This is a genomic window from Promicromonospora sp. NPDC110617, from assembly GCF_055598465.1.
The window spans coordinates 1-109,378 of record NZ_JBVKBM010000004.1 but is presented as its reverse complement, the minus strand read 5'-3'; the positions used below and the strand labels follow the sequence as shown (position 1 = coordinate 109,378).

Genomic DNA, 109,378 nt, shown 5'->3' with positions numbered 1-109,378 from the left:
GGGCTCGCCTCCACGAGCACCCGGGAGCCGGTGCGCAGCAGGTACTCCCGCAGGTCCGGGTGGGCGTCGAACTTGTGCTCGTTGCCGCGCACCACGATCTCGAACCGCTCCCGTACCCACACGGCGTCGTCGAAGTCCCGGACCGTGCGCCCGGCGGCCTTCGCGAGCGCGGGGTTGGGCGCCTCGACCGCCGCGCGCTCCGCCTCCGGGTCGCCGAACAGGCGCGCCTTCTGCGCCATCATCCAGTGCTCGGCGGTGCGGTACAGGACGCCGTCCGCCTCGAACGACGTCTCGAACCACTGGCTGAGGCTGCCCCGGCCGACGGTCCCGTCCGCCTCGGGCTGATGCCCCCAGAAGTGCAGGTACCGAGGCGTCGCGCCGGCCTCGACGAGCATCCGGAGCTCGTCGACGGTGCGGGCGGAGGCGGGTCGGAGCGTCGTGGTGTCGGGCATGCCGGGAAGTGTGCCAGGAGCCACTGACACGCCCGTCGAGGTCAGCCCGCGACGACCTCGACCTCGTAGCCGTCCTCGTTCTCGAGGTAGGCCGCGTAGTGGTCGGGGCCGCCGGCGTGGGGGTGCCTGTCGGGGAAGAGGAGCGCCCAGCCGTGCGTTGCCGCCTCCTCGACGAGCCGGTCCACCTCGCCGCGGGTGCCGCCATGGAGCGCGAGGTGGTTGAGCCCCGGCGCGAGGCGGTCGTGCGGCCCGGCACCCTGCGCCGGGCTCTGCTCGACGACGACGTAGGTGCCGTCCAGGATCCAGCTCACCCCGGCGGACCAGCGCTGGTGCTCGGTGTAGCCGAGCGTGGTCAGGAGCCAGCCCCAGGACCGTTCGGCGCGGGCCAGGTCCGGGACCCAGAGCTCGACGTGGTGCAGGCGGCCGCGGGTCACGGGGCTGCCGCCGCGATGACGCGGGTGAGGCTGCGGTGGAGCAGCCCGAGCTCCTCGGCGGACATGCCGAGGCGCTCCATGATGGCGGGTGGCACGCGCAGGGCCTGCTCGCGCAGCGCGCGCCCCTCCTCGGTGAGCTCCACGGCGAGGGCACGCTCGTCGCGCGGGTCCCGGCGCCGGCTCACGTAGCCGATCGCCTCGAGCCGCTTGAGCAGCGGGGACAGGGTGCCCGGGTCGAGCTGCAGGAGCCCGCTGAGCTGCTTGACCGACAGCGGCGACTGCTCCCACAGGGCGAGCATGACCAGGTACTGCGGGTGCGTGATGCCCATCGGTTCGAGCAGCGGCCGGTACAGCGCGATGACGCTGCGGGAGGCGACGGCCAGGGCGAAGCACACCTGCCGGTCGAGGGCCAGCAGGTCCTCGGGGTCGGGCGTGACGTCGGCGCGGGACGTGACGGTCATGCGGCTCCTCTCGGATCTTGACCAGCGTAACAGTTGGTGTGCAAACTATTGGTACACCAATTAAACGGAGGCAGAACATGCGCAACCGCGACGGCCTGACGCTGGGCTACCGCGTGCTGTGGCGGCTCAACTGGCTGCTCCTGCACGTGGCAGGGCCGGCCGAGCAGTCCGAGGACCGCGATCCGCGGCGCAGGCTGGAGCGCGAACGCGCCGAAAAGGTGGCCCGGTACCGCGCGGAGCACGCCGAGGACTGACGGCCTGGAGCTCAGTGCCCGGCCGCGGTGAGCAGGTCGCGCGACAACGGCGCGATCGGGTAGCTCGCCACCGGGTCGGCGGGGTCGATCCACACGAGCTCCTCCAGCTCCGCCCGGACCGCGATCTCCGCGCCGGGCCGCAGCCGCACCCGGTAGGCGTGGGCGTCGACGACGTGGTCCGGCTCGTTCGCGGCCGGTGCGCCGAACCGGCCGAGGCTCTCGATGTCCGCCGGGTCGAGTCGCAGCCCGACCTCCTCCTCGAACTCCCGGACCAGGGCCGCCAGCGGCTCCTCGCCCGGCTCGATCTTGCCGCCCACCTGCATGAACGCCTCGGTACCCCGCTTCCGGACCAGGAGATGCCGACCGTCGGCCCGCTCCACGACGGCGGCGACGATGCGCAGCGTGGTGATCCCGTCGTCCGTGCTCATGCCTGCTCCACGATCTCGTCGATCACCGTTCCGCCCAGGACCTGCACCACGAGCGACACTCCCGCGAGCCCGCCCGAGACGATGTCCGGGTCGTCGTCCGAGGGCTCGTCGTAGTACTCGGAGGTGTCACCCGGCGACGTCGCCTTCGACGCAGCCGGGCTCGCGGTGCGCGGCTCGGCGGACGCGCCGCTCGCGGCGGCCCGGGCGCGGCGCTCGGCCGCCTGCCGGAGCGCCTCACGCGCGCTGACGGCGCCCGACATCGGCGGGCCGGCCGGCGGCGGAGCCTGGTCCTCGTAGACCGGCTCGGGCTCCGGCATGTCGTAGTCCGCAGGCGGTTCGGTGGCGCTGGCACCCGACAGCCACGCCTGGTCGGCGGCGCTGGCCGCGGACGGGGGTGCGGCCACGGGACGCGACGGCTCCGGGCGACCTGCCTCGGGGCCGGACGGCTCGGGCCGAGCCGGCTGGGGGCGCTCGGCGACAGCGACGGCGCCCTGCGCCGGGGCAGCCGCCTGGCGCGCGCCGGTCGCTACGGCGGGGCTGGAGGGAGCAGCGGCCGACGGCGCCGCCGGGGCCGACACCGTGGCGACGCTGCCGCCCGGCGGCGGTACGTCGGGCCAGTCCGGCTCGGGAGCCGCCGCGGGGGCCGGGGCCTCGCGGCGCGGCTCGCCTGCCGGCGCGGCCTGGCCCGGTCCGCCGACGGACGGGCTGCCGCCGGGCGCACCCCCGCCGCCGGACGGGCCACCACCGGGACCTTCGTCGAGCGTCGCCTCGACCCGGACCCGGATGCCGAGGGTCTGGTAGACGGCCTCCTCGACGGCGCTGGTGTGCCGTGCGTTCGAGAAGGCACGGGCCAGTCCGGGGGCGGCGAAACCGAGCTTGAGCGTTCCGCCCTCAAGGGCCGCGACCTGCGCGTTCGGGCCGACGAGCGACCACGTCACGCGCGCGGCGGCGAGCGCCCCGAGCACCTCCTGCCAGCGGCGGCGGACCGTCTCGGTGGTGACCTCGGGGTCGGTGCCGGAGGCCGGCTGGGGCTCCGGCGCGGCCTTCGCGACGGGCTCCGGCGCGGCCTGGATGACGGGCTCCGGCGCGGCCTCGGCGACGGGCTCCCGCTCCGCGGGCGCCGCCGGGGCGGGGCTCGGCTCCGGCGGTGCCTCGACGGCCGCGGCCGGGGCCGGGGCTTGGACCGGTGCCGGTTCGGGGGTCGGTTCCGGTTCGGGGGTCGGTGCTGCCACCTGCGCCACCGGTGCCCGCCCGGCCGCGGCGGGCTGCTCCCCCCGCTTCTTGCGCGCGTCGAGGACCGCCCGCGCGGCGGCGGCCCCGGCGAGCCCGACCGCCGCCGGGTCCTGGGCCGGGCCGGCGTCACCAGAAGGGACCGCGCTGGAGGGCACCGCACCAGCCGGGGCCGCCCCCGGCGCCACGATGCCACCGCGTTCGAGGCGGTCGATCCGCGCGGCGAGGCCGGCCGCGCCGTCGTCGGCCCCGGGCAGCAGCAGCCGCGCGCACAGGAGCTCCAGGTGCAGGCGCGGCGAGGTGGCGCCGGTCATCTCGGTGAGGGCCACGTTGACGAGGTCGGCTGCCCGGGAGAGCTCGGCCACCCCCAGCCGCCCCGCCTGGGTGCGCATCCGCTCGAGCTGGTCGGCGGGGATGGCGCGCAGCACGGCGTCCGCGGCGTCGCCCGAGACCGCGATGACGATGAGGTCGCGCAGGCGTTCCAGGACGTCCTCGACGAACCGGCGCGGCTCGTGCCCCGTGGCGATGATCTGGTCCACGACCCGGAAGATCGAGCCGCCGTCCCGCGCGGCGAGCGCGTCCACGACGTCGTCCAGGAGGGTCGCGTGGGTGAAGCCGAGCAGGCCCACGGCGAGGTCGTAGTCCACGACGCCGCCGGTGGCGCCAGCGATGAGCTGGTCCATCACGGAGAGCGAGTCGCGCACCGAGCCGCCGCCCGCGCGCGTGACGAGCGGGAGCACTCCCCCGCCCACCTCGATGCCCTCGGCGCCGCAGAGCTGCTCCAGGTAGGGGGACAGCACGTCCGGCGGCACGAGCCGGAACGGGTAGTGGTGGGTGCGCGAGCGGATGGTGCCGATCACCTTGTCCGGCTCCGTGGTCGCGAAGATGAACTTGATGTGCGGCGGCGGCTCCTCGACGATCTTGAGCAGCGCGTTGAAGCCCTGGGGCGTCACCATGTGCGCCTCGTCCAGGATGAAGATCTTGTACCGGTCGCGGGCCGGGGCGAACGTGGCGCGCTCGCGCAGGTCGCGCGCGTCGTCGACGCCGTTGTGCGACGCGGCGTCGATCTCGACCACGTCGAGCGAGCCGGGGCCACCGCGCGCCAGCTCGACGCACGAGGGGCACTCGCCGCACGGGGTGTCGATGGGCGACTCCGGCGTGTTCTTCGCGCAGTTCAGCGTGCGCGCGAGGATCCGGGCCGACGTCGTCTTGCCGCAGCCGCGCGGGCCGCTGAACAGATAGGCGTGGTTCACCCGTCCGCTGCGCAGGGCCTGCATGAGGGGGCCCGTGACGTGGTCCTGGCCGATCACCTCGGCGAACGTCTCGGGCCGGTAGCGGCGGTAGAGGGCGGTGCTCACCCCCGCAACGATAGACGCCACCACCGACACTGACGACGTGGCCGTCCACAGGTGGACGGCCACGTCGTCAGGTCACGCCGCGGTGCCGCCGAGGGCCTGCGGCGTGCGCCGCACGCGCGCCCGCATGACCAGGCCGGGGATCCCGGCGCCCAGGAGGACCGGGAACACGGCGATGATCGCGAACCACAGGAAGATCGCGAGGTAGCCGTACGCGCCGGCCCCGCCGCTGGGGCTGCTGTCCGCCAGGACGAGCAGCACGATGCTGGCCACGATCGCGACGACCACGAAGGCCAGCAGGATCACCGCGATCCAGAGGAGGGCGGTGGCCCACTTCCGGTAGGCGGGGCTGATCGGCTGCGGCGCAGGCGGGTGCTGGGCCGGGTACGGGGCGTGCGGCTGGTCCGACATGGGCCACACTCTCCCACGTCAGCGGCGCAGCGCCCGCCGCGCCAGGCCGTTCCCGAGCCACTGCACCGCCTGCACGATCACCACGATGATCACCACCACGACGGCGGTCACCGCCCAGTCGTACTGCCGGTAGCCCTGGACGATCGCGAAGTCGCCCAGGCCGCCGGCACCGAGGTAGCCGCCGATCGCGGACATGTCGAGCACGCCGACGAACAGGAAGGTGTACCCGAGGATCAGCGGGGCGAGCGCCTCGGGGACCAGCACGGTGCGCACGATCCGGAGGGGCGACGCCCCCATGGCCCGCGCCGCCTCGACCACACCGGGGTCGATCGAGACGAGGTTCTGCTCCACGAGCCGCGCGAAGACGAACGTCGCCATGATGGACATCGCGAACGTGAACGCCTCGATGCCGATCGTCGAGCCGATGACGGCCCGGGTCAGCGGGCCGAGCGCCACGAGGAAGATGATGAACGGGATGGGCCGCACGATGTTCACCGCGAGGTTCAGCACGGCGAACACGAACCGGTGCTGCAGCAGGTTGCCCGGGCGGGTCAGGTAGAGCCCGAGCCCGAGCGCCAGGCCCAGGAACCCGCCGATCAGCAGCGTGATCAGCACCATGTAGGCCGTCTGGCCCGCGGCCTCCCAGAGCAGCGGCGTCAGCCGCTCCCAGTCCGCGCTCATGCGTCCGCCCTCCCGTGATCGTCCACCCAGGTCACGGCGCGCAGCGCCGCGACCGCGGCCTCCACGGAGCCGCCGTCGCCGACGAGCTCCACCGTCAGCGACCCGTACGGCCGCTCCGCGACCTCCGTGATGCCGCCGTACACGACCGTGCCGTCCACGCCGTGCTCGCGCAGGGTGCGCGTGAGCACGGCCGACGAACCGGCCACCTCGTCCACGCCCACGGTCACGATGTGCCCGGTGTGCCGCGTCCGCAGGCGCGCCAGCACCTCGGGCGAGGGCCGGTCGCGCAGCGCCGTGGCGACGAACCGCCGCGTCGTGTCGTGCGTGGGCGCGCTGAACACCTGGTAGGCCTCGCCCACCTCGACGACGCGCCCCCGCTCCATCACCGCGACGCGGTGGCAGATCGAGCGCACCACGTCCATCTCGTGCGTGATGACGACCACGGTGATCCCGAGCTCACGGTTGACGCGCTGGAGCAGGTCCAGCACGTCGCGCGTGGTCTCGGGGTCCAGGGCCGACGTCGCCTCGTCCGCCAGCAGGATGCGGGGGTTCGTGGCGAGCGCGCGGGCGATCCCGACACGCTGCTTCTGCCCGCCCGACAGCGTGGACGGGTAGACGTCCGCCTTGTCCGCCAGGCCGACGAACGCCAGCAGCTCCGCGACCCGCGCGTCACGCTTCGCGCGCGACCAGCCGGCAACCTCCAGCGGGTAGGCGACGTTCCCCGAGACGGTCCGGGAGGCCAGCAGGTTGAACTGCTGGAACACCATCCCGATCCCGGCCCGGACCGGCCGCAGGCGCGCCTCGCTCAGCGAGCCGAGCGAGAGGCCGTCGACCACCACGTCGCCGCCGGTGGTGCGTTCGAGCGCGTTGATCAGCCGGACCAGGGTGGACTTGCCGGCCCCGGACTGCCCGATGACGCCGAAGATCTCGCCCGCCCGGATGTCGAGCGTGACGTCGTCGACGGCGCGCACCTCGGCGCCCTTCCCCCGGCCCGGGAACACCTTGCTGGCACCCTCGAACCGGATGATGCTGCTGGTCGCCGCAGGCATCAGGAGGCGTCCTCCTGGATGCCGGCCAGGATCTCCTGCAGCTCGGCGGCCGAGTTGTCCTTGATCACGCCGGTGCCGCCCGAGGCCTCGATCACGCCCTCCTCGACCTCCGGGGAGTGGTAGATCTCGACGAGCTGCTGGAACACCTCGTTGTCCGCGTCGGCCCCACGGGCCACCCACACGTTGATGTACGGCTCGGCGGCGGAGGAGTCCGGGTCGTCCGAGTAGATGGCGTCCTCGGCGGTCAGGTCGGCGTCGCCCACGAAGTCGTTGTTGATGATCGAGGCGTCGACGTCCTGCAGCGCGAGCGCCGTCTGCGCGGCGTCGACCGGGGTGACGGTCACCTTGGACTCGTCCTCCAGCACGTCCGCCGGCGTGGAGAACGCGCTCCCGCCGTCGCGCAGGGCGACCAGGCCGGCCTCCTGCAGCACGAGGAGCGCGCGGGCCTGGTTCGTGTCGTCGTTGGGGATGGCGATCTCGCCGCCGTCAGGGATGTCCTCGACGCTGTCGTGCTTCAGCGAGTAGAGACCCAGCGGGTAGACGGCGGTCGCCGCGATCGGCGTGAGGTCCGACCCGGTGGCGGTGTTGTAGTTGGCGAGGAACTGCAGGTGCTGGAACTGGTTCAGGTCCAGGTCGCCGTCGGTCAGCCCCTGGTTGGGGAGCTGGTAGTCGCTGAAGTTCACCAGCTCGACGCTGATGCCCTCCTCCTCGGCCAGGTCGGTGAACGTGGTCCAGTAGTCGTCGCCGGAGTTGACGACGCCGATGCGGACCGGGTCGTCGGCCGAGCCGGTGGCGGGCGCGGCCTCGTCGGCGCCGCCGCAGGCGCTCAGCGCCAGGACGGCGGTGACGGCGAGGCCGGTGGTCAGGACGGAGGTGAAACGAGACATGGGTGGTCCTCTCGGGCGCACGGGCGCGGGTATGCCTGTGCTCAGGATGCGGGGGGCCTGCGTCAGGCGCAGGCCGAGGATGGAAGACGACGGCGGGCCACGGCCATCAGCAACGTGGCGAGCTCGGGACGATGCGGGGCGGTCCGGGCGGGACCGCGGGAACGTGCGGCGCTGTCAGCGCTCGCGCATTCGCCCGCCACGCACGCGGCCGCGACACATGGCGTCGCGACAGGTGCGCGACGTCGTGGCGGGGGTCCGGGTGCGGGTCATGCGGACATCGTGCGTCATCGGACGACGTCGAAGCCAATCCCCACCGGGTAAATCCCATCATGCGGACGAAAAGCCGTCCACATCGTGGCGAGCCGCCCGGATCCCGGGCATGAAAGGACCCCTCGCACACCCACCAGAGCTCACTTACCCTTGCTGCCTTCCGGCCCTGGGGGAGTTCGGCGAGATGGTGCCGCACGAGGGGTCTGCCGCAAGCCTAACCGATCCGGACGCCCGGACCGAACCGCGCCGGAACCGCTGTCCGCGACCTCACAGCAGCGGCCCTGGTCTCCGATTCGTTGTCCGAGCGCAGCGTCCGGTATCCTCGTCAGGCCGCGCCAGACTCCGGTCCGTGGTCGCGTGCCCGTCTCGATGCGGCACGCGAGGAGGATTCGCCTAGTGGCCTATGGCGCACGCTTGGAAAGCGTGTTGGGTTAACGCCCTCGGGGGTTCGAATCCCCCATCCTCCGCAGTCCGATGACGCGAGACATCACCGATGTCTCGCGTCATCGTCGTTTCCGGGCGCGCAAGCCGCGTAATTCGCCCACTCGCCATACGACGTTCTGGACGTGCTCACCTGGGCCTGGTCGGGTTGACCTGCATCAACCCCCTGATCCGGAGGAGAGCGCATGTCCATCACCCCTGGTACCGCCGGCGTCTCGCGCCGCACCCTGCTCGGCGCGGCCGGCGCCGTCGGCGCCCTCGGCGTCTCGGCCGCCCTCGCGAGCCCGGCCGCGGCGCGGCCGGCGCCCAGCGGGAGGCCGGTGATCGGCCCCGCCCGGGGCGACCTCCTGCACGCCATGAGCTTCAACGTCCGCTACGACCGCGTGGGCCAGACGCAGCCGGGCCAGCCCGACTACTGGCCCGAGCGCGCCCCGCTCACCACGGCGTTCCTGCGGCTGGAGCAGCCGACGATCCTGGGCGTGCAGGAGGTGCTGTTCCACCAGCTCGTCGCGGTCGAGGCCGGGCTGGGGCGGGACTACGAGATGGTGGGCTTCGGGCGCGACGGCGGCGCGGGCGGCGAGTACTCCGGCATCTTCTACGACGCGAGCCGCCTGACCGTGAAGTGGTGGGACCAGTTCTGGCTGTCCGACACGCCGGACCTGATCGGCTCCGCCACCTGGGGCAACACGGTGACCCGCATCGTCACCTGGGCCGAGCTGCACGACAGGGTGACGGGCCGCGACTTCGTGCACGTCAACTCGCACTTCGACCACCAGGCCGAGAACGCGCGCGTCCGCAGCGCCCAGGTGGTGCGCGACCAGGTCGCGGAAGCCGGCCTCCCCGTCGTCTTCACCGCCGACTGCAACGCCGCGGCGGAGGCCTCCGCCCCGTACGACGTGCTGGTCACCGAGGGCGGGCTCCAGGACACGTGGCTCACCGCCGACCGGCAGCTCACGCCGTACGTGGGCACGTTCCCCAACTACGGGACGCCGAACCCGGACGGCACGCGGATCGACTGGATCCTGGCCACGCCCGGCATCGAGGTCCGCTCGGCGGCGATCAACACCTGGACCAGGGACGGCCGCTACCCGAGCGACCACACCCCGGTCCAGGCCCTGCTCCGCGTGGGCTGACGCCCCTGTGGGCGGCGGCGCCCGACGGGGCGCCGCCCTACACGGTGGGCGGCGCCCCCTCCGGCACGAGGGCGCCGCCGTGGCGCGCGAGCGCAGTCCGCAGGTCGGCCACGACCGCGGACTGCGCGGCCGTGCGCACGCGCAGCCAGGTCAGCACGTAGCCGTCCCCGTAGCGGTAGGCAGCGTGCGCCCGGCCCCAGAGGTCCGCCGGGCCCTGCTCGGTCTTGAAGGCGACCACCACGGCGTACAGGTCGTCCTCGTCGGCCAGGCGCGCGCTCGTCAGGCGCACCCAGGGCAGGAAGAACGACCGGTTGCGCAGGCGCAGCCACCGGGAGTCGACGAGCGTGAGCCCGTGCTCGCCCACCAGGATCCGGTCGTGCACCTTGTGCCGCCGCCGCGTCGCCAGGAACAGCACGACGAGCACCGCCGCCAGCGGGACGGCGTGCCAGACCAGGTCCGACAGGCTCGGCGTGAGCAGCGAGAGCACCTGCCCGAAGACCGCCGTCGCGGCCAGGCCGAGCGGGATCAGCAGCAGGCGCAGGAGGTAGGTCGCGCTCCGGGCCAGCCGCATGCCGGGCGTGGTCAGGTCCAGGGCCACCTCCGGGGCGCCCACGGGTGCGACGGGGAGGGTCGGCGCCGCCGCCCGGGCGGGTGCGGCAGGCGGCGGCGCCGTCCCGCCGAGCCGCTCGACGATCTCCGCGAGCCCGGGCCGGGCGCCGGGATCCTTCGCGAGGCACCGGGCGACCAGGCCGGCCAGCGGCTCGTCGAGCCCCCCGATGTCGGGCTCCGCGTGGACCACGCGGTAGGCCACCACGTCGGCTGCCCCGCTGCCGAACGGACGGCGGTCGAGCGCCGCGTAGGCCAGCACGCAGCCGAGCGCGAAGATGTCGCTGCGCTGGTCCACCTGCTGCCCGGCGGCCTGCTCGGGCGACATGAAGGCCGCGGTGCCCAGGACCGTGTGGCTCGGCGTGTACGACGTCTCGTCCAGCGCCCGCGCGATGCCGAAGTCGATGAGGCGCGGGCCGTCCGACGCGAGGAGGACGTTCGCGGGCTTGAGGTCGCGGTGCACGATGCCCTGGGCGTGGACCGCCGCGAGCCCCTCGGCCATCCCCGCCCCCAGGGCGACGACCTCCGCCGTCGGGAGCGGTCCGCGCTCGGCCACGGCGTCGGCCAGCGAGGGCCCCTCGATGTACGCCGTCGCCAGCCAGGGCTGCACGGCGTCGAGGTCAGCGTCCACCACCTGCGCCGTGTAGAAACCGCCCACCCGGCGCGCGGCGCTGACCTCGTGGGCGAACCGGCGGCGGAACTCCGGCTCGTCCGCGAGCTCGGCCCGCGCCACCTTGACCGCCACCCTGAAGCCGCCGGGGGACCTGCCCAGGTACACGACCCCCATGCCGCCCGCCCCGAGCCGGGCCAGCAGCTCGAAGTCGCCCAGGCGTGTCGGGTCGCCCCGTCGTAGCTCCTCCACCGTTCCCCTTCCCGGCCGTTCGGCGGCCGAGCTCAGTACGTGAACGGCGGGCTGGTCGGTTCCGGGAACGTGACGAAGTACGTGCCCGAGGTCGGACGCGCCGTCGTCACCACCTCGTACGACTCGCCCACCGTGAGATCCGCCGTGATCGTGACCCAGCCGGAAGAGCCCGATCCCGTCGTCGCCGCCGTCGTCGCGGACTGCGCCTGGATCGCGTTCATCTGGCTGTCGCCCTCGGCGACGAAGTAGACCCAGATCTCGTGGGTCACGTCGATGCCCGCGCCTGCCTTCCAGTCGACACCCATCCGGACCACGTCGCCGGTCACCTGCCACCTGGGCCGGAGCTCGTAGCCCGACTCGTGCGCCGTGTACGCGCAGCCCCCACAGGTCCGGGTGTCCGGGTCCGGCTCGGGGGCGGCGGGTTCCTCGGTCTTCGGCGGGGTCTTCGGTTCGGGTTCCGGCTCCGGCCCGACCTCCTGCCCCGGCCCCTGGCCGGTGCCCGCCTGCGCGTCCGAGCCGTCCGAGCCGTCCGAGCCGTCCGAGCCGTCCGTCCCCTGCTCAGCTCCCGCGCGGGACCGGTCCGGCGACGGCGAGGGGGACGGCGTGGGCCGCTCCGAGACCTCGGCCGACGGCTCGGCGGTGGCGGACTCGCTCGCCCCGGGCGACGCACCGGCGCCGTCGTCGTCCGTGCCCTGGCCCTCGGCCTGCGCGCCGAAGGCCTCCGTGATGGTCCCGACCAGGGTGGGCGCGAACGCCACGAGGGTGAGGCAGAGCACGCACGCAGTGATCGCGGCGACCACGGCGATCCGGCGCACGGACCGCTCCCCCGGCTCGGCGCGGACCACGGCCCGCAAGGACGGCGCGGGCTGCCCGGCCGGACCGTCGGGGCGTGCGGCGTCGTCGTCCGTGTCCTGCTCGCTCACACTTCTCCCGGGTAGGTCGCCGACACGCGCTGGGGCCGCATTCCGTAGACCATCTAACAGTGTTCGAGGGTGCAGCGTCCAGCCGCTCAGGGCACCGGGACCAGCCGCACCGCCGGGCTCGGTACCAGGCCCACCAGCTCCAGGAGGGACAGGTTGAGCTGGGCGATCGCGTCGCCGAACGCGCTCACGGGCCGGGCCGCCGGGTCGAACGAGAGCATGCACAGGAAGCCGAAGATCTGCCGCCAGCCCACCGTCATCAGGTAGACGACGCCCAGCGGCAGGTCGTCCCCCATCGCGGGGTTGGACCGCAGGAGCAGCCGCCGGTACACGCCGAGCTGGGCGGCCAGCTCGGGCGGGATGTCGGCGTCGGGCGGACAGGGCGCCCCGGTACGCCGGACCCGGTCGAACAGGGGGACCCAGGCGCCGCCGAGCCGGGAGGCGACGCTCTGCCGCACGGCCGCCCGGGCGCCGACGGCCTGCCGGAAGCCCGGCCCCATGAGCAGGTCGAACTCGGCGCGGTGCGTGCCGCACCAGACGACGATCGCGTGCGTGCCCGCCTCGACCTGCGCCGCGAGGTCGTCGGGGTCCTGCCGGGCCACCGCCGCGCCGAGGAACGCCAGCAGGCGGTCCATCGTCGACTCGTACAGGGCTTCCAGGAGCGCCACGCGGTCCACGCCGGCGCGGCCCAGCTCGACGTCCGCCACGGCGAGGTCGCGGGCGACGGCGGACATCGTGACCCCGCGGACGCCGTCGGCCTCCAGGAGACGGCGCGCGGCCTCGAGCGCGTCCTGTCGCAGATCACGCGCCATCCGACCCCCGTCCCGGGCGAAAACTCCGAAGTGACCGGCGCCGCACTCTATCCGGACAACCGGCTCCGGGGCGAGGAATTCAGGGCTCGACGAGGCGGACCCGGCTGCTGGGCCGCAGCCCCAGCGAGGCCAGGAGACCGCGCATCATGTCGTCGAACATCGCGTCGAAGTTGCCGAACGCGTAGTCGAGCTGGTCGTACGCCACCATGCAGAGCAGGCCGTAGACCTGGCGCCAGAACACCATGATCGTGTGGACCACACCCACGGGGACCTCCTCGGCCACGCTCGGGCTGTCCTGCGTGAGCACCGCCCGGTAGGTGTCGAGCTCCGGCGCCAGGCCGGGGGCGACGTCGGCGTCCGCCGGGAAAGGGACGCCCGCCCGCCACAGGGCGGCGAAGGTCGGCACGAACACGGAGCCGAGCCGGTGCACGAAGTGCGGCCGGGCCGCACCGGCGGCCCCGACGGCGTGCTGTGCGTCGGCGCCGAGCAGGAGGTCGAACTCGTTCCGGTGGGCCCGGCACCACACGAACAGCGCGTGCGTCGCGGCGTGGAGGCGCGCGGCGTGGTCGTCGTCCGGCTGCCGCCCGACCGCGACCTCCAGGTAGGCGATCAGCTCGTCGAGCGTGTCGTCGTGGACGGCGGCGAGCAGCCCGGGGCGTCCCTCGAAGTACCGGTACAGCCCCGGGCCGGCGATCCCGACCTCCTTGGCGACCGCGACCATCGTCACGCCGTCCACCCCGTGCTCGGCGAGGAGCCGGCGGCCGGCGGCACGCGCGTCACGCAACAGCTCGGCACGTAGTCGCTGCCTGCGCGTCGGGGTGGCGGTCACGGTCCTCCTGCGGTGCTGCTCACGCGCCCGTCGTCCGGCGCGTGAGCTCCAGTCTTGCACGCGGGACCGCCACCCCGACGGCCGTCAGGCGCGGCGGCGGGTGACCAGCGCGACGCCGATACCGACGGCGCCGACCAGGATCCCGGCCGCGCCGAGCCAGCGGCCCACGGGGTCGACGGCGGGCTCGTCGGCGGCCGCCGCGGCACCGTCCGTGCCGGACGCCGCGGCGTCCGTGTGGCCGCCGCCGTGCCCGTCGCCCTCGGCGGCGGTGGTCGTGAACAGGGGCGCGGGCGCCTCCGGCTCCTTGCCGTCGTCACCGGCCAGGTCGTCCCAGTCGACGACGCTGCCGTCGGTGTACGTCTGGTGGGCGGGGAGCACCACCTCGGTGCCCTCCGCGGGCAGGGCCCCGACCCGCACGGCGAACTCCTGGTACTCGTGCGGCGGCACCTCGTGGCCCTTCTGGGCCGTCCAGGTGACGCGCGCGGGGGCCTCGTCGACGGTGGCGCCCTCGACCTCGAACGGCTCGTCGAGCTTCTCGACCTCCACCTCGACGTCCCAGCCGGGCAGGCTGCGCGGCGTGACGCTGAGGAACGGGGTGTCCGTGGGCAGGTCGACGACGAGCTGCTCCGTCGACGCGGTGTCCGACTCGGTCGGCACGCGGAACGTGAGGCTCGCGTAGCTCTCGGCGGCGGTCGTGTCGGGGCTCACACCGACGTGGGCGTACGCCGCGGTCGGCAGCAGCACCAGGATGGCGGTGGCGGGGACGGCCGCGAGGGCGCGGCGGGTGGGCAGGCTGAAGCGAGTCATGTGCTCGGTCCTTCGGTACGAGGTGGGTGGGAGGGCGTGCGGCGGCCCGCCTCCCGCCTGACTCCGTCAGGCCGCGAGGCGCATCGCCAGTGCCGACGACGGCGGCCCGCGCTCCGGCGCCACGTGCACGTCCACCCGGGCCGGCACCGGGCGGAGCAGCACCGGCACGGGAGCGCGGCGCACGGCCAGGAGCCGCAGGGGCTCCACCGCGAGCGGCCGGACCAGCCACGTCGCGAGCAGCCAGACGCCCCGCTCGACGCCCACGAGCAGGCCGACGGAGACGAGGGTCGCCGCTGCGTGCCACGCGAGCATCCCGGGGGCGATCGCCGCCGGCTCGGCGGCGCCGACGCACGCCCCGTACACCCCGGGGACGGCGCCGGCCAGGTGCGCGTGCGCCCCGGACGCGATCCCGCCGTCGGGCAGCGCGGACGGCGGGCAGGCGCCGGCGAGGAAGGAGAAGGCCTGGTGCGAGGCGTACTGGCCGAGGCCCGCCAGGGCGAGGCCGCCCGGCCAGCGGATCTGCCGCCGCACCGCGAACGCGGCGGCCGCGAGCAGCAGCGCGCCCAGCAGGGCGATCGCCTCGGCGGGCGGCACATGACCACCGGCCTCGAAGTGCGCGGTCAGGGACAGCGCGAGCACGACCGCCGCCCACAGGAGCGCGCGGCCGAGGCCCACTGCTCCCGAGGACGGCGTCAGCACGGCACAGACCCTACTTGGCGGGCTGGCCCTCGTCGCCGGTCTTGGTCCGCTTGACCTGCTCCACCGGCTCGATCGACTTCGCGGGAACGCAGCCCTCGGCGTTCAGCAGCGGCTGGTCGGACGCCAGCTCGACGTCCTCGACGTCGAGCGGTGCCTCGAACTCCTCGCCGATGAGCAGGTCGATCTTGCGGTCGGTGCGGTCGTCGAGGACCAGCCGGATCTCCGGGAACTGCGCGGCGAGCGTGTACGCCTGCACGATCCCCTTGCGCCCGAACCGGATCTCCGACTCCTGGAGCTGCATCGGCACGTTGCCCTTGGCCACGATGCTGAACCCGCGGTCCGCGAGCACCGACTCGTGCGCGCTGGCCAGGCCGATCTCCTCCGACGCGTTCAGCAGGCGCACCTCGACGTCCGAGTAGGCAGTCGGCAGGGCGCCGTCGGGCTGGCCCTTGATCGGGGGCAGGCACGGGACCGGGTAGGTCTCCTGCTCCCCCACACCGACCGTGGTGAACGGGCGGTTGAACGGCGAGCTGATGGCGCCGGAGTAGACCGCGAGCGCGAAGATGCCGCAGACCGCCAGGAACGCGATGAGCACACCGAAGACCACGGCCTGGCGCTCGTGCTCTCGGCGCCGGCGCTCCACGCGCGCCTGGTCGTACCCGGGGGATGTCACGCGACGAACCTACCTGAGGTCAGCGGATGGTGAGCACGCGAGCGTGCAGGACTGGACGTTGCTGGAGGGCGGCGCGCACGGCACGGTGCAGGCCGTCCTCCAGGTAGAGCGTGCCCTCGTACTCCACGACGTGGGCGAACAGGTCACCGTAGAACGTGGAGTCCTCCGCGAGGAGCTGGTCGAGGTCGAGGGTGCGCTTGGTGGTCACCAGCTCGTCGAGCCGCACCTGGCGTGGCGGCACGTCGACCCAGTCACGGGTCCGCGTCCGCCCGTGCTCGGGGTACGGGCGGCCGTCTCCTACGGCCTTGAAGATCATCGGTCCGTCCTCACTGGACTCGGCGGGGGCACGGTCCGGGAGCGGCTGTGCGAACCTGCCTGCTGACACCGGACGGCGTCCTGAACCCTACCGGAACGCGGATGCCGAGAACAGCCAGGCTTGCCCGGGGCAAGCGGCCCGACGACGGTCAGACGCGTGGTACGTCCCGTCGTCGGAACCCCGTGAACGCCAGCAGGAACAGCAGCGCGGCGACGCCGCCGAGGCCCCACAGGCGGGCCGCCTCGACGTCGGCGAGCGCGGGGTTGCCGACCCACCAGAACGGCGAGATCTTGCGGGCCCACTCCGGCAGGTCGAACAGGTCGGCGAACATGCCCACGAGGAAGACGTACCCGACCATCACCCAGGCCAGCCCCGTCGCGCGCGGCAGCCACGCGTAGAGCGCGGCCGCGAGGCCCACGAGCACGGCGAGCGCCGGGAGGTAGGCGAGGCCCAGCTCCAGGTAGTCCCCGAACGGGACCTCGTCGTACCCCGTCGACGCGGCCCCGGCCCACAGGGCGAGCGCACCGGTGACCTGGACCACGACCGTGCCCAGCAGCGCGACCACCAGCGTGGACGCGAGCCAGCGCCCGCGGGAGACCGGTGCGGCCAGCACGAGCTCGGTGCGGCCGGACTCCTCCTCGCCCTTGACCCGGAGCGTCGCCGCGATCCCGTAGGCCGCCGCCCCGGCGGCGATGTAGAGGCCGAAGATCCCGAGGAAGGTCCGGACCATGTCCTCGCCGCTGCCGAGCAGGGCGGCGTACATGGGGTTGCCCTCGACGGCGTCCAGCATGTTCGGCACCTCACGGATGATGGTGCCGGAGCCGAGCCACATCGCGCCCAGGCCGAGCGCCGTCCACATCAGGGCGCCGCGCTGCTGCACCCAGGCCAGCGGAGCCGGGCCGGTCAGCGTGGGCTCGGCGTCCGCTCGCCCCTTGCGCACGGCGACCAGGCCGGCGTCGAAGTCGCGGCGCGACCCCAGGAAGGCGGCCAGGACGAGGAGCAGGACGATCGCCGCGACGCACAGGCCGAGCGGCCACCACCGCAGGTCCACGAAGACCCGCGTCTGCTGCACCCAGGCGATCGGGGAGAGCCAGGACACCACGCTGCCGTGCTCCTCCTGGACGTCACCCAGCGCGCGCAGCAGGAACGCGGCGCCGAGCACCGCCAGCGACAGGCCGACGGCGCCCCTCCCGTGCTCGTACGCCTGCGCGGCGACGAGGGCCACCGCCCCGAAGACGAGCGCCCCGAGCGCGATGGCGAAGGTCATGGCGAACGACTGCGCGACGTCGAAGCCCTGCGCGGCGACCGCCGCCGCGCTCGTCAGCGCGATGATCACGTTCATGATCAGCACGAGGAGCAGGGCGGCCACCGACGGCGCGTGCCGGCCCACGACGCCGGCGCGCACGAGCTCGGACCGGCTGCTCTCCTCCTCGGATCGGGTGTGCCGCACGACCTGCAGGATGCTCATGACGGCCAGGGTGAGCACCACCCAGAGGATGAACTCGTTCGCCACGGCCGCGCCTGGCGTGTAGTCGCCGATGCCGTAGCCGGGACCGGTCATGGAGATCATCGCGGGCGACGAGACCAGCACGGAGCGGGCCTCGCTGGCGGCCGGGTCGTCGAGGAGCACGTACTCGCCGAGGCCGCCCGCGTAGAGCAACGTCACACCGAGGGTCCACCAGAGGATCCGCATCCGGTCCCGGCGGAGCATGAACCGCAGCAGCGTGCCGGTCCCCGTGAGCGTCGAACCGAACGCCGGGCGGGCCAGGACCGGGGCCGACGGCGTCGCGACGGCCGCGCTCATCGCGCACCCGCCTTCGCGGCGTCGGCCCCGGTACCGGTGGCGGCGTCGGCGTCGAGCACGTCGCCGTAGTGGCGCATGAACAGCTCCTCCAGCGACGGCGGGGTCGCGGTGAGGCTGCGCACGTCGAGCGCGGTGACGGCGGAGAGCACGGCGCCGATCTGCGCGTTGTCGGCGTCGAACGTGACGCGGGTGCCGCCGTCGGCCGGCGTGGTGACCGCGTCGTGGACCCCGGGCAGCGCCGTCACGCCGGACGGGTCGCCGCCCACCACGGCGGTCACGCTCGTGCGGGTGAGGTGGCGCAGCTCGTCCAGGGTGCCGGACTCCACGTCGGTGCCGTTGCGGATGATCGTCACGGTGTCGCACACCTTCTCGACCTCGGACAGGATGTGGCTGCTGAGCAGCACGGACCGGCCCGCCGCCTTCGCCTCGCGCACGTACTCCGTGAACACGGCCTCCATGAGGGGATCCAGGCCGGAGGTGGGCTCGTCGAGCACGTAGAGCTCGGCGTCGGTCAGGAAGGCCGCGACCAGGGCGACCTTCTGCCGGTTGCCCTTGGAGTAGGTGCGCGCCTTCTTGCGGGGGTCGAGCTCGAAGCGCTCCAGCAGCTCCGCCTTGCGGGCCCGCAGCCGCGCCCGGTCGGTGCGGCCGCTGAGGCGGGCGAGGTAGTCGATGCACTCCCCGCCGGTCAGGTTGGGCCACAGGCTGACGTCGCCGGGGACGTAGGTGATGCGCTTGTGCAGCTCGACGGCGTCCCGCCAGACGTCCCCGCCGAACAGCCGGGCGCTGCCGGAGTCCGCCCGCAGCAGGCCGAGCAGCACACGGATGGTGGTCGACTTGCCGGCGCCGTTGGGGCCGAGGAAGCCGCGGACCTCACCGGGACGGACGGTCAGGTTCAGGCCGTCGAGCGCCTTCACGGCGCCGAAGGACTTGTGCAGGTCGTGGATCTCGATCGCGGGTACGGCGCTCGATGTGGTGCTGGTCATGGCTGGTTCGCTCTCTGACGTCGGGATGGAGACGTGGCAGGGCGGCGCTCGACCGGCGGTCCGGTCAGCCTGAGGCAGGGGTGGGCGCCACCTCGTCGGACGGCGGCGGGTCGGGCACGTACAGGAGGTACTCGTCGAGCATGCGGCGAGACGTGAGGAAGCCCTCGGTGAACAGCTCCATCATGGGCAGGTAGCTGCTGGTGAGGTAGTTGCGGACGATGGTGACGAGGTCGGCCGGGTCCGCCGGCGGGCTGAGCGTCACCTCGAGCAGCAAGGCGCCGAGGGACGAGAGCGTGAGGTAGCGGGCGCGCGCGACGTCGTCCCGGCTGGGCCGGATGACGCCGGCGGCCACCCCCTCCCGCGTGTAGCCCACGGCGTCGGTGACCATGTGGTCGATGAACTCGCGGGCCAGCGGGCTGCCGTCCTGCATGGACCGCAGGATGTACCCGACCAGGGGCGCGTTCTCCTCGGCGGCCGCGAACCGCTGGAAGAAGCTCTGGCCGGACGCCACGATCTCGACGTTCTCCTGCTTGAGCCGGCGGATCGTGGCCAGCACCTGCGCGTCGCACTCGGCGCGGAGCTTGTCCTTCGAGCCGAAGTGGTGCATCACCAGGCCGGCGCTCACGCCGGCGTCGGCGGCGACGGCCCGGACGGGCGCGCCGAAACCGTCCACCGCGAACCGGTGGATCGCGGCGTCGCGGATCCGGGCCCGGGCGGTGAGGTCCTCGGGATCGGCCGGTCCGGAGCGGGCTGAACGCATGTTCAACATGCTAATCACGTGTTCAGCCCGCTGTCCATACCCGGGTCAGACGTACAGGTCACCCGAGTGACCTGTACGTCTGACACGTGGTGGGATCAGCCCTGGGCGGTGCCGCGCCAGCGGCCGATCGCGCGCATGACGTGGTAGATGACCAGGGCCGACGCGGTGCCCAGCGCGATGCCGCCGAACTGCAGGTCGCCGGCCGTCCACGTGAAGTTCGCGATGCCGATGATCAGCGGCACGGCCGCCGTCGTCAGGTTCACCGAGTCAGAGAAGTCGACCTTCGCCTGCACCCAGATCCGGGCGCCGAGGATGCCGATCATCCCGTAGAGCATGGTCGTGGCACCGCCGAGGACCCCGGCGGGGACGGTGGCGATCAGCGCCCCGAACTTCGGCGAGAGGCTGAGCACCAGGGCCCCGAACGCGGCCACCCAGTACGCCGCGGTGGAGTAGACGCGGGACGCGGCCATGACGCCGATGTTCTCCGCGTACGTGGTGGTGCCCGAGCCGCCGCCGAGGCCGGCGAGGGTGGTCGCGAGGCCGTCGGCGAACAGGGCGCGGCCGGTGAGCTTGTCGTAGTCGCGGCCGGTCATCGCGGCCACGGACTTCACGTGGCCCACGTTCTCCGCGATCAGCACCAGGACCACCGGGAGGAACAGGCCGAGCACGCCCGGGTCGAACGAGGGCGCGACGAAGTGCGGCAGGCCCAGCCAGTCGGCCTTCCTGACGTCCGTGAAGTCGATCTCGCCGCGCGTCGCGGCGAACACGTACCCGATCGCGACGCCCAGCAGGATGGCCAGCCGGCCGACGAGGCCCCGGAACAGCACCTGGATCAGGATGATCGATGCGAGCGTGACGACGGCGGTGAGCGGTGCGGCCTGGAAGTTGGTCCACGCGGCCGGCGCCAGGTTGAGGCCGATCAGCGCCACGATCACACCGGTGACCACGGGCGGCATGGCGACCTGGATCCAGCGCGGCCCCGCGAAGTGCACCACCGCGCCGACGAGCGCCAGGAGCAGGCCGGTGGCCAGGATGCCGCCGAGGGCCACCGACTGCCCGCCCGATGCCGTCGCCGCGGTGATGGGCGCGATGAACGCGAAGCTCGACCCCAGGTAGCTCGGCAGTCTGTTGCCCGTGATGAGCAGGAAGACGACGGTGCCGATCGCCGAGAAGAACAGCGTCGTCGCCGGGTCGAACTTGGTGAGGATGGGCACCAGGAAGGTGGCGCCGAACATGGCGACGATGTGCTGCAGGCCGATCCCGACCGTGCGTGGCCAGCTCAGCCGCTCGTGCGGGGCGACCACCTCTCCGGGGGTGATGCGTGCGCCGTCACCGTGCAGCGTCCAGCCGAGTCGCATGCTTCTGTCCTTGATCTCGCAACGGGAATGTCGCGCGGATCCTATAGGCCAACGGGCACGGCCGGGTCAGCACGTGCCGCGGTACTCGCTGATCTGCTCGTCCGGCTGGGGCGCGGGGCACAGGAACCGGGCATAGCGCTCGTCGTCGTCCACGTAAAGCTTGAGCCACGAGATGCTGTACCGGGCGATGGTCGTGTCGGGAAAGTTGGGCGCGTCGTGCGCCGCGCCGCGCAGCTCCAGGTAGGCCTTGTCGCCACCGGCCGGGAGCGACTCGTACATCGGCTCGGCGTGCAGGCGCACCCGGGCGACCGTGTCCCGCTCGGCCCCGATCACCAGGGTGGGCGCGCTGACCTCGGGAAACGTCTTGTCCACGTTCCACGGTGTGAGCGGCACGACTGCCCGCAGCGCGGGCCGGTCCTTCGCCGCCTCCAGGCTGCCGCCGCCGCCCATCGAGTGGCCCATCACGGCGAGCCGCGCGGGGTCGATCCGGTCCGCCACCGCGGTGGCCCGCAGCTGGTCCAGCGCGGCGAGGAGCTGGTCGCCGCGGCTGGCGGGCGAGTCGCCGCCGGTGAACGTGTCGATCGTCACGACGACGAAGCCCTGCGAGGCCAGCCGCGGACCGAGCCACGCGATGCCCGCCTGGGTACCCGTGTAGCCCGGCGCGACGGCGACCGCGCCGAACGTGCCCTCCGAGGTGTCGGTCGGGTAGTAGACGGTGCCGCCGCCGAACCCGACGGCGGCCGCCCGGGAGATGACGGCGACGCCGACGTCGAACGCACCCAGCGGCGCCTCGATGCTCGCCTCGGTCGGGTCCGGCCCCCGCCGGAAACCGTCGTCGGCGGAGGCGGCCGGACCGACCAGGGCCCCGGCTGCGAGCGCCGTGGCGGCCAGGGAAGCACGGGCAGCACGAGAAAGGCTCTGCATGACTTCTCCCGGGTGTGTCGCGGAGCGGCTGAGACGACCCTAGGGAACATTCACCGCGACGGCCCGCTGAAGCGGACGGGCCGCCCCGCGGTGGCGGGGCGGCCCGGGAATCCGGCGGGAGCGGCGTCAGCCCAGCTGCGGACGCACCTCGCGCGCGACCAGGTCGAGGTGGTCGAGGTCCGCCAGGTCGAGCACCTGCAGGTAGACCCGCTGGACGCCCTCGGCCTCCAGGGCCTTGAGGCGGTCCACGGCCTCGGCGACCGTGCCGGCGATGCCGTGCTCGCGCAGCTCGCCGGGCTCGCGCCCGATCGCGGCGGCGCGGCGGGTGAACTCCGCCTCGTCCTGGCCGATCGCGGTCACCAGCGCCACCGACTGGATGATCGAGCCGGGGTCGCGCCCGGCGTCGGACAGCGCCTTCTCGACCACCTTGATCCGCGGGCCGATCGCGTCGATCTCCGGGAAGGACTGGTTGTACTCGTCGCCGTACCGCGCGGCCAGGGCGGGCGTGCGGCGCGGGCCGCCGCCGCCGACGAGCACGGGAATCTTCGCCTGCGCGGGCTTGGGGAGCGCGGGCGAGTCGGTGATCTGGTAGTGCTCACCGGAGAACGAGAACGTCTCGCCCACGGGCGTGCCCCACAGCCCGGTGACGACGGCGAGCTGCTCCTCCAGGATGCCGAACCGCTTCTCGGGGAACGGGATGCCGTAGGCGGTGTGCTCGGCGGCGAACCAGCCGGTGCCGAGGCCCAGCTCGACGCGGCCGCCGGACATCTGGTCCACCTGCGCCACCTGGATGGCCAGCACGCCGGGGTGCCGGAACGTCGCCGAGGAGACGAGCGTGCCGAGCCGCACCGTGGACGTCTCGCGGGCGAGGCCGGCGAGCGTGATCCAGGAGTCGGTGGGGCCGGGCAGGCCGTCGCGGTCGCCCATGGCGAGGTAGTGGTCGGAACGGAAGAACGCGCTGAACCCGAGCCGCTCGGTCGCCTGGGCGACGGCGAGCTGGTCGTCGTACGTGGCGCCCTGCTGGGGCTCGGTGAAGATACGCAGGTCGAGAGTCATGTTTCCTCTGGGGCCGTCGGTCAGTCGAACTGGGGGTCGGTGGTGCGCGACCGCTTGATCTCGTAGAAGTACGGGTATCGCGCCAGCGCCACGGAGGCGTCGAACAGCGCGCCCGCCTCCTCGCCGCGCGGGATGCGCGTGAGCACCGGGCCGAAGAACGCAACGCCGTCGACGTGGATGGTCGGTGTGCCGACGTCGTCCCCGACCGGCTTCATGCCGGCCTCGTGGGAGGCCGCGAGCTCCTCGTCGTAGTTCTCCGAGGTGGCGGCCTCCGCGAGCTCAGCGGGCAGGCCGGCCTCGGCGAGCGCCGCGACGGCCACGTCGTCGAAGGCCTTGTCCTGCTGGTTGTGGATGCGCGTGCCGGCGGCGGTGTAGAAGGCGGAGAACGCCTCGGGACCGTGGTCGGTCTGCACGGCCGCCGCGATGCGGCCGATGCCGCGGGAGCGCTCGATGCGCGCCCGGTAGTCGTCGGGGATGTCCCGGTCCTTGTTGAGCAGGTAGAGGCTCATCAGCTTGAAGGTGAGCTCGACGTCGCGGATCTGGGCCACCTCGAGGGCCCAGCGCGACGTGATCCAGGCGAAGGGGCACATGGGGTCGACGTAGACGTCGACGACGGGACGGGCTGCGGTCTCGGTCACGCGCAGCAGACTACGCTCAACCGCGTGACCGGGATCCGATGGGGAAGCCTCGCCACCGTCGTCGTCGGCGGGGTGATCTTTCTGGTGTGCCTGGTGAGTGTGGTCCTCGGTCACCCGTGGTCCGCGGTACCCGGTGTTCTCGGCCTGCTGACGGCCGTGCGCGAGGTGCGCTACCTGCGCAGACTGCAGTCAGGGAAGATCTCCGGCAAACGGGAAAATTCGCATCATGAACCGCATTCCTCGCTCAAAGACTCTTCACGGCGCCCGGGGGGCACGCGGTAGCCTGCCTGGCATGACCGCCGTCCGTACCCACACGCACGCGCAGGCAGTCGACGCTGCGGTGGACCTGTTCACCCGACAGGGGTACGAGGGAACCACCGTCGAGGAGATCGCCGACGCCGCGAAGGTGAGCCGCGCGACGTTCTTCCGCCGGTTCCGCTCGAAGGAGGACGTGGTCTTCGCGGACCACGAGCTGCTGCTCGAGGAGGTGGTGGTCATGCTGGCCGCGACCCGTCCCGACGCGCGGGCGAGCGAGGAGGCCGGCCACGACCTGGGGCGCGGCTGGGACCCCGACGTCGACCCGTACCTCGAGGTGTGCCGCGCGGCGCGCATGGTGTTCGACCACCACGTGGGCCAGCGCGAGACCTCGCTGGCCCGGTACGCGCTGCTGCAGCAGGTCCCGGCCCTGCGCGACCGCGAGCTCGTCACCACGCACCGCTACGAGCGGGCGTTCACGCACTACCTGCGCGACACCCTGCCGCCCGAGCGCTCCGCCTCCACGGCGTCGATCGCGTTCGCGGCCTCGGTGGTCGCGGTGCACAACGCGATCCTGCGGCGCTGGCTGCGCACGCCGTCGCTGGAGCTGCGGCCCGAGCTGGAGGAAGCCTTCGCCGACCTGCGGCGCGCCGCCGTGCTCGGCACCGCCGCCAGCCCCCTGGCGGACGACGGCACCCCGGTCACCCGCCGCGTCGTCGTCACCGTCGTCGAGGGGGTGGCCGGGCCCGACGAGGTGGCCCGCGCCGTCCGGGACGCGCTCGTCTGACACGGGTGGGTGCCGGCGGGAATGCCGCCGTGGCATCCTGTGTTCCGTTAGACATCGTGCAGCAGCAGTTGCACACGTGCTCCGGGGTCGGTGAAATTCCGAGCCGGCGGTGATAGTCCGCGACCCGGGTGCTCCTTCGGGAGAACCCGGTTGACCTGGTGAGATTCCAGGACCGACGGTGAAAGTCCGGATGGGAGGAAGCACGTGCGGCGCGCGCCGTCGACCCCTCGGGGTCCCGGCACCGTGTCGTCGTCGGCGCCCTCGTGGCGCGCCGGCCCTCACCCCGGAGTCCCGTGTGCGGACTTCGGAAGAGGGAAGAGACATGGACTGGTTCCGCGCCGCCTACGACGCGACGTTCCTGGTCGGCGACCAGCAGATCTACTGGCGCGAGGTCATCGGCAACCTGTTCGGCCTGGCCTCCGCACTGGGCGGCCTGCGCCGCAAGGTGTGGGCGTGGCCGGTGGGCATCGTCGGCAACATCCTGCTCTTCACCGTCTTCATGGGCTCCTGGTTCGGCGAGACGGGCCGGGCGGACATGCTCGGCCAGGCCGCCCGCCAGATCATGTTCATCGCGGTCTCGATCTACGGCTGGTACCGCTGGCGGCAGACCCAGCGGGCGGGCGGCGCCGGCACGGTCGCGGTGCACCCCCGCTGGGCCTCGTGGCGGGTCCGCATCGGCCTCGTGACCGGGATGCTCGCCGGCACCCTGCTCCTGACCCCCCTGTTCCGCGCCCTCGGCTCCTACGAGCCGGTCTGGGCCGACGCCTGGATCTTCACGGGCTCGGTGCTCGCCACCTACGGCATGGCCAAGGGCTGGGTCGAGTTCTGGCTGATCTGGGTGGCCGTCGACCTCGTGGGCGTGCCGCTGCTCTTCTCGGCCGGGTACTGGGCCACCGCGCTGATGTACGTGATCTACGGGGCGTTCACGCTGTTCGGCTTCTTCGCGTGGTGGCGCATCAGCCGCCGGGAGAACGCCGGCCCGGACCGCACGGCGGTCGCGACGGCCTGACCGCCCGGCCGGTCGCGTACCGTCGGCGCTCGTGAACGCACAGGAGCGCACGGCCAGGATCGGGATCGTCGGCTCGGGCTTTCGCGCCCGCACCATGCTGCGGGTGCTGCACGCCCTGCCGGACCGCTTCGCGGTGGCCGGGGTGGCCACCCGCAACGCGGCGGACCGCGAGGCGCTGGCCGCGCGCGGCCTGCCGGCCGCCGGGCTGCCGGGACTCCCCGCCCCGGTCTTCGCCTCGGTGCGGGAGCTGCTCGACGGCGGCGCCCCGGACCTCGTGCTGCTGACGCTCCCCGCGGGCGCGGCCCAGCCGGTGATCCGCGACCTGGCCGCCGCCGGCGTCCCCGTGCTCACGGAGACGCCGGCGGCCGGCACGGTCGAGGAGCTGGCCGCGCTGCAGCGGCTCGTGGACGACGGCGCCTGCGTGCACGTGGCCGAGCAGTACCACCTGGAGCCGCTGATCGAGACGCAGCTCACGGTCGCGGCGTCCGGCCTGCTCGGCGCCGTGACCGACGCGCACGTCGCCGTGGCGCACGACTACCACGGCATCAGCGTGCTGCGCCGCGCCCTGGGCGCCGGCTTCGAGGACGTCGAGATCACCGCCCGGCGCGACGCCCGCCGGGTGCTGCCGAGCCCCAGCCGGGCGGCCGACTCCGACGACCTCGCCCTGGTCGACACGGTGCACGCGACGGCGTGGCTCGACTTCGGCGACCGGCTCGGCACCTACGAGTTCGACGACGTCCAGTACCGCTCCTGGGTGCGTTCCCCGGCGCTGCTGGTGCGCGGGGAGCGGGGCGAGCTGCGCGACGACGTCGTGCGCCGCGTCGGAGCCGACGGGCTGCCCCGCCGCTCCGCGCTGGAGCGCGTGGCCGCGGGCGGGGCCGGCAGCCACGAGGGTCTGTTTCTGCGCGGGTACACGCTCGACGGCGAGTGGCTGTACCGCAACGCGTTCCGCCCGGCCCGCCTGCCCGACGACGAGCTGTCGATCGCGCGCATCGTGGCCGACATGGCCGACCACGTGCTGCACGGGGCGGCGGCGCCGTACTCCGTGGCCGAGGCGGCGCAGGACCAGTACCTCCAGCTCGAGGTGCGGCGTGCCGCGGCGTCGGGCGAACGGGTGCGCACCCGGCCGCAGCCGTGGGCGCACGGGCGCGCCTGCCGCCATGCCGAGAGCCCGATCGGGTGAGACGTAGTATCGCTTGACCTGAGATCCGGTACCGGCGCACCATGGGAGGCATGACTCAGACCCCAGGGGTGACGGCGCCCGCCTACGACGTCTCGCAACCGCTCGACATCGACTTCGCCGGCGTGTTCGCCGACATCACGGCGGAGGAGCGGGCCCAGCAGCTCGCCGTCCGCCAGTTCGTGCAGGACGAGGTGCTGCCCGTCATCGACGGCTACTGGGAGCGGTACGAGGTACCGATGGACCTGGTCAAGCGCATGGCCGAGCTGGACTTCCTGCGCGACGGCGTGGACGTGCCCGGCTTCCCGAAGATCTCCAAGATGGCGGAGGGCCTGTCCGCGATGGAGATGTCGCGCGGCGACGGCTCCGTGACCACCATCTGCGGCGTGCAGGGCGGTCTCGCGCTGCGCTCGATCGTGATGCTCGGCTCCGACGAGCAGATCGAGAAGTACGCCGGCCCGATGGCCCGCGGCGAGATCCTGGGCGCCTTCGCGCTCACCGAGCCCACGCACGGCTCGGACTCCGTGGGTCTGGAGACCTCCGCCGTCAAGGAGACGCGCGACGGCGTCGAGGGCTACGTGATCAACGGCGAGAAGAAGTGGATCGGCTTCGGCTCGATCGGCGACATCTCCGTGGTGTGGGCCCGTGGCGAGGACGGCCAGGTCCACGGCTACATCGTCCCCCAGGACACCCCCGGCTACGAGGCCACGACCATCCAGGGCAAGCTCTCCCTGCGCGCCATCCACCAGGCGCACATCGTGCTGAACGACGTGTTCGTGCCGGCCGACAGCCTGCTGCCGAAGTCCCGGTCGTTCAAGGACACCGGCCGCGTGCTGTTCGCCACCCGGCTCGGCGTCGCCTGGGGCGCCGTCGGGCAGGCCATCGCCTGCTACGAGACCGCCGTGGCGTACTCCAAGCAGCGCGTGCAGTTCGGCCGTCCGCTCGCCGCGAGCCAGATGGTGCAGGAGCGCCTCACGAAGATGCTGTCGATCCTCACGCAGATGCAGCTCCTGGTGAAGCAGATGACGCGGCTCGACGAGGCCGAGCAGCTCACCGGGCCGCAGGCCTCGCTCGCCAAGTACACCTGCACGCGCGGCGCCCGCGAGATCGCATCGATCGCCCGCGACCTGCTGGGCGGCAACGGGATCCTGCTGGAGAACCGCGTGGCCCGGCACTTCGCCGACATCGAGGCCCTGCACACCTACGAGGGCACCGAGAGCATGCAGGCCCTCATCATCGGGCGCGAGATCACGGGCACCAGCGCCTTCGCCTGAGCCGCGCGGAGGTAGGGAAAACCCCACCCGCACCCGGTGGGGTCACTCAATGTGCCGGGGGCGCCGGCCCGCCTAGTGTCGTGTCCATGACCAGCGATGACGGCCCGACGCCGGCGCCCCCGCCCCGCACCCTCGCGGACCAGGTAGCCCCCGCGCTGACCTCGGGCGCGGGATTCCTCCGGGGCCCGTACGACCCCGCGACCCGGCGCGCCGTCGCCGCGCTCGCCGTGGGCTGGATCTGGCACCTGACGGCCGGCCTGACCCTCTGGATCCTCGTCCTGGTCTCGGCCGGGCTCGTCCCCGCGCTGGGCATCGGGGTGCCGATGCTCGCCTTCTGGCTCGTCGTCGCCCGGCGGTTCGGCACGGCCGAGCGTGCCCGCGTCGCCCGCCAGACCGGCGTCCGGGTCCCCGCCCCGCAGCCGGCGCCCGCGCCGGCCCACCCCACGTTCTGGTCCCGGCTGTGGGCGCCCGTCCGCGACGACCGCGCCTGGGCCGCCACGCTCCACGCCTTTCTCGGGATGCTCACGACCTGCGTGTTCTTCTCGGTCACGACCGCCCTGGCGGCCGCGGCGGTCGCCGCCGTCGTGTTCACCCTGGTGGGCCAGGACAGCGCGCTCGCACAGTGGTCCGGCCTGCCCTGGCCCGCGACGGTCGCCGGCGCCCTCGGCGGCGCCGTCGTGCTCGTCTGGGCGGCGGCCGCGCTCGCGCAGTACGGGTCGTACCTCATGGTGCGCCTGTCCACGGTGCTGCTCGGCCCGTCCGCGGCCGAGGTGGCCCACGCCCGGGCCGCCGCCGCCGAGCGGGAGACGCGCGTGGCCGAGGCCGCCGCGCACACCGCCCGCGAGCGCGCCGTGGTGCTCACCGAGTCCCGCACCGCGGCGGTGTCCGCCGCCGACACCGAGCGCCGCCGCATCGAGCGCGACCTGCACGACGGCGCCCAGCAGCGCCTGGTCGCCCTCGGCGTCGAGCTCGGCGTGGCCCGCCGCCTGGCCGACAAGGACCCCGAGCACGCCGTCGCCGCCCTGGAGCTCGCACACCGCGAGATCAAGGAGACCCTCGCCGAGCTGCGCGACCTGGTGCGCGGCATCCACCCCGCCGTCCTCTCCGACCGCGGGCTCGACGCGGCCCTGTCCGCGCTCGCGGGCCGCAGCCCGGTCCCGGTGCGCGTGGAGGTCACGGGCGACCTCTCGCCCGCGAGCGCGGCCGCGCAGGCCGCGGCGTACTTCGTGGTCGCGGAGGCCCTGACCAACGTGGCCAAGCACGCGAGCGCGGACATGGTCCTGGTGCACGCGAGTCTCGTGCCCGACGACCACCCGGTGCGCCTGCGCGTCGCGGTGTCGGACGACGGCCGCGGCGGCGCCGGGCTCTCGCCCGGCAGCGGGCTCGCCGGCCTGCGTGGCCGGGTCGCGGCCCTGGACGGCACCTTCGAGCTCGACAGCCCGCCCGGCGCGGGAACCCGCCTGACCGTGGAGGTCCCGTGCGCATCGTGATCGCGGAGGACTCCGTCCTCCTCCTGGACGGCCTCACCCGCCTGCTCGCGGCGGAGGGGCACGAGGTGTCCGGGTACGGCACGGCGGACCAGCTGGTCCTGGCGCTGTCGCGACCGGACGCCGAGCTGCCCGACCTGCTCGTCACCGACGTCCGCATGCCGCCGTCGCACACCGACGAGGGGCTGCGCGCGGCCGTGCACCTGCGCAGCCTGCACCCGGACCTGCCGGTGCTCGTGCTGTCGCAGTACGTGGAGCAGAGCTACGCGAGCGAGCTGTTCGCGCGCGGCGCGCGCGGCCTGGGCTACGTGCTCAAGGACCGCGTGGCCGACGTCGACGAGTTCCTCGACGCGGTAGCCCGGGTGTCCGGGGGCGGCACCGTCGTGGACCCCGAGGTGGTCACGCAGATCATCGCCCGCCATCCCGGCTCCGACCTCGACGTCCTGACCCGCCGCGAGCGCGAGGTGCTCGCGCTCATGGCCGAGGGACGCTCCAACGCCGCCATCGCGGACCGCCTCGTCGTGGGGCTGGCCGCGGTGGAGAAGCACGTCACCAACATCCTGACCAAGCTCGGCCTCCCGCCGGCCGCCGACGACCACCGCCGGGTGCTCGCCGTGCTGCGCTGGCTCGACCAGAACGGATCCCGCTGATGACCCAGCCCGCTCCCGACAGCTACCCCCAGGACGCCGGGTACGCGCCCGGCCCTCCGCAGCGCGGCGCGACCGCCCGCGTGCTGACCACGCTGGGCGTGGTGCTCGGTGTCGTCGTCGTCGGCTTCGGGGCGCTGTTCCTCGTCGACCTGATGATGTCCGAGACCACCACGACCAAGCACACCTACGGCGCCGTGGGGACCGTCGAGCTGGTGGCCGACGGCGACGTGACCGTCACCGCGGCCGACGGCGACATCGCGGTGGACGCCGTCGCGCACAGCGGCGTGCGGGAGCCGCGGTACGCGGCGGACGAGTCCGCGAACCGGTTGGAGATCACGCACCGCTGCGGGTGGTCCGTCATCTTCTCCCGCTGCTCCGGGGAGCTCGACGTGACCCTGCCCGCCGACACGGCGGTGGTGATCCGCACCGAGAACGGCGACGTCGTCGCGAGCGGCGTGGCCGGCGACATGTCCGTCCGGACGAGCAACGGCCGGGTCGAGGCCGCCGACCTCGGTGGCCCGCTGTCGGCCCGGTCCAGCAACGGCGACATCACGGTCGCGAACGCGGGCGCCGACGTGGAGGTCTCCACCTCCAACGGCGAGATCTCCGTGGGGGACGTGGACGGCACGGTCACCGGCGACACCAGCAACGGCCGGATCACCGTCGAGTCGGTGACGGGCGACGCCTCGGCGACGACCAGCAACGGGTCGGTGGAGATCTCGGCCGTGGCCGGGAACGTCTACGCGGAGACCAGCAACGGCCGGATCACGGTGCACGGCGACGGCGAGCCGGTCGCCCTGACGATGCAGACCTCGAACGGCGACGAGATCGTCGAGGGACCAGTGGACCCGGACGCCACCCGCACCGTCGAGATGCGCAGCTCGAACGGCGACGTCGCCTACCTGGACGAGTAGGCGGGCCGCCGCCGGGCAGCGTGGCCGAAGCGCTCAGCCGGTGAACGTGAGCCAGAGCAGGGTGACGTTCAGCGCCACGATCACGCCCGCGACCACCCAGGCCAGCACCTGGGTGGTCACGGCGTTCCGGTGCTCGCCCAGCAACTCGCGGTCCCGGGTGAGCCGCACGAGCGGGATCATCGCGAAGGGGATGCCGAAGCTCAGCACCACCTGGCTCACGACCAGGAGCCAGGTGGGCGAGATCCCGGTCATGAGCAGCACGATCGCGGGCAGCAGCGTGACCACGCGCCGGGTCAGCAGCGACACGCGGATCTTCAGCAGGCCGGACATGATCTCCGCCCCCGCGTACGCCCCGACGGACGTCGACGCCAGGCCCGAGGCGAGCAGCCCGACGGCGAACAGCACGCCCACGACCGGCCCGAGCGTGCCGGCGATGGCGGCGTGCGCACCCTCGATGGTGTCGGTCCCCTCCCGGCCCGCGAGGTTCGCGGCCGCGAGCAGCAGCATCGCGATGTTCACGCTCCCCGCCAGGATCAGGGCCAGCACCACGTCCACGCGCGTGGCGCGCAGGATGCGCGGCACCGACGTCGACGGCGCGTGCAGGTGGTCGCGGGCCAGCGACGAGTGCAGATAGATCGCGTGCGGCATCACCGTGGCGCCGAGCATCGAGGCGGCCAGGAGAACGGAGTCCGCGCCCTCCAGCCGGGGCACGAGGCCGGCCAGCATGGCGGCCGGGTCCGGCGGGGAGAAGAACAGCCCGGCGCAGAAACCGACCGTGAGCACCGCGAGCATCGAGGTGACGACCCCCTCGAACGCCCGCTGCCCGCGGCGCTGCTGCACGCCCAGCACCAGCAGGGACACCACTCCGGTGATGACGCCGCCCAGCACGAGCGGCACACCGAACAGCAGGTTGAGCGCGATCGCGCCGCCGATCACCTCGGCGAGGTCGGTCGCCGCGGCGACGACCTCCGCCTGCACCCAGTACGCGAGGCGCGCCGGGCGGGGCAGCCGCTCCCCCAGCACCTCGGGCAGCGACCGGCCCGTGACGACGCCGAGCTTGGCCGACAGGTACTGCACCAGCACCGCCATCGCGTTGGCCGCCACGAGCACCCAGACGAGCAGGTACCCGAACCGCGCGCCCGCGGTGAGGTTCGCGGCCACGTTGCCGGGATCCACGTAGGCGATGGCCGCCACGAAGGCGGGTCCGAGCAGGACGAAGAGGCGGGCGCGGCCGGTCCGTGGCTGCGCGGCGGTGCGAGTCATCTGGGCTCCAGAAAGTTCGGGTATCCGAACTCTAACTCGCGAATGTCCGAACTTGTACCCGTCCGGGCCGATCGCCGACGCGATCCTCGATCAGTGCAAAGATGTGGCCCGTGCCGAGCCCGTCAGACCTGTCGACATCGCCCAAGGCCGTGGGCCAGGACGTCCTGCGGTCCGCCATCCGCGTGCTCTCGTCCTGGCCGGCCCTGTGGGTCGCGTTCGCCCTCGCCCACGCCTGGATCATCTTTCAGACCTGGGTCTTCGGGGGGCAGATCCTCGGCGACGTGAACCTGTACGAGTGGTGGGTCCGCAACGGCATGAACACCGGCTCGTGGCCCGTGTTCACCTACGCCTGGGTCTACCCGCTCGGCGCCCTGGGTCCGATGACGCTCCCCGCGCTGTTCACCGACTCCACGGTCGCCTACGACTGGGTGTGGATGGGCATGGTCACCGCCGCCAACGCCGGTGCCGTCGCCCTGCTCGGCCGGGCCAAGCCCCACGGCCGCGCCGCCGTCTGGTTCTGGCTCTTCTTCCTCGTCATGCTCGGGCCCATCTGGATCGGGCGCCTCGACGGCCTGCTGGCGCCGATCATCCTCGTGGCGCTCCTGATCGCCGTGAAGCGCCCGGCCGTCGCGATGGCCCTGGCCACCGTGGGCGCCTGGATCAAAATCGCCCCGGGTGCCGTGGCCCTGGCGCTGGCCGCCACGGCCAGGGACGCCAAGGCCTTCCTGCGCAACGTGGTGCTGCCGGGCGCGGCGGTGTCCGCCGTCGTCATCGGCATCGCCTTCGCGGGCGGCGGTCAGGACAACGTGCTGGACGTGTTCGGCGAGCAGGGCGACCGGCAGCTCCAGGTCGAGGCCGTCGCCGCCACGCCGTTCACGGTGGCCCGGATCTGGGACTCCTCGATCCAGGTCGAGTACGACGACGTCATCTTCACGTACGAGGTGCTCGGCGACGGCGCCGACACCGTCGCGCAGGCGCTCGACGTGGCCCTCCCGCTCGCCGCGGTCCTGATCGCGGCCCTGATCTGGTGGGCGGCCCGGCGCCGGCCCGAGCGGGTCGGGGACATCCTGCTGGTCGGCGCGGCCGCCGAGCTGCTCGCGCTGATCGTCTTCAACAAGGTGGGCTCGCCGCAGTTCATCGCGTGGATCGGTCCGCCCGTCGCGGCCGCGATCGCGCTCGGCAGCCGCAGCCAGGGCACCCGGCGCACGTGGTTCGTGCCCGCCGTCGGCACCCTGATCGTCGCCCGGCTGACCATGGAGATCTACCCGCTGCGGTACGGCGAGTTCCTCGGCGGGTGGGCCTTCGCGACGAGCGTCGGCGCCCTGCGCAACGCGCTGCTGGTGGCCCTGCTCGTCGGCGCGCTGGTCCGGCTGTCCCAGCTCGCCTTTGCCCGCAAGGTGCCGACCAGAACGAGTTGAGGGTCACTTCAGGGGTGTTCCCCATGCCAGGGGCCTGGTGGCTCCGCTACGGTCAGGATTGTGACATCGTGTGTAGCGGTTACCGTCTCGACGCCACCCGTTCCCCGACTCGCCGCACGGAGGACTTCGTCCGGACATCGACGACCGGCAGGTTCGTAGCGTGCGAGTAGCCATCGTTGCGGAGAGTTTCCTCCCGCAGGTGAACGGAGTCACCAACTCCGTCCTGCGGGTCCTCGAGCACCTTCACGAGCGGGGGGACCAGGCCATGGTCCTCGCGCCCGACGCCGACGCGTCGATCGGTCACGTCCCGCCCTTCGTGAGCGGTGCCCCCGTGGTCGAGCTCGGCTCCATCGGCTTCCCCGGGTATCCGGACGTGCGCCTGGTCGTGGGCAAGAAGTGGCGCACCGAGCGCACACTGGCCACGTTCGCGCCCGACGTCGTCCACCTGGCCTCCCCCTTCATCCTCGGCTGGCGCGGCATCCTCGCCGCCGAGCGGCTGGGCCTGCCGAGCGTCGCCGTCTACCAGACCGAGGTGCCCGGCTACGCGGCGCGGTACGGCCTGGGCCACTTCGAGCCGCTGCTCTGGAAGCGGGTCAAGGACATCCACGAGCGCGCGACGATGACGCTCGCGCCGTCGACCGCGACCATGCGCCAGCTCGAGAACCACGGCATCCCCAACCTACGCCTGTGGGGCCGCGGCGTGGACACGCGCGCGTTCCACCCGCAGTTCCGGGACGAGGCCTGGCGCCGCCGGGTCGGCGCCGGGCGCGAGATCCTCGTGGGCTACGTGGGCCGCCTGGCCGCCGAGAAGCAGGTCGAGGCGCTGCGCGTGGTGCAGGACCTGCCGAACGTGCGCCTCGTGATCGTCGGCGACGGGCCCGAGCGGGACGAGCTGCGGCACGTCCTGCCGGCCGCCCACTTCACCGGGCTGCTGCGCGGGGCCGAGCTGTCGCGGGCGATGGCGAGCCTCGACGTGTTCGTGCACCCGGGCGAGCTGGAGACCTTCGGCCAGACGCTGCAGGAGGCGCACGCCAGCGGCGTCCCCGTCGTCGCGCCCGCCGCGGGCGGCCCGCTGGACATCGTCCGGCACTCCCACGACGGCTGGCTGTACCCTCCAGGTGACCACGAGGCGCTCCGCGCCCGCGTCGTCGACCTGGTGGGCGACGAGCGCAAGCGGCGGGCCTTCGGGACCGCGGCGCGCGAGCGCGCCGAGGGCCGCACGTGGCACGACATCTGCTCCGAGCTCATGGGGCACTACGACGACGCGATCCGGGTGCACGCGAGAGCCGGCTCAGCGGAGGTATAACTTGCGAATCGTCCACGTCGCGAACTTCTACAGCCCTCGTTCCGGGGGCATCCGAACTGCGATGCACGCCATGGCCGAGCAGTACCTCTCCCGGGGGCACGAACCCGTGCTCGTCGTGCCGGCCAGACGGGACGGAGTGACGCACGTGGACGGGGTACGGGTGGTCAGCCTGGCGGCGCCACGCGTGCCGTTCTCCGGCGGGTACCGCGCCGTGGTGCGGCCCGGCAAGATGCGAGGGCTGCTGGAGACGCTGGCGCCGGACCGCCTCGAGGTGAGCGACCGCACCACCCTCGCCGGCCTGGGCGACTGGGCCCGTGAGGCCGGCATCCCGTCGCTGATGATGCTGCACGAGCGGGTCGACGGCGTGCTGCGGTCCTGGCTCCCCGGCGGCGCCGAGGGCGGCTGGGCGGCCGACTTCGGCGCGGCGGCGACGCCTGCACTGGCCGACCGCTACAACCTCGCCACGCTCACCCGGTTCGACCGGCTCGTGGCCACCACCCACTTCGCCGCGGGCGAGGTGGAGCGCCTCGCCGAGCGCGTGCGGGGCACCAGGCTGCCGCCGCTGTACCGCGTGCCCCTCGGCGTCGACCTGGAACGCTTCCGGCCCGACCGGTACTCGGCAGAGGCCCGCGCCGAGTACGCGCCGCCCGGCACCGCGCTCGTCGTGCTCGCGAGCCGCCAGTCCACGGAGAAGCGGCCCGACCTCGCGATCGACGCCGCCGCTCAGCTCGTGCGCGACGGACGCCCCGTGCGGCTCGTCGTGGCCGGCTCCGGACCGCTCCTGCAGAAGATGCGGCGCCGGGCCGAGGCCGCCGGGCTCCCCCACCGGTTCCTCTCGTTCATCCCCGACCGCGACCGGCTCGCAACCCTGCTGGCCTGCGCCGACGCGGTCATCGCCCCGGGGCCTATCGAGACGTTCGGCCTCGCGGCGCTGGAGGCCCTGGCCTCAGGCACGCCCGTGGTCTGCAGCTCGTCGAGCGCGCTCCCCGAGGTGGTCGGCACTGCCGGGGCCGCCGCGCCGCCGGAGGCGTCGGCGCTCGCCCTCGCGCTGCACGAGGTGCTCGACCGCGACGTGGAGGTGCGGCGCAAGGAGGCCCGCGCCCGCGCCGAGCTCTTCCCCTGGAGCGCCACCGGCGACGCGATGATCGACCTGCACTCACGCAAGGCCTTCGACCTGGCGGACGCCGGCACCGGAGGGCGACGGTGAGATGACGGCGCCGGCGGGACGCGAGAGCTGCTTCCGACTGGTCGCGCTCGGTGACTCGATCACCGCGGGCGTGGGTGACACCGTCGGCCCGGACGCCGTTCACGGCCCCGGCTGGGCCGCACACCTCGCCGCCGTGCTCGGCGTGGCGGAGTTCTCGAACCTCGCCACCAACGGCGCCCGCTCCCGCGACGTCGCGGACACCCAGCTCGACGCCGCGCTCGCGCTCCGCCCCCGGCTCGCCACCGTGCTGGTGGGCGGGAACGACGTGCTGCGCAGCGACTTCGACGCCCGGTTCACGCTGGCCGACCTCCACCGCTGCGTCGGCGAGCTGCGCCGGGCCGGGACCGACGTCGTGCTCGTGCGGCTCCCCGTGATCGGTCTCTTCGAGCTCACGCCCCGGCTGGTCCGCCACGTGATGCGGCGCCGGGTCGCCGCGATCAACGCGGCGGTCGACGAGGTGGCCGGATCGGCCGCCCCGGCGAGATCGGTCGGTGGCACCGAGATCGGTCCGTCAACCGACCGGTCTCAGAGCGACCGACCGAACTCATACCCGATCCGGCTCGGCCGGGTGGTCGTGGTCGACGCCGCCGCGGCGATCGCCCCGGCCGGTGCCAAGGCCTGGCACATCGACCGGGTGCACCCCTCGCCCGCCGGGCACCGGCGGCTGGCGCTCGGCGTCGCGACCGCCCTGGCCGACGTCGATCCGGCCTACGCGGCGGCCGCCCGCGCCGCCCGGCTGCCCGCGGCACCCGACCCGCCGTCGGCACGCCAGCGTCTGGTCTGGCTCCTGCGGGCCGGGCTGCCGTGGTGCGTGCGCCGGGGCCGGGACTTCCTCCCGGGCCTGCTCCGCTCCGTGGTGCACGACCTGCGGTCCGAGCGGGCGTTCGAGCCCGGGAGCATGGTCACGAGCCTCGCCGACTCGGGCCTGGATCCTCGCCGGAGGATCGGCCGGGGCTGACCGGCCGCATGGCGTCGATGATGCGCGTCCAGTTGTCGCCGCCGTGACCGTGGTCGCGGGCCCAGGTGTAGTACGCCCGGACCGCGGCGGGCAGGCCGGTGTCGACCCCCGCGGCCTCGCTCGCGGCCACGATGTGGTCGGCGGTCGCGCCCATCATCGTCACGGTGCTCAGGTGCCCCGGGTGCTCGCCGGCCTCGAGCTCCGCGGCCGGGTTCCCGCCCACCTCCAGCATCTCCGCCGTGCCCGACAGGGTCTGCACGAGCTCGGGCAGGGCCGCCGTCGGCCGCACGCCCGCGGTCTCCAGCAGCGCCGTGGCGTGCATGAGCGCCGCGAGCGAGGTGAGGAACACGTCGAGGTTGGCCTGGTACATGAGCTGCGCCAGCCCGGGGTCCGCCCCGAGGTAGCGCGGCGTGCCGATCGTGCTCAGCGCCGCCCGATGAGCCTCCAGCAGCTCGGCCGGGCCGCTGTAGTAGACGTACGCCGCCTCCGTGCCCACCATCGGCGCGGGGTTCATCACGCCGCCGGTCAGGAACCGGGCGCCGTGCTCCGCCGCCCAGGCGGCGGCCTCGCGGGACCGGTCGGGCGAGTCAGAGCTGAGGTTCACGAGCGTGCGGCCCGCGAGCGCCGGCGGCGCCGCCGCCGTCGCCGCCGCCGTCGCCGTCGCCGTCGCCGTCGCCGTCGCCGTCGCCGTCGCCGTCGCCGTCGGGCCGAGGATGTCGTACATGGCCTGGTAGTCGGTCAGGCTGAGGAGCACCAGGTCGCTCGCGGCCACGGCGTCGGCGGGCGTGGCCGCGAGGCGCGCACCCGCGGCGACGACGTCGGCCGCACGGCTCGGCGTCCGGTTCCAGACGGTGACGGGGTGGCCCGCGGCGAGCAGCGAGCGGACCATCGCCTGGCCCATGGGGCCCAGGCCGATGAGAGTGACGGGGGCGCTCATCGCACGACCTCCGTCCGGCCCGCCCGGAGGCTCTCGTAGAGGCGTGCGAAGCCCTCGGCGCCGTGGCCGGCCGCGATCTGGCGGCTGATGAGCTCCTGGACGGCGGCGACGGGTGCGGGGTCGACGCCCTGCTCCTCGCTGGCGCGCACGATGTGGCTCAGGTCGGAGAAGTCCAGGCTCTGCTGACCGGGGACGGTGTAGTCGCCGCCGTCGACCACCGCGGCGTCGTGGGCGAAGCCGGCCGTCATCGCGCTGAGGAACGGCGTGGCGCGGGCCGCGAACTCGGTCGCACTCACACCCACGGAGCCGACCATGGCGGCCCCGTGCAGGAAGCCCGCGAACATCGTGTACATGCCCGACAGCATGGCGAGGTCGTACAGGGAGGCCAGACCGCTGTCGGCGCCGTCGTACGTGCTGGTCGCCCAGCGGTCGAGCACGGACTTGGCGGCGTCGAACACCTCTGCGGAGCCGCTGTACAGGATCGACGCCTCGGTGGTGCCGATCATCGGCGGGGTGGCCATGATCGCGCCGTCGAGGTGGTCGACGCCGTGCCGCGCCGCCCAGTCGGCGAGCTCGCGGGCCTCGTTCGGGGTGGTGGTCGTGAGGTTGATCAGCGTGCCGCCCCGCATCGTGCCGATGACGGGGTCGAGCGTCTGGTGCACCGAGGCGTGGTCGAGCAGGCAGGCCACGACCAGCCGGTGCGCGGTCACCGCGCCGGCGATGTCTGACGGCGCCGTGGCCCCGCGGGCGACCAGGTCGGCGGCACGGGCGGGGGTGCGGTTCCAGATGGCGGTGGGATGGCCGGCGTCGAGCAGCGCGGCGGCCAGGGCGCTGCCCATCGCGCCCAGTCCGAGCACCGTGACGCCGGTGCTCTCGGGGGTGGTCATGGTTCGTCTCCTCAGGTCGGTGGGGACCTGACCATGCTCACCGGGCGACGTACCATCACGGAAGTACCCACTATTTACTGGGGTACTTACCTTTTGGTACGTACGTCGACCCGAGGAGCGCACGATGGCGAAGGCACCCCGCAACGGCCCCTACATCTGCGGCATCGATGCCGCGCTCGACGTGGTGAGCGGCAAGTGGAAGGGGCTGATCCTCTGGGAGCTCGACGAGCACGGTGTGCGCCGGTTCGCCGAGCTGCGGCGTGGGCTCCCGGGCGTGAGCGAGAAGGTGCTGACCCAGCACCTGCGCGAGATGGAGGCGGACGGCCTGGTGACCCGGCGGGTGCACGCCGCGGTACCGCCCCGCGTCGAGTACTCGCTGACGGAGCACGGCCGGACGCTCAACGCGGCGCTCGCGCCGCTCGGGGCCTGGGGTGTGGACCGGCTCCGGCGGGAGCGGTCGGAGCTGGTCGAGCACCGCGACGCGGCGGCGCTGCCGCGGCCCTAGCAGGTCTGCGCCGGGCCCGGCCGCGCAGGTGATGCCGGGGTCGCGTCCATCCCGGCGAGCGAGGCGAGCAGCCGGAGCTGGTCGTCGGCGGAACCGGGCTGCGGCGTGAACACGATCATGACGGGGCCCGGGCTGCCGGGCAGCGGGTACGCGTCCCACTCCATCGCGATGTCGCCGACCCTCGGGTGGTGGATCAGCTTGGCGCCGTGCACGCTCTCGCGCACCTCGTGCCGCGCCCACAGGCGGCGGAACTCCGCGCTGCGGATGCTGAGCTCGCCCACCACGGCGACGGCGCGCGGATGGTCCGGGTCGGCGGCGACGGCGGTGCGCAGCATGCCGATGTAGTCGAGGGCCGTCGTCTCCCAGTCCGCGCAACGCAGCCGGTTCCCGTCCTCGTCGAACAGGGCGGTCAGGAAGTTGCGGCGCTCCGGCGGATAGTCCGCCGGGTCGCCGAGCAGTTCGGCGGCGAGGTCGTTCCACGCGAGGACGTCGAGGTGGCGGCCGAGCACCACGGCCGGCACCCCCAGGTGGCGCAGCAGGCGCTCCGTACTCTCGGGCACCCGCTCGGGCCGACGCCGGACGGGCGGCGCGGGCTGCCGGGTGGCCCGCGCCAGCATGAGCATGTGGCGCCGCTCGATCTCGTCGAGCTCCAGGGCGTCCGCGAGCGAGTCAAGCACGGCGTCGGACGGGCGCACGTTCCGGCCCTGCTCCAGCCGCTGGTAGTAGTCGGTGCTGAGCCCGGCGAGCATCGCGACCTCCTCGCGCCGCAGCCCGTCGACCTTGCGCCGCGGGCCGGGCTCCAGCCCCAGGTCCTCCGGCGTGGTGCGCCCGCGCCGGGACCGCAGGAAGTCGCCGAGCTCGCGCGCGTACGTCTGTTCCGCCGTCATGCTTCCCAGTGTGCGCCCGCGTCGCCCGGCCAGGGTGGTCCTGCCAGACCGAGGGAGGCGAGGACGCGTGGGGCGCGGCCGGCGCGATCTAACGTCGCCGACCATGAACCCGTGGAACACCTCCGACATCCCTGACCAGACCGGCCGCCTCGCCGTCGTGACCGGGGCGAACTCCGGCCTCGGCCGCGTGACGGCGACCGAGCTCGCGCGGCACGGCGCCGACGCTGTCCTCGCCGTCCGGAACGTCGCGGCGGGCGAGGACGCCGCACGCGCCATCGCGGCGGCCGTACCGGGCGCCAAGCTCCGGGTGCGGTCGCTCGACCTGGCCTCGCTCGCGTCGGTGCGGACGTTCGCCGACCGCCTCACCGAGGAGCTCGGCCGGATCGACCTGCTCGTCAACAACGCCGGTCTCGTGCTCCTGGGGCCGCGGCGGACGACGTCCGACGGCTTCGAGCTGCACCTCGGCACCAACATGCTGGGCCACTTCGCGCTCACGGGGCTGCTGCTCCCGCTGCTCGCCCGCGGGGACGCGCCGCGCGTCGTCTCGCTCAGCTCGATCACCCACAAGACCGCGCACCTCGACTTCGACGACCTCATGGTCGAGCGCGACTACCGCGCCTCCCCGGCCTACGGGGCGTCGAAGCTCGCGAACACCGTGTTCGGCATCGAGCTGGACCGGCGCCTGCGCTCCGCGGGCTCGCCGGTGCTGAGCGCGCTCGCCCACCCGGGCCTCTCCGGCACGAACCTCACACCGCGCGCCTGGGCGGACCGGGGCCGGGCCGGCGGCCTCGTGGCACGGCTGGGCCTGCTCGTGACCCAGCCCGTCGAGCGCGGCGCGCTCCCCCAGCTCCACGCCGCGACGGCGACCGGGGTGCGCGGCGGGCAGTTCTTCGGCCCCGCCGGGTTCCGGGAGGTCCGCGGGCGCGTCGCGGAGGTGCGCCCGTCCGCCGAGGCGACCGATCCCGCCGTCGGACGGCGGCTGTGGACGACCGCGCAGGAGCTGACCGGGGTGGTGTACCCGTAGGCCCCGGGGAAATGCCGGCCGAGGTCAGGCCAGCGGCATCAGGCCGCGCTCGGCGAACACCTTCTTGGCGACGGCGACGGCGTTCAGGGCCCGCGGGAACCCGCAGTAGACGGAGCTGTGCAGAAAGACCTCGATGATCTGCTGCGGGGTGAGCCCGACCTTCAGCGACGCGCCGATGTGCACCTCGAGCTGCGGCTCGCTGCCCCCCATCGCGGTGAGCATCCCGAGGGTCACGAGCTGCCGCTGCTGCGGGTCCAGCTCGGGCCGGGACAGGATGTCCCCGTAGCCCCACGCGACGATCTGGTGGCCGAGCTCGGGAGCGATGTCGGCCAGCGACTCGATGACGCCATGGCCCGCGCCGTCGTGGAACGCGTCGAGGGCTGCCTTGCCGGATGCGAACCGCTCCGCGCGCAACGTCTCGTTGTCAGACATCGATTTTCTCCTTCTGACTGCCTGCAGGGGTGCTGTCGGCTCGTTCGAGGGTGAGCGCCGGTGGGCGCGATCCCCAGTCCAGCCCATGACCGGCCGGGGACGCAAGATCTCGCGGGTGATATATGCCCTGGTCAACTGGTCTTTCCGGGGCTGGGCGGCCCAACGTCCCTGGTGAGGGCCGAACCCGGCATCTCAGTACATCTCGACAGCGGGCAGGCCGAGCACAAGAATCACCCCATGGACGCGGGGCTGCGGGCGACGGCGGAGCGGGCGCTGGAGCGAGCCCTGGGCCACCAGCGATGGCGCGTCGACGGGGAGAAGGTCATCGCCACGTTCGCGTTCGGTGGCTCCCTGGCGATCAACGCGACGGCCTGGGAGGCCGGCGCCACGACCGGCCTCTGGCCCACGGTGGGCGTGGTGATCATGGCCCTGGCTGCCGCCGCGACGATCGTGCTGTACATGGCCGACCGCATCCGAGAGCCGGACGTGACGGCCACGCTCGCCCGCTCCCGACGCGAGCAGTGGGACGCCGCCCGGACCGAGGCGGAGTTCTTCCGCGCCCTGTACGTCCGGGTCGCCTTCAACGAGCACGTGCTCCGGACGACCTACGCCCTGACCTGGGTGTGCGTGTCGCTCTCGGTGCTCGCCCTGGTCGCGGGATCGCTCGCGATGCTGACCCTCCCGGCCGGACGCCCATGAGGGACGACGGCCTCAGGCGGGCGGGCTGGGGGCCGCTGCGCTGGCCCTGGGAGGCGTGCTGGATCCGGCAGGCCGAGGAGGTGGTGGACCGCGAGCTGGCGCGGTGGACCGACCCGCCGGACGATGCGACCCCGGCGTCGGACCCGAGGCGCGACGAGCCGGAGCGCGATTCGGACGGGCACACCGAGGACGGCGAACCCGAGCACGTCGCGGAATCCTGATGCCCGCGCGGTCCGGCCTGGACTACCTTCGGCACGGTGCACAGGGTGTCGGTGGTCGGAGCGTCCGGGTCAGGCAAGTCCACGTTCGCACGACGGCTGGCGGCACGCCTCGACGTCCGGCACGTGGAGCTGGACGCGCTCTACTGGGGCCCGGGGTGGACCCCGCGCCCGCAGGAGGACTTCGTGCGGGACGCCGAGGCCGTGATCGCCGGCGACGCGTGGGTCGTCGACGGCAACTACTCGGGCCTGCAGCCGGCGATCTGGGCGCGCGCCGACACCGTCGTCTGGATCGACCCGCCGACGCCGCTCGTGATGGCGCAGGTGTACTGGCGCACGCTGCGGCTCGCGGTGAGCCGCGCCGAGCTCTGGCCAGGTTCGGGCCTCCGCCAGCCCTGGGACGATGTGCTCGCGCCCTGGGGCCGGGACTCCATCATCCGGTGGTCCTGGGGCCAGCGGAAGCGCCACCCCGAGCGCTACGGCGCCGCGATGACCGACCCCGCGAACGCCCACCTGACGTTCCAGCGGCTGCGGTCCCGTCGGGAGGCGGACGCGTTCCTGGAGCGGGCGGTGCTGGGCTGAGCGTGGCTCGGCGGGACGGCCACGGACACACACCGGGCATACCAGTACGATCCCCCCATGCCAGCGGATGACGCGAAGTTTGAGGGAAAAGAGCTCAGTCGCCTCGGGGACACGCCCCGAGACACCTTTGCGCGACGTCAGGTCGACGTCCTGCGGACGCAGCTCGGGCAGTTTCGCTACCTTGTCGCCGACTTCCGCAAGGCCGGTCGCTGGCTGGCGAACACGCTGTCGGGTCGCCGCGGGGCCTGATCGCCCCCGGCGTCAGGCGCTCAGCGCCCCGACCGTCAGCGTCCCGGCGTCGGCGTCGAGCTCGCACCTGACCCCGAGCGGCACGGAGACCGGATTCTCCAGGTGTCCGAGCGGGAGCCCCGCGAGGATCGGCACGCCGAGCGGGCTCAGCCGGTCCCGGAGCACGTCCAGCACGTTCCAGCCGCGGTCCTCGTAGTCCTCGAACCCTTCGAGCGTGCCGACCGCCACACCTGAGATCCCCGCGAGCGCGCCGGACAGCAGGAGCTGGGTCAGGGCGCGGTCGACCATCCCGAGCCCGACCGTCCGGTTGAGCTCCAGCAGCAGGACGTGACCGTCGAGATCGTTGTCGACGATGCCGACGCTGCGCGCCAGCATCTCGAGGTTGCCGCCGAACAGCGGCCCCGAGGCGGTGCCGCTGGTGGTGAGGTAGGCACCGTACTGGCCGTTGTCCCTCCGCACCGGCTCGCCGGCCTCGCCGCGCAGGAGGCGCAGCACTGTCTCCGCCCTGGTTCCGGCCACGGCGCCGTGGACCGACGGGACGCCGGCCTGGTGCCAGACCTGGTGCAGTGCGGTGATGTCGCTGAACCCGATCAGCGGCTTGGGGTCCGCCCGGAGCGCGTCGGTGTCGACGTCGGGCAGCAGGCGAAGGCTCCCGCTCCCCCCACGCAGGGTGAGGATGGCCCGGACCTCCGGGTCCCGGATCGCGTCGTTGAGGTCCGACGCGCGTTCCGGGTCGCTGCCGGCCATGTAGCCGAACCGGTCGTCGGCGTGCTTGCCCAGGCGCGGTTCGAAGCCCCACGACTCGACCGTCGCTACGCTCTCCGCCAGCCAGGACTCGTCGCTCCAGCTTGCCGGCGAGACGAGCGCGACGGCGTCGCCGGGCTCCAGCTTCCGGAGGGGTGTTACCTGGGGCCGGGGCTGTGCGACGCGCGACATGCCCCGGACGTTACCCGCTCGCCGGAGGGGGTCACTCTCCGCCCGGGTCCGCGGTGATCCCGTGCAGCAGGCCGGTGGTCTGCCCGATCTCGATGAGGTAGCCGTCCGGGTCGCTCAGGTAGCACCGCAGCTCAGCCCCGCGATCCTGCGGTTCGGTGAGGAAGTACGCCCCCTTCGCCCGTGCGTCCGCGTCGAACGCGGCGATGTCGGCGACCCGGACGTTGAGGAACGCCGAGACCGGGTCACCGGGTTCGGGCGGCGTGAGGACGACGTCGGGCTTGTCCGGGGTCGGTCCGCCGCCGGGATTCATGATGATCCAGGTGTTGGCGACCCGGACCGTCGCGGGATTCTCCGCCCGGACGACCTTTCCGCCGAAGATGGCGGCGTAGAACTCACGCGACACCGCGACGTCGCGGACGGTCAGAAAATGGGTCACGACCAGCCCCTCGGTAGGGGCAGGAAAGTCGTCGGTGGTCATGGTGCTGCTCCTGTCCTTCGCGGTCTCAGGTCGCCGCAAACATGCCGACCGGACAGGCACCGCAGCTGTGACCGTCAGCTTTGGCGAAGCAGCCGGATCGGGTCGCACGACGAACGCCTCACCATGCTCCTGCTCGGAGGCCCTCGATGCTCTTGGTTCACTGATGCCGGACCGGAGGCGATGCCCGGGCACGTAGCATCTGGCCATGATGGACCTCGGCACCTGGACTGACTGGGTAGGCACCCTCGCGCTCGGCGCGATCGCGTTCGCGGCCGTGCTGATCGCTGGTCTGCGCGAGGCTCGACGCTTCCGCGATGCCCGGCCCGATCGGAAGCGCGACACAGGTTTCCGCGACACAGATTCCAGTGAGTGAATCACTTCGAAGGTGCGGACGCACCCCGTGGGCCCCCTAATGCAGGACTACCGGTTCGTGGCCGGCGTCCCTGCAACTGAGTTCACACGGAGGGCCTGAGCCGCCGGCCCGGCATGAGCAGGGCGCTACCGGATCGACAGACGGCGTCACGCCAGCGTTGCGAGGTCGGCAGGTTGCGTCGAGGTCGGCACAGGCCTGTGCCGACCTGAATGCAATCTGCCGACCTGAACTGCGAACTGCCGACCTGGCGGCGCGCCACAACGAACGAGCCCCTGACCACATAGGTCAGGGGCTCGTTGATCACTCTGGGTGCGGTAGCGGTGGGATTTGAACCCACGGTGGACTTTCACCCACACACGCTTTCGAGGCGTGCTCCTTAGGCCGCTCGGACACGCTACCTTCGCCCGCTACCTCAGTAGCAGACCGTAGGAGGATACCCGGTCCAGGCCCGGTTCCACGAATCGGTTCCCTGACGGCGTCCGGCACGCCCCCGACGCCCGCCCTCGACTCCGGGCAACCAGGCGCCCAGCCACATCCCAGTGGGCCACAGGCTCAGCCCAGCCGTGCCCCAGGAACCGCCTGGGTCCATGCGTTTACCTCGTGTTCATCACCCCGCAAACCCCGGAGATCCGATGAACCAGCTCATGCTCTACGCGGTCGACCTCGTCGCCGTCACCATCCTCACCTTCGCGCTCTACTTCCCGCGGCATCGCCGGCGCGACCTCGTCGTCGCCTACCTCGGTGTCAACGTGGGGGTGCTCGCCGTGTCCGCGACGCTCTCCGCGAGCGCCGTCGCCGCGGGCCTCGGCCTCGGCCTGTTCGGCGTGCTGTCGATCATCCGGCTGCGCTCCACGGAGCTGTCGCAGCACGAGGTCGCCTACTACTTCGCGTCGCTCGCGCTTGGTCTGCTGGGCGGTCTCGGGACGAGCGCCGGCTGGCTCGGGCTCGCGGGCAGCGGGCTGATCCTCCTGGTCATGGCGCTGGCCGACCATCCCCGCCTGTTCGCGCGGCACCACAGCGAGCTGGTCGTCCTCGATCGCGCGATCCCCGACCAGACCGAGCTGACCGCGCACCTGGAGCAGCTTCTCGGGGCCCGCGTGCACGCCCTGTCCGTGCAGCGCCTGGACCTCGTGAACGACTCCACCTGGGTGGACGTCCGCTACTCCGAGGCACGCCGCCTGCCGGTCGTGACCGACGACGGCACCGGCGCCCCCACCACCCTGCACCGGGAGACCGTCGGCGGCGGGCACCCCGAGCTGGCGGCGGCCCGATGATCGACGCCCTCGCTCCCGTGACCCTCGACGAGCTGAACGAGGCCGCCGCGCTCCAGACCCGGCGCGACCGCAAGTACGTGCTGACCCCGGACGAGCTCGACGACCTGCTCGCGGCCCTGCCGCCGGCTCGGGTGCTGGAGATCGACGGGTCCCGCTCGTTCGCCTACGACTCCACCTACTTCGACACCCCGGAGCTGGACGCGTACCGCCTCGCGGCGACGCGCCGCCGTCGCCGGTTCAAGGTCCGCACGCGGACCTACGTGGACACCGGGTCGTGCTTCGTCGAGGTGAAGACCCGGGCGGGCCGCGGCACCACGGTCAAGGAGCGGCAGCCGCACGACGACGCCGACCACCTCGGCCCCGCCCGCACCTTCGTCTCCGACCGCCTGGCCGACGCCGGGGCGCCGTCGGCGCCGGTGCTCACCCCGACCCTGCGGTCGCGGTACCACCGCACCACCCTGCTGCTCGACGACGCCCGCGTCACGCTCGACACCTGCCTCGTCTGGGACCTGCTGGGCCGGACCGACGCCGGCCCGACCAGCACCGACACGACCGACGCCGTCGACCACGCCACCTGCCCGGACGTCCGCCGCAGCGCCACGATCGGCGACCTCGTGGTGGTCGAGACCAAGACCGCCGCCGGCTCCGGACCCTCGTCCGTGGACCGTCTCCTCTGGCGCGCCGGCCACCGTCCCGACCGCATCTCCAAGTACGCCACCGGGCTGGCCGTGCTGGAGCCCGGCCTGCCGGACATGCCCTGGCGGCGCCTCGTACGCCGTCGGCTCACCGCGAGCACGTCCACCACCGCACGACACCTCCTGACCAGCGAGAGGACCTCAGCATGAAGATCCGCCGACCCCGCCCCTTCCTGACCGCCACGATCTCCGGTGCCCTCGTGCTCGGCGCCCTCGCCGGGTGCAGCACAGCCACGGCCGGGACCACGAGCGGCACGGGCACGACCACCACGACGACCATCTCGGAGGTGGCGACGACCACCGACGATGCGCTGGCCGACAACGAGGACTACTCGGACCTCGCGGCCCGCGCCGACGAGACCTGGGACACCGCGGACGAGACCATCGTCTCGCTCGACGGCGACACCGCCACCGTCTCGGGCGACGGCGCCACCGCCGACGGCTCCACCGTCACCATCTCGGCGCCCGGCACCTACCGGATCAGCGGCACCCTGGACGACGGCCAGATCGTGGTGAGCTCCGAGGCCGACGGCCTCGTGCGGCTCGTGCTCGACGGCGCGGACATCACCAGCTCGACCGGCTCCGCCGTCGCGGTCACACAGGCCGACGACGTGTCGGTGGTGCTGGCGGACGGCTCGTCCAACAGCCTCACCGACGCCGCGACGTACGCGGACACCAGCGAGGACGCGCCCAACGCCGCCCTGTTCTCGGCCGACTCGATGGTCGTCTCCGGCACGGGTTCCCTGGACGTCACCGCCAACGCCAACGACGGGATCGCCTCCAAGGACGGCCTCGTGATCGCGGGCGGCGACATCACCGTCACCGCGGTGGACGACGGCGTGCGCGGCAAGGACTTCCTGGTCGTCACCGCCGGCACGCTCGACGTCGACGCCGAGGGCGACGGCCTCAAGGCGGACAACGAGGACGGCACCAACGACGACGGCGAGACCGTCGGCTACGCGGCGCTCCTCGGCGGCACCGTCACGGTCGCGTCCGGCGACGACGGCGTGCACGCGGAGAGCGACCTCGTCGTCGACGGCGCCACGGTCACCGTCGCCGAGTCCGTCGAGGGCCTGGAGGGGGCGCACATTCTGGTCGCGAGCGGCACGGTGGACGTCACGTCGTCCGACGACGGCTTCAACGCCGCGGGCGGCACAAGCACGACGACCGACACCGCAACGACGGACGACACCGCGGCGGCCGCCACGACCGGCCAGGACGCCGGCGCCCCGGCTGCCGCGGAAGGCGAGGCTCCTGCGGGAGGCGAGCCTCCGGCGTCGGGCACCATGCCGGACGGCGAGCCGCCGCAGGGCGGTGGCGGCGGGGGCGGCGGTATGCCGGGCGAGGCCGCGGGCGACTACTCGCTCGTGATCACGGGTGGCGGCGTCACGGTCGATGCCGGGGGCGACGGCCTGGACTCGAACGGGACCCTCACGATCTCGGGCGGCGACGTCACGGTGTTCGGCCCGACGGACGGCGGCAACGGCACCCTCGACAGCGCCGGCGCGCTCACGGTGCAGGGCGGCACGCTGCTCGCCGTCGGCACGTCGAGCATGCTGCAGACGCCGGGCGACGGCTCGGAGGGCTGGCTCGCCGCGACCTTCGACACGTTGGCCGCGGGCACGGACGTGACCGTGGTCGACTCGTCCGGCACCTCGGTGGCCGAGGTGACCCTGACCAAGGACACCCAGTCCCTGGTGCTGGCCTCCGCGAACGTGACCACGGGCGAGGAGTACACGATCCAGGCCGACGGCGCGGACGTCACGACGGCCACGGCGGGCGACGCCCCGGCGAGCACCGGCATGGGCGGCCGGCCCTGACCCCGCAGAAAGCCGTGTCAGACGCTCAGGTCACTCCGGTGACCTGGGCGTCTGACACGTCGAGGGGCCGGCTCAGTAGACGTAGGGCCAGCCCGCGGAGTCGTAGCCGAGGAGGTTGATGCCCAGCCGCGAGGCTCCGCTGTCGGTGTAGTAGTGGTAGAAGAGCGCATCGGCGTCGCTGTCCGGGAGCACCGCCTGGTGGCCGGGCCCGTGGATGCTCCCGTGGCCGGCCAGGATCTCGGTGCCGCCGCCCGACGTCATGGCCGTCCCGGCGCGGTCCACGTAGGGTCCGGTGACCGACGTCGACCGGCCCACCATCACGCGGTACGTGCTGCTCGCGCCCTGACAGCAGGCGTCGAACGAGACGAACAGGTAGTAGTAGCCGTTGCGGTAGTGGATGGTCGGCGCCTCGATGGCACCGCCGCCCCGGCCGGCGATGCTCGCGAACCCGGACCCCGACCGCTTGCCCGTCGAGGAGTCGAGGTCGATCATCTTGATCCCCGACCAGAACGAGCCGAAGCTCAGGTGCCAGCGGCCCGACTGGTCGATGACGAGGTTCGGGTCGATCGCGTTGAAGCTGTCCGACGTGTTCGACTCGACGACGAGGCCCTGGTTGGTCCAGGACCCCTGCGCGCCCGTGGTGCTCGTGGCGAGGAAGATGCCGGAGTGGTTCGAGCCGAAGGTCGACGCCGAGTAGTACAAGTAGTAGCGGCCGTTGACATAGGTGATGTCGGGCGCCCAGAGGTGGTTGCTGCCGTTCGTGTACGCGTGCGCCCAGGAGGCGCCGTCCGGGAACACCGCCCCGGCGTCGCTCCAGCGGGTGCGGTCCGTCGACGTCTTCAGGGTGATCCCGTCGCCCGTGTGGGCGAGCAGGTAGTTGCCGCCGGGCGACTTGGCCACCTCCGGGTCGTGCACACCGGTGCTCCCGGTGACGATGCCGGGGTCGGGGTAGGCCGCCACGGCGGCGGGCGCCGCCGGGGCGATCGCGAGGCCTGTGGCGACGAGCAGCGCGACGGCCGCCTGTCGGCGTCGGGCGCTGGGGGTGGGACGTGCTCGGAACTGGTGCATCGTTGCCTCCGTCCGGTACGTGCCGGGCCCGACGGAGCGGTGATTGTGAGCGCTCACAACCGCCGCCGGACCATCGTCGCTCCGGCTTCTACAAGGTTGTAGAACAGTGTGGAGGCGGGTGAATTCGCGCGTCAAGAGGTTGCCCGGGTTCGTCGAACTCCCTGTGAAATGTCCGGGGTCGCGGAGTAGTGTTCCGGACACCGCCGAGGGAGGACACCGATGCCCGCGCCCACACTCTTCGACTACGCGGACCACAGCCCGTACTCGAATCCCGGACACCACACCGGATACTTCACCGAGCTGAGCACCGACCCGGACGAGCTGCACCGGTTCGCCTGCACCGCCGTCGTGCACTACCGGGCCGACGGCCCCACGCTGACCGAGGCGCAGAAGAGCGACCCCGACCGGCGCTGGCTCACCTCGATCCTGGACGCCGCGGAGCTGCGCGCGCCCCTCGACGGTCCGCGTACGCACGCGCAGCAGGTGGCGGGATGCTGCCGCGACCACACGCTGCTGACGCTCGGCGTGCTGCGCACGCACGACGTCCCGGCGCGGTCCCGGATCGGCTTCGCCACGTACTTCACGCCGGGCTGGAACGGCGACCACGTGGTGGGCGAACGGTGGGACGGCAAGCGCTGGCTGCGGTTCGACCCCGAGCTCGACCAGCAGGACTTCGACTTCGACGTGCACGACATGCCCACCGGGCCGGAGTCGCCGTTCGTGACGGCGGCCGAGGCGTGGCTCGCGATCCGCGCCGGGACCGCCGACCCGGCGACGTTCGGTGTGACGGCTGAGGTGCCCTTCCTGCACGGCAAGGACTTCGTCCGCTACTACGTGCTGTACGAGGTGGCGCACCGGCACCGCGACGAGCTGCTGCTCTGGGACCTGTGGGGCCCCGAGCTGGGCACCTCGTACGTCCGTGAGGCCGCGAGCGGCCAGGCGGCCACGTGGGTCGAGGAGGCGGGCCTGCCGGGCGCCGAGATGTCCGACGCCGAGTTCGACGCCGTCGCCGACGAGCTCGCCTACCTGCTCGTGGCCGCCGACTCCGGGGACGGCGAGGCCGCCGACCAGCTCGCCGAGCTGTACCACGGGGACGCGCGGCTGCACCCGGGCAACCGCGTGCTGACGCTCTCCCCCACGGGCCACGCCGGCATCACCGACCTCACGACCCGCTGACGCCACCCGACGTGTCAGACGTACGGATCACTCGGGTGACCTGTACGTCTGACACACAGGGTCAGGCGGGCGGCGGCAGGCGGCGGACCAGCTCCTGCAGGACGTCGCTCGTCCCGGCGTCGATCTTGACCGTCGCGTACTTGTCCCCGCGGGTGATGCCGCGGTTCACGATGACGACGGGCTTGCCCGCCTCGGCCGCGTGCCGCACGAACCGGAGCCCGCTCATCACGGTCAGCGACGAGCCGGCGACGAGCAGCGCGTCGGCGGAGTCGACCAGCGCGAACGCCCGCTCGACCCGCTCGCGCGGCACGTTCTCGCCGAAGTAGACGATCTCGGGCTTGAGCACGCCCCCGCAGAACTCGCAGGGGGCCGGCTTGAAGTGCGCGGTCGACTCGATGACGGCATCGGCGTCGGGCGCGATCTCCACGTCCGCGACGTCGCCCACGGACTCCAGGAAGCCCGGGTTGAGCTCGGTGAGCCGCTCGGCGAGATGGGTGCGCGAGATGACCCGGCCGCAGTTCAGGCAGATCACGCGGTCATAGCGTCCGTGCAGGTCGATAACGTTGCGGGAGCCCGCGTCCTCGTGCAGCAGGTCCACGTTCTGCGTGATGATCCCGGCGAGGATCCGGCGCTCCTCCAGCTCGGCGAGCGCGCGGTGCCCGGCGTTCGGCGCGGTGCGGTCCACGTGCTGCCAGCCCACGTGGTTGCGCGCCCAGTAGTGTCGGCGGAACTCCTCGTCGCCCACGAACTGCTGATAGGTCATCGGGCTGCGGGGCGGCGAGTCCGGGCCGCGGTAGTCGGGGATGCCGGAATCCGTCGAGACCCCGGCGCCCGTGAGCGCGGTGATCCGGAGGCCCGAGAGCACGTCCACGGCGTCGTCCACGGTGGTGCGGGCGACCTCGACGGGCTCGGGCTGCCACGTGGTGGGGCGAGCTTGAGGGAACACGCTTACGAGGGTATGTCGCCGAGTGCCCGGCGCACCCGTGGTGTGTTCGATTTCGCACCGCGGTTCGTGGCGCCGGCCGTGGGACTCAGCCGCGCCGCGCCTCGAAGAACTCCCGGAGCAGGGCCCCGCACTCGTCCTCGCGGAAGCCACCCAGCACCTCGACCTCGTGCAGGGCGCGCTGGTCGCGCACCAGGTCCCACACGGAGCCGGTGGCGCCGGCCTTCGGGTCCCACGCGCCGAGGACCAGCCGCCGGACCCTCGACTGCACCAGGGCGCCCGCGCACATCGGGCACGGCTCCAGCGTGACCACGAGCGTGCAGCCGGACAGCCGCCACTCGCCGCGGGCGGCCGCGGCCGCCCGCATCGCGAGCACCTCGGCGTGGGCGGTCGGGTCCCCCGTCGCCTCCCGCTCGTTGTGCCCGACGCCGATCACCTGCCCCGCCTCGTCGAGCACCAGGGCGCCGACCGGCACGTCGCCGGTGTCCAGGGCACGCCGCGCCTCGTCGAGGGCGACGCCCATCCACCGTTCCCAGTGCGCGCGGCGTTCGACGGCGCTCAGGCCTGCTGTGTCAGACACACAGGTCACCCTAGTGACCTGTGGGTCTGACAACCCGGCGGGAGCAGGGGCGCGGAGTGTGGGACTGGCGACTTTCCGGGCCTCCGCACCGCCCCGCCGTTCGACCGCCCGGTAGCGTTGGCCCCATGCGCCTTCACGTCGTCGACCACCCCCTGGTAGCCCACAAGCTGACCGTCCTGCGGGACGAGACCACGGACTCGCCCACCTTCCGCCTGCTGGTCGACGAGCTGGTGACGCTCCTGGCCTACGAGGCCACGCGCGAGATCGCCACCGAGCCGCACGAGGTGAAGACGCCGATCACCACCATGACGGGCACGCGCCTCGCGTCCCCGCCGCCGCTGGTGGTGCCGATCCTGCGGGCCGGCCTGGGCATGCTGGACGGCATGAGCCGCCTGCTCCCGACGGCGGAGGTCGGGTTCCTCGGCCTGGTGCGCGACGAGGAGACGTTCAAGGCCGTCACCTACGCGAACCGCCTGCCCGACGACCTCACCGGCCGGCACGTCTTCCTCATCGACCCGATGCTCGCCACGGGCGGCACGCTGGTCGCAGCCATCGACTACGTGCTGGAGCGCGGCGCGCGCGAGGTCACGGCGGTCTGCCTGCTGGCCGCCCCGGAGGGCATCGCGCTCCTGGAGGAGCACGTGGGCGACCGCGCGAACCTGTCGGTCGTGGTCGCGGCCGTGGACGAGCGCCTCAACGAGAAGGCCTACATCGTGCCCGGCCTGGGCGACGCCGGGGACCGGCTGTACGGCATCGTCTGACGCCTGCGCGGCGCCCCGCCCGGGGCGCCCCGGGCGCTAGGCCTGCTCGGCCTCGGAGTCCGCGGGCTCGCAGCCGTCGAGGCCCATCAGCCGCCGCCAGGGGCTGTCCGTCGGTGCCCTGTTCACGGTCCGGCTCAGGAGCGCGGCCGGCTCGGCCGACGGGTCAGCCGACGGCTCGCAGATGGGCTCGGGAAGCACGCAGTTCTCGCCCTGGACGGCGAACGACTTCTCCACCGTGAAGGAGTTGCCCTCCAGCTCCCGGGTCAGCCTGACGGTGACGTTCCCGTCGAGGGTGAACAGGGGCTGGTGGGGCAGCACGAACGTGGTCGACCCGGCGGGGACGGCCTGCTCCTCGCTCGTCGCACCGGTGGCGTCCTGCACCAGCACACCGCGCCACTCGCGGCCGGTCGCGTTCCCCACCGTCGCCTTGATCTGCACGTTCTGGTCGACGCACTCGGCCACGGTCTCCACCGTGAGCTGCTCGACGGTCGGCCAGGTCACGTCGGCACAGGACTTGAAGGCGACGTCGAGCTGGTCGAGCGTCTGGCCCGCCGCGGTCAGCGCCACGGTGCCGGTGCCCCAGACCACCGGGAACTCGATCACCTCGGTCTGCCCGGCGGGCACGGTCCGGGTGACGTCCCCGACGTGGAACGGCACGGGCAGGGTCGAGGCGGTGTTGTCCGCGGTGACCTGGAAGGTCTGGACCGAGCGGTCCTGCTCGGCGTCGAACACGCAGGGCTCGGCCGACATGGTCCGCTCGCCCGCGGCCGGCTGGATCTGGGCGGCGGCGAAGGACTGCGTCGGGTTGTTCGCGGGCGTGCTCACGGCATCGGCCAGGTCGCCGTCCGAGTCCGCGACCTCGCGGGAGAGGTGGAACGTGACGTCGCCCGCGGGGAGGTGCGTGCGCTCGGTGTTCACGGAGAGATCCATCGAACCGCCCGCCGCGACCGGCACCTTGACCGACTTGAGCGTGTCACCGCCCACCGGCACCGACATGACGGCGAGCACCGACTCGCTCGTCTTGTTCGTGATCGTGCCCTTGACGCCCACGGTGCCGCCGGCGTTGACGGTCTGCACGCTCGTCTCGGTGCCCCACTCCGGCTGGTAGCAGTCCACCGCGCGGTGGTCACCGGCGGCGACGCGGGTCTCGTAGGTGTTGCCGTCCACGGCCGTGGTCAGCACGAACGTGGCCTGGCCGGCCGGGACGCGCAGGCCGTCGTGCACCGTGACCCGCGCGGACTCGCCGGGCGCCACGTCCTTGCCCGTGGACTCGCGGCTGCCGGCCGCCTCGAGGGCGACGCGCACGACGCGCTGGGTCGTGTTGGTGTAGCTGCCGATCACGGTGGCGTCGGCCTTGTCGACCCCGCCGGTGGCGAGGCAGGACGCGGTGACGGTGCCCACCCCGGCACCGGCGTTGGCCCAGGCCGAGGTGGCGACCAGCGTGGACGAGGCGGACCGTGCGCTGCCGGCGAGGACCGGGCGGACGTTCGCCACGCCCAGCTCGGCGGGCTGCGCCGTGGACGACGCCGCGGTGGTCACGTTCAGCGACACGTCGACGGCGCCGTCCGGCTCGATCTGCGACGACGACAGGTAGGACCCGGAGAGCGGCGAGCAGAGCCAGGAGTTCGGCAGGTCACCGGCCGCGCAGGAGAGCTGCGCCTGATCCGACGCCGGCTTGACGCCGTCGGGCAGGGAGACGGCGACCGCCCAGCCGGGGCCCACCGTGCGGTCACCGGTGCTGACCAGGGTGATGGGCAGCGGCGCGTTGCCGGGGCTGGACAGCGACACGTCCCTGGTCTGCGCAGACAGCTCCGGACCGAACGCCGCGACCGTGCGGCTCGGGAGGTCGGCACTCATCGGCTCGAGGCCGTCGGCCCAGACCTTGGCGCTCACCGGGTAGTCACCGCCGGCATTCGCCTGCACGGGCACGACGACGCTGCGCGTCACGCCCTGCGCGAGCTCGCCGATCGAGCAGAGCACGACGTTGGCCCGCTCGGTCGGCGTGCAGCCGACCGGGGCCTCGACCGGCACGGAGCCCTCGGTGGCGGGCGCGCTGGGCGACGCGCTCGGCGACGTCGGGACGGCGATCTCGCTGGTGGACGAGCCCGCCGAGGCGTCGGCCTTCGACCCGGACGACGTGCCGTCGGCCACGCCGGCCGCCGGCGTGGCGGACGGGGTAGGCGTCGCGCCCGTCGAGGAGGGCACGGTGCCGGCGACCAGACGGCCGCCGATCCCCGTACCGAAGGACCCCTCCGGCTTCGTGACCGTGAGCCCGCTCGGGAGCGTGACCTCGAGCTGGGTACCCGTCGCGTCGGCGGCGCCCGTGTTCTGCACGGTGAACGACAGGTTCTGGGCCTGGCGGGGCGTCAGGGGCTGCGCGGCGTCCGCGTAGTCGACCTCGATGTACGCGGTGTCCTTGCTCGGCACCACATCGGTCGGCAGCACGGGGTCGCCGCCCTTGACCTCCTCGGCGGAGCTGCCGCCCGGCAGCTCCCGGGCTTCGTTGGTGGCGATCACGGTGTCGATCAGCGTGTCGGCCTCCGGCGGCGCCGTGATCTGCAGCGCCGCGACCAGGCCGACGGCGGCGACGGCGAGCGCGCCCGCGGCCACGCTGCCACCCGTCGCCGCAGCCGCGGCGGAGGCGACGGCGCCCGCGGTGGTGGACACGGCGGACGACACCGCGCCGGAGAACGAGCCGCTCGACGCCGCGCTCATGGCGGAGGCGGAGTGCGCGCCATGAGCCGCCGCGCCAGCGCCGGCCTTCGCGGCGACGACCAGGCCGCCGATCGGGGCGCCGGCCCCGACCAGGGCGAGGCCGCCCGCGCCCAGCACGAGCGGGGCGATGACGGTCTTCATCCCGTGCGCCACGTCGTGCAGCTCGAGCACGAGGGCGCTGCAGGTGGCGCAGGTGGACAGGTGCTCGTCGATCTTGGTGGTCTCGCGCTTGGACAGGCTCGCGCGCACGTACCCGCCGAGCAGCGGGTTGACGGTGCGGCACGTGTCGGACGGCGCGTGCGACAGGTGCTGCTGGAGGTACCCGGCCCGCAGCGCCTCCTTGGCGCGGTAGAGCAGGGCGGACACCCCGTTGGGGCTGAGGCCGAGCACGGGCGCGACCTGGGCGGGCTTGAGCTCGTCCACGAGCACGTACCAGAGGACCTCGCGCCACCGTTCCGGGAGGTCGACGTAGGCCTTGGCGATCACGCTGCGCTCGAAGCCCTCGAGCGCCGGGTCGTCCTTCGAGGCCACCCGGCCGAGGACGGACTCGATCTCGTCGTCGGTGCTCGGCCGGGTGCGCGCGGCGCCGCGCGACACGTCGAACGACCGGTGGCGGACCATCGTGTACAGGTAGGGGCGGAACCCGGCGTCGGGGCCGACCCCGCGGCGCAGCATCTCGAACAGCTTGCTGAACGCGTCGGCGACGACGTCCTCCGCGTCAGCGGCCGGCACGTACTGCCGGGCGAGGGCACGAGCGGCGGCCGCGTGGCGCTCGTAGAGCACGCCAAAAGCATCGCGGTCACCTGACCTGACCTGCAGAATCAGTTCCGCGTCGCTGGGGGTTTCCCCTGTGCTGCTCTCGACTTGCCTCACGTCTACCCAGACTCTCGCGGTGGTCGCGCTGCCGTTGACTGTCGCCGTCCTGCCAAGACTATAGAGCCAGGCGGAAGTTTTAGGGGGTGGAATTCCAGATTCCGGGGTGATGCCCGGGTGAAGTCCGGCACGTCACACTCGAAGGTGCGTCATGATGTATCCCCGTGAGGGTCCCATCAGTATGAGCGAGGCACAGCAGGAGGCGCGGGTGCGTGTGCACGACCTGCGCGAGCGGTGGCGCGCTACGAGTCTGGCGTCGGTTTGGATCCGGCCGAACGACTGGGAGCACCCCGCCGCAGAAGCGCTAGCAGAGGCACTGGCCGAGGGCCGTGGCGTGATCGCGCCGGCCGAACGGCTCGGTGCGGCGCGCGCCGGGGTGGGTGCGGGAATCACCGAGGCCCTGGACGACGTCGCCTGCCTCTACGCCGCCTTCGGGCGGCCCACGGATGTCGGCGCGCTGCGCGCCGCGGCGATCGGCTGGGTCGGGGAGCGCGAGCGCGTGCCCTACCAGATCGCCACGCACGACCCCTCGACCGGCCTGCCCACCGGTGAGTACCTGGGCGAGCGGCTGCGCGAGACCTACGGTGTCGCCCAGCGCACCGGCTCGACCGCGGGCGAGTCCCACTGCCTGCTGGTGCTCGACGTGGGCCTGGAGAACCTCGACACCTGGCAGCGGCTGGCGCGCTCCGCCGCGATCGGCCGCACCCTGCACCAGGTGTTCGGCGAGGGCCACCCGATGGCGGCCGTCGGCGACGGCACGTTCGTGGTGCTGTGCGAGCGCGGCCCGACGACGGCGGAGCTCGGCCAGTCGCTGCGCCGCGTCGTGGAGCGCAACGCCGAGGTGCTCGGCCTGACGACAGAGGTGCGCCGCCCGACCCGGGTGTGGGTCGAGCGGCTTCCCGGGACGCACGGGGACGCACTGCTCCTCCTGGACCACCTGGCGCGCTGAGCGCCGGACGCCTCGCGCCCGGCCTCAGCCGTGCGCGAGGGTTCAGGCCTGCTCGAAGGTGAGGCAGTCGGCGTGCCCCGGGTCCTCGGGGCCCGGTCCCACGCGGATCGACGCCGCGTTGCACTCCAGGTGGTCGTTGTGGGTGCACTCCGCGCGCTGGCAGGCGCCGACGTGGGCGATCACCTTCTCCAGGCCGCCCTTGGTGCTCAGCGGGATGAACGTGGCGCAGGAGGCGTCGCCCGCGTGCCCTCCGATGGTGACGGCGCCGGCGTGGCAGCCGTGCTCGTGGTTGTACCCGCAGCCGTCGATCGAGCACTCGACGACCTCGGGCATTTCCATCAGCGTGCTCATGGCATCTCTCCTCGCTCGGTGCGTCACTCCTGCGGAATACATCGATCGTATTCCGAAAGGGGAGATCGCGTGGAGCAAGGAATGCCTTACCTATACTCTCGCGAGTATTCTTGATTAACGAAAGAATGCCATTGCTGAAATCAACCGGACGTCGAGGACGCGGTCACTCCTCGCGCCGCGGGGCCGGCCGCCAGAGCACCACGGCACCCCCACCGGCGGCACGGTGCTCCAGGTCCACGCGCACCGCCGCGCTGCGGACGCGCTGACCTCGCTGGACCACCACGACGTCGCCCGCCGCCGGACCTGCGGCGAACACGCGCCCCTCCTCCTGGACCCGCATCAGCAGGTCACCGAGGCGCTCCTCCAGCACGGAGACGTGCGCCTCCAGGTCGAGGATGCGCTTGATCCCGGCGAGGTTGATGCCCTCGCCCTGGGCGAGCTGCTGCACCTGCAGCAGGCGTGCCACGTCGCGGCGCGAGTACCGGCGGCCGCGGCCGCGCGTGCGCCGGGGCACCACCAGGCCGAGGCGGTCGTACTGCCGTAGCGTCTGCGGGTGCATGCCCGCGAGCTCGGCGGCCTTGGACACGGTGAGCACGGGTGTGTCGTCGTCGACCATGCGCACCTCCCAAGTCTGTTTTGCACTGTTGGTGCGGGCAGGTTAGCCGAACCCGGTGCGGCAGGGCAGCCGCCCCACCGCACCGGCCGTCATTCCGCCGCCCGCGCGGCCAGCCCGGCGCGCACGTCCTCGCCGTCGCTCTCGGCGGCGAACGTCTCGAGCGCCTGCCTGGCCTTCTTGCTGAGCTTCTGCGGCACGGCCACCTGCACGGTGAAGAGCAGGTCGCCGGTCGCCTTCGCCGTCTGCACGCCGCGCCCCTTGACGCGCAGCACCCGGCCCGACGGCGTGCCCGCCGGCACCTTGAGCCGCACCGTGGCGCCGTCCAGGGTGGGTACCTCCAGCGTGGTGCCGAGCGCCGCCTCCGCGAACGTGACGGGCACGGTCATGCGCAGGTCCACGCCGTCCAGCGTCCAGACCGGGTGCGGCGTGACGTGCACCGTCACGACGAGGTCGCCCGCGGGGCCGCCGGCCACTCCCGGCCGGCCCTTGCCCCGCAGCCGGATCTTCCTGCCGTCGTTGATCCCCGCGGGGATCCGGGCCGTGATGGTGCGGCCGTTGACCTCGAGCTCCGCCGTCGTACCCTCCACGGCCGCCCGGAACGGCAGCGTCACCTGGGCGGCGACGTCCGCGCCCGAGGTCGGCGTGGCGTACCCGGTGGTGCCGGCGCCGTAGGCCGTCCGGCCTCCGCCGAACATGGAGCCGAGGATGTCCTCGAAGCCGCCGTTCCCGCCCTGCGGGTAGCGGACGCGTGGCCCGCCCCGGCCGCCCGTGCCCTGGGCGCCGCCGAACATGGCACCCATGATGTCCTCGAACCCGCCGGCACCGGCGCCGCCGGCACCCGCCGAGAAGCGGGCGCCGCCCGCCATGGCGCGCACGGCGTCGTACTGGCGGCGCTGCTCCGGGTCGGAGAGCACCGCGTAGGCCTCGCCGATCTCCTTGAACTTCGACTCCGCCGCCGCGTTCCCCTGGTTCTGGTCGGGGTGGTACTGACGCGCGAGCTTGCGGTAGGCCTTCTTGATGGCCGCGTCGTCGGCGTCCTTGGACACGCCCAGCACGGCGTAGAAGTCCTTCTCCATCCAGTCCTGACCGGTCATGGCACCTCCTTCCGCGTCGACACCGGTGGTCGAGCTGGTCGAGACCAAGGTCTCGACCAGCTCGGCCACCGGCGGATCACTCCGGTCCGACGACGCCTACGCGCGCCGCCCGGACCACCTTGTTGCCGATCTTGTACCCGGGCTCCACCACGAGGTTCACCGTGGCGGCCGTCGCGTCCGCGTCGGTCGAGTGCATGAGCGCCTCGTGCAGGGTGGGGTCGAACTCCTCCCCCACCTTGCCGAACCGCTCGACGCCGAACTTCTGCAGGCTCTGGTCGAGCTTCTCCGCGATCGCCGCCATGGGACCGCTCAGCTCGCCGTGCTGCTTCGCGCGCTCGACGTCGTCGAGCACGGGCAGCAGCGCCGCCAGCACGTCCTGCACGCCCCGGTCGCGCGCGGCGTCCTGATCGCGCAGCGCCCGGTTGCGGTAGTTCGTGAAGCTGGCCCGCTCGCGTTGCAGCGCGTCCAGGTGCTCCGCCGCCTCCGCCTTGGCCTTGAGGACCTCGGACGCCTCGGCGGCGTCACCGGAGGGCTCGAAGTCGAGCCCGGCCAGCGGGTCGGCCGGCGCGTCCTCCGGTGCGGGGCTCGCGGCGGACTCGTCCGCCGCGGCGGCGTCGTCCGCCGGAGCGGGCTCGGCCGGTCGCGCCTCGTCGCCGGAGGCGTTCACCTTGCGCTTGTCCGTGAACTGGAAGGGGTGCTCCCCCGAGCCCTCGGGCTCGGGAGGTCCCTGCTGGTGCTCGTCCGTCACTTGCGCTCGTCCTCGTCGTCCACGATCTCGGCGTCGACGACGTCCTCGTCCTTGGCGGACTGGGCGTTCGCCGTCTGCGGGGCGCCCTCGGCACCCTGCGCCGCGGGCTGCTCGGCCGCGTACAGCGCCTCGCCGATCTTCTGCGACGACGCGCCGAGCTTCTCGTACGAGCTCTTCACGGCGTCGGCGTCCTCGCCCTCGAGCGCGGACTTCACGGCGGCGATGTCCGCCTCGACCTCGGTGACGACCTCGGCCGGGAGCTTGTCGCGGTTGTCCGCGATCTGCTTCTCCATGGAGTACGCGAAGGCCTCGGCCTGGTTGCGGGTGTCCGCCTCCTCGCGCCGCTTCTTGTCCTCCTCGGCGTGCAGCTCGGCGTCCTTGACCATGCGGTCGATGTCGTCCTTGGGGAGCGCGGAGCCGCCCGTGATCTTCATCGACTGCTCCATGCCCGTGCCGCGGTCCTTGGCGGACACGTGCACGATGCCGTTCGCGTCGATGTCGAAGGTGACCTCGATCTGCGGCACGCCGCGCGGGGCCGGGGCGATGCCGGTGAGCTCGAAGACGCCCAGCGGCTTGTTGTCGCGGGTGAACTCGCGCTCGCCCTGGAACACCTGGATCGCCACGGACGGCTGGTTGTCGTCCGCCGTGGAGAAGACCTCGCTGCGCTTGGTCGGGATCGCGGTGTTGCGCTCGATGAGCTTGGTCATCACGCCACCCTTGGTCTCGATGCCGAGGGACAGCGGGGTGACGTCGATCAGCAGGACGTCCTTGCGGTCACCGGAGATGACGCCGGCCTGCAGCACGGCGCCGACGGCGACGACCTCGTCCGGGTTCACGCCCTTGTTGGGCTCGCGGCCACCGGTGAGCTCCTTGACGACCTCGGTCACGGCGGGCATGCGGGTGGAACCACCCACGAGCACCACGTGGTCGATGTCCGACACCGAGATGCCGGCGTCGCGGATCACGGCGTGGAACGGCGCCTTGGTGCGGTCGATGAGGTCCTGCGTCATCTGCTGGAACTGGGCCCGCGTGAGCTTCTCGTCCAGGTGGATGGGGCCGTTCTCGCTCATCGAGAGGTACTGCATCGAGATGTTGGTGCTCGTCGCGGACGAGAGCTCCTTCTTGGCCTGCTCGGCCGCCTCACGGAGGCGCTGCAGGGCGATCTTGTCCTTCGACAGGTCGACGCCCGAGGAGTTCTTCACCTGCTTGATGAGGTGCTCCACGACGCGCTGGTCCCAGTCGTCACCACCGAGGCGGTTGTCACCGGAGGTGGCGCGCACCTGGATGGTCGAGAAGTCGTCCTCGTCCTTGCCCACCTCGAGCAGGGAGACGTCGAACGTGCCGCCACCGAGGTCGAAGACCAGGATGAGCTCGTCCTCCTTGCCCTTCTCCAGGCCGTAGGCGAGCGCGGCCGCGGTGGGCTCGTTGACGATGCGCTTGACGTCCAGGCCGGCGATCTGGCCGGCGTCCTTGGTCGCCTGGCGCTCGGCGTCGTTGAAGTACGCCGGGACCGTGATCACGGCCTCCGTGACGGGCTCGCCCAGGTACTCCTCGGCGTCGCGCTTGAGCTTGCCCAGGATGCGGGCCGAGATCTCCTGCGCGGTGTACTTCTTGTCGTCGATGTCCACCGTCCAGTCGGTGCCCATGTGGCGCTTGACCGAGGAGATGGTGCGGTCCACGTTGGTGACCGCCTGACGCTTGGCGACCTCACCCACGAGGACCTCGCCGGTCTTGGAGAACGCGACCACCGAGGGGGTGGTCCGCGAGCCCTCCGCGTTGGCGATGACGGTGGGCTCCCCACCCTCGAGGACCGCCACCACCGAGTTCGTCGTGCCGAGGTCGATACCTACTGCGCGTGCCATGTCTGCTGCCTTCCTTCGACAGATTGAGTCTGCTGCACTCAACTTAAGCCGGTGCTCGCCAGGAAGCAAGCTGACCCTCGCAAAGTTGAGTCCACTTCACTCAACTACGAACGTGGCTGAAAAGTTCCCGCTCGACACCACCGTCCGGTCCGGGCGCCGGGCGACGTGGCGCCCCGACGTCCTCCGCGGACCTGGACCCCGCCAGCCACAGGCCGGTGCACACGGCGGTGGCCAACGCCACGGCACCGGCCACGACGAAGGCGCTGTTGAGACCAGCCTCGAAGGTGGCGCCGTCGGACTGCCGGGCACGGACGACAGCCCCGAGCACCGCCACACCGAGCACCGCGCCGATCTGGCGGGTGGTGCTGCTGATGCCGGACGCGAGACCGCCCTCGAGCGGGCTGACCGCCTGGACGGCGGCGCCCGTCAGCGGGGACATGGTCAGGGCGAAACCGATCCCGGCCACCCCGAGCCGCCACCACACGTTCCCGTAGCCGGTGTCGGCGTGCACGGTGCCGAGCGCCAGCAGCCCCAGGCCGGCCAGGACCAGGCCGCCGGTGACCACGACGCGGAAGCCGTACCTGGCGGCGAGCCGCCCCGCGTACGGGCTGACGACCACCATGGCGAGGGACAGCGGCAAGGTCTGCAGGCCGGCGTGCAGGATCGAGGCGCCCTGGACGTACACGAAGTACTGGGAGAAGAAGAACGACGAACCCATGAGCGCGAACCCCACCACGACCATGGCGGCGTTGGACACGGTGAACAGCCGCTGCCGGAACAGCCGGAGCGGAAGCATCGGGGCGGAGCGGCGCGCCTCGACGACGACGAAGGCGACGACGAGGACCAGCGCGACGGCGAAGCTGCCGAGGATCACGGGCGAGGTCCAGCCGCGGGCACCGCCCTCGATCAGCCCGTAGGTCAGCACGCCCACCCCCAGGATCGACAGCACCGTTCCCGGGACATCGATCGCGGGGGCGCCCGGCTTGCGGGACTCCTCCAGGCTGCGCAGACCGACCAGCAGCAGCACCACGCCGACGGGCAGGTTGACCAGGAAGATGGCGGGCCAGCCGAAGGCGTCGGTCAGCGCGCCGCCGGCCACGGGGCCCGCGGCCAGGCCGATCCCACTGAGCCCGGCCCACAGACCGATCGCCTTGACCCGCTCCTGCGGCACGGGATGGGCGGCGACGAGCAGGGCCAAGGAGGCGGGGCTCAGCGCGGCGGCCCCGATGCCCTGGAGCACCCGGCCGACGATCAGCCAGCCGAGCGAGGGAGCGAGGCTGCACAGCACCGACGCGGCGGAGAACACCACCACGCCGGTCAGGAACACCCTCCTGCGACCGAACCGGTCGGCGAAGATGCCGCCGGACAGCAGCAGCATGGCGACCAGCAGGACGTACGCGTCGACGATCCACTGCAGCCCGGTCAGCTGGGTCTGCAGCCGGTGCTGCATGTCGGGGAGCGCCGCCCCGACGATCGTGTTGTCGAGCAGGACCATGAACTGGCCCAGGCAGGTCACCGTCAGCAGCACGGTCCGGGAGGACCGGCCGCCTCCGGCCACATGCGGTTCAGTCACGAGGATTCCTCTCCGTCGTCAGCTGCGCTCCGCCGCGGTCAACGGGGCGGCGGGCACTCGAAGGCACTAACGCAGCCTCTGGCTGCGTTAAGCGACGATAGAGGAGCCGATCAGCAAACGCAAGTGCCAACTGCGTTAAGGTAGGGAGATGAACGAGCGACAGGGAGCCCGACGGCCCGGCGGGCGCAGCGCCCGCGTCGGTGAGCAGGTCCACCGGGCCGTCACCGAACTGATCGGCGAGCGCGGCTACGGCAACTTCACCGTCGGCGAGGTCGCCGCCCGCGCTGGAGTGGCGGACAGCAGCATCTACCGCCGGTGGGGCAACCTGGAGACCTTGCTCGCCGACGCGGCGCTCACCCGCCTCAACTCGCGGTCACCGATGCCCGACACCGGGAGCCTGGCCGGCGACCTGCGTGCTTACGCGGCCCAGGTGGCCCGCGAGATCACCGGACCGGACGGTCCGGCGGTGCTGCACCTCGCCGTCGCGCTGTCCGGCGACGGACAGCAGGGGCAGCAGGCGCGTGACGAGATCCGCACCGAACGCACCCGACAGCTCCAGTCCATGCTCGACCGCGCCCGCGAGCGGGGCGAGCACGCGCCCGACGCGCTCGACGTGCTGGACCACGTCCTGGCCCCGATGTACATCCGCGTCCTGTTCGGCATGGGCCCACTCGCCCCGGACTACGTCGACGGGCTCGTCGACCGGTTGCTGTGACGCTCGGCTGCTGCGCGGGCCCGGTGCCCGACGGCGCCGGACTATCGTGAGCAGCATGCCCTTCCATGCCGCACTGACGGCCGACGTCGCGCTGCGCGAGCTCAGCAAGGACGACGCCGTCGCGCTCGCCGACGCCTACGTCCGCAACCGCGCGCACCTCGCCCCCTGGGAGCCCGAACGCCCCGAGGAGTTCTACACCGCCGACTGGCACCGGGAACGCCTGTGGACGCAGGTCCTGGACAACTCGACCGGGCGCGCGCTGCACACCGTGCTCGAGTCGGACGGCCTCATCGTGGGCCGGCTGAACCTCACCGACGTCGTCCACGGGGCCTTCGAGAACGGGCACCTCGGCTACTGGCTGGACGCCGGGTTCACCGGGCGCGGCCTGATGACCAGGGCAGTCGAGACGCTCGCGGCCCATGCCCGGGACGAGCTGGGCCTGCACCGGCTCGAGGCGGCCACGCTGCCGCACAACACGGCGTCGCAGGCGGTGCTGACGCAGGTCGGTTTCGAACGCATCGGGTTCGCGCCGAGCTACCTCAAGATCGCCGGCGAGTGGCAGGACCACGTCGTGTTCCAGCTCATCCTGCACGGTTGACCCGGCTGGCCGAACCGCCGCGCCACCCCGCCGTCCGCCATCTTTTCGCCCCTGTCAACAGGCGCGACGCTCTCACGTGCGGTACACAAGGGTGCACGGCCGAGGCCACAGGGGGTGGGGCGTCGGACGAGTACCCCGCGGGCCAGCCCGCGGGTGCCTGATGCCCGGGACTCCGGGCCCCGACCGGGGGAGACCACCATGGCAAGCATCCACGGGAGCTCGTTGTCGATCGCGCTCCTGACAGCGCTGCTCGATCCCGAAGAAGACGGCCTCAGATCACCTCACGTCCAGGACCTGTTGCAGGAGGCGCTCGAGACGCGCGAGGACGCACGCGACGTGATCGTCGCGCTGCTCGCGTCGTCCGGGTCGATGCTGCGGCAGATCAGCTACCACAACGAGCAGGAGCCGCTGGAGTCGCTGCAGAAGGTGGCCCTGGGCTTCCAGCGCAAGGTCGTCCAGCTCCCGAGCTGAGTCACCCCTGTGCGGTCCGGGCCGCCACCGACTCCGCATCACGCAGCACTCGCAGCGTGTTGCCGCTGGTCAGCTTGCCGAGGTCGGCGTCGGACCAGCCGTTGTCCGCAAGGGCCGCGAGCAGGCGGGGGTAGCCCGTGACGTCCTCCAGGCCGTCGGGCAGGTTGGGCGTGCCGTCGTAGTCGCCGCCGAGGCCCACGTGGTCGACGCCGGCGACCTCCCGGACGTGCTCGACGTGCGCGACGACGTCGGACAGGGTGCTGCGCGGCTGCGGGTGCTCGTCACGCCACCTCGCCATGAACGGCTCGAACGCGCCGAGGTCGGTGTTCGCGATGCCCTCCTCCGCGGCGGCCCGGGCCCCCTCGGCCCGCCACTCCGCCACGGCGGGCGACACGAACTGCGGCACGAACGTCACCATGCACACGCCGCCGTTGGCGGCGAGGGCGCCGAGCACGTCGTCCGGCACGTTGCGGGGGACGTCGCAGACGGCGCGGGCGCTGGAGTGGCTGAAGATCACCGGGGCCGAGGTGACCCGCAGCGCGTGCCGCATGGTGCCCGCGGAGGTGTGCGAGAGGTCAACCAGCATGCCGATGCGGTTCATCTCGCGCACCACGTCCTCGCCGAACGGCGAGAGGCCCCCGAGCACCTCCTCGTCGGTGGCGGAGTCCGCCCACGGCACGTTGTCGTTGTGCGTGAGCGTCATGTACCGCACGCCGAGCGCGTGGAGCATGCGCAGCACGCCCAGCGACCCGTCGATCGAATGGCCACCCTCGGCGCCCATGAGGCTGGCGATGCGCCCGTCGCTCCACGCCTGCTCGACGTCGGCCGCGGTGCGGGCGAGCCGCAGGCTGTCCGGGTACCGCTCGACCAGGCGGTGCACGCAGTCGACCTGCTCGAGCGTGGCCGTCACGGCGGCACCGCCCTGGAGCTGGGCGGGCACGTACACGGACCAGAACTGGGCACCCACGCCGCCGTCCCGCAGCCGGGGCAGGTCCGTGTGGGTGGTGGTGAGGCGCTGGGCGATGTCGACCGCGGAGAGGTCGTAGGACGCCTGCTCGCGCAGCTCCCACGGGAGGTCGTTGTGCCCGTCCCAGACGGGGTGCTTCTCGAGGAGCGCGGCGAGGCGGTCTGCGGTCGTCATGCGGGCGACGCTACCGCGCCGCCCGGACCCTGCTGAGCCGCGCCCGGAGCTCGTAGGTCGTCAGCAGCTCGCCCGCGTGCCGCACGAGCAGGCCCGTCCGGGGCTCGACGTACTCCAGGTCGGTCTGCTCGGTCGCCACCGTCGTGTACCCGGCCCGCGCCTCCCGCACCTGCCGCCGGGCCGCCGACCGGTCGAGCAGTCCGCCCGCGGCGATCCCGGCGACGGCGACCGTGGAGGGCAGGAGCGCCCAGACCCAGAGCCGCGCGTCGAGGAACAGCAGGACCAGGACGAGCACGGCGGCGGTCATCCCGGCCACCGCCGCGCCGAGCGAGAGCCCGGCGAGCTCGGCCTCGGACCGGCCGGGCAGGAGCTCGCGCCGGATGCCGGGGCGCCACTCGTCGGCCAACGTGCCTCCAGGTCTCCGTGCGGGTCGGGGCGGACGGGTCTCGGCGGACAGGACTCGGCAGACAGGTCAGGCCTGCAGGTCACCCCTCGGTGACCTGCAGGCCTGACGGTAGCGACGTCAGCTCACCCGCTGCCAGGTGCAGTTCGACGTCTCGAACCCCTTGGCCGTGGACGGCAGCGTGACCGTCGTGGGCTCGGTCACCGAGGCGTAGTCCGCGAGCTGGTCACGGCTCGCGTCGGCGGTGAACTCGTTGATGATGGCGTAGTAGCAGGAGCCCGCCGGGTCGGCCGGGCCGTTGGTCACGTAGGTGCCACGCTGGAGCTGGTCACCAAGTACGTACACGCCGTTGTTGAACGTGCGCGTCCTCGGCGCCGCCATGCCCGAGTAGTACTTGCTCCACGCGCCGCAGTCGTCGGACCAGAAGGCGTAGTCGGTCGACTTCACGGCGGCGATCCGCTGCCCGAACCCGTAGTCCCAACCCAGGACCTCCGAGCGGGACTCACGCTGCCAGGCGCAGTACCGCGTCCCTGCCTGGGCCACGTACGTGCCCGGGGTGACGCTGTTGCTGCCCACGAGGAACCCGCCGTTCGCAGGGATCGCCGCGGCCGGCTTGGCGACGGCACCGGTCGGCCCGCCGGTCCGGACGACGGTCGCATACCCGAACTTCCGGGCGGTGACGACCACCGAGATCTTCTTGCCGAGCTGCGGCCCCTTGACCGTGTACGACGAGCTGGTGGCGCCCGAGATCGGGACGCTGTCGGCCATCCACTGGTAGGTGAACGCGGGCGACGGCTTCCAGGTACCGGTCTTGACCGTGAGCTTCGCGCCCACGCGGGCACTGCCCGAGATCGTGGGTGTGGGCGACGCCGAGAACTTGGCGTCGACCGTGGCGTGGGCCGAGGTCACGGACTTCGTCGAGATGCCGGGGCGCTTGCCGGTCACCGTGACCGTGAGCTTGCGGCCGTCGTACGACGTCGGGATCTTGAACGTCGACTTCGTCGCGCCGGAGATGTTCCTGCCGTCGACCTTCCACTGGTACGTGGTGGTCGTGCGCGCGGGCGTGGCCGGCGGGGCGACCGCGGACACGGTGGCACCCGGGTACGACATCCCGGAGATGCGGGGCGCGGCCATCACGAACGCGCCATAGCCCACCGTGACGGCCGGGCTCGTGCTCGACTCGGGCGCGTAGCCCGCCCGCTTGCCGGAGATCGTGACGGTCAGCTGCTTGCCGCGGTGCGTGCTGGTGGGCACGAAGGTGAAGCCGGTGGCGCCGGAGATCGCCGCGCCGTTCGCGAACCACTGGTAGGTGAACGTGGTGCCCGAGGTCCACGTGCCCGACTTCGCGTAGAGGGTGGTGCCCACCTTGGCGGTCGGGCTGATCGTCGGGGCGGCGGACCGGAGGTCACCGATGCCGATGGGCTCGGTGGGCTCACTGGTCACCGCGGTCGGGAGGTAGCCGTCGGCCGAGCCGACGACGGTCACGGTGATCCGCGCGCCCGCGTCCGCCGGCTGCGGCTGGTACAGGAACTTGTTCGCGCCGGAGATCATCGCGCCGTCCCGACGCCACTGGTAGGTGAAGTCGGCCACCGGGTCCCAGACCGGGTCCGGGTCCACGACCAGCGCGCCGCCCACGGACGGCTCGATCGCGTGGATCACCGGTGCGGGCGTGGCGGCGAACGTCTGCCCCTGCGCCGCCTGGTAGGCCGCGAGCACGTCGAGCTTGCCCTCGCCCCACACGTTGTTGTCGTCGGCGTTCCCGCCGCAGGAGGTGTCGTTCACGTCCTTGGCGGAACCGTCCAGGATCGCGCGGGTGGCCGGCACGTTGCCCACCAGCTCCGGCACGGCGTCCCACAGCAGCGCGACGGCGCCCGCGACGTGCGGAGCGGCCATGGAGGTGCCGGACCACTGCTCGTACCCGCCGCCGGGGACCGCCGAACGGACCGAGCTGCCGGGCGCCGCGATGTCGGGCTTCACGGTCCCGCTCTGGCCCGGACCGCGCGAGGAGTAGGCCGCGATCTCGCCCGACGGCGTGAACGCCCCGACCGAGTAGGACGCCTGGCGCGACCCCGGGCTGCCGGACGACTCGCAGCCGTACTCGCCGTCGTTCCCGTTGGACCAGGTGCTGAACATGCCGGCCGCCTCCCAGGCGCCGATCACGTCCTCCATGAAGGGGTCGTTCGAGAAGGACAGGCCCCACGAGTTGTTCACGACGTGCGGCCGCTTGGCCGGGTCGGGGCTGGTGCCGTCGAGGCGCGTCGGGGCCAGGAGCCACTGGCCGGACGCGATGAGCGTGGCGTCCATGCAGTCGTCGGCGCAGCCGTTCGTCGCGATCCACTCGGCCCCGGGGGCGACGCCGATGTTCATCGCACCGTCGTCGGTGCCGACCATGGTGCCCATGGTGTGCGTGCCGTGCCCGTTGTCGTCCCGGGGGCTGGTGGCGCCGCCGCCCGTGGAGTCGAACCAGTTGTAGTTGCTGCCCGACGTCGCGCCACGGTACTGCGCGGCCAGCGCCGGGTGGGTGCGGCTCACGCCGGTGTCCAGGCCGGCCACGACGATGCCGTCGCCGGTGAAGCCCTGGGCCCACATGTCGTCGGCGTTGATCGCCTTGATGCCGTACGTCGAGTTGGCCGCGGCGTCGGGCACGGCGCCGTCGGTCGTCTCGGGCTCCTCGAGCGCGTGCCGCGTCGTCGGGCGCACCTCCAGGACCTGCGTGTCGGCCGCGAGGTCCGTCGCCAGCGCGAGCGAGCCGTCCTCGACCAGGATCGCGTTGGTGGCCCAGTACGAGGTGTACTCGGTGCCGGACTCCTCCAGGGCGGCGATCGCCTGCTCCTGGGAGGCCTCGGCGGCCGCCTTGAGGGTCTCGTACACGTAGTCGCCGCGCTCGGACCAGCTCGTGATGCCGCCGGCCGCCGACAGGTCGGTCTCGCCGGCGAACCGCAGCCAGAAGTCGGTGGTGCTGTCGTCGCGGAACGCCTTGGTGGCCGCTGTGGTGATCTTGTCGGCCGGGTCGACCGGGCCGCGCGCCACCTGCGGGGCTGCGGAGGGCCGGGACGACGGTCCGCCGTCGGTGGCGGGGTCGGGCGCCGCGACGGCCGCGGCCGGGGAGGCGAGGAACGCGACGGTCGCCGCGGAGGCGACGGCGCGAGTCACTAACGTGCGACGAGACATAGGGCCGCTCCGAAAGGGTGATGGGGTGCCCCGTCACGGGCGGAGACCCCGCCGGTCACGGCAGGGAAGACAGCCGCACACTAGCCGTCGGACCGCCCGCAGATCGCGTGAATTGCCAGAAATCACCCGCTCGGGCTCCGGCCGGGGGAAGCGCTCTCAGCGCCGTCCGCGCAGCCGGTCGATGTCGCGCCGCTCCCGCTTGGTGGGCCGCCCGGTGCCGCGGTCGCGCAGGCCCACGGCCTCGCGCTCCACCCGCGTGGGCAGGGCGGGGCTGTGGTCCAGGTACGCCTTGACGGCCAGGGGCGCTCCCACGCGCTTGAGCAGCAGCTCGACGACCTCGATGTCCCGGTCCCGGAGCGGGTCGCGCCACGTCACCCGGTCACCGACGGCGACGGACGCCGACGGCTTGGCCACCTTGTCGTTGATCCGGACCCGGCCGCTCCGGCACAGCTCCGCCGCGACCGACCGGCTCTTGGTCAGCCGCACCGCCCACAACCAGACGTCGATGCGCACCGCCCCATCCTCCCACCCGCCGTCCCCGCCCCGCCGTCTTCGTTGAGTGCTGGGTATTTGTTGCTCCCGGAGTCCGGGAGCAACAAATACCCAGCACTCAACGAAGGGGGGTCAGCCGGCCTGGGTACGGACCCAGCGGTCGTCGGCGGTGGTCACCTCGTGCACGTCGCCCGTGATGGTGACGATCCGGCGGGCCGACGGCGGCAGGACGGGCGCGGAGTCGTTCGGCTCGTTCAGGTCGGCGATGCCCTCGGCCACCACCCTGACAACGTTGTCAGCCGCGTGCGCGCCGACCCAGACCTCGACGTCCCCGGGCTCGACGATCCGCACCATCTTGCGGTCGCTGAACGCGAACCGCGTGGTGGGCACGTCGAACGCGATGGTCGTCGACTCCCCGGGCGCCAGGTCAACCCGGTGGTAGCCGAGCAGCTGCGTCGTGGGCCGTGCCACCGAGCCCACCACGTCGTGCCCGTAGAGCTGCACGACGTCGGAGCCGGCCACCTCGCCTGCGTTCGTCACCGCGACGACGGCGCGGAACGTGCCGCCCGCCTCGACCGACGGGTCCACGGACACGAGCTCGCGCTCGAACGACGTGTACGACAGCCCGAACCCGAAGGCGCGCACCGGCGTGGAGTCGGTCGACGTCACCTCGGACGCCCCGCCCAGGATCGGGTGCAGGTACGAGTACGGCTGCGCGCCGGCCGACCGCGGCAGCGACACCGGCAGGCGGCCGGACGGGTTCACGCGGCCCGAGAGCACGCCCGCGAGCGCCGTGCCGCCCTCCTCGCCCGGGAAGAACGCCTGGAGGACGGCGCCGGGCGTGCGCCCGCCGGACCCGTCGCCGTCGAGCGCCCAGCCGATCGCGTAGGGGCGGCCGGTGAGCAGCACCATGACGACCGGCTTGCCCGTGGCGAGCACCGCCTCGACGAGCTCGCGCTGCACGCCGGGCAGGTCGAGCGACTCGCTGTCGTTGCCCTCGCCCACGGTGCCGCGGCCGAACAACCCGGCCTGGTCGCCCACCACGACGACCGCCACGTCGGCGGCCTCGGCCACGGCGACGGCCTCGGCGAACCCGGAGGTGTCGTCGCCCTCGACGGCGCAGCCCCGCGCGAACGTGAGCTCGGGCGCGCCCGGGCCGCCGAGCTCGGTGGCCAGGGCCTCGGCCAGGGACGGGATCTCGAACCCGGCGGGGACGCCGGGGTGGTGCGCCAGCACGTGGTTGGCGAACGAGTAGCAGCCCATCAGGGCCTCGGGGCGGTCGGCGTTGGGCCCGATCACGGCCACGCGGGCCGGCTTGTCGTGCCAGGACCCGAGCGGCAGCACGCCATCGTTCGCCAGCAGCACCACCGACTCCTCGGCGAGGCGCCGGGCGACGTCGCGGTGCGCGGGCGAGTCCACGTCCACGACGGCGGGCGGCTCGTCCTCGTACACGTCCGGCTCGAGGAGGCCGAGCTCCTCCTTCTGCTTGAGCGCGCGCAGCACGGCCCGGTCCACCACCTCGATCGGCACGTCGCCGTCCTTGACGAGCGTGGCCAGCGGTTCGAGGTACGCGTCGCCGGAGGGCAGCTCGACATCGACGCCGGCCTGCAGGGCGGCCGCCGCGGCGGCCCCCCGGTCGGCGGCGATCGCGTGCATCACGCTGAGGAACGCCACGCCGAAGTAGTCGGCGACCACGACGCCGTCGAAACCCCACTTCTCGCGGAGCAGCTCGGTGAGGTACTCGCCGGAGGAGTGCATCGGCACGCCGTCGACATCGTTGTACGAGGCCATGACGGACCGCACCCCGCCGTCGACCACGGCCATCTCGAAGGGCGGCAGGAAGACGTCGGCGATCTCGCGCGGGCCCGCGCTCACCGGGGCGTGGTTGCGACCCGCCTTGGAGCCGGAGTACGCCACGAAGTGCTTGAGCGTCGCGTGGACGCCCGCGCCCTGCATCCCGCGGACGTACGACGTGCCCACGGTGCCGACGAGGTACGGGTCCTCGCCGATGCACTCGTCCACGCGGCCCCAGCGGGGGTCGCGGACGACGTCGAGCACCGGCGCCAGCCCCTGGTGGATCCCCAGCTCCCGCATGGAGTCGCCGATGAGCCGGCCCATCTCCTCGACGAGCTCCGGGTCGAACGAGGCGCCCCAGGCGAGCGGCGTCGGGAAGGTCGCCGCCTTCCAGGCCGCCAGGCCCGTGAGGCACTCCTCGTGGACCAGCGCGGGGATGCCGAGGCGCGTCTCGCGCTTGATCCGGCGCTGCTCGGCCCAGAGCCAGGCCGCGCGCTCGACCGGGTCCACGGGCCGCGTGCCGTACACGCGGGTGTAGTGCCCCAGGCCGTGCCTGGTGCTGTCCGGGAGCGCGGTGGTCCCCTGGCCCCCGGCCATCTCGCCCTGCATCGGTGCCACGACGTTGCCGCCCTGGTCCAGCCAGTACCCGACCAGCTGGGCCAGCTTCTCCTCGAGGGTCATCCGTGCGTGCAGGTCGCGCACGCGCTCCGACACCTCGGGCATCGCCCTCAGCGCCACCGGCAGTTCGGTCATCAAACGTTTCCTCTCGTGATCGGGCTGGTCGAAGGGGGTCCCCGGCGGGGACCTAACCCTTGACCGCCCCCTGCAGCCCGTTGACGATGCGCTTCTGCATGGCGAGGAAGAACACCAGGGCGGGAATCATGGCTAGCGTGGTGAAGGCGAAGACGCCGGCGGTGTCGGCGGAGTGCTCCGACGAGAAGTCGGCCACGCCGAGCGGCAGCGTCTTCATGTCCGACTGGAGCAGGAGCAGCGGCAGCAGATAGGCGTTCCAGGACCCGACGAACGCCAGCACGCCGACCGTGACCATGCCCGGCCCGGACAGCGGCAGCAGGATGCGCCAGAAGAAGCCGATGCGGGACGTGCCGTCGAGCTGGGCCGCCTCCTCCAGCTCCTGCGGGATCGCGGCCAGGAACGGCCGCAGGATCACGACGGTCACGGGTAGGGCGAACGCCGCCTGCGGCAGGGCCACACCGAGCCACGTGTTGCCGAGCTGCAGGTTCTGCGTGATGAGGATGAACAGCGGGACGATCGCCACCGTGGCCGGGAACAGCAGGCCGACGACGAACACCATGAACAGCGCCTCGCGCCCCTTGAACTGGTACCGGGCCAGGGGGTAGGCGGCCATCACACCGAGCACGACCGTGATCGCGGTGGTCAGCACGGCGATGACCGCCGAGTTGACGGCGTACTGCCAGAAGCTGGCACTGGTCAGCACGCCCACGTAGTTGTCGAGCACCCACGGGGCCGGCAGGCCCGACGGGTCCTGCGCGATCTGGGCGTTGGTGCGGAACCCGCCCAGCACGCCGTAGAGCACGGGTCCCAGGGTCAGGGCCACGACCACCAGGGCGATCGCGTAGACGAGGGGCTGGCTGCCGCCGTTCGAACGCCGCCTCCGGACCGGCTCGCGGCCGGCGTTCCGGGCGGTCGGGGCGCTCATGAGCACGTTCGTGGTCGGGGCGCTCACCGGGTCACCTTCTTCCTGCTGCGCTTCACCGTCACCACGTCGGAGCGCGTGTCCCGGCTCAGGACGAGCTGCTGGTAGAGCACCGCCATGACGAGCGCGATGACGAACAGGATCACCGAGGCCGCCCCGGCGATGCCGAAGTTCTGGCTGCGCGTGCCCTGGTTGATGAGGTACGTCGCCATGGTGGTCGTGGAGTTGGCGGGCCCGCCGCCGGTCAGGATCCACACCATGTCGAAGAGCTGGAGCGAGCCGATCATGGACAGGAACGCCCAGGTACGCATCGTCGGGCCGAGCAGCGGCACGCTGATCTTGCGCTGCGTCTGCCACCACGAGGCGCCGTCGAGCTGGGCCGCCTCGTACAGCTCCTCGGGGACGCCCTGCAGGCCGGCCAGGAAGAGGATCACGGCCAGGCCGAGGTACTTCCACGTGAGCACGATCAGCACGGTGAGCAGCGCGAGGTCGGGGTCACCGAGCCAGCCCTGCTCCGGCGCCTGCAGGCCGACGGCGCCGAGCAGCCCGTCGATCACGCCGTACTCCGGCTGCAGCAGCTGGAACCAGACCACGCCCGCGATGACCTCGGCGAGCACGTACGGCACGAAGATGATCGTGCGCAGGAGGCCCTGGCCCCACATCTTGCGGTTGAGCAGCAGGGCGATGGCCAGCCCCAGCGGGAGCTGGAGCGCGATCGACCCGCCGACGATGATCAGGTTGTGGACGACGGAGTCGACGAAGACGTCGTCGCCCAGGACGGTCACGTAGTTCCGCAGGCCGACGAAGTCGGTCAGCGGCCCGAAGCCCTTCCAGCGGAACACCGAGAGCTGGACCGCCGTGACGATGGGCCAGACGACGAACAGGGCGAACAGCGCCAGGGCGGGCGTGACGAAGAATGCGATCTCGAGACGCTTGCGCCATGCGGAGCTCACTCCGCCGCGCCCGCCCCGGGCTGGTGCCGTCACCTGCTCACTGCTCCGCTTCGGCCGCGGTCTGGATGGCGTCGACGACGTCCTGCGGGCCTGCCTCGCCGGCGAACATGAGGGCGATCTCGTCGTTCATGGCACCACCGATCGACTGGCCGAGGCGCGTGTCGAGGTAGAGCTGGGTCTTGCCGCCGCCGTCACGCACCGGGATGAGCTGCGCGAGGGTCTCGTTGGCGAGCGAACCGGTCGCCGTCGGGTTGGTCGGCAGACCCATGTCGTTCTCGGCGAAGCCCTGCTGGACCTCGTCCGAGAGCAGGTAGTTGGCGAAGTCGACCGCCGCGTCGGGCGCGGAGGCCGAGACGGACCAGGCGTCGCCGCCGCCCATCTGGTCGGCGGGGTCGCCGCCCTGGCCGTCGAACGTCGGGAAGGCGAACCAGCCGAGGAAGTCGGGCACCTCGCCGTCCTCGGTGAGGCCGCCGGCCACGCCGGGCTCCCAGTGACCCGCGAGCTCCATGCCGACCTTGCCGGTCGCGAGCAGGCCGGACGCCGACGTCGGGCCCGACTGCGCCGGAGTGGTCAGGAAGCCGCGGTTGAAGGGCTCCTTGCCGATGATCTCCTCGGTGTGCTCGCCCGCCTTGATGAAGCACGGGTCGGAGTAGTCGGCGCTCTCGATCGCGGCCTCGACCACGTCGTACGGGCACTCGCGGACCACGCTGTAGTACCAGTAGTGCGCGGCCGGCCACTTGTCGCCCGCACCCACGGACAGCGGGGTGGTGCCGGCGTCCTTGAGCTTGTCGAGGTAGCCGTCGAACTCCTCGATGGTCGGGTTCGGCGAGACGTCCGTGATGCCCGCGGCCTCGAAGAGGTCCTTGTTGTACCAGAAGCCGACCAGGCCGATGGAGTACGGCAGGGCGTACACCTTGTCGTCCACGGTGTACTGGTCGGTGAAGTTCGAGATGGTGCTGATCGTGTCGGCCGAGTCCTCGGTGAGGTCGCGCACGAGGCCGGCGTCGACCTCGGCGGCGAGCTCGCCGCCGCCGCGGCTCATGTAGACGTCCGGGATCTGCGACTCGTCGCCGGACTGGAAGGCCGCCTGCAGCTTGGTGAGCATGTCCTCGTGCTGCATGGCCTGGACGTCGACCTTGACGCCCGTGTCGGCCTCGAAGTCCTTGGCGACCTGCTCGTAGTAGGCCTGGCCCTCACCCTGGTTGGAGTTGTGCCACCAGGTGATCTCCTGGGCATCGGCGTTCTGGTTGGTCTCCTCGCCACCGGAACCGGACCCGGCGCCGACGCAGCCGGACAGGACCAGGGCGACGGAGCCCCCGAGCGCGATCAGCGCCGCGCCGCGCGTTTTCCTCATCATTGTGGAATCCCTTGTAAGTCGTCATCGACGGTCGGCAGAAGGTTGCCGATTGACGGACGACGAGGTCCGTCAAGCAGGAGCGTGACAGTCTCGCCATAGTTTCGTCAAACGGTTTCGATATCGATTTCGAAACGGATCGGCCCGTCGGACACACCACCGCGCCCGGATGTACTGTCTCTTCCGTGCACAGTGGGACAGACTCACCCGGGTCCACCGCCGGACCGGGTGACGGCGTGACGGACGACCCCGGGACCCTCGGGCCGTCCGCCACCGAGGAGCGCGCGACCGGCCGCGCCACCATCACCGACGTCGCCCGCGTCGCCGGGGTCTCGGTCGCCACCGTGTCGAAGGTCGTCAACGGCCGGTACGGCGTGGCCGCCGCCACCGCCGAGCGCGTGCTCGCCGTCGTGGCCGACCTCGGGTACGAGTCGTCCCTGGTCGCCCGCAGCCTGCGCCGTCGGCAGACCAACGTGATCGGCGTGCTCGTGGCCGAGTTCGAGCCCTTCAGCACCGAGCTCCTCAAGGGCATCTCCGCCGCGATCGCGGGCACGGGCTACGAGCTCCTCGCCTACTGCGGCGACGCCGGCCGCTCGGACCACGTGGGCTGGGAGCGGCGCTCCCTGTCCCGCCTCGCGGGCACCCTGATCGACGGCGTGGTCATCGTGACGCCCACGCTCGCCCTTCCGCAGCACGACGGCGTGCCCATCGTCGCGATCGACCCGCACACGGGCCCCACGGGACCGGCCACCGTCGACTCCGACAACCTGGGCGGCGCCCGCACCGCCACCGAGCACCTGATCGGCCTGGGCCACACGCGCATCGGTTACCTGGGCGGACGCGGCGACCTGGAGTCGGCCCGTCTGCGCGAACTGGGCTTCTTCGAGGCGATGGAGGCGGCCGGGCTCACCCCGGACCCGAGCCTGGTGCTGGAGGGCGGCTACCGCCCGGACCGGTCCGACCGGCCCACGCACGACCTGCTCGAACGCCCCGACCGGCCCACCGCGGTCTTCGCCGCGAACGACCTCTCCGCGATCCACGTCATCCAGGTGGCGCAGGAGCTGGGCCTGCGCGTCCCGGAGGACCTCTCCGTTATCGGGTTCGACGACGTCCCCGAGGCCGCGGGGGCGACGCCGCCCCTGACCACGGTGGCGCAGTCGCTGCACGAGATGGGCGCCGAGGCGCTCCGCATGGTCATCGCGATGCTCGAGTCCGGCCCGTCGGCAGGGCACCACACCCGCCTGCCCACGCGGCTGGTGCAGCGGTCGAGCACGGCTCCCCCACCCGCCTGACCCCCGACCTGTCGGACGTACAGGTCACCCGCGTGATCCGTACGTCTGACACGACGCTCGTCAGGCCGGGAGCAGCGCCGGCAGGACGGGCGCCACCAGGCGGCCGGCCTGGCCGGGCACGTCGACGCCGCGGTCGACCTCACCGTCGCTCTCGCCCCAGAACGCCGCCAGGAACGCCTGGTACAGCGCCGCGCCCACGAGCAGGCGGGCGACGGCCTCGACGTCGGCGTCCGCACGCACCCGGCCGGCGTCCCGCTCCGCCTCCAGGTAGGCCTGCAACCTCAGCTGAGGCACCTGCGGGCCCGCCCCCTTCGCGGCGATGGACTCGCGGTGCCGGGCCAGGAGCACGCTGCTCGAGAAGATCGAGGCCGAGATCGGAAAGCTGCCGACGTAGAAGTCGAGCAGCCCCGAGACGAAGCGCTCGAGGTTGGCCTCCACGGTCGAGGTGCCCACGGCGTCGTCGGGCAGGGCGAAGCGCGGCAGGCGCTCCTGCAGCACCGCCATGAACAGGCCCTGCTTGTCGTCGAAGTGGCGGTACAGCAGGGCCTCCGAGCAGCCGGCCGCCCGCGCGATCTCCTTGGTCGTCGCGTGCGCCACGCCCTGCTCGCGCATCACGCGCGCCGCCGCGTCGAGGATCCGCTCCCGTGTGCTCATGGCAGACATTCTCCCTGCTCCCTTGACCTGCGGCCCGACCCCGTGGCACGGTGTTAGTAAGTATTCACTCACCCCCTGGGTGAGCGCCACCCCTGACCCGAGGAGATGCCATGAAGATCGCTGTTGTCGGAGCGAGCGGCCGCACCGGCCGCGAGCTCGTGCGGACGCTGACGGCGGCGGGCCACGACGTCGTCGCCGTCGTGCGCGACCCGGCCCGGCTGGCCGGCGAGCCCGGACCGCCCGTCCGGGTCGCCGAGGCCACCGACGTCGCGGCCCTCGCCGCCGCCTTCGAGGGGGTCGACGCCGTCGCGAGCTGCCTGGGCCCGGTGCCCGGCGAGTCGCCGCACGTGCTGCGCGACGGGATCACGGCGGTCATCGCCGCCATGGACCGCGCGGGCGTGCGCCGGCTGGTCGCGATCAGCGCGAGCGGCTGGCTCGTCGACGGCGACGACCCGCTCTCCCGCTACGTCGCCAAGCCCATCCTCAAGCGGGCGCTGGCAGTGGCGAACGCCGACCTGGAGGCCATGGAGCAGGTGATCCGGGCCAGTCACGTGGACTGGACGATCATGCGGCCGCCGCGCCTCCAGGACCGCCGGGGCACCGGCCGCTACAAGTCCCGGCGGGACGGCAACGTGCGGTGGGCCTGGACGATCGCCCGTCCCGACCTCGCCCTGGCGATGCGGGACGCCCTGACCGACCGGACCGCCGTCGGGCAGGCGATCTCCGTCGCCGCCTGACCGGGCACCCCGCACGCCGTCGATAATCTCTCGCCGCCCGACGGCGTGCGGGGCACCCTGGTCGTATGACCTCCCCGACCGGCTACGCGCCCGAGCCGACGACGTGGCGCATCCTCGAGGTGGGGCCCGCACCGTCGACCGACCACCCCGACGCCTGGGCCTACCACGGCATCGCCGCCGTGGACCGCGCCGCCGAGACGGCGAACCTGGGATACGACGACCTCGCCCGCACCGAGCAGCAGCTCGTCAGCAGCATGCTGCACCAGGAGTACGCCGAGAAGCGGTGCTTCGTCGCCGTCCTGGACCGCGCGAACGGCACCGCGCCGACCGCCGACGACGTCGTCGGTTACGGGTACGCCTCGATGGCGCGCGACCACAACACGCACACCGCCGACCTCTACCTGGGCGTCCACCCGGACCACCGCCGCCGCGGGATCGGTAGCGCCATCGCGGAACAGGCGGAACGGGTGGCGACCGACGCGGGCCGGACGACCTTCTTCAGCTGGTCGCTCTCGGCCCGCGAGGCGGCTGAGGGCGAGAACGCGCTGGTACCCGCCACCGGCGCCGGGCGGCTGCCCGCCGACGCGGGCGGTGTGCACTTCGCGCTCGGGCGCGGCTACACCCTGGAGCAGGTGGAGCGCATGTCGCGGCTCGACCTGCCGGTGGACGCCGAGAAGCTGGCGGCGTTCGAGGCGGAGGCCCGCGCGAAGGCCGGCGCCGACTACGTGACGCACACGTGGGAGGGCATCCCCGAGGCGTGGCACGAGGGGTACGCCCAGCTCATGACCCGCATGTCCACGGACGTGCCGCAGGGTGACCTCGACTTCGGCGAGGAGACCTGGGACGCCGAGCGCGTACGGATCTACCTCCAGGACCGGGCCGACAGCGGCCAGCGCCTGCTGACCACGCTGGTGGAGCACGTCCCGTCCGGCGAGATCGCGGGCGGCACGTCGTTCCTGCTGCAGGACGGCAAGCCGGCGTACGTGTTCCAGGAGGAGACGATCGCGCTCAAGGCCCACCGCGGGCACCGGCTCGGGATGCTGGTCAAGGCCGTGAACCTGCGCGAGCTGGCCGCCCGCTACCCGCAGACGGAACGCGTGCACACGTTCAACGCGGAGGAGAACGCCCACATGCTGTCGATCAACGTGTCCCTGGGCTTCCGCCCCTCGGGCGCAGAAGCAGCCCTCCAGAAGCGCCGCTGACCCACCCTCCCGACCCGTTGAGTGCTGGGTATCTGCGCTCTCGAAACGGTTCGAGAGCGCACATACCCAGCACTCAACGGCGGCGGCGGGTGAGACGGGCGGCCAGCGGGTGGTTCGCGATCGTGAGCAGGTGGCGAAGCCGCCTGTGCGTCACGCCCGAGCCCGGCTGGTACGGGAGCCGCTCCAGGGGCATGGCCTGCGTCATGATCATGACGTCGTCCGACAGGCCCGCCGCGCGCAGCAGCGCGGTGACCGTCGGGCCGACGACGGGATGCGCCATCGCCTCGCCCACCGAGGACTCCGGTGTGAGCGGCCGGGTGGCGGCGTCCCCGCGCACCTCGGCCTCGGCCACGACGCGCAGGTCGCGGCTCGACGCGCCCACCTCGACGCGGTAGGTGCCGCCCTCCACGTGCCACCGGTCGGCGCGCACGTCCCAGAACGCCAGGTCGGCCCGGTCCACGACCAGCTCGACCTCCCGGGACTCCCCCGGCGCCAGGTCGACGACGGCGAACGCGGCCAGCGCGCGCGGGGCCCGCGGGACCGCGGATCCCGGCACGGACACGTAGCACTGGACCACCTCGCGTCCGGCCACGCCGCCGGTGTTGGTGACGGTCAGCCTCGCGGTAAGGCCGACGACGCCGTCGGCCGGCCCGGCGGTAACCGTCAGGTCCGTGTAGGCGAACGTCGTGTACGACAGACCGTGGCCGAAGGGGTACTGCACCGCCAGGTCCCGCACGTCGTACCAGCGGTAGCCCACGAAGATGCCCTCGCCGTAGGTGACGTGCAGCCCGGTGCCGGAAAAGCTGGTCCACGCGGGGGTGTCCTCGAGGCGCAGCGGGACCGTCTCGGCCAGCCGGCCCGACGGGTTGACCCGGCCGAACAGGACGTCGGCCGTCGCGCCGCCGCCCGCCTGGCCCAGCAGCCAGCCCTCGACGATCGCCGGCACGCGGTCCGCGAACCCGGACAGCCGCACCACGGAGCCGTTGGAGAGCACCATGACCACGCGCGGGTTGACCGCCAGCACGCGGTCCAGCACGTCGAGCTGGGCCGCCGGGAGCTCGATGTGCTCGCGGTCGCGGCCCTCGGCCTCCGACGACTGCGGCAGGCCCGCGAAGAACAGCACCACCCCGGCGTCGCGGGCCGCGGCGACGGCCTCGTCGGCGAGCGTCTGCGCTCCTTCGCCGGCCGAGCGTCCGCCGGCCGAGCGTCCGCCCGCCGGCCCCGCGCCCAGCTCGTACCCCGGCGCGAACACGACGTCGTCGGTCGCCGAGTCGCGGATCGCCGCGAGGGCGTCGTCGACCTGGGTCGGGACGATCTGGGACGACCCCGCGCCCTGGAACCGCGGCGTCCGCGCGAGCTCGCCGATCACGGCGAGGCGCGTCCGCGGGGCCAGCGGCAGCAGGCCGCCGTCGTTCTTGAGCAGCACGATCGCGCGGCTCGCGGCTTCGCGGGCCAGCGCGTGGTGCGCGTCGTCGTGCCAGGCCTCGGGGTCGTCGCCCCGCTCCGCGAGGAGCGCTCCGGGCGCGGTGTCCGTCCCGCCCGCGGCCGCCTCCCGCCCGGCGTGCGCCGCGAGCGCCAGGGCGACTACCCGGCCGGCCGAGCGGTCGACGTCCGCCAGGTCGAGCGCGCCGGACCGGACGGCGGCGACGATCTCCGCGACCCGGGCCGAGCCGGCGCCGGGCATCTCCAGGTCGAGGCCCGCGCGGATGCCGGCGAGGCGGTCGTGGACGGCGCCCCAGTCGGACATGACCAGGCCCTCGAAGCCCCACTCGCCGCGCAGCACGTCGGTGGTGAGCCGGCGGTCCTCGCCGGTGTGCGTGCCGTTGACGCGGTTGTAGGACGACATGAGCGTGGCGGGCCGCGCCCGGGTCACCACACGCTGGAAGGCACGCAGGTAGATCTCGCGCAGGGTGCGCTCGTCGACGTCGGCGGAGACGCGCATGCGCTCGGTCTCCTGGTTGTTCGCGGCGAAGTGCTTGACGCACGCGGCCACGCCGCCGCCCTGGATCCCGGCGACCAGGGCGGCGCCGATCTCGCCCGCGAGCAGCGGGTCCTCCGACACGTACTCGAAGTTGCGCCCGCACAGCGGGCTGCGCTTGATGTTGACACCCGGGCCGAGCACCACGTCGACGTCGCGCGCCCGCGCCTCGGCGGCGACGGCGGCCCCGACGCGCGCCACGAGGCCGACGTCGAAGGTGCTGCCCAGCGCCACGGCGGGCGGGAAGCACGTGGCCGGGACCGCGCCCTCGATGTCGCCGACGTCGGGGGCGAGCCGGCGCACGCCGTGCGGCCCGTCGGCGAGGTAGACCGACGGCACGCCGGGCGCCTCGGCGGTGGACCAGAACGAGGCCCCGGACAGGAGCCGGGCCTTCTGCTCGACGGTGAGCGTCCGGGCGCGCGACTTCTTCGTCATGCGGTCACGCTAGCGGCAGCGGGCCGAATAAAGCCGTGCGCCCCCGGACCTCCCGGAGCACCCTGGGTCCATGACCTCATCCTCTGCAGCACCCGCCCCGGCGACGTCGGCGTGGCGGCTCATGGACCCCCCGCACGCGACCTCGCTCGACGAGGCCGACGCCTGGGCGTACCGCGGCATCGCGGAGATGCATGCCGCGGCTGCGGTCGTCGACCTCGGCAACGCGGACGCCGCCCCGACGCCGATCGGGATCCTGGTCGGGATGAACAACCAGAGCTACGTGCGCAAGCTGCGGCAGATCGCGGTGGTGGACACCCCCGCCGGCCCGGAGGTGGTGGGCGAGGCGACGGTGTTCCTGCAGGTCCGCGCCAATCCTGAGCTGGCCATCGGCGGCATCGTGGTGCACCCGGAGCACCGGCGGCAGGGCATCGCCACGGCCCTCGCGCAGTGGTCGCGCGACACGGCTCGGGCGGAGGGCCGGACGTCGTTCATGACGTACGTCGACTTCGGCCCGGACAAGCCGGCGGGCGAGACGCTGACCCCGGCGTCGGGCAGCGGCGAGGTCGGCGCGGACCTGCCGGGCGTCCTGCTCGCGCGGAAGCTGGGCCTGACGCTCCAGCTCGTCGAGCGCCGCTCCCGGATCGACCTGCCGGTGCTGCCAGAGGCGGTGTCCCGCTTCGAGGCCGAGTCCCGTGCCGTGGCGGGCGACGCGTACCGGGTCCACACCTGGACGGCGCCCATGCCGGAGGAGTGGATCGAGCAGTACGCGGCCCTGGAGCAGGCGTTGTCCGACGACGAGCCGCGCGGCGGCCTGGAGGTCGAGTCCGACGTCTGGGACGTGGAGCGGATCCGGACCGAGGAGGCAGCGATGGCCGCCAAGGGCGACCAGTACGTGGTGACGGCGGCCGAGCACGTGGCCACGGGCGAGCTGGTCGCGATGACCATGCTCCAGTGGAACGACCTCCAGCCCGAGCACACGAACCAGCAGGCGACGGTGGTGCTCCGGTCGCACCGCGGGCACCGGCTCGGGATGCTCGTCAAGGCCGTGAACCTGCGTGAGCACGCCCGCCTGCGCCCCCAGGCGCAGCGGATCTACACCTGGAACAACGAGGAGAACCCGCACATGCTCGCGATCAACATCGCGCTCGGGTTCGTCCCGGCGGGCGGCTGCGCCAACTTCCAGGGCCCGCTCTGACCTGACGCCCGACGGCGGCGCCGGGTCAGAGCAGCTCGGCGGTGAGGTCCGGGCCGTCGCCGAAGGCGGCGTCGTCGTCGAACGGCCACACCGGCCCGCCCAGGCCGGTGCGGCGCAGCCGGTGCGGGTCCTGGTCCACGCCGCCCGGCGTGAGCACGAGCATCCAGTCCTCGGCCATCTCGTAGAGCTCGGTCTCGAGGTTGCCGATCTTCACGACCACGACGTCGGTGCCCCGCGGGTCCAGGCCGATCGCGGTGAAGTCCGACTCCAGGTGGTACGCCCGGCGGCGCTCGGTCAGGACCACCCGCAGGCCGCCCACCGCGACGACGCACACGACTCCGGCGAGGGGGTCGTCCGCGCGCACGTGCTCGACGACGCCCCGCAGCGTGACCGGTCCGTGCGGGCCGTCGTCGACCCGGGCCCCGGCCTCCACCTCGACGGTGGCGCCCACCCCGGCGGCCGCCACCGTGCGGGCCGCGGCGGCGTCGGGCAGGGCGGCGTAGATCGCGGTGCGGCCGCCGTCGGCGGGCGGGGTCGCGAAGGCGGGCTCCGCCAGGAGCCGCGCGAGGGTCCAGGTCACATCACCCGCGCCGCCGGCCAGGGGGTTGTCGCCGGTGTCCGACAGGACGAACGGCCGCGCGTCGCTCGCCAGCACCGCGCGCAGGCACTCCTCGTACGACCCGGCGGGGGCGACGAGACCGAACTCCGCGCGGGCGTCCCAGTACCGGCGGGCCAGTCGTTCGGCCTCCCGGGAGATGACGGCGTCGTCGTCGCCCATGACCACCACGGCGGCCCGGCAGCGCGGCTCGTCCGCCCACGCGTAGCCGACCCAGACCGAGGCGTCCAGGACGCCGGCCAGCTCCCCGACCCGTGCGACGTCCTCGTAGAGACCCTTGGCGGGCTCCTGCCGGGTGCTCGTGCGCTCCCCCGGCAGCAGCACCGGCACCTGCACCCAGGCCTTGCGCGGGCGCCCCGCGCCGTCGACGCGCCGCAGCAGGTCCGTGGCCGCCCGCTCGCGCGCCTCGTCCTCGTCCTCGTGCGGGGCCGTGCGGTGGCAGGCGATGAGGTCGACGGTCGCGGCCAGGGCGCGGGACACGTTGCCGTGCAGGTCCATGGACGCGGAGACCAGGCAGTCCGGCCCGACGGCGGCGCGCACCGCCCGCGCGAGGTCCGCCTCCGCGTCGGTGTAGCCGAGCACCGCCATGGCCCCGTGGATCTCGAGCAGGACCCCGTCGAACGGGCCCTGCGCCTCCAGCGCCAGGCCGATCTCGGTGCGGACCGTCTCGTAGACGTCCGCCGGGACCGCGCCGCCCGGCAGCGCACCGGCCCGCAGGATGCCCACCCACTCGGCCTCCCTGCGCAGGGCCGTGCCGTCCCGCAGGAACGGGTACCGCCGGACCAGCTCGTTGCCGCGCAGCAGGGTGAACGCCTCCCAGCCCGAGCGGTGCGGGGAGAACGTGCTGGACTCGATCGCCATGCCACAGATCGCGATCCGCGGTCGACGGTGGGTACGGGTCACGCGCGCAGTGTAGGCGGGTCGGGTTACTACTTCCGTATATCTGCCGACATGTCGGAACCTCAGGTCACCGGCGCGACCTGAGGTTCCGAGACGTGGCGAGTGCGGATCAGTCGTCCGCGTCGTCGGGCGTGTTGTCGTCCGGGGTGTCGTCCGCCGGGGACTGGTAGTTCGCGTCGTTCGGCGAGTCCGCCGACTGCGCGGAGCCCGCCGTATCGTGCGCCGACTCGTTCGGCGAGTCCGCCGACTCCGGCGACGGGTCGTAGTTCGCGTCGCCCGGCGAGTCCGCCGACTGCGCGGACCCCGGGGTGTCCCGTGCCGACTCGTTCGGCGAGTCCGCCGACTCCGGCGAGTCGTCGGCGGGCGCGGCGGTCGTCCCGCCGGCGGGTGCGGTCCCGCCGGACAGCGCGACGGCGGCGGTCGCCTCGGTCCGCGGGGCGGGGTCGTTGAGCGCGGCGGCCGTGCTCGCGCCCGCGATACCGATCACGGCGGCCGTCCCGACGACGGCCCAGCGCTTCTTCATGGTCGAGGGGTTCATGCGACCGACCTCCCGGGTCTCCCGGCACCCCGGTCGGGTGCCTGCTGACGACGAGTCTGCCGAGCCAGGATGAGGCCACGAGGAGACCCGGATGAGACAGCTCTCATGTGGTCGGGGCGGCCGCCGCGCCGTCGGGGCGTCATCCGCGGAACCGGTAGCCCGCGCCCCGCACGGTCTCGATCCGGTCCGCGCCCAGCTTTCTGCGCAGGTACCGCACGTACACGTCCACCACGTTGGACCCGGGGTCGAAGTCGTACCCCCACACGCGCGACAGGAGCTGCTCGCGCGACATGACCTGCCCCGGGTGCTGGAGGAACACCTCGGCGAGCGCGAACTCCCGCGCGGACAGCTCCACCTCCCGGCCCGCGACGGTCGCGGTGCGCGTGCGCAGGTCCAGCCCGACGCCGCCGTGCTCCAGCCGATCCGACGGCGCGGCCTCGGACGCCGCCTTGCGCAGCCGCAGCCGGATCCGCGCGAGCAGCTCGTCGAACCCGAACGGCTTGGACATGTAGTCGTCCGCCCCGCCCTCCAGGCCCGCCACCCGGTCCGACAGCGAGTCGCGCGCGGTGAGGATGACCACGGGCAGCGTGGAGCCGACGTCGCGCAGCCGCTGGAGCACCGTGAACCCGTCCAGCACGGGCAGCCCGATGTCCAGCACCATCAGGTCGTAGCCGCCCGACATGGCGTGGCCGAGCGCCGACGCGCCGTCGGACACCACTGTGGGCTGGAACCCGTGCGCCTTGAGTCCCTTGCGCACGAACTGCGCGATGCGCTCCTCGTCCTCCGCGATCAGGATCTGGTTCACGCCGCCTCCTCCTCCGTCGCGCCTCGTGCTGCCTGTTGTGCGCCCTGCCCGGGTCCGGCCACGGGCCAGGTCATCACGAACCGCGCGCCGCCTCCGCGCCGTCCTGAGCTCGTCGAAGGGTCCGACCGTTCCACCGCCACGTCCCCGCCGTGCCCCTGCGCGATGGCCCGCACGATCGCGAGGCCCAGGCCGGAGCCCGGGACGCCGCCCGCCGTGCTCCCCCGCGCGAACCGGTCGAAGATGCGGTCCGCCTCCTCCGGCGGCACGCCCGGCCCGGTGTCCCGCACCCAGAGCCGGACGACGCGGCCGGACGCGCCGTCGAACACCTGCGTGCCGATCCCGACCTCGTCGTCGGCGCCGGTGAACTTGACCGCGTTGTCCGCGAGCTGGAGCACGGCCTGGGTGAGCCGGTGCGCGTCCGCGGACACCTCGACGTCGGCGCGCGCGTCCACCACCCAGCGGCGGTCGCCCAACGCGCGCGCCTTGTCGTGCACGTCGTCCGTGAACCGGCCCAGGTCCACCGGGGCCGGGGCCACGAAGTCGGACCGCTCCGCCTTGGCGAGCAGGACCAGCTCCTCGACGATCTGCCCCATCCGGGAGGTCTCGTCCAGCAGCAGGTCCCTGGTCTCGCGCACGTCCGCCGGGTCGTCCGGGTCGAGCACCTCCAGGTGCCCGCGCAGCACCGTCAGCGGCGTCCGGAGCTCGTGCCCGGCGTCGTCCAGGAACTGGCGCTGCGTCTCGATGGCCGTGGACAGGCGGTCGAGCATGGTGTTGAAGGCGCCGGCCAGCTCACCGAGGTCGTCGTCGGTCGCCACGGGCACGCGCTGGGACAGGTCGGTCTCGGTGACCCGGGTCGCGGTGGCGCTGAGCTGGCGCAGCGGCCGCAGCAGGCGGCTGACCACGAGCCAGGCGAACAGGCCCAGCAGCACCAGCGCCACGCTGCAGACGATCGCGTAGGTGCGCATCACGGCCGTCTCCGCCGCGAGCGCCTGGTCCAGGGCGGACGCCATGACGTAGGCGCCCACCTCCTGCCGGTCCGGCACGGTCACCGGCACCACGACGAACCACACCCGGCCGATCTCGGTCTCGATCTCGCGCTGGACGGAGGTGGACGACTCCGGCGTCAGCCCGTCGACGACGTCCTGGACCAGCTCGCTCTCCACGATCACGCGGCTCGCCGCGGGCGGGTTGGACTGCTGGTGCGCGCCGTCCAGGTAGCTCACGAACATCTCGTTCGAGCCCGGGACGTTCCGCTCCATGGCCACGCTCATGAGCCGGCCCGCGCCGTGGAAGTCCTCGCCCGTCTCCGGGTCGACGCCGTCGATCGCCAGCCGCTGCAGCTCCCCGATCTCCTGGTCGAAGTCCTCGGAGATGTCGTCCATGATCTGCTGGGACTGGATCGCGTGGGTGAGCAGGCCGGCCCCGAGGAGCCCGGTGGCGGTCACCGCCACGACCACGGCCACGACCTTGGCCCGGACGGACGGCCGGCGCAGGCTCATGCGCCGCCCACGCCGGCGGTCGCGAGGCGCGACCCGTCGAGCCAGGCCGCCACGACGTCCAGGCGGCGCGACGTCGCCGCCTGCCAGTGCCGTTCCTGGACCCGGTGCGGGCCGGTGGCCAGGGAGAGCAGCACGCCCGCGACCCGGGCGGCGAGGTCGCTCCGGTCCGCGCCCCGGGTGCCGGGCGCGGTCACGAACCCTGCCGCGTAGTCCGCCGCGAGCCGGCGCATCCGGGACGCGCGGGCCACGTGCGTGGGGTCAGACCCGCCGACGAGCGACAGCACGTCGATGTGCGCCACCAGGCAGGCCAGGTCGTCGGCGCGGTGGCCCGGCCCCGCGGAGTCGACGTCGAGCAGGCCGGTGACCCGCCCGTCGGTGAGCATGATCTGCGCCTCGTACAGGTCGCCGTGCGTGGGGTCGGCACCCGCGCCGCGCTCCGCGAGGCGGGCGGCGACCGCGCCCGCCAGATCGTTCGCCCGGCCGGCCTCGGCGGGCAGCGCCGCCCCGATCACGCCCGCGTAGTGCTGCGCCGACTCGCTCCAGGCCGGGCGTCGCGGCAGGTCGCGCACCTCGGCGGGCAGCCGGTCGAGCAGGTCCAGGATCGCGGACGGGGACGGGATGCGGCCCCCGTCGCGGACGGCGGTGCGCATCTCGGTACCGTGCAGCGGGGACAGCACCAGCAGGCCGTCGTCGGACCAGCCGAGCGGGCGCGGGACCGGCAGCCCGGCCCGCGACAGCAGCGCGTGCCGCTGGTGCAGGTCCGCGACCTTGCGCGGCCGCAGCACCTTGAGGAACACGTGGGACCCCGCGGCCGTGGCCTCCAGCACGGCCCGCCGGGTGGGCCGGTAGGCGCGCACCTTGAGCTCGGGGTGCGCGCGTTCCCGCGGGCCCACGCCGAGCCCCGCCAGGAGCTCCTCGACGGCGGCGGGGTCGAACGCGCGCGGCAGGGCGGGCAGCGCCGGGTCGCCGGGGAACCGCCACACGGCGACCGTCGCGTCGCCGTCGGACAGCGTGACCACGCCCGGCTTGCGCCCGTCACGGGCCCGGCCCACGCTCGCACCGAGCGTCTCGGAGCGCTCGACGCCGTTCCAGCGCACCGTCGCGCGGTACGCGACCGTCGTCGTCGAGCCGGGGCGGTGGTCCACCTGCCGCACCCGCCAGTCGACCAGCTCGCCGCCCGCCGTCGCCACGGCGGCGTCGAGGAGCCCCGCGGCGGACTCGCCGGTCAGCAGATCGAGGTGCGTGGTCATCACGTCATCCTCGCAGCCGGGCGGGGCAGAAGCGCCCCGATCCGGATGAGAATCCTCTAACCCTGCGCAGAAGGCCCGGGGAGACGGACGCGTCTCCCCGGGCCTCAGGCCGGCGTCGTCAGCCGCGCAGCTCGCGGTACTTCGCGATGAGCGCCGCCGTCGACGGGTCCTGCGCCGCCAGCGCGGCCTCGTCGCCCGCGACCGCCGGGGCGATCTCCAGCGCGAGCTTCTTGCCGAGCTCGACGCCCCACTGGTCGAACGAGTCGATGCCCCAGACGACGCCCTGCACGAACGTGATGTGCTCGTACAGCGCCACGAGCTGCCCGAGCACCGACGGGGTCAGCGCGGGCGCCAGGATCGACGTCGTGGGCCGGTTGCCGCTGAACACCTTCGCCGAGACCAGGTCCTCCGCGACACCCTCGGCCCGGACCTCGTCCGCCGTCTTGCCGAACGCGAGCGCCTTGGTCTGCGCGAAGAAGTTCGCGAGGAACAGGCCGTGCACGTCCGCCCCGGCGGCGACCGCGCCGCCGTCGCCCACGGCGTCGGCCAGCGGGTAGGCGGGGTTGGCCACGGCGATGAAGTCGGCCGGGATGAGCCGCGTGCCCTGGTGGATGAGCTGGTAGAACGCGTGCTGGCCGTTGGTGCCGGGCTCGCCCCAGAAGACCTCGCCGGTCTCGGAGGTGACGGGCGTGCCGTCCCAGCGCACGGACTTGCCGTTGGACTCCATGGTGAGCTGCTGCAGGTACGCCGGGAACCGGTGGAGCTGCTGCGCGTACGGCAGGACGGCGTGGGTGTGCGCGTCGCGGAAGTTCACGTACCAGACGTTGAGCAGGCCCATCAGGGCGGGCACGTTGCTCTCGAACGGGGTGGTGCGGAAGTGCTCGTCCATGGCGTGGAAGCCGCCGAGGAAGTCGGCGAACGCGTCCGGCCCGATCGCCACGGCGAGCGAGGTGCCGATGGCCGAGTCCACGGAGTAGCGGCCGCCCACCCAGTCCCAGAACCCGAACGCGTTGGCGGGGTCGATGCCGAACGCCTCGACCTTGTCCAGCGCGGTGGACACCGCGACGAAGTGCTTCGCGACGGCGTCGGCGCGCCCGTCCTCGGAGTCCTCGATGGCCCCCGCGGCAACGAGCGAGCGCCACAGCCAGTCGCGCGCGAGCCGCGCGTTGGTCAGGGTCTCCAGCGTGCCGAAGGTCTTGGACGCGACGATGAACAGCGTGGTCGTCGGGTCCAGGTCGGCGGTCTTCTGCGCGACGTCGGTGGGGTCGATGTTCGAGACGAACCGGACCTCCAGGCCGTCCTGGACGTAGGGCTCCAGGGCCTCGTACGCCATGACGGGGCCGAGGTCGGAGCCGCCGATGCCGATGTTGACGATGGTCCGGACGGCCTCGCCGGTGACGCCGGTCCACTCCCCGGAGCGCACCTGCTCGGCGAACGCGTAGACCTTGGCGAGCTCGTCGGCCACGTCGGCCGTGACGTCCTGGCCGTCCACGGTGAAGGGCTCGTCCGAGGGGCGACGCAGGGCGGTGTGCAGCACGGCGCGGTCCTCGGTGACGTTGATGTGCTGCCCGGAGAACATCGCGTCACGGTGCTCCGCGAGGCCCACCTCCTCGGCGAGCGCGAGCAGCGCGGCGAGCACGTCGTCGGTGACCAGGTTCTTCGACAGATCGACGTGCAGGTCGCCGGCCTGGTGGCTCAGCCGGGCGGCGCGGGCCGGGTCGGCGGCGAACCAGCCGCGCAGGTCGGGGTCGAGGTTCTTGGAGAGCTCGGTGAGCGAGCCCCAGGCGTTGGTGGTGGTGGCGTCGACAGGCACACGGGCCGGCTCTGAGGTCATGACTCAACCGTAGTGCGGAGAGCCCTGGCCGCAGCCTCGGCCAGTGTCTGATCCGTCACCTCGTAGCCGGCGTCGCCCCCGCCACCAGGGCCGCCGGCGTCGGTCACGGTCCGCTTGGCGGACAGGTGGACGGCGTCCACGCCCACACCGAGCAGGGCCGGGACGTCCGCGGCGGTGATGCCGCCCCCGGCCATGATCTCGATGCCGAGCTCGGCGCTGCGCTCGACCAGGGCGGCCAGGCGGTCCAGGCCCTCGGCCGCGCGGGCCGCGCCGCCGGAGGTCAGGACGCGCGCGACACCCAGCTCGGACAGCGTGTCGAGGGCCGCGATCGGGTCCGCGACCACGTCGATCGCCCGGTGGAACGTCACCTCGGCGTCGTCGGCGGCGGCCACCAGGGTGCGCATCCGCGCCACGTCCACCGTGCCCGACGGCGTCAGCGCACCCAGCACGACGCCGTCCACGCCGGCGTCGACCGACAGGACGACCTCGCGGAGCATCAGGTCGTGCTCGGCGGCCGAGTAGACGAACCCGCCGGGCCGGGGCCGGACCAGGACGTGCACCTCCAGGATCGGCGCGCTGTCCGACGACGGCACCACCGCCGCGGCGTCGATCACCGCCTCGATCAGCGCGGCGCTGGGCGTGATGCCCCCGGTGGCGCCGAGCGCGGAGCAGAGCTCGACGCGCCGGGCACCGACGTCGGCAGCGATCACCGCCCCGGCCGGGTCCTGGACAGCGAGCTCGAGCGCGACACGTTGGGGCACGTGGGCCAGCGTAGTCGTGCGCGGGGCGGCCGTTCGCCCGCCGTGACCGGGGGCAATTCTGTAGGGTCCCTTGGCATGGCCATCGATCCCAGTGCGATCCTCCAGGGTCGCGCCCCCGGGCGTGCCCCTGTCGGAGTGATCGTCGGGATCGTCTTCGCCTCGGTCTGCCTGCTGTCCGTGCTCGCGTTCGACGCGGTCACGGGCGGGGCGTCGTTCGTCGTCGGGCTGCTGCTCGCGCTGCTGCCCGTCGCGGTGTGGCTGCCCCTGGTGCTCGCGCTGGACCGCCTGGAGCCCGAGCCGCCGAACGCCCTGATCTTCGCGTTCCTGTGGGGCGCGGGCGTGGCGGCGCTGTTCGCGAGCATCCTCAACACCCTGGGGCTGTCGCTGCTCACCGAGACCGAGCTCACCGGCGAGGAGGAGGGCTGGTACCTCGTCGCGACGTTCGGCGCGCCCGTGGTCGAGGAGCTGCTCAAGGGCGCCGTCCTGTTCGGCATGCTGTGGTGGCGGCGGCAGGAGCTGAACGGTGCCACCGACGGCGTCATCTACGCCGCGATGGTCGGGCTCGGCTTCGCCGCGACGGAGAACGTCCAGTACTTCATCGACGCCCTCGACTCGGACCAGCTCGGCTACGTGTTCGTGCTGCGGGCCGTGGTCTCGCCGCTGCTGCACCCGCTGTGCACGGCGATGACGGGGATCGGCGTCGCGGTCGCGGCCCTGGCCGGACCGGGCCGGCTGCGCCGCACGGCACCGCTGTACGGGCTGCTCGGCGCGATCGCCCTCCACAGCCTGTGGAACGGCTCCACGAAGTTCGGCCTGGTCGGGCTCGGGTTCGCCTACCTGGTCGGATTCGTGGTGCTGGTCGTGCTCGTCGTGGTCCTGGCCCGCGACCGGCGTCGGATCGTCCAGCTCATCGAGCACTACCTGCCGCTGTACGGGCCGGTCGGCATCATCACCCCCGACGACCTGCGCATGCTGTCCAGCCTGCCGGGCCGCCGCGCGGCCCGGCGCTGGGCCCGGTCGGCGGGCGGCCGCCCGGCCGAGCGGGCCATGACCGACTACCAGCAGGCCGCGACCGAGCTCGCGCTGCTGCACCAGCGGGCCGGCGCCCAGCGTGACCTGGACCCGCACGGCCTGGAGCAGCAGCGGCAGTACCTCGTGTGGGTCATGCAGCAGGCGCGGGCCGCGTTCGTCGCGCGGCTGCCGCACCCGCCGGTGTCGCCGTGGGGTGCGACGGGCTTCGGCCCGCCGCGTCAGGGCTGAGACGCCCGGCCGAACGCGATCCGCTCGACGCCCGTGGTCACCTCGTCGAGCACGTCCGGCACCGGGGTCACCCCGAGGCCGGGCCCCGTGGGAACGGCGATGTGGCCGGCATCCAGCACGAACGGCTCCGTGATGTCGCGCGCGTAGAACCGGCCCGAGGCCGAGATGTCGCCCGGCAGCGTGAAGCCGGGCAGGGCCGCGAGCGCCGCGTTGGCGGCCCGCCCGATGCCGGTCTCCAGCATGCCGCCGCACCACACGGCCACGCCGTGCGCCACCGCGAGGTCGTGGATGCGGCGCGCCTCGAGGTACCCGCCCACCCGGCCGGGCTTGATGTTGATGATCGAGCAGGCGCCCAGCGTGATGGCCGCGGCCGCCGTCTGCGCGGAGACGATCGACTCGTCGAGGCAGACCGGTGTGCGGATGCGCCGCGCCAGCTCGGCGTGCCCGAGCACGTCCTCCTCCTCCAGGGGCTGCTCGATCAGCAGGAGGTCGAACGGGTCGAGCCGTGCCAGGTGCCGCGCGTCGCGCAGCGTGTACGCCGTGTTGGCGTCGACCTGGAGCGGTACGTCGTCGCCGAACCGCTCCCGGACGGCCCGGACGGGCTCGACGTCCCAGCCGGGCTCGATCTTCAGCTTGATCCGCACGTACCCCTCGGCGAGGTAGCCGTCGACGACGTCGAGGAGCTGCGGGATCGAGTCCTGGATCCCGACGGACACCCCGCTCGGCACCCGGTCCACGACACTGCCCAGCTCCCGCGACAGCGGCCGACCGGCGGCGCGCAGCTCGGCGTCGAGCACCGCCATCTCGAGCGCTGCCTTGGCCATGCGGTGCCCCTTGACCGGCGCGAGCGCCTGGCCGACGTCGACGGCGGAGCGGATCCCCGCGCCGTCCCGGTACGCGCCGAGCGCCGGGACCAGGAACCTACGCAGCACGTCGGCGCACGCGTCCACGTACTCGGAGGAGTACAGCGGGTCGTCGCCCGCCACACACTCGCCCCAGCCCTCGCCGTCGTCCGTCTCGACGCGCAGCAGGAGCAGGTCCCGCTCGGTCTGCGTGCTGAACGACGTGCGGAACGGTGACACGAGCGGGAGCCGGACGCGCCGCAGCTCGATGCTCCGGACGGTCAGGTCGTCGGTGGTCATGCGGTCTCCTTGTCGGTCGGCGAGTCGGTCGGCGAGTCGGTCGGCGGTTCAGGCAGCAGGTCTGCCGGGACGTGCACCTGGTAGCCGCCGGGCCCGAACCCGACGACCGCCCCGCCGCCGGACAGCGGTGGCAGCAGGCCCGCACGGACCGCCGCACGCCAGCGGCGGGCAGCGGCAGGATCGGTGGCGCGCAGCGTCTCGATGTCGGCCGGCACGGGCACCGTGACCAGCCGGCCTGGCCCGGCCGCCCCGGCGGGCCCGGCCGTGCCAGCGTGCCCGGCCTCCCCGGTCGACGGGCCGGCGCCGGAACAGGCCGCGGCCACCCGCGGGTCGCGGAGGTCCCAGCGCACCAGGATCCGGTCGGACTCGTCGCCCCGGTTGATCGCGTCGGGCATGGCACCGTAGAAGCCCGGCAGGTACTCGACCGCTCGCGCGGCGAGCTTCACGAGGTTGAGGTGCGCGTTCCGGGCGACGAGCGGGTCGTAGGTCCAGGTGATCGTGTCGACGCCCTGCTGGAGCACCCAGGCCCGCTGGTGCAGCTTGAGCGCGAACCCGATCCCACGGCCGACGGAACCGGCGGACACTCCTGCGACGTGGCTGTGCAGGGCGCGCTCGTCGGGCGCATGGAAGAACCCGAAGCACGCGCCGACCATCCGGTCGCCCTCGTACGCGGCGGCGACGTAGTTGGTCGTCCTGGCCAGCACCCGGAGCAGCTCGGCCGGGACGGGCGAGCTGCCCCAGACCTCCGTCCACAGCTCCTCGGCGGCAGTGTGCCCCGCCATGTCGTCGACCATCCGGATCTCGACGCCCGCGGCGCGCGCGGCGACGTCGGCCGCGCGGACGGCGTCCGCCACGACCGGGTCGGTCGAGACCGGCTCGTTCGGGACCGGCTCGTGCCCGCCGGACCGGCCGGTCATCGGATCGCCGCCACGTCGGCGCCCGCGTCGGCGACCAGCTCCACGACGAGCGCGCGCAGCAGCGCCGTGCGGTCGGCGATCCGGTCCACGAGCACGTGCTCGTGGTCGGCGTGCGCGCCGCCGCCCACGGCGCCGAGCCCGTCGAGGGTGGGCGTGCCCACGCCCGCGGTGAAGTTGCCGTCGGACGCCCCGCCCACGGCCACGCCGGTGAGCGCGGGCAGCCCGGCCTCCTCGGCCAGCCGGGAGGCGCGGGCGAACAGGTCCGCGGACAGCGCCCGCTCGAGCGGCGGCCGGTTGATCCCGCCCTCGATCTCCAGCGCGGCGCCGGGCAGCACGGGCTCCAGCGCCCGCAGGGCGGCGTCGACCCGCTCCTGCTCGGCGACCGACCGGGCGCGGACGTCCACCGCGACCGACGCCTCGGCCGGGACGGTGTTGCGCGTGGTGCCACCGGCGACGACCGTCGGCACCACCGTCGTGCCGAGCGCCGGGTCGCCCAGGGCCGCGATCGCAAGCACCTGGTGCGCCAGCTCGACCGCGGCGTTCACACCCTTCTCGGGCTCCAGGCCCGCGTGCGCGGCGCGGCCCTTGACCAGCACGCGGTAGATCGAGGTGCCCTTGCGCTCCAGCTTGAGCGCGCCGCCGTCCGCGGAGGCCTCCAGCACGAGCGCGGCCGCCACCCCGCGCGCCTCGTCCTCGATCAGGGCCTGGGACGACGGCGAGCCGAGCTCCTCGTCACCCGTCACCAGCAGCGTGACGCCGGTGCGGTCCGCCATGGACGCCAGCACGTGCAGCGCCATGGCCAGGCCGGTCTTCATGTCGAAGCATCCCGGGCCGCGCAGCACGCCGTCCGCGATGCCGAAGGGGTGCGTGCGCAGGGAGCCCAGCGGCCACACCGTGTCGTGGTGCGCGAGCACCAGGACCCGCGTGGGCCCGCCGAGCCGCCACCGCAGGTGGATGCCGAGCCGTTCGGGCGGGACACCCAGGTGCTTCGTGCCGAGCCGGGCCACCAGGTCGGCGGACCGGGCCAGCGCGGCCGGGTCCTCCGACGGCGACTCGCACTCGACCAGGGTCCGCAGGTCCTCGATCAGTGCGTCGGTGTCGATGTCCGGGAGGGCGGGGGTCTCGTGGAGGGGCATGAGGGCACGGTATCCGCCGGGCCCGACGTGTCGGACGCTCAGATCACCCGAGTGACCTGAGCGTCCGACACGTGCGTTCGCGGAACGTGGTCAGAGCGAGAGCAGCCGCAGCACCAGGGCCGCCGCCGAGAGCAGCATCAGGGCACCCGTCGGGCCCACGCCGGCCCAGTCCTTGGCGCGGACGTGCGTGACGACGGCGCCGAGGAAGTACACGACGAAGCAGGCCGTGGCGGCGACGCCGATCGGCGCCCACCAGATCCCGGCGAGGGTGCCGAGCGCGCCGGCGACGAGCAGGGAGCCGAGCACCGGGATGAACCGCCGGGGCACACCGAGCTTCGTGGTGAGCGGCTCGACGACCTGCGGGTTGCCCGTCAGCTTGCCGTACCCGCTGAACGCGGTGGCCAGGATCAGGAGCGACGAGACGATGACAGAAGCGACGAACACGGGTCCTCCGGGGACAAGGGCCGGGTACGGCCCGGCGAGCACGGGCACCCGTCCGGGCGCCCCACGAATCGTCCGGCACCCGGCGAACCTTGCCAAGGGCCGGGTTAGTGACTAACCATGGGTAAGTGACCTCGGAGACGACCACCGGACGGACGGTGTCCCAGGACGAGTGCGGCCTCTTCCAGCGCACCCTCGAACGCGCGGGACGCCGCTGGTCGGGGGCGATCCTCTACGCCGGGGTCGCCGGCGCCCGACGCTTCGTCGAGTACCGCCGCTACGTGCGCGGCATCTCCGACCGCGTCCTGACCCAGCGCCTGCGCGAGCTCGAACGACAGGGGTTCATCACCCGCGAGGTGGTGCCGACCATGCCGGTGCAGATCCTGTACACGCCCACCCCGGCGGGGGCCGAGCTCGTCGCGGCACTGCAGCCCCTCGCCGAGTGGGGAGCCCGGCACCCGGACGTCCTCGACCAGGCGGACGACGAGTAGCCGGGCCGGTCAGCGGGCGGGAGCGGCCGCCCGCCGTCCGGTCCGGCGCAGGCCCAGCGCGATGACGGCGCCCACCACCAGGTGCTCGGTCACCAGCAGCGCCACCGACGCCGGCGTCGTGCCCGAGGCGGCGCCCAGGAACGAAACGAGCAGAGCCACCCCGCAGAGCACGAGCCACGCGGCTTCGCCGCCGCCCTTCGCGATACGTCCGACGACGGCCCGCGCGCCCCAGCCGGCGAACCCGGCCACCAGCGCGGCGGCCAGGGCGGCGACGACCGTGACGGGCTGGACGCTCGCCCCGGCACGGGCCTCGGGGTCGACGCCGAGCGCCGTACCGATCAACCACACCAGGACGGCGGCCGCCGCGGCGGCGAACGGCACCGCCCAGGCGGGCCAGGGGCTGCGGGTCACCAGGTTCTCGGCCATGACGTCTCCTCACTCCGTGGCGCGTCCGTCGCGCCTGGTCACAGCCTTCTGGGCCGGGGCCGTCGCGACATCCGTCCGTGGTACCGAGCCGGGTCACCCTTCGGTAGCGCCACCCCCGACCTTGGTCGGTGTCCGACGTCGCGCGCCGTGCGTAGTGTCACCGGCATGACAGGCGAACCGCAGGACCGCGAGCCCGGAGGCACGCGCACCGAGGCCGCGCGCACGGGCACCGGGCGCCCGCCGCTGCGCGCGGTGGTGGTGGCCATGCTGCTGCTCGGGACCCTGACCCTCGCGACGGTGCTGTCCCGACAGGCGAGCGGGGGCGCCGCTCTCCCCCTGGAGCTCCTCGACCTCGTCGTCGCGGTCGTCTCCCTGGCCCTGCTGCCGCTGATGTGGGCCCGCCGGTCCGTCCCGCTCGCGCTGGTGCTGGCCGCGCTGGCGGCGCTCTCGCCGGGCGCGACGCCGGCGGCGACGTCGGGCGTGCTGCAGATCGCCCGGTGGTCGCCCCTGCGCACGGCGGTCCTCGTGGCCGCGGCGAGCACGGTGGCACACGCGGTGCAGGGCCTGTGGCGGCCCCCTGCGTTCCCGCTGGGCTGGTGGCTCCTGTGCGACGTCGCCGTGCATGCCGCCCTCCTCGGCTGGGGCGCCTACCTCCAGGCGCGCGCCCAGCTCCTCGCCGACCTGCGGGCCCGCGCCCGCCGCGCCGAGGCCGACCGCGAGCAGGCGCTGGAGACCGCCCGGTCCGGGGAGCGCAACCGGATCGCCGCCGAGATGCACGACGCCCTCGGGCACCGCCTGTCCCTGCTGGCTGCCACGGCGGGCGCCGTCGAGTACCGGCCGGACGCGCCCCCGGAGCAGCTCGCCGCCGCGGCCGGGCGGGTGCGGACCGGCGCCGCCGAGGCCCTGGAAGACCTGCGCCAGCTCGTCCGGCTGCTGCGCGGCGGGTCGGACCGGCTGGCCCCGCCGCCCACGCTCCGCGACATCCCGGGGCTCGTGGACGCGGCCCGCTCCGTGGGTGCCACCGTGACGCTCGACCGGACCGACGAGCGCGTGCCCAGCGGGCCGGGTGACGCCGAGCCGTCGCCCGCGGTCGCCATCGCCGCCTACCGCGTGGTCCAGGAAGGCCTGACCAACGCCCGCCGGCACGCGCCGGGCGCGGCCGTCCGGGTCACCGTGACCACGTGCGCGGACGAGGTCCGGGTCGTCGTGGCCGACGACGGCCCCGAGCACACGTCCGACGCCGCGCCCGGGACCGGTCTGGTCGGCCTGCGCGAACGGGTGGAGCTGCTGGGCGGCACGCTCGACGCAGGCCGCTCACCTGCTGGTTTTGCCCTGGAGGCGCGGATACCGTGGGCCTGATGGAGACCCGCCTCGTGATCGTCGACGACGACGCCCTGGTCCGCGCGGGCCTGCGCCTCATGCTCGACGGCGCCGAGGGCATCCGCGTGGTCGGCGAGGCCGCCGACGGCGGGGACGTGGCGGAGGTGCTGGACGCCCACCCCGCCGACGTCGTGCTCATGGACCTGCGCATGCCCGGCGTCGACGGGATCGAGGCCACCCGCCGGGTACGGGGCCGGCCCTCGCCGCCTGCCGTCGTCGTGCTCACCACCTTCGACACCGACACCGAGGTGGTCGGCGCGCTGCGCGCCGGGGCCGCCGGCTACCTGCTCAAGGACATGCCACCCGCGCGGATCGCCGCGGCGGTGCGCGCCGCGGCCGACGGCGAGCCGGTGCTCGCGCCGGACATCGCCCGCCGCCTGATGGAGACCGTCGCCGCCGGCGGCGGCGAGGCGCGGGACGCCCGGAGCGCCCTCGACCGGCTCACGAGCCGGGAGCGCGACGTCGCCGTCGAGATCGGGCGCGGCTCGTCCAACGCGGAGATCGGACGGCGGCTCTACCTGAGCGTCCCGACGGTCAAGGCGCACGTCTCGAGCGTGCTCGTGAAGCTCGGCGTGGAGAACCGCACGCAGGTGGCACTGCTCGTCCAGCAGGCCGGCGCGGCCTGAGGCCGCGTTCCCGGACGGTCCGCGTCAGGCGCGCAGCCCGAGGAACTCCGCCACGCGGTCGGACGCCGGCGCGGTGCGCAGCTCCTCCGGCGCGGCGACCTGGAGCAGCCGGCCCCGGTCCATGACCCCGACCCGGTCGGCCACGGCCGAGGCCTCGGCGTGGTCGTGCGTCACGAACACGGCGGTGGTCCCGGTCTCGACGAGCGCGACCCGTACCTCGCCGGCCAGCCGCTCCCGGAGCTGCCGGTCGAGCGCGGACAGCGGCTCGTCGAGCAGCAGCAGGCGCGGCCGCGGCGCCAGGGCGCGCGCGAGGGCGACCCGCTGCTGCTCCCCGCCGGACAGCGTGGGGACCGCCCGCTGCTCGTACCCGGCGAGCCCCACGAGCTCCAGCAGCTCGATGACCCGCGCGTCCCGCTCCTGGCGGGTGAGCGGCAGGGTCTCCAGGCCGTAGGCCACGTTGCGCCGCACGTCCCGGTGCGGAAAGAGCTGGCCGTCCTGGAACATCAGCCCGAACCGGCGCCGGTGCACCGGCAGGCGGCCGACGTCGGCGCCGTCGTACAGCACCTGCCCGCCGGCCAGCGGCTCCAGCCCCGCGACGGCGCGCAGCAGGGACGACTTGCCGCACCCGCTCGGCCCGAGCAGGGCCAGCACCTCGCCGGGCGCCACGGTGAGCGTGACGCCGTCCACCGCCGTCACGCCGGCCGCACCGGTCCCGTACCGCACCGAGACGTCCCGGATCTCCAGCCCCGCCATCAGAACTCTCCTCCCGCGCGGTCGTCGCGCAGTCGCTCCGCCACCATCATGACGGTCGCGGTCAGCGCGGCGAGCACCACGGACGCCGCGAGCGCCATCCCGTAGTTCTCCGCCCCGGGGCGTCCGATGAGGCGGTAGATCACGACCGGCAGGGTGGCGCCGTCGGGCCGCGCGAGGAACGACGTCGCGCCGAACTCCCCGAGGGAGACCGCGAACGCGAACCCGGTGGCCAGCCCGACCGAGCGCAGGGCGATCGGCAGGTCCACGGTGCGCAGCACGCGTCCCGGGCCGGAGCCGAGCACGGCGGCGACCTCCCGCAGCCGGGGGTCGATCGCCCGGAGCACCGGCAGCACGGTGCGCACGACGAGCGGCACCGCGACGACGGCCTGCGCCACCGGCACGAGCAGCCCGGAGGTGCGCAGGTCCACGCCGAGCACGGGCTGGTCCATGGTGATGAGGAAGCCGAACCCGACGGTCACGGCGGAGACGCCCAGCGGCAGCATGAACAGGCCGTCGAGTGTGCCGATCGCACGGCGTGCGCCCACGGACCGGGGCCGCCGGGACACGACGAGCGCCACGAGGCCGCCCACGACCAGGGCGATCAGGGTGGCGGTCAGCGCGATCCGCAGCGACGTCGCGGTGGCCTCCCACACGGTGACGACGAGCGCGTTCCGCTCGCCGGTGGTCCCGAGCGCCAGGTAGTTGCCCGGGCCCCACGACCCGTCCGGCTCCCGGAACGAGCGGACGACCAGCCCGGCGAGCGGCAGCGCGATGAGCGCGGCGACGATCGTGACGCCCGCGAGCGAGGCGCTCACGTCCGCGGGCGAGCGCCAGGACAGCGGGCGCGCCGAGCGCCGCGCCGACACCAGGTGCAGCGCGGCCTCGCGCCGCCGGCGGGCGCGCGCGGAGACGGCCAGGGCGGCGGAGATGACCACGAGCTGCAGGACGGACAGCACGGAGGCCGACCGCAGGTCCAGGAACTGCGTGGTGCGGGTCCAGATCTCGGTCTCGATGGTGCCGTACCGCACACCGCCGAGCACGAGCACCACCCCGAACGCCGTGGCGCAGAACAGGAACACCACCGACGCCGCCGAGGTGATCGCGGGCGCGAGCGAGGGCAGCGTGACGGTGCGGAACACGCGGGCCGGACCGGCGCCCAGCGACGCCGCGGCCTCCTCGGCCCGGGGGTCGAGCCGCTCCCAGAGCCCGCCCACGGTGCGCACCACCACGGACACGTTGAAGAAGACGAGCGCGACGACGATCCCGGCGAGCGACTCCTCCAGCCCGAGGAACCCGAGCGCACCGCTCGGCGCGAACAGCGCGCGGAACGCGACGCCGACCACCACGGCGGGCAGCACGAACGGCACGGTCACCAGCCCACGCGCCAGGCTGCGCCCCGGGAACGACCGCCGGTACAGGAGGTAGGCCAGCGGTAGGCCGAGCAGCACGGAGAACGCCGTGCCGAGCACCGCCTGGGTGAGGGTGAGCCCCACGAGCCGCCACGTGCGGGGGCGGGTGAGCACCTCGACGAACCCGGTGAGGTCGAGCGCGCCGTCGGGCACGAACCCGCGCACCACGAGTGCCGCCACCGGCCACGCGAAGAAGACCGCGAGGAAGCCGAGGGGAACGGCGACCGCCACGCCCCAGAGGAGGGGCGCGGGTCGCAGCCCGTGCCTCCAGCCCGGGCTCCGGCTCAGGCCCTGCCCTTGGTGGACTGAGCCTGCGGCTCCGCTCCGGGCGGGTGCCTCGTTCCTCGGCCCTGATGCGCTGCGCCTCCGGCTCAGGCTCTGCCCTTGGTGGGCTGAGCCTGCGGCTCCGCTCCGGGCGGGTGCCTCGTTCCTCGGCCCCCACCCTGCGCTGCGCCTCCGGCTCAGCCCACGACGGTCTCGGTCCACCGTTCGATCCACTCGTCGCGGTGCTCGCTCACGTCGGCCGGGTCCACCTCGAACGGGGCGTCGGCCTGGGGCGCGAACTTCTGCCAGTCGGCGGGCAGCTCCACGGCCGCGTCGGCCGGGTACATGTACATCGACTCGGGCAGGGCGGCCTGGACGTCGTGGGTGAGCAGGAAGTCCACCAGCGCTCGCGCGCCCTCCGGGTTGTCGGATCCCGCGAGCACGCCCGCGTACTCGACCTGCCGGAAGCAGGTCTCCAGCAGCGCGCTGGTGGTCGACTCCGAGCCGTCCTCGCTCACCGTGAACGCCGGCGACGTCGCGTAGGACAGTGCGAGCGGCCGCTCGCCGCCCTCGCCCGCCCCGGAGAAGTCGACGTAGTACGCGTCCTCCCACGAGTCGGCGACCTTGACGCCGTTGTCCACGAGCGAGGCCCAGTAGTCCTCGAACCCGTCCTCGCCGAACGCCCCGATCGTCGCCAGCAGGAACGCGAGCCCCGGGGACGACGTCGCCGGGTTGGTCACCACGAGCAGGTCCTTGTACTGCGGGTCGGCGAGGTCCTCCAGCGTCGTCGGCACCTCCAGGCCGGACTCCTCGAACCAGGCCTCGTCGGCGTTCACGCAGACGTCGCCCTGGTCGACGGGCGTGAGCGCGCCGCCGAGCTGCTCGGCGCCCTGGGGCAGGTCCGCGGGTGTGTACTGCTCGACCACGCCGGCCTCCAGCGCGCGGGAGGCGAACGTGTTGTCGATGCCGAACACCGCGTCCCCGAGCGGGGCGTCCTTGGTCAGCACGAGCTGGTTCACCAGCGTGCCGGCGTCACCCGCGGCGCTGACCTCGACCGTCGTGCCGGACTCCTGCTCGAACTGGTCGATCAGCTTCTCGTCGAGCGCCCAGGAGTCGTGGGTCACCAGCGTCACGGTCCCCGGGTCGCCGGTGGCGGACGAGTCGTCGCCGGACCCGGAGCCGGATCCGCCGGAGCACCCGGCGAGCAGCAGTGCCGTCGACAGCGCGACCGCGACGGTAGGGATGGTGCCCCCGTGGGCACCGGAAAGACGCGACATCATTCCTCCGACTTCCTCCGCCGGTGTCAACCGGATCAGGTTCAAGGGTCTGCGGCTCTCCGCACTCTCAGCGCCATCGGGGCGCTCCCCTGTCGTTTCCGTGCAGCCTAGTCGGCCGTCGAGGGCTACGGTGTGGAGATGGGCCAGATTGAGACGGAACAGACACTCGGCGAGAAGGTCGGCACCCTCGCACTGACGATCGCGGCCGGCTGGGTCGCCCAGAAGGCCGTCAGCATGATCTGGAAGGGCGTGACCGGAAACGACGCGCCCAACAAGCCGGACGACCCGGAGCTGGACCTGCTGCAGGCGACCGTGTTCGCGGCCGTCGCCGCCGGCACCGCGGTGTTCGCCAAGCGGCTGGCCGCGAAGGGCGCGCACAACGCCGCGGTGCGGATCGCCGCGCGGCGCAGCGCCGCGTGAGGGCATGACACCCTGGTGCCGTGAGCTTCACGCACCTCGATGACCGCGGCCAGGCCCGCATGGTCGACGTCACCACCAAGCAGCCGACCGTACGCTCGGCCACGGCCTCCGGCCTGGTCCGCTGCACCCCTGCAGTGATCCAGGCGTTGCGCGACGGCGCCGTGCCCAAGGGCGACGTGCTCGCGGTGGCGCGCGTCGCGGGTATCGCCGCGGCCAAGAAGACGCCCGACCTGCTGCCGCTGGCCCACGTGATCGGCGTGCACGGCGCAGCGGTGGACCTGGAGGTGACCGACGACGGCGTCGTCGTCACCGCCACGGTCCGCACGGCTGACCGCACCGGCGTCGAGATGGAGGCGCTCACCGCCGTCGCGGTCGCCGGTCTCGCCGTGATCGACATGGTGAAGGGCCTCGACAAGTCGGTCTCGCTCGCGGACGTGCGGCTGGAGCGCAAGACGGGCGGCAAGTCGGGCGACTGGGTGCGTGCCGAGTGATCACGGTCCGCTACTTCGCCGGCGCCCGGGAGGCCGCGGGGCGCACCTCCGAACAGCTCGACGGCCCGACGTCGGTGGCCGCCCTCCGCGGCGCCCTCGCCGCCGCCCACCCGGCCCTGGGTGCCGTGCTGCCGAAGTGCGCGCTGCTGGTCGCGGGCGCCCGGACCACGGCGGACGACGCGGCAGTGCCGGACGGCAGCACGGTCGACGTGCTCCCGCCCTTCGCGGGCGGCTGATCCCGGCTGACCCCGGCCCGGAGCCGGTGGCCCGGCCGCTGCGACCTTGTCAGTGCGGCACCGGAGCCGGGTGGTCGCCGCCCTCGAGCTGGGAGCGGACGTGCGGCCAGAGGGCGAGCACCACGTCGAGGCCGTCCCGCACGCCCCCGGTCGACCCCGGCAGGTTCACGACGAGCGCGCGCGTGCCGCCCGTGGCATGTGCCACGCCGACCAGACCCCGCGAGAGCGCGGCGGTCGGGATGCCTGCGACGGTGCCCCGCTGTCGGACGGCCTCGGCGACGCCCGGTACCTCGTAGTCCAGCACGGCGCGGGTGCCCTCGGGCGTGAGGTCGCGGGGCGTGATCCCCGTACCCCCGGTGGTCACCACCAGACGAGCGCCGGCGTCGAGCACGGTCCGCAGCACGTCACGGACCGGCTCGACGCCGTCGGGTACCAGATGGGTGACCAGGTCGGTGAACCCCGCCGCACGCAGGATCCGCGCCGCCGCGGGACCGGACCGGTCCTCGGCCTCGCCGCGGGCACAGCGGTCGGAGACGGTGATCACCGCTACCTGGTCGGACGTCATGCCGACACGCTATCGGCCTCCGGCTTCTCGCTCACGGCGGTCTCCTCGGCCAGGGCCTTGCGGTGCGCCCGCACGGACCAGATGACGGCGGCGGCCCAGCCCAGCCAGATCACCACGTAGACCGGGATCTTCACCGCGTCGGAGGCGGCGATCCAGTCGCTGTTGAGCAGCGTGCGCGAGTTGGTGAGCACGATGACGCCACCCACGAGCGAGCCCAGGATGCGCGGCGGCACCAGGCGCACCAGCCAGGCCGCGATCGGCGCCGCGATCAGGCCGCCGATGAGCAGGGCGAGCACCCAGGTGAAGTCGATGCCCTCGCCGGACAGGCCGACGAAGAAGCCGACGCTGGCGGCGACGGCCACCAGGAACTCGCTCGTGTCGATCGAGCCGATCACCTTGCGCGGCTCGAGGCGGCCGCTCGCGAGGATTGCGGGCGTGCCGACCGGGCCCCAGCCGCCGCCACCGGTGGCGTCGAAGAAGCCGGCCACGAGGCCGAGCGGAGCGAGGAACCGCTTGCGCAGCGGCTTGTCCGAGCGGGTCGGCAGACCCTGCACCGTGAAGCGCAGCAGCACGTAGAGGCCAAGCAGGAGCAGGATCACCGACATGACCGGTCCGGCGACCTCCGTCGACAGCGACGAGAGGAAGGTGGCACCGGCGAACGCGCCGATCGCGCCGGGGATGCCGATCTTGGCGACGACCTTCCAGTCCACGTTGCCGAAGCGCCAGTGGGAGGCGCCGGACGCGAGGGTCGTGCCGATCTCCGCGAGGTGCACGGTGGCCGACGCCGCGGCGGGGTTGGTGCCGATGGCCAGCAACAGCGTGGTGGAGGTGACGCCGTAGGCCATGCCCAGACTTCCGTCCACCAGCTGCGCGCCGAGGCCGACGAGCGCCAGCAGGATCAGGGTTCTCATGGTCGTGACCTTCCAGGTCCGGGGGGATGCGACACAGGGCCATGGCAAAGTCAGGCCCGCGTCAAGGTAACCACCTAACCCGGTCGGAAACAACAAGCATCTCAGAGATCGGATAAGTGCGCATGAGAAAGCCGGGTGAAAGCCCCGCGATCTCTCGGAGTTCGGCCGGACCAGGGACGGCCGGGCCTCAACGTCCGGTCAGGGTCAGGAGTTCGACCAGGCCGAGTCGCCCTCGGTCAGGGCGCGGATGTCCTCCGGCAGCGTGCCGCCCACCAGGTCCGCGAGGGACACTGCCTCCAGCACGGCGCGCACGTTGGCCCGCAGCGCCACCCACACGTGCAGGAGCGGCGCGGCCGCCCCCTGGAACTCCAGGTCGGACGGCCGGTTGCCGCGGACGAAGACGAGCGGCCCGTCCACGGCACGCACGACGTCGGCGATGGTGATCGAGTCGGCGGGCCGGGCGAGCCGGTACCCGCCGCCGGCGCCGCGGTGGCTGGTGACGAGCCCGTCGCGACGCAGGTCGCTCAGGATCCCCTCCAGGAAGCGGTGCGGGATGTCCTGCGCCCGGGCCAGGGCCTCGGCGCGGACGGGCCCGTCGTGGTCGGCAGCCGCCAGCTCGGCGGCGGCACGGACGGCGTAGTCGGCTCGTGCGGAGATCCTCATGGCTCCATTGTCTCCCGCCCGCGGCGCCGGCACGCACGACGCCGCGGACTCACCCCCGTCCGCGGGCCGCCGTCAGGCCAGGATCTGGCCCGCCTTCTGCGCCGACGCCGCGAACGACCCCGTGAGCGGGAGCTCCGGCAGGATCACCGCCTGCGCCGCGTGGTACACGTCGGGCTTGCCCACCCAGGTGAGCCCGGACGGGCGGTTCTCGGTGTCGAGCTCGTGGTGCCACGAGCCGTGCTCGGCGTCGACGAGGTGCTCGCGGATCCAGGCCCACCACTCGCGCTCGAGCTCGGCGTACCGCGCGTCCCCGGTGACGCGCGCCAGCACGTTCGCCGTGGCGGCGCCCTCCGCCGCGACCCAGTGGAAGCGCCGGGGCTCGACGGGCGTGCCGGCCCAGTCCGTCGTGTAGACGAAGCCGCCCCCGCCCGCGCCGTCCCAGCCGTCCGCCACCGCACGGTCGAAGAGCGCTGCGGCGGCCGCGGTCCGCTGCCCGGGCGTGCCCGCCTCGGCGTCGATCTGCAGCAGCAGACGGGCCCACTCGAGCCCGTGCCCGGGCGTCGCACCGTACGGCTTGAACTGGTCGCGGGGCCGGTCCGCGTTGTACTCGAGGAGCGGGTTCCAGTCCGCGTCGAAGTGCTCGGGGATACGCCACTCGTTGGCCTCGGCCCAGGCCACGACCTGGTCGCCGATCGCCGACGCACGTTCCAGCCACAGCGCGTCCCCGGTCGCGGCGTGGGCCGCGAGCAGCGCCTCGACCGAGTGCATGTTCGCGTTCACGCCCCGGTACTCCGACGTGGTCGTCCAGTCGCGCGACCGCTCGTCCAGGTGCAGGTTCCGCTCCGGCTCCCAGAACCGCGCGTCGAGCACGGCGAGGGCCTCGGTGAGCAGCTCCGACGCGCCGGCGATGCCGGCCACCTTGCCGGTCGAGGCCGCGAGCACCACGAACGCGTGCGCGTACGCCTCCTTGGTGCCGACGAGCTCGTCACCCGCACCGCGGGCGGCCAGCCACCCGCCGAACTCGGCGTCGGCCAGCACCTCGCGAAGCCCGGTGAGGGCGCGCGCGGCGTACACGTCCGCCCCGCTCACACCCAGCAGGTGCCCGACGGCGAAGCTGTGCGCCATCCGCGCCGTGATCCACGTCTCGACGGGATGGGAGGCGTCCGGGCGGCCCTCGTCGTCGAGCCAGCACGCGGCGCCGTCCTCGCGGATGGAGGCCTCGGCGAAACGCAGCAGCGAGACGAAATGGTCACGACGCCACGCCGCGTCGGCGCTGCTTGCGGGCTGGGTGCTGGTGGAGCCCGCGGCAGTGCGGGTCGTGTCTGCGTTCACACCGCCACGATAGCCGCGGCCGCTGTGCGGCCCGCAACTCGCCTGAGTGCCGGACGGCCGGCCGTGTGGTCCGGAAATGCAGGAAGGGGGTGGGGTGTCTCCGACCATTGCTGGTCGGGCACCCCACCCCCTTGCTGGGAATGGTTGTCCGGCGGCGTCCTACTCTCCCACCCCGTCACCAGGGCAGTACCATCGGCGCTGTGGGGCTAAGCTTCCGGGTTCGGAATGG

General features: G+C 73.2%; 111 protein-coding genes, 2 tRNA genes, 1 rRNA gene, 1 other RNA gene, 1 pseudogene and 2 riboswitches (1 of these 118 cut by a window edge). Of the genes and pseudogenes, 42 read left to right on the top strand and 74 right to left on the bottom strand.

Annotation, left to right across the window (positions count from 1 at the left end; genetic code table 11):
• The 3 genes in view from ACZ7LE_RS22270 to ACZ7LE_RS22260 are tightly spaced (at most 41 nt apart) and all read right to left on the bottom strand, a layout consistent with a single transcriptional unit that may run on beyond the window.
• A protein-coding gene (locus tag ACZ7LE_RS22270; RefSeq protein ID WP_470405427.1) for an NADAR family protein crosses the window boundary here: on the bottom strand, positions 1-452 show its 5' portion. The gene continues 154 nt to the left of window position 1, outside the view; only the first 452 of its 606 coding nucleotides appear in the window; its start codon is at positions 450-452; its stop codon lies beyond the left edge, outside the window.
• Between the two features lie 41 nt (positions 453-493).
• On the bottom strand, positions 494-886 hold the full coding sequence (locus ACZ7LE_RS22265) for a VOC family protein (protein WP_470405426.1): 393 nt from the start codon (positions 884-886) through the stop codon (positions 494-496).
• The gene (locus ACZ7LE_RS22260) at positions 883-1,347 is read right to left on the bottom strand and encodes a MarR family winged helix-turn-helix transcriptional regulator (RefSeq protein ID WP_470405425.1); all 465 of its coding nucleotides are present in this window, start codon (positions 1,345-1,347) and stop codon (positions 883-885) included. Before ACZ7LE_RS22260 ends, ACZ7LE_RS22265 begins: the two co-directional genes overlap by 4 nt.
• A gap of 77 nt (positions 1,348-1,424) precedes the next feature.
• On the opposite strand from ACZ7LE_RS22260, the gene ACZ7LE_RS22255 reads away from it, so the two are divergent.
• Positions 1,425-1,601, top strand: a complete 177-nt coding sequence (locus ACZ7LE_RS22255; protein ID WP_470405424.1) for a hypothetical protein — start codon at positions 1,425-1,427, stop codon at positions 1,599-1,601.
• Between the two features lie 11 nt (positions 1,602-1,612).
• On the opposite strand, the gene ACZ7LE_RS22250 is transcribed toward ACZ7LE_RS22255, so the two are convergent.
• The 7 genes from ACZ7LE_RS22250 to ffs all read right to left on the bottom strand — a co-directional run bounded on the left by ACZ7LE_RS22250 (position 1,613) and on the right by ffs (position 8,119).
• Positions 1,613-2,029: an NUDIX hydrolase gene (locus tag ACZ7LE_RS22250; protein WP_470405423.1), complete on the bottom strand. Its 417-nt coding sequence runs from the start codon at positions 2,027-2,029 to the stop codon at positions 1,613-1,615.
• Entirely contained in the window at positions 2,026-4,617 is a 2,592-nt protein-coding gene (locus tag ACZ7LE_RS22245) for a DNA polymerase III subunit gamma and tau (RefSeq protein WP_470405422.1), read from the bottom strand. Before ACZ7LE_RS22245 ends, ACZ7LE_RS22250 begins: the two co-directional genes overlap by 4 nt.
• 72 nt (positions 4,618-4,689) lie before the next feature.
• Positions 4,690-5,025: a hypothetical protein gene (locus ACZ7LE_RS22240; RefSeq protein ID WP_470405421.1), complete on the bottom strand. Its 336-nt coding sequence runs from the start codon at positions 5,023-5,025 to the stop codon at positions 4,690-4,692.
• A gap of 18 nt (positions 5,026-5,043) precedes the next feature.
• Positions 5,044-5,706 carry a methionine ABC transporter permease gene (locus ACZ7LE_RS22235; RefSeq protein WP_470405420.1) on the bottom strand — a complete coding sequence of 221 codons (663 nt, stop codon included), beginning with the start codon at positions 5,704-5,706 and terminating at the stop codon, positions 5,044-5,046.
• The gene (locus ACZ7LE_RS22230) at positions 5,703-6,755 is read right to left on the bottom strand and encodes a methionine ABC transporter ATP-binding protein (protein WP_470405419.1); all 1,053 of its coding nucleotides are present in this window, start codon (positions 6,753-6,755) and stop codon (positions 5,703-5,705) included. The genes ACZ7LE_RS22235 and ACZ7LE_RS22230 overlap by 4 nt, the downstream gene beginning before the upstream one ends.
• The gene (locus ACZ7LE_RS22225) at positions 6,755-7,642 is read right to left on the bottom strand and encodes a MetQ/NlpA family ABC transporter substrate-binding protein (RefSeq protein WP_470405418.1); all 888 of its coding nucleotides are present in this window, start codon (positions 7,640-7,642) and stop codon (positions 6,755-6,757) included. Before ACZ7LE_RS22225 ends, ACZ7LE_RS22230 begins: the two co-directional genes overlap by 1 nt.
• Positions 7,643-8,022: 380 nt before the next feature.
• Positions 8,023-8,119: signal recognition particle sRNA small type (gene ffs / locus ACZ7LE_RS22220), an RNA gene on the bottom strand.
• Positions 8,120-8,294: 175 nt separating this feature from the next.
• Here ffs and ACZ7LE_RS22215 point away from each other — a divergent pair.
• Positions 8,295-8,379: transfer RNA gene (locus ACZ7LE_RS22215), tRNA-Ser, on the top strand.
• Positions 8,380-8,538: 159 nt separating this feature from the next.
• Entirely contained in the window at positions 8,539-9,486 is a 948-nt protein-coding gene (locus ACZ7LE_RS22210; protein WP_470405417.1) for an endonuclease/exonuclease/phosphatase family protein, read from the top strand.
• A gap of 37 nt (positions 9,487-9,523) precedes the next feature.
• Here the strand turns inward: ACZ7LE_RS22210 and ACZ7LE_RS22205 are convergent, their stop codons facing one another.
• From ACZ7LE_RS22205 to ACZ7LE_RS22130, 16 genes and pseudogenes are all read right to left on the bottom strand, one after another.
• The gene (locus ACZ7LE_RS22205; RefSeq protein ID WP_470405416.1) at positions 9,524-10,954 is read right to left on the bottom strand and encodes a serine/threonine-protein kinase; all 1,431 of its coding nucleotides are present in this window, start codon (positions 10,952-10,954) and stop codon (positions 9,524-9,526) included.
• 32 nt (positions 10,955-10,986) lie between these two features.
• Positions 10,987-11,877, bottom strand: a complete 891-nt coding sequence (locus tag ACZ7LE_RS22200) for a hypothetical protein (protein ID WP_470405415.1) — start codon at positions 11,875-11,877, stop codon at positions 10,987-10,989.
• A gap of 86 nt (positions 11,878-11,963) precedes the next feature.
• A complete protein-coding gene (locus ACZ7LE_RS22195) occupies positions 11,964-12,686 on the bottom strand; it encodes a TetR/AcrR family transcriptional regulator (protein ID WP_470405414.1) in 723 nt (240 codons plus the stop codon).
• Between the two features lie 79 nt (positions 12,687-12,765).
• Positions 12,766-13,515, bottom strand: coding sequence for a TetR/AcrR family transcriptional regulator (locus ACZ7LE_RS22190; protein WP_470405413.1), 750 nt, complete (start codon positions 13,513-13,515; stop codon positions 12,766-12,768).
• 84 nt (positions 13,516-13,599) lie between these two features.
• Positions 13,600-14,322: a YcnI family copper-binding membrane protein gene (locus tag ACZ7LE_RS22185; RefSeq protein WP_470405412.1), complete on the bottom strand. Its 723-nt coding sequence runs from the start codon at positions 14,320-14,322 to the stop codon at positions 13,600-13,602.
• Positions 14,323-14,388: 66 nt separating this feature from the next.
• Positions 14,389-15,021 carry a hypothetical protein gene (locus ACZ7LE_RS22180; protein ID WP_470405411.1) on the bottom strand — a complete coding sequence of 211 codons (633 nt, stop codon included), beginning with the start codon at positions 15,019-15,021 and terminating at the stop codon, positions 14,389-14,391.
• A gap of 10 nt (positions 15,022-15,031) precedes the next feature.
• A complete protein-coding gene (locus tag ACZ7LE_RS22175) occupies positions 15,032-15,694 on the bottom strand; it encodes a LytR C-terminal domain-containing protein (protein ID WP_377228133.1) in 663 nt (220 codons plus the stop codon).
• Positions 15,695-15,713: 19 nt separating this feature from the next.
• Entirely contained in the window at positions 15,714-16,010 is a 297-nt protein-coding gene (locus ACZ7LE_RS22170; RefSeq protein ID WP_285107916.1) for a type II toxin-antitoxin system VapB family antitoxin, read from the bottom strand.
• Positions 16,011-16,158: 148 nt separating this feature from the next.
• Positions 16,159-17,814: an ABC transporter permease gene (locus ACZ7LE_RS22165; protein ID WP_470405410.1), complete on the bottom strand. Its 1,656-nt coding sequence runs from the start codon at positions 17,812-17,814 to the stop codon at positions 16,159-16,161.
• The gene (locus ACZ7LE_RS22160; protein ID WP_470405724.1) at positions 17,811-18,329 is read right to left on the bottom strand and encodes an ATP-binding protein DrrA1-3 family domain-containing protein; all 519 of its coding nucleotides are present in this window, start codon (positions 18,327-18,329) and stop codon (positions 17,811-17,813) included. The genes ACZ7LE_RS22165 and ACZ7LE_RS22160 overlap by 4 nt, the downstream gene beginning before the upstream one ends.
• 18 nt (positions 18,330-18,347) lie before the next feature.
• A pseudogene (locus ACZ7LE_RS22155) lies at positions 18,348-18,707 on the bottom strand (ATP-binding cassette domain-containing protein); the annotation flags it as partial.
• A gap of 154 nt (positions 18,708-18,861) precedes the next feature.
• On the bottom strand, positions 18,862-19,557 hold the full coding sequence (locus tag ACZ7LE_RS22150) for a TetR/AcrR family transcriptional regulator (RefSeq protein ID WP_470405409.1): 696 nt from the start codon (positions 19,555-19,557) through the stop codon (positions 18,862-18,864).
• 95 nt (positions 19,558-19,652) lie between these two features.
• Complete coding sequence (locus tag ACZ7LE_RS22145) at positions 19,653-20,915, bottom strand: uracil-xanthine permease family protein (RefSeq protein ID WP_470405408.1); 1,263 nt, start codon at positions 20,913-20,915, stop codon at positions 19,653-19,655.
• Between the two features lie 66 nt (positions 20,916-20,981).
• Positions 20,982-21,839 carry a poly(ethylene terephthalate) hydrolase family protein gene (locus ACZ7LE_RS22140; protein WP_470405407.1) on the bottom strand — a complete coding sequence of 286 codons (858 nt, stop codon included), beginning with the start codon at positions 21,837-21,839 and terminating at the stop codon, positions 20,982-20,984.
• 126 nt (positions 21,840-21,965) lie between these two features.
• Entirely contained in the window at positions 21,966-22,895 is a 930-nt protein-coding gene (locus ACZ7LE_RS22135) for an LLM class F420-dependent oxidoreductase (protein ID WP_470405406.1), read from the bottom strand.
• 20 nt (positions 22,896-22,915) lie between these two features.
• Positions 22,916-23,533, bottom strand: a complete 618-nt coding sequence (locus tag ACZ7LE_RS22130; protein ID WP_470405405.1) for a DsbA family protein — start codon at positions 23,531-23,533, stop codon at positions 22,916-22,918.
• 24 nt (positions 23,534-23,557) lie between these two features.
• Between ACZ7LE_RS22130 and ACZ7LE_RS22125 the strand changes: the two genes are divergently transcribed.
• The 8 genes from ACZ7LE_RS22125 to ACZ7LE_RS22090 all read left to right on the top strand — a co-directional run bounded on the left by ACZ7LE_RS22125 (position 23,558) and on the right by ACZ7LE_RS22090 (position 31,089).
• Positions 23,558-23,815 (top strand): hypothetical protein, encoded by a 258-nt coding sequence (locus tag ACZ7LE_RS22125; protein WP_470405404.1) that lies wholly within the window; start codon positions 23,558-23,560, stop codon positions 23,813-23,815.
• A gap of 10 nt (positions 23,816-23,825) precedes the next feature.
• A complete protein-coding gene (locus tag ACZ7LE_RS22120; protein ID WP_470405403.1) occupies positions 23,826-24,575 on the top strand; it encodes a TetR/AcrR family transcriptional regulator in 750 nt (249 codons plus the stop codon).
• A 72-nt stretch (positions 24,576-24,647) separates the two neighbouring features.
• Positions 24,648-24,783: riboswitch (FMN riboswitch) on the top strand.
• 114 nt (positions 24,784-24,897) lie between these two features.
• Positions 24,898-25,584, top strand: coding sequence for a nicotinamide riboside transporter PnuC (gene pnuC / locus ACZ7LE_RS22115; protein ID WP_470405402.1), 687 nt, complete (start codon positions 24,898-24,900; stop codon positions 25,582-25,584).
• Between the two features lie 31 nt (positions 25,585-25,615).
• Complete coding sequence (locus ACZ7LE_RS22110) at positions 25,616-26,767, top strand: Gfo/Idh/MocA family protein (protein ID WP_470405401.1); 1,152 nt, start codon at positions 25,616-25,618, stop codon at positions 26,765-26,767.
• Positions 26,768-26,817: 50 nt separating this feature from the next.
• Positions 26,818-28,038: an acyl-CoA dehydrogenase family protein gene (locus ACZ7LE_RS22105; protein ID WP_470405400.1), complete on the top strand. Its 1,221-nt coding sequence runs from the start codon at positions 26,818-26,820 to the stop codon at positions 28,036-28,038.
• 86 nt (positions 28,039-28,124) lie between these two features.
• The gene (locus tag ACZ7LE_RS22100; RefSeq protein ID WP_470405399.1) at positions 28,125-29,528 is read left to right on the top strand and encodes a sensor histidine kinase; all 1,404 of its coding nucleotides are present in this window, start codon (positions 28,125-28,127) and stop codon (positions 29,526-29,528) included.
• Positions 29,516-30,175 (top strand): LuxR C-terminal-related transcriptional regulator, encoded by a 660-nt coding sequence (locus ACZ7LE_RS22095; RefSeq protein ID WP_470405398.1) that lies wholly within the window; start codon positions 29,516-29,518, stop codon positions 30,173-30,175. The genes ACZ7LE_RS22100 and ACZ7LE_RS22095 overlap by 13 nt, the downstream gene beginning before the upstream one ends.
• Positions 30,175-31,089, top strand: a complete 915-nt coding sequence (locus ACZ7LE_RS22090; protein ID WP_470405397.1) for a DUF4097 family beta strand repeat-containing protein — start codon at positions 30,175-30,177, stop codon at positions 31,087-31,089. The genes ACZ7LE_RS22095 and ACZ7LE_RS22090 overlap by 1 nt, the downstream gene beginning before the upstream one ends.
• Before the next feature lie 33 nt (positions 31,090-31,122).
• Here ACZ7LE_RS22090 and ACZ7LE_RS22085 read toward each other — a convergent pair whose 3' ends face one another.
• On the bottom strand, positions 31,123-32,352 hold the full coding sequence (locus tag ACZ7LE_RS22085) for an Nramp family divalent metal transporter (RefSeq protein WP_470405396.1): 1,230 nt from the start codon (positions 32,350-32,352) through the stop codon (positions 31,123-31,125).
• 101 nt (positions 32,353-32,453) lie between these two features.
• Here ACZ7LE_RS22085 and ACZ7LE_RS22080 point away from each other — a divergent pair, with 101 nt between their 5' ends.
• The 4 genes from ACZ7LE_RS22080 to ACZ7LE_RS22065 all read left to right on the top strand — a co-directional run bounded on the left by ACZ7LE_RS22080 (position 32,454) and on the right by ACZ7LE_RS22065 (position 37,241).
• On the top strand, positions 32,454-33,770 hold the full coding sequence (locus ACZ7LE_RS22080) for a glycosyltransferase 87 family protein (RefSeq protein ID WP_470405395.1): 1,317 nt from the start codon (positions 32,454-32,456) through the stop codon (positions 33,768-33,770).
• A 199-nt stretch (positions 33,771-33,969) separates the two neighbouring features.
• On the top strand, positions 33,970-35,076 hold the full coding sequence (locus ACZ7LE_RS22075; protein ID WP_470405394.1) for a glycosyltransferase family 4 protein: 1,107 nt from the start codon (positions 33,970-33,972) through the stop codon (positions 35,074-35,076).
• Position 35,077: 1 nt separating this feature from the next.
• A complete protein-coding gene (locus tag ACZ7LE_RS22070; protein ID WP_470405393.1) occupies positions 35,078-36,283 on the top strand; it encodes a glycosyltransferase in 1,206 nt (401 codons plus the stop codon).
• Position 36,284: 1 nt separating this feature from the next.
• Positions 36,285-37,241 (top strand): SGNH/GDSL hydrolase family protein, encoded by a 957-nt coding sequence (locus ACZ7LE_RS22065; protein WP_470405392.1) that lies wholly within the window; start codon positions 36,285-36,287, stop codon positions 37,239-37,241.
• On the opposite strand, the gene ACZ7LE_RS22060 is transcribed toward ACZ7LE_RS22065, so the two are convergent.
• Both ACZ7LE_RS22060 and ACZ7LE_RS22055 read right to left on the bottom strand, forming a co-directional pair.
• Positions 37,186-38,178, bottom strand: coding sequence for an NAD(P)-dependent oxidoreductase (locus tag ACZ7LE_RS22060; RefSeq protein WP_470405391.1), 993 nt, complete (start codon positions 38,176-38,178; stop codon positions 37,186-37,188). The two genes, ACZ7LE_RS22065 and ACZ7LE_RS22060, sit on opposite strands and share 56 nt — an antisense overlap.
• On the bottom strand, positions 38,175-39,065 hold the full coding sequence (locus ACZ7LE_RS22055) for an NAD(P)-dependent oxidoreductase (RefSeq protein ID WP_470405390.1): 891 nt from the start codon (positions 39,063-39,065) through the stop codon (positions 38,175-38,177). Before ACZ7LE_RS22055 ends, ACZ7LE_RS22060 begins: the two co-directional genes overlap by 4 nt.
• 124 nt (positions 39,066-39,189) lie before the next feature.
• On the opposite strand from ACZ7LE_RS22055, the gene ACZ7LE_RS22050 reads away from it, so the two are divergent.
• Entirely contained in the window at positions 39,190-39,570 is a 381-nt protein-coding gene (locus tag ACZ7LE_RS22050; protein ID WP_470405389.1) for a winged helix-turn-helix transcriptional regulator, read from the top strand.
• Here the strand turns inward: ACZ7LE_RS22050 and ACZ7LE_RS22045 are convergent.
• Positions 39,567-40,457 carry a helix-turn-helix transcriptional regulator gene (locus ACZ7LE_RS22045; protein WP_470405388.1) on the bottom strand — a complete coding sequence of 297 codons (891 nt, stop codon included), beginning with the start codon at positions 40,455-40,457 and terminating at the stop codon, positions 39,567-39,569. The two genes, ACZ7LE_RS22050 and ACZ7LE_RS22045, sit on opposite strands and share 4 nt — an antisense overlap.
• Before the next feature lie 103 nt (positions 40,458-40,560).
• Between ACZ7LE_RS22045 and ACZ7LE_RS22040 the strand changes: the two genes are divergently transcribed.
• Entirely contained in the window at positions 40,561-41,481 is a 921-nt protein-coding gene (locus tag ACZ7LE_RS22040; protein ID WP_470405387.1) for an oxidoreductase, read from the top strand.
• A 24-nt stretch (positions 41,482-41,505) separates the two neighbouring features.
• Here the strand turns inward: ACZ7LE_RS22040 and ACZ7LE_RS22035 are convergent, their stop codons facing one another.
• The gene (locus ACZ7LE_RS22035; RefSeq protein ID WP_470405386.1) at positions 41,506-41,913 is read right to left on the bottom strand and encodes a carboxymuconolactone decarboxylase family protein; all 408 of its coding nucleotides are present in this window, start codon (positions 41,911-41,913) and stop codon (positions 41,506-41,508) included.
• 237 nt (positions 41,914-42,150) lie between these two features.
• On the opposite strand from ACZ7LE_RS22035, the gene ACZ7LE_RS22030 reads away from it, so the two are divergent.
• The 4 genes from ACZ7LE_RS22030 to ACZ7LE_RS22015 are packed head-to-tail and all read left to right on the top strand — an operon-like array spanning position 42,151 to position 43,661.
• Positions 42,151-42,612 (top strand): hypothetical protein, encoded by a 462-nt coding sequence (locus tag ACZ7LE_RS22030; protein WP_470405385.1) that lies wholly within the window; start codon positions 42,151-42,153, stop codon positions 42,610-42,612.
• Complete coding sequence (locus ACZ7LE_RS22025; protein ID WP_470405384.1) at positions 42,609-42,833, top strand: hypothetical protein; 225 nt, start codon at positions 42,609-42,611, stop codon at positions 42,831-42,833. The genes ACZ7LE_RS22030 and ACZ7LE_RS22025 overlap by 4 nt, the downstream gene beginning before the upstream one ends.
• 45 nt (positions 42,834-42,878) lie before the next feature.
• Entirely contained in the window at positions 42,879-43,412 is a 534-nt protein-coding gene (locus ACZ7LE_RS22020; RefSeq protein ID WP_470405383.1) for a P-loop NTPase family protein, read from the top strand.
• 57 nt (positions 43,413-43,469) lie between these two features.
• Positions 43,470-43,661, top strand: a complete 192-nt coding sequence (locus ACZ7LE_RS22015) for a hypothetical protein (protein ID WP_470405382.1) — start codon at positions 43,470-43,472, stop codon at positions 43,659-43,661.
• Between the two features lie 12 nt (positions 43,662-43,673).
• On the opposite strand, the gene ACZ7LE_RS22010 is transcribed toward ACZ7LE_RS22015, so the two are convergent.
• Positions 43,674-44,597, bottom strand: a complete 924-nt coding sequence (locus ACZ7LE_RS22010) for a S66 peptidase family protein (protein WP_470405381.1) — start codon at positions 44,595-44,597, stop codon at positions 43,674-43,676.
• 31 nt (positions 44,598-44,628) lie between these two features.
• Entirely contained in the window at positions 44,629-45,075 is a 447-nt protein-coding gene (locus tag ACZ7LE_RS22005) for a VOC family protein (RefSeq protein ID WP_470405380.1), read from the bottom strand.
• A gap of 205 nt (positions 45,076-45,280) precedes the next feature.
• Between ACZ7LE_RS22005 and ACZ7LE_RS22000 the strand changes: the two genes are divergently transcribed.
• A complete protein-coding gene (locus ACZ7LE_RS22000; protein ID WP_470405379.1) occupies positions 45,281-45,448 on the top strand; it encodes a hypothetical protein in 168 nt (55 codons plus the stop codon).
• A gap of 312 nt (positions 45,449-45,760) precedes the next feature.
• On the opposite strand, the gene ACZ7LE_RS21995 is transcribed toward ACZ7LE_RS22000, so the two are convergent.
• A tRNA-Ser gene (locus tag ACZ7LE_RS21995) sits at positions 45,761-45,847 on the bottom strand.
• A gap of 233 nt (positions 45,848-46,080) precedes the next feature.
• Here ACZ7LE_RS21995 and ACZ7LE_RS21990 point away from each other — a divergent pair.
• The 3 genes from ACZ7LE_RS21990 to ACZ7LE_RS21980 are packed head-to-tail and all read left to right on the top strand — an operon-like array spanning position 46,081 to position 49,237.
• Positions 46,081-46,722 carry a DUF4956 domain-containing protein gene (locus ACZ7LE_RS21990; protein WP_470405378.1) on the top strand — a complete coding sequence of 214 codons (642 nt, stop codon included), beginning with the start codon at positions 46,081-46,083 and terminating at the stop codon, positions 46,720-46,722.
• Entirely contained in the window at positions 46,719-47,567 is an 849-nt protein-coding gene (locus ACZ7LE_RS21985; RefSeq protein WP_470405377.1) for a polyphosphate polymerase domain-containing protein, read from the top strand. Before ACZ7LE_RS21990 ends, ACZ7LE_RS21985 begins: the two co-directional genes overlap by 4 nt.
• Positions 47,564-49,237, top strand: coding sequence for a carbohydrate-binding domain-containing protein (locus ACZ7LE_RS21980; RefSeq protein WP_470405376.1), 1,674 nt, complete (start codon positions 47,564-47,566; stop codon positions 49,235-49,237). Before ACZ7LE_RS21985 ends, ACZ7LE_RS21980 begins: the two co-directional genes overlap by 4 nt.
• A gap of 72 nt (positions 49,238-49,309) precedes the next feature.
• Here ACZ7LE_RS21980 and ACZ7LE_RS21975 read toward each other — a convergent pair whose 3' ends face one another.
• Positions 49,310-50,305: an arabinan endo-1,5-alpha-L-arabinosidase gene (locus tag ACZ7LE_RS21975; RefSeq protein ID WP_470405375.1), complete on the bottom strand. Its 996-nt coding sequence runs from the start codon at positions 50,303-50,305 to the stop codon at positions 49,310-49,312.
• Positions 50,306-50,524: 219 nt separating this feature from the next.
• Between ACZ7LE_RS21975 and ACZ7LE_RS21970 the strand changes: the two genes are divergently transcribed.
• Positions 50,525-51,481, top strand: coding sequence for a transglutaminase domain-containing protein (locus ACZ7LE_RS21970; RefSeq protein ID WP_470405374.1), 957 nt, complete (start codon positions 50,525-50,527; stop codon positions 51,479-51,481).
• A 61-nt stretch (positions 51,482-51,542) separates the two neighbouring features.
• Here the strand turns inward: ACZ7LE_RS21970 and ACZ7LE_RS21965 are convergent, their stop codons facing one another.
• Both ACZ7LE_RS21965 and ACZ7LE_RS21960 read right to left on the bottom strand, forming a co-directional pair.
• A complete protein-coding gene (locus tag ACZ7LE_RS21965; RefSeq protein ID WP_470405723.1) occupies positions 51,543-52,364 on the bottom strand; it encodes a Sir2 family NAD-dependent protein deacetylase in 822 nt (273 codons plus the stop codon).
• A gap of 148 nt (positions 52,365-52,512) precedes the next feature.
• Positions 52,513-52,947 carry a nucleoside deaminase gene (locus tag ACZ7LE_RS21960; RefSeq protein WP_470405722.1) on the bottom strand — a complete coding sequence of 145 codons (435 nt, stop codon included), beginning with the start codon at positions 52,945-52,947 and terminating at the stop codon, positions 52,513-52,515.
• Between the two features lie 182 nt (positions 52,948-53,129).
• On the opposite strand from ACZ7LE_RS21960, the gene upp reads away from it, so the two are divergent.
• Positions 53,130-53,765, top strand: coding sequence for a uracil phosphoribosyltransferase (upp, locus tag ACZ7LE_RS21955; RefSeq protein WP_026366119.1), 636 nt, complete (start codon positions 53,130-53,132; stop codon positions 53,763-53,765).
• Positions 53,766-53,801: 36 nt separating this feature from the next.
• Here upp and ACZ7LE_RS21950 read toward each other — a convergent pair whose 3' ends face one another.
• Positions 53,802-57,263, bottom strand: a complete 3,462-nt coding sequence (locus ACZ7LE_RS21950; RefSeq protein ID WP_470405373.1) for a sigma-70 family RNA polymerase sigma factor — start codon at positions 57,261-57,263, stop codon at positions 53,802-53,804.
• Between the two features lie 271 nt (positions 57,264-57,534).
• Between ACZ7LE_RS21950 and ACZ7LE_RS21945 the strand changes: the two genes are divergently transcribed.
• Positions 57,535-58,302, top strand: a complete 768-nt coding sequence (locus tag ACZ7LE_RS21945; RefSeq protein WP_285107839.1) for a nucleotidyl cyclase domain-containing protein — start codon at positions 57,535-57,537, stop codon at positions 58,300-58,302.
• 42 nt (positions 58,303-58,344) lie between these two features.
• On the opposite strand, the gene ACZ7LE_RS21940 is transcribed toward ACZ7LE_RS21945, so the two are convergent.
• The 6 genes from ACZ7LE_RS21940 to ACZ7LE_RS21915 all read right to left on the bottom strand — a co-directional run bounded on the left by ACZ7LE_RS21940 (position 58,345) and on the right by ACZ7LE_RS21915 (position 64,546).
• Positions 58,345-58,653 (bottom strand): DUF1540 domain-containing protein, encoded by a 309-nt coding sequence (locus ACZ7LE_RS21940; RefSeq protein ID WP_470405372.1) that lies wholly within the window; start codon positions 58,651-58,653, stop codon positions 58,345-58,347.
• Positions 58,654-58,816: 163 nt separating this feature from the next.
• The gene (locus ACZ7LE_RS21935; protein WP_400550038.1) at positions 58,817-59,269 is read right to left on the bottom strand and encodes a heat shock protein transcriptional repressor HspR; all 453 of its coding nucleotides are present in this window, start codon (positions 59,267-59,269) and stop codon (positions 58,817-58,819) included.
• A gap of 89 nt (positions 59,270-59,358) precedes the next feature.
• On the bottom strand, positions 59,359-60,363 hold the full coding sequence (locus ACZ7LE_RS21930; RefSeq protein WP_470405371.1) for a DnaJ C-terminal domain-containing protein: 1,005 nt from the start codon (positions 60,361-60,363) through the stop codon (positions 59,359-59,361).
• 76 nt (positions 60,364-60,439) lie between these two features.
• Positions 60,440-61,111, bottom strand: coding sequence for a nucleotide exchange factor GrpE (gene grpE, locus ACZ7LE_RS21925; RefSeq protein WP_470405370.1), 672 nt, complete (start codon positions 61,109-61,111; stop codon positions 60,440-60,442).
• Positions 61,108-62,973, bottom strand: a complete 1,866-nt coding sequence (dnaK, locus tag ACZ7LE_RS21920; RefSeq protein ID WP_470405369.1) for a molecular chaperone DnaK — start codon at positions 62,971-62,973, stop codon at positions 61,108-61,110. Before dnaK ends, grpE begins: the two co-directional genes overlap by 4 nt.
• A 100-nt stretch (positions 62,974-63,073) precedes the next feature.
• Positions 63,074-64,546: an MFS transporter gene (locus tag ACZ7LE_RS21915; protein ID WP_470405368.1), complete on the bottom strand. Its 1,473-nt coding sequence runs from the start codon at positions 64,544-64,546 to the stop codon at positions 63,074-63,076.
• 148 nt (positions 64,547-64,694) lie between these two features.
• On the opposite strand from ACZ7LE_RS21915, the gene ACZ7LE_RS21910 reads away from it, so the two are divergent.
• The 3 genes from ACZ7LE_RS21910 to ACZ7LE_RS21900 all read left to right on the top strand — a co-directional run bounded on the left by ACZ7LE_RS21910 (position 64,695) and on the right by ACZ7LE_RS21900 (position 66,330).
• Positions 64,695-65,261 carry a TetR/AcrR family transcriptional regulator gene (locus ACZ7LE_RS21910; protein WP_470405367.1) on the top strand — a complete coding sequence of 189 codons (567 nt, stop codon included), beginning with the start codon at positions 64,695-64,697 and terminating at the stop codon, positions 65,259-65,261.
• Positions 65,262-65,316: 55 nt separating this feature from the next.
• Positions 65,317-65,859, top strand: coding sequence for a GNAT family N-acetyltransferase (locus ACZ7LE_RS21905; protein ID WP_470405366.1), 543 nt, complete (start codon positions 65,317-65,319; stop codon positions 65,857-65,859).
• A gap of 198 nt (positions 65,860-66,057) precedes the next feature.
• Positions 66,058-66,330, top strand: coding sequence for a hypothetical protein (locus tag ACZ7LE_RS21900; RefSeq protein WP_026366117.1), 273 nt, complete (start codon positions 66,058-66,060; stop codon positions 66,328-66,330).
• Position 66,331: 1 nt separating this feature from the next.
• Here the strand turns inward: ACZ7LE_RS21900 and ACZ7LE_RS21895 are convergent, their stop codons facing one another.
• The 8 genes from ACZ7LE_RS21895 to ACZ7LE_RS21860 all read right to left on the bottom strand — a co-directional run bounded on the left by ACZ7LE_RS21895 (position 66,332) and on the right by ACZ7LE_RS21860 (position 77,316).
• Positions 66,332-67,471: a dipeptidase gene (locus tag ACZ7LE_RS21895; protein ID WP_470405365.1), complete on the bottom strand. Its 1,140-nt coding sequence runs from the start codon at positions 67,469-67,471 to the stop codon at positions 66,332-66,334.
• A 10-nt stretch (positions 67,472-67,481) separates the two neighbouring features.
• Complete coding sequence (locus tag ACZ7LE_RS21890) at positions 67,482-67,877, bottom strand: hypothetical protein (RefSeq protein ID WP_470405364.1); 396 nt, start codon at positions 67,875-67,877, stop codon at positions 67,482-67,484.
• 117 nt (positions 67,878-67,994) lie between these two features.
• Positions 67,995-71,045, bottom strand: a complete 3,051-nt coding sequence (locus tag ACZ7LE_RS21885; RefSeq protein WP_470405363.1) for a S8 family serine peptidase — start codon at positions 71,043-71,045, stop codon at positions 67,995-67,997.
• A 156-nt stretch (positions 71,046-71,201) separates the two neighbouring features.
• Entirely contained in the window at positions 71,202-71,558 is a 357-nt protein-coding gene (locus ACZ7LE_RS21880; RefSeq protein WP_285107820.1) for an RNA-binding S4 domain-containing protein, read from the bottom strand.
• Between the two features lie 111 nt (positions 71,559-71,669).
• Positions 71,670-74,084, bottom strand: coding sequence for a beta-xylosidase/alpha-l-arabinosidase (locus ACZ7LE_RS21875; RefSeq protein ID WP_470405362.1), 2,415 nt, complete (start codon positions 74,082-74,084; stop codon positions 71,670-71,672).
• 52 nt (positions 74,085-74,136) lie between these two features.
• Entirely contained in the window at positions 74,137-75,036 is a 900-nt protein-coding gene (locus ACZ7LE_RS21870) for a carbohydrate ABC transporter permease (protein ID WP_470405361.1), read from the bottom strand.
• The gene (locus tag ACZ7LE_RS21865) at positions 75,033-75,992 is read right to left on the bottom strand and encodes a carbohydrate ABC transporter permease (RefSeq protein ID WP_470405360.1); all 960 of its coding nucleotides are present in this window, start codon (positions 75,990-75,992) and stop codon (positions 75,033-75,035) included. The genes ACZ7LE_RS21870 and ACZ7LE_RS21865 overlap by 4 nt, the downstream gene beginning before the upstream one ends.
• A 4-nt stretch (positions 75,993-75,996) precedes the next feature.
• A complete protein-coding gene (locus tag ACZ7LE_RS21860; RefSeq protein ID WP_470405359.1) occupies positions 75,997-77,316 on the bottom strand; it encodes an ABC transporter substrate-binding protein in 1,320 nt (439 codons plus the stop codon).
• 182 nt (positions 77,317-77,498) lie between these two features.
• Here ACZ7LE_RS21860 and ACZ7LE_RS21855 point away from each other — a divergent pair, with 182 nt between their 5' ends.
• Complete coding sequence (locus ACZ7LE_RS21855; RefSeq protein WP_470405358.1) at positions 77,499-78,605, top strand: LacI family DNA-binding transcriptional regulator; 1,107 nt, start codon at positions 77,499-77,501, stop codon at positions 78,603-78,605.
• Positions 78,606-78,665: 60 nt separating this feature from the next.
• On the opposite strand, the gene ACZ7LE_RS21850 is transcribed toward ACZ7LE_RS21855, so the two are convergent.
• The gene (locus ACZ7LE_RS21850; RefSeq protein ID WP_470405357.1) at positions 78,666-79,259 is read right to left on the bottom strand and encodes a TetR/AcrR family transcriptional regulator; all 594 of its coding nucleotides are present in this window, start codon (positions 79,257-79,259) and stop codon (positions 78,666-78,668) included.
• 110 nt (positions 79,260-79,369) lie between these two features.
• Here ACZ7LE_RS21850 and ACZ7LE_RS21845 point away from each other — a divergent pair, with 110 nt between their 5' ends.
• Both ACZ7LE_RS21845 and ACZ7LE_RS21840 read left to right on the top strand, forming a co-directional pair.
• Positions 79,370-79,996 (top strand): NAD(P)-dependent oxidoreductase, encoded by a 627-nt coding sequence (locus ACZ7LE_RS21845; RefSeq protein ID WP_470405356.1) that lies wholly within the window; start codon positions 79,370-79,372, stop codon positions 79,994-79,996.
• 65 nt (positions 79,997-80,061) lie between these two features.
• On the top strand, positions 80,062-81,198 hold the full coding sequence (locus ACZ7LE_RS21840; RefSeq protein ID WP_470405355.1) for a GNAT family N-acetyltransferase: 1,137 nt from the start codon (positions 80,062-80,064) through the stop codon (positions 81,196-81,198).
• A gap of 73 nt (positions 81,199-81,271) precedes the next feature.
• Here ACZ7LE_RS21840 and ACZ7LE_RS21835 read toward each other — a convergent pair whose 3' ends face one another.
• On the bottom strand, positions 81,272-83,611 hold the full coding sequence (locus ACZ7LE_RS21835; protein ID WP_470405354.1) for a glycoside hydrolase family 3 C-terminal domain-containing protein: 2,340 nt from the start codon (positions 83,609-83,611) through the stop codon (positions 81,272-81,274).
• A 70-nt stretch (positions 83,612-83,681) separates the two neighbouring features.
• Between ACZ7LE_RS21835 and ACZ7LE_RS21830 the strand changes: the two genes are divergently transcribed.
• Positions 83,682-84,806: a GNAT family N-acetyltransferase gene (locus ACZ7LE_RS21830; protein ID WP_470405353.1), complete on the top strand. Its 1,125-nt coding sequence runs from the start codon at positions 83,682-83,684 to the stop codon at positions 84,804-84,806.
• A 25-nt stretch (positions 84,807-84,831) separates the two neighbouring features.
• On the opposite strand, the gene ACZ7LE_RS21825 is transcribed toward ACZ7LE_RS21830, so the two are convergent.
• The 7 genes from ACZ7LE_RS21825 to ACZ7LE_RS21795 all read right to left on the bottom strand — a co-directional run bounded on the left by ACZ7LE_RS21825 (position 84,832) and on the right by ACZ7LE_RS21795 (position 93,009).
• A complete protein-coding gene (locus tag ACZ7LE_RS21825) occupies positions 84,832-86,325 on the bottom strand; it encodes a M81 family metallopeptidase (protein WP_470405352.1) in 1,494 nt (497 codons plus the stop codon).
• Positions 86,326-86,431: 106 nt separating this feature from the next.
• A complete protein-coding gene (locus ACZ7LE_RS21820) occupies positions 86,432-86,860 on the bottom strand; it encodes a hypothetical protein (protein WP_470405351.1) in 429 nt (142 codons plus the stop codon).
• A 139-nt stretch (positions 86,861-86,999) separates the two neighbouring features.
• Positions 87,000-87,665: a response regulator transcription factor gene (locus ACZ7LE_RS21815; protein WP_377228847.1), complete on the bottom strand. Its 666-nt coding sequence runs from the start codon at positions 87,663-87,665 to the stop codon at positions 87,000-87,002.
• The gene (locus ACZ7LE_RS21810; protein ID WP_470405350.1) at positions 87,662-89,164 is read right to left on the bottom strand and encodes a sensor histidine kinase; all 1,503 of its coding nucleotides are present in this window, start codon (positions 89,162-89,164) and stop codon (positions 87,662-87,664) included. The genes ACZ7LE_RS21815 and ACZ7LE_RS21810 overlap by 4 nt, the downstream gene beginning before the upstream one ends.
• On the bottom strand, positions 89,161-90,414 hold the full coding sequence (locus ACZ7LE_RS21805) for a phosphotransferase (RefSeq protein ID WP_470405349.1): 1,254 nt from the start codon (positions 90,412-90,414) through the stop codon (positions 89,161-89,163). The genes ACZ7LE_RS21810 and ACZ7LE_RS21805 overlap by 4 nt, the downstream gene beginning before the upstream one ends.
• 118 nt (positions 90,415-90,532) lie before the next feature.
• Positions 90,533-92,248, bottom strand: coding sequence for a glucose-6-phosphate isomerase (gene pgi, locus ACZ7LE_RS21800; RefSeq protein WP_470405348.1), 1,716 nt, complete (start codon positions 92,246-92,248; stop codon positions 90,533-90,535).
• On the bottom strand, positions 92,245-93,009 hold the full coding sequence (locus ACZ7LE_RS21795) for a copper homeostasis protein CutC (protein ID WP_470405347.1): 765 nt from the start codon (positions 93,007-93,009) through the stop codon (positions 92,245-92,247). Before ACZ7LE_RS21795 ends, pgi begins: the two co-directional genes overlap by 4 nt.
• A gap of 75 nt (positions 93,010-93,084) precedes the next feature.
• Here ACZ7LE_RS21795 and ACZ7LE_RS21790 point away from each other — a divergent pair, with 75 nt between their 5' ends.
• On the top strand, positions 93,085-94,269 hold the full coding sequence (locus ACZ7LE_RS21790) for a PrsW family intramembrane metalloprotease (protein ID WP_470405346.1): 1,185 nt from the start codon (positions 93,085-93,087) through the stop codon (positions 94,267-94,269).
• Here the strand turns inward: ACZ7LE_RS21790 and menC are convergent.
• From menC to ACZ7LE_RS21770, 4 genes are all read right to left on the bottom strand, one after another.
• Positions 94,260-95,411, bottom strand: coding sequence for an o-succinylbenzoate synthase (gene menC, locus ACZ7LE_RS21785; protein ID WP_470405345.1), 1,152 nt, complete (start codon positions 95,409-95,411; stop codon positions 94,260-94,262). The two genes, ACZ7LE_RS21790 and menC, sit on opposite strands and share 10 nt — an antisense overlap.
• Positions 95,408-96,328 (bottom strand): GNAT family N-acetyltransferase, encoded by a 921-nt coding sequence (locus tag ACZ7LE_RS21780; RefSeq protein WP_470405344.1) that lies wholly within the window; start codon positions 96,326-96,328, stop codon positions 95,408-95,410. Before ACZ7LE_RS21780 ends, menC begins: the two co-directional genes overlap by 4 nt.
• The gene (locus ACZ7LE_RS21775) at positions 96,325-97,464 is read right to left on the bottom strand and encodes a M20 family metallopeptidase (RefSeq protein ID WP_470405343.1); all 1,140 of its coding nucleotides are present in this window, start codon (positions 97,462-97,464) and stop codon (positions 96,325-96,327) included. Before ACZ7LE_RS21775 ends, ACZ7LE_RS21780 begins: the two co-directional genes overlap by 4 nt.
• Before the next feature lie 90 nt (positions 97,465-97,554).
• Positions 97,555-97,908 (bottom strand): DoxX family protein, encoded by a 354-nt coding sequence (locus tag ACZ7LE_RS21770; RefSeq protein ID WP_470405342.1) that lies wholly within the window; start codon positions 97,906-97,908, stop codon positions 97,555-97,557.
• 125 nt (positions 97,909-98,033) lie between these two features.
• Here ACZ7LE_RS21770 and ACZ7LE_RS21765 point away from each other — a divergent pair, with 125 nt between their 5' ends.
• Positions 98,034-98,396, top strand: a complete 363-nt coding sequence (locus tag ACZ7LE_RS21765) for a winged helix-turn-helix transcriptional regulator (protein ID WP_470405341.1) — start codon at positions 98,034-98,036, stop codon at positions 98,394-98,396.
• A 9-nt stretch (positions 98,397-98,405) separates the two neighbouring features.
• On the opposite strand, the gene ACZ7LE_RS21760 is transcribed toward ACZ7LE_RS21765, so the two are convergent.
• A complete protein-coding gene (locus tag ACZ7LE_RS21760) occupies positions 98,406-98,822 on the bottom strand; it encodes a DUF6069 family protein (protein WP_470405340.1) in 417 nt (138 codons plus the stop codon).
• Between the two features lie 165 nt (positions 98,823-98,987).
• Here ACZ7LE_RS21760 and ACZ7LE_RS21755 point away from each other — a divergent pair, with 165 nt between their 5' ends.
• Together ACZ7LE_RS21755 and ACZ7LE_RS21750 are read left to right on the top strand one after the other, a co-directional pair.
• Positions 98,988-100,181, top strand: a complete 1,194-nt coding sequence (locus ACZ7LE_RS21755) for a sensor histidine kinase (protein WP_470405339.1) — start codon at positions 98,988-98,990, stop codon at positions 100,179-100,181.
• The gene (locus tag ACZ7LE_RS21750; RefSeq protein WP_470405338.1) at positions 100,181-100,828 is read left to right on the top strand and encodes a response regulator; all 648 of its coding nucleotides are present in this window, start codon (positions 100,181-100,183) and stop codon (positions 100,826-100,828) included. Before ACZ7LE_RS21755 ends, ACZ7LE_RS21750 begins: the two co-directional genes overlap by 1 nt.
• A 24-nt stretch (positions 100,829-100,852) precedes the next feature.
• Here ACZ7LE_RS21750 and ACZ7LE_RS21745 read toward each other — a convergent pair whose 3' ends face one another.
• The 3 genes from ACZ7LE_RS21745 to ACZ7LE_RS21735 all read right to left on the bottom strand — a co-directional run bounded on the left by ACZ7LE_RS21745 (position 100,853) and on the right by ACZ7LE_RS21735 (position 104,531).
• The gene (locus ACZ7LE_RS21745) at positions 100,853-101,581 is read right to left on the bottom strand and encodes an ABC transporter ATP-binding protein (RefSeq protein ID WP_470405337.1); all 729 of its coding nucleotides are present in this window, start codon (positions 101,579-101,581) and stop codon (positions 100,853-100,855) included.
• Positions 101,581-103,221 carry an ABC transporter permease gene (locus ACZ7LE_RS21740; RefSeq protein WP_470405336.1) on the bottom strand — a complete coding sequence of 547 codons (1,641 nt, stop codon included), beginning with the start codon at positions 103,219-103,221 and terminating at the stop codon, positions 101,581-101,583. Before ACZ7LE_RS21740 ends, ACZ7LE_RS21745 begins: the two co-directional genes overlap by 1 nt.
• A 230-nt stretch (positions 103,222-103,451) precedes the next feature.
• Positions 103,452-104,531: a thiamine ABC transporter substrate-binding protein gene (locus ACZ7LE_RS21735; protein ID WP_470405335.1), complete on the bottom strand. Its 1,080-nt coding sequence runs from the start codon at positions 104,529-104,531 to the stop codon at positions 103,452-103,454.
• A riboswitch (TPP riboswitch) is annotated at positions 104,527-104,632 on the bottom strand. It overlaps the preceding gene by 5 nt.
• A gap of 37 nt (positions 104,633-104,669) precedes the next feature.
• Here ACZ7LE_RS21735 and ACZ7LE_RS21730 point away from each other — a divergent pair.
• From ACZ7LE_RS21730 to ACZ7LE_RS21720, 3 genes are read left to right on the top strand one after another with little or no spacing between them, the layout of a single operon-like run.
• Positions 104,670-104,951 (top strand): DUF4235 domain-containing protein, encoded by a 282-nt coding sequence (locus tag ACZ7LE_RS21730; protein WP_470405334.1) that lies wholly within the window; start codon positions 104,670-104,672, stop codon positions 104,949-104,951.
• A gap of 20 nt (positions 104,952-104,971) precedes the next feature.
• Positions 104,972-105,442 carry a cyclic pyranopterin monophosphate synthase MoaC gene (moaC, locus tag ACZ7LE_RS21725; protein WP_470405333.1) on the top strand — a complete coding sequence of 157 codons (471 nt, stop codon included), beginning with the start codon at positions 104,972-104,974 and terminating at the stop codon, positions 105,440-105,442.
• Positions 105,439-105,678, top strand: a complete 240-nt coding sequence (locus ACZ7LE_RS21720; RefSeq protein WP_470405332.1) for a MoaD/ThiS family protein — start codon at positions 105,439-105,441, stop codon at positions 105,676-105,678. Before moaC ends, ACZ7LE_RS21720 begins: the two co-directional genes overlap by 4 nt.
• Before the next feature lie 49 nt (positions 105,679-105,727).
• On the opposite strand, the gene ACZ7LE_RS21715 is transcribed toward ACZ7LE_RS21720, so the two are convergent.
• The 5 genes from ACZ7LE_RS21715 to rrf all read right to left on the bottom strand — a co-directional run.
• Positions 105,728-106,243, bottom strand: a complete 516-nt coding sequence (locus tag ACZ7LE_RS21715; RefSeq protein WP_470405331.1) for a MogA/MoaB family molybdenum cofactor biosynthesis protein — start codon at positions 106,241-106,243, stop codon at positions 105,728-105,730.
• Positions 106,240-107,154 (bottom strand): sulfite exporter TauE/SafE family protein, encoded by a 915-nt coding sequence (locus tag ACZ7LE_RS21710; RefSeq protein ID WP_470405330.1) that lies wholly within the window; start codon positions 107,152-107,154, stop codon positions 106,240-106,242. Before ACZ7LE_RS21710 ends, ACZ7LE_RS21715 begins: the two co-directional genes overlap by 4 nt.
• Before the next feature lie 204 nt (positions 107,155-107,358).
• Positions 107,359-107,817, bottom strand: coding sequence for an RrF2 family transcriptional regulator (locus ACZ7LE_RS21705; RefSeq protein WP_400550123.1), 459 nt, complete (start codon positions 107,815-107,817; stop codon positions 107,359-107,361).
• A gap of 72 nt (positions 107,818-107,889) precedes the next feature.
• Positions 107,890-109,149: an AGE family epimerase/isomerase gene (locus ACZ7LE_RS21700; RefSeq protein WP_470405329.1), complete on the bottom strand. Its 1,260-nt coding sequence runs from the start codon at positions 109,147-109,149 to the stop codon at positions 107,890-107,892.
• 146 nt (positions 109,150-109,295) lie between these two features.
• Positions 109,296-109,378, bottom strand: a 5S ribosomal RNA gene (rrf, locus tag ACZ7LE_RS21695); the annotation flags it as partial.

Coding starts and splice junctions, on each gene's coding strand:
- ACZ7LE_RS22135 (WP_470405406.1), bottom strand. CDS start 22,895: ATGACTCTCGACCTGCGTATCTTCACCGAGCCCCAGCAGGGCGCCACG.
- ACZ7LE_RS22015 (WP_470405382.1), top strand. CDS start 43,470: ATGCCAGCGGATGACGCGAAGTTTGAGGGAAAAGAGCTCAGTCGCCTC.
- ACZ7LE_RS21835 (WP_470405354.1), bottom strand. CDS start 83,611: ATGACGAAGAAGTCGCGCGCCCGGACGCTCACCGTCGAGCAGAAGGCC.
- ACZ7LE_RS21895 (WP_470405365.1), bottom strand. CDS start 67,471: ATGACGACCGCAGACCGCCTCGCCGCGCTCCTCGAGAAGCACCCCGTC.
- ACZ7LE_RS22235 (WP_470405420.1), bottom strand. CDS start 5,706: ATGAGCGCGGACTGGGAGCGGCTGACGCCGCTGCTCTGGGAGGCCGCG.
- ACZ7LE_RS22210 (WP_470405417.1), top strand. CDS start 8,539: ATGTCCATCACCCCTGGTACCGCCGGCGTCTCGCGCCGCACCCTGCTC.
- ACZ7LE_RS21935 (WP_400550038.1), bottom strand. CDS start 59,269: ATGGTCGACGACGACACACCCGTGCTCACCGTGTCCAAGGCCGCCGAG.
- ACZ7LE_RS22040 (WP_470405387.1), top strand. CDS start 40,561: ATGAACCCGTGGAACACCTCCGACATCCCTGACCAGACCGGCCGCCTC.
- ACZ7LE_RS22170 (WP_285107916.1), bottom strand. CDS start 16,010: ATGATCTTCAAGGCCGTAGGAGACGGCCGCCCGTACCCCGAGCACGGG.
- ACZ7LE_RS21875 (WP_470405362.1), bottom strand. CDS start 74,084: ATGACCGAACTGCCGGTGGCGCTGAGGGCGATGCCCGAGGTGTCGGAG.
- ACZ7LE_RS22090 (WP_470405397.1), top strand. CDS start 30,175: ATGACCCAGCCCGCTCCCGACAGCTACCCCCAGGACGCCGGGTACGCG.
- ACZ7LE_RS21710 (WP_470405330.1), bottom strand. CDS start 107,154: ATGAGAACCCTGATCCTGCTGGCGCTCGTCGGCCTCGGCGCGCAGCTG.
- ACZ7LE_RS21985 (WP_470405377.1), top strand. CDS start 46,719: ATGATCGACGCCCTCGCTCCCGTGACCCTCGACGAGCTGAACGAGGCC.
- ACZ7LE_RS21790 (WP_470405346.1), top strand. CDS start 93,085: ATGGCCATCGATCCCAGTGCGATCCTCCAGGGTCGCGCCCCCGGGCGT.
- pnuC (WP_470405402.1), top strand. CDS start 24,898: ATGGACTGGTTCCGCGCCGCCTACGACGCGACGTTCCTGGTCGGCGAC.
- ACZ7LE_RS22045 (WP_470405388.1), bottom strand. CDS start 40,457: ATGACGGCGGAACAGACGTACGCGCGCGAGCTCGGCGACTTCCTGCGG.
- ACZ7LE_RS21830 (WP_470405353.1), top strand. CDS start 83,682: ATGACCTCATCCTCTGCAGCACCCGCCCCGGCGACGTCGGCGTGGCGG.
- ACZ7LE_RS22255 (WP_470405424.1), top strand. CDS start 1,425: ATGCGCAACCGCGACGGCCTGACGCTGGGCTACCGCGTGCTGTGGCGG.
- upp (WP_026366119.1), top strand. CDS start 53,130: ATGCGCCTTCACGTCGTCGACCACCCCCTGGTAGCCCACAAGCTGACC.
- ACZ7LE_RS22150 (WP_470405409.1), bottom strand. CDS start 19,557: ATGCGTTCAGCCCGCTCCGGACCGGCCGATCCCGAGGACCTCACCGCC.
- ACZ7LE_RS21805 (WP_470405349.1), bottom strand. CDS start 90,414: ATGACCACGCACCTCGATCTGCTGACCGGCGAGTCCGCCGCGGGGCTC.
- ACZ7LE_RS21840 (WP_470405355.1), top strand. CDS start 80,062: ATGACCTCCCCGACCGGCTACGCGCCCGAGCCGACGACGTGGCGCATC.
- ACZ7LE_RS21900 (WP_026366117.1), top strand. CDS start 66,058: ATGGCAAGCATCCACGGGAGCTCGTTGTCGATCGCGCTCCTGACAGCG.
- ACZ7LE_RS21885 (WP_470405363.1), bottom strand. CDS start 71,045: ATGTCTCGTCGCACGTTAGTGACTCGCGCCGTCGCCTCCGCGGCGACC.
- ACZ7LE_RS21735 (WP_470405335.1), bottom strand. CDS start 104,531: ATGTCGCGTCTTTCCGGTGCCCACGGGGGCACCATCCCTACCGTCGCG.
- ACZ7LE_RS21745 (WP_470405337.1), bottom strand. CDS start 101,581: ATGGCGGGGCTGGAGATCCGGGACGTCTCGGTGCGGTACGGGACCGGT.
- ACZ7LE_RS21975 (WP_470405375.1), bottom strand. CDS start 50,305: ATGCACCAGTTCCGAGCACGTCCCACCCCCAGCGCCCGACGCCGACAG.
- menC (WP_470405345.1), bottom strand. CDS start 95,411: ATGACCACCGACGACCTGACCGTCCGGAGCATCGAGCTGCGGCGCGTC.
- ACZ7LE_RS22185 (WP_470405412.1), bottom strand. CDS start 14,322: ATGACTCGCTTCAGCCTGCCCACCCGCCGCGCCCTCGCGGCCGTCCCC.
- ACZ7LE_RS22030 (WP_470405385.1), top strand. CDS start 42,151: ATGGACGCGGGGCTGCGGGCGACGGCGGAGCGGGCGCTGGAGCGAGCC.
- ACZ7LE_RS22000 (WP_470405379.1), top strand. CDS start 45,281: ATGATGGACCTCGGCACCTGGACTGACTGGGTAGGCACCCTCGCGCTC.
- ACZ7LE_RS22025 (WP_470405384.1), top strand. CDS start 42,609: ATGAGGGACGACGGCCTCAGGCGGGCGGGCTGGGGGCCGCTGCGCTGG.
- ACZ7LE_RS21810 (WP_470405350.1), bottom strand. CDS start 89,164: ATGAGCCTGCGCCGGCCGTCCGTCCGGGCCAAGGTCGTGGCCGTGGTC.
- ACZ7LE_RS22240 (WP_470405421.1), bottom strand. CDS start 5,025: ATGTCGGACCAGCCGCACGCCCCGTACCCGGCCCAGCACCCGCCTGCG.
- ACZ7LE_RS21715 (WP_470405331.1), bottom strand. CDS start 106,243: ATGACGTCCGACCAGGTAGCGGTGATCACCGTCTCCGACCGCTGTGCC.
- ACZ7LE_RS21945 (WP_285107839.1), top strand. CDS start 57,535: ATGAGCGAGGCACAGCAGGAGGCGCGGGTGCGTGTGCACGACCTGCGC.
- ACZ7LE_RS21990 (WP_470405378.1), top strand. CDS start 46,081: ATGAACCAGCTCATGCTCTACGCGGTCGACCTCGTCGCCGTCACCATC.
- ACZ7LE_RS22225 (WP_470405418.1), bottom strand. CDS start 7,642: ATGTCTCGTTTCACCTCCGTCCTGACCACCGGCCTCGCCGTCACCGCC.
- ACZ7LE_RS22250 (WP_470405423.1), bottom strand. CDS start 2,029: ATGAGCACGGACGACGGGATCACCACGCTGCGCATCGTCGCCGCCGTC.
- ACZ7LE_RS21980 (WP_470405376.1), top strand. CDS start 47,564: ATGAAGATCCGCCGACCCCGCCCCTTCCTGACCGCCACGATCTCCGGT.
- ACZ7LE_RS21850 (WP_470405357.1), bottom strand. CDS start 79,259: ATGAGCACACGGGAGCGGATCCTCGACGCGGCGGCGCGCGTGATGCGC.
- ACZ7LE_RS21930 (WP_470405371.1), bottom strand. CDS start 60,363: ATGACCGGTCAGGACTGGATGGAGAAGGACTTCTACGCCGTGCTGGGC.
- ACZ7LE_RS22080 (WP_470405395.1), top strand. CDS start 32,454: ATGTGGCCCGTGCCGAGCCCGTCAGACCTGTCGACATCGCCCAAGGCC.
- ACZ7LE_RS22230 (WP_470405419.1), bottom strand. CDS start 6,755: ATGCCTGCGGCGACCAGCAGCATCATCCGGTTCGAGGGTGCCAGCAAG.
- ACZ7LE_RS22005 (WP_470405380.1), bottom strand. CDS start 45,075: ATGACCACCGACGACTTTCCTGCCCCTACCGAGGGGCTGGTCGTGACC.
- ACZ7LE_RS21755 (WP_470405339.1), top strand. CDS start 98,988: ATGACAGGCGAACCGCAGGACCGCGAGCCCGGAGGCACGCGCACCGAG.
- ACZ7LE_RS21780 (WP_470405344.1), bottom strand. CDS start 96,328: ATGACCGGCCGGTCCGGCGGGCACGAGCCGGTCCCGAACGAGCCGGTC.
- ACZ7LE_RS22140 (WP_470405407.1), bottom strand. CDS start 21,839: ATGCAGAGCCTTTCTCGTGCTGCCCGTGCTTCCCTGGCCGCCACGGCG.
- ACZ7LE_RS21705 (WP_400550123.1), bottom strand. CDS start 107,817: ATGAGGATCTCCGCACGAGCCGACTACGCCGTCCGTGCCGCCGCCGAG.
- ACZ7LE_RS22195 (WP_470405414.1), bottom strand. CDS start 12,686: ATGGCGCGTGATCTGCGACAGGACGCGCTCGAGGCCGCGCGCCGTCTC.
- ACZ7LE_RS21730 (WP_470405334.1), top strand. CDS start 104,670: ATGGGCCAGATTGAGACGGAACAGACACTCGGCGAGAAGGTCGGCACC.
- ACZ7LE_RS21760 (WP_470405340.1), bottom strand. CDS start 98,822: ATGGCCGAGAACCTGGTGACCCGCAGCCCCTGGCCCGCCTGGGCGGTG.
- ACZ7LE_RS22105 (WP_470405400.1), top strand. CDS start 26,818: ATGACTCAGACCCCAGGGGTGACGGCGCCCGCCTACGACGTCTCGCAA.
- ACZ7LE_RS22100 (WP_470405399.1), top strand. CDS start 28,125: ATGACCAGCGATGACGGCCCGACGCCGGCGCCCCCGCCCCGCACCCTC.
- ACZ7LE_RS22010 (WP_470405381.1), bottom strand. CDS start 44,597: ATGTCGCGCGTCGCACAGCCCCGGCCCCAGGTAACACCCCTCCGGAAG.
- ACZ7LE_RS21910 (WP_470405367.1), top strand. CDS start 64,695: ATGAACGAGCGACAGGGAGCCCGACGGCCCGGCGGGCGCAGCGCCCGC.
- ACZ7LE_RS21860 (WP_470405359.1), bottom strand. CDS start 77,316: ATGATGAGGAAAACGCGCGGCGCGGCGCTGATCGCGCTCGGGGGCTCC.
- ACZ7LE_RS21970 (WP_470405374.1), top strand. CDS start 50,525: ATGCCCGCGCCCACACTCTTCGACTACGCGGACCACAGCCCGTACTCG.
- ACZ7LE_RS21940 (WP_470405372.1), bottom strand. CDS start 58,653: ATGAGCACGCTGATGGAAATGCCCGAGGTCGTCGAGTGCTCGATCGAC.
- ACZ7LE_RS22120 (WP_470405403.1), top strand. CDS start 23,826: ATGACCGCCGTCCGTACCCACACGCACGCGCAGGCAGTCGACGCTGCG.
- ACZ7LE_RS21775 (WP_470405343.1), bottom strand. CDS start 97,464: ATGCCCCTCCACGAGACCCCCGCCCTCCCGGACATCGACACCGACGCA.
- ACZ7LE_RS21750 (WP_470405338.1), top strand. CDS start 100,181: ATGGAGACCCGCCTCGTGATCGTCGACGACGACGCCCTGGTCCGCGCG.
- ACZ7LE_RS22145 (WP_470405408.1), bottom strand. CDS start 20,915: ATGCGACTCGGCTGGACGCTGCACGGTGACGGCGCACGCATCACCCCC.
- ACZ7LE_RS22050 (WP_470405389.1), top strand. CDS start 39,190: ATGGCGAAGGCACCCCGCAACGGCCCCTACATCTGCGGCATCGATGCC.
- ACZ7LE_RS21960 (WP_470405722.1), bottom strand. CDS start 52,947: ATGGGCGTCGCCCTCGACGAGGCGCGGCGTGCCCTGGACACCGGCGAC.
- ACZ7LE_RS22065 (WP_470405392.1), top strand. CDS start 36,285: ATGACGGCGCCGGCGGGACGCGAGAGCTGCTTCCGACTGGTCGCGCTC.
- ACZ7LE_RS22085 (WP_470405396.1), bottom strand. CDS start 32,352: ATGACTCGCACCGCCGCGCAGCCACGGACCGGCCGCGCCCGCCTCTTC.
- ACZ7LE_RS22060 (WP_470405391.1), bottom strand. CDS start 38,178: ATGAGCGCCCCCGTCACTCTCATCGGCCTGGGCCCCATGGGCCAGGCG.
- ACZ7LE_RS22260 (WP_470405425.1), bottom strand. CDS start 1,347: ATGACCGTCACGTCCCGCGCCGACGTCACGCCCGACCCCGAGGACCTG.
- ACZ7LE_RS22055 (WP_470405390.1), bottom strand. CDS start 39,065: ATGACCACCCCCGAGAGCACCGGCGTCACGGTGCTCGGACTGGGCGCG.
- ACZ7LE_RS21820 (WP_470405351.1), bottom strand. CDS start 86,860: ATGAACCCCTCGACCATGAAGAAGCGCTGGGCCGTCGTCGGGACGGCC.
- dnaK (WP_470405369.1), bottom strand. CDS start 62,973: ATGGCACGCGCAGTAGGTATCGACCTCGGCACGACGAACTCGGTGGTG.
- ACZ7LE_RS22165 (WP_470405410.1), bottom strand. CDS start 17,814: ATGAGCGCGGCCGTCGCGACGCCGTCGGCCCCGGTCCTGGCCCGCCCG.
- pgi (WP_470405348.1), bottom strand. CDS start 92,248: ATGACCTCAGAGCCGGCCCGTGTGCCTGTCGACGCCACCACCACCAAC.
- ACZ7LE_RS22035 (WP_470405386.1), bottom strand. CDS start 41,913: ATGTCTGACAACGAGACGTTGCGCGCGGAGCGGTTCGCATCCGGCAAG.
- ACZ7LE_RS21905 (WP_470405366.1), top strand. CDS start 65,317: ATGCCCTTCCATGCCGCACTGACGGCCGACGTCGCGCTGCGCGAGCTC.
- ACZ7LE_RS21845 (WP_470405356.1), top strand. CDS start 79,370: ATGAAGATCGCTGTTGTCGGAGCGAGCGGCCGCACCGGCCGCGAGCTC.